The sequence below is a fragment of the Empedobacter sp. UBA5987 genome (genome assembly GCF_002429865.1).
GTDB classification, from domain to species: Bacteria; Bacteroidota; Bacteroidia; order Flavobacteriales; family Weeksellaceae; genus Empedobacter; species Empedobacter falsenii_B.
This window is the reverse complement of record NZ_DJBB01000012.1, coordinates 1-111,719: the sequence shown is the minus strand read 5'-3', so window position 1 is coordinate 111,719 and position 111,719 is coordinate 1. Positions and strand designations below refer to the sequence as shown.

Sequence of the window (111,719 nt, the reverse complement as noted above, 5' to 3'; positions counted from 1 at the left end):
CAAATCCTCTCGGTATTTGCGGTTGCAAAGGTAATACTTATTTTTTTAACTAACAAAATTTTATTTTAAAAAATTTAAAGTTTTTATTTCAATAAGTCAATTTACTTCGCAGCAAAATCACTCTCGTTATTTGCGGTCGCAAAGGTAAAACTTATTTCTAATTCAACAAAATTTATTTTTAAAAATTTTGTCGCTTGTTTTACTTTATGTCAACTACAATACTACTCGTCTTTCGTATTGGGATTGCAAATATACAACCCATTTTTCCGAACTTCCAAACACATTTTACATTTATTTTACTTTATATCCCTAACTAACTGTTATGACGGGAAATATTTTTTGAGAATTTTAGATTTGAGAAACTAGATAGTAGATTTTAGACCCGAAAACATCGTTTTTACTACACAAAATGATTAGATGTTTTGTTTTTATTACTTATAAATAAAAGTAAAATGTCTACTTTGTGGTTAACGACTCGGGAAAAGTTCCGATATTCATTAATAAAGTCGAGCTAAACTTTAGCTATATAATATATGATAGTTCTAATTACAGGTTCCTCAACAGGTTTTTACCTTCTCCCCTTCTGGCAAGAAGGAAGATTAGTTGTTAGTGGTAGTTTTTATTCATCGTTCCAATGTAGCTCAATTCTTTATTTTTTTTGTCTAACTGAAATAAAAATTGGAGTTGTACAACAGTTACCCTTGTTACATGCTGGCGCTTTTATAGAAATCTAATTTGTAAGTTCAGTTTGAAATAAAGTTTATCATTTTCTTTATAAATACTTCCGAAATCGTGTCTTGAACTACTTGCAGTTTCAAATTTTGTATTTGAATAAAGATAATCCTCAAATTCGTTTCGGTTGTAAATGTGATAACACAAAACTTCTCCATCTTCTTTTACGACTAAATATCCACCAGTTGCATCAAGTTGTCCAGTCCAGACTTTTGACGGCATCATTCCAAGTGCAATATCTGTTATAAATCGCTTGAATTTATACGTGTAAAAAGGATGATTATTCTCCAAATTAAAGTTTAAAGGATTTGTTTCAGAAACTGAATTTATTAATTCGATAGTTTTTGATAAACTTGAAGTAAAGAATTTTTTAAGTGTTTCCGAAACGATTTTGGGTAATGCAGAATCAACCAGAATTAAATTATTTCCAAAAATAGAACTTTCCGTTTTAATAAAATTTAAAGAACCACCTAACGAATAAATTTCTTCAATTCTATCTTTTATTTTACTTCTTGTATCAATTGAATTTATCAAATTGATTTGTTCTTCAGATAAGTTTATGTTTTCAATTTCGTAAATGAAATTAGTAGTTTTTCCAGCATTTAGTAAAGTAGAAGCTCCACCTAATTGTGATTTTATACTAAATCCTAATTCGGGATTCGTTCCAGTTCTTTGGTCGTGAATAACAATTTTAATATCGCTTTTAACTGAAGATTTAGCTTTAATTGATTGACTTTGATATGAATTAATAAATGTTTCAATTTGAGGAATTGAAAAAGTAGCATTTGTTTTTTCTTTTAACTTTTGTAAAAGTAAACTTGCATTTTCTTGAAAATTAGAGATTGAGATTCTAAATTCCTCTTCTCCATTTTTAATTAAAACAATATCGTTTTCATATGAAAACACGAAAGTTCCATTTGACTCATCTCTTAAAACTTTAATAATTGGAAATATTAATGATTCAATTTTATTTAAATCACTATCTCCAGCAAATAATTGTTTATCAGCAATAATTTTAAGAAGCGCATAAACTTCGCTCCATTCACCCTTATTTCCTGTTATCATTTAGTTTTCAGCATTAGTTTAATAATTTCGTTTGCAGTTGCTTGAATAGCTGGTACGGCAACGGAGTTACCGAACTGCTTGTAAGCAGATGCGTCAGCAACTGGAATAATGTAATTATCTGGAAAACCTTGTAATCTTGCCCATTCTCTTGGAGTCATTTTTCGGATTCCTTCTCGATTTACCTCACCTTTAATTTTGGTTGTTGGAGTGAAATCAGTAATTCTATGGTCTAAAACTAAATTTCTTTCACGTCCCATTCCGCCACAAACAACAGCGTTAGCTGTTTGATTATCTTTTATAATTTCGTAACCAAACCCGTTTCCTTTATTTTCGTGTCTTGCTTTGTGATTTACAAGAGTTTGAAGATATTGAGTTGAAAGATAATATTTTGTTTCAACTACATTTTCTTCCTTCACGTCTGCAAAAGTTGAGTTTTGATTTGTTGGTTTTGGATAGCTGAAATTATCAATGCACAAATCTGGATGAAAACCAACAATATAAATACGTTCTCTATTTTGTGGAACTCCAAAATCTTTAGCGTTTACTATTTGAGGTTCTGGAACAAAATATCCTAAGTCGTTACGTAAAACATTTAAAATCGTTTCTAAAGTTTTTCCTTTGTCATGACTTCTTAAACCTTTCACGTTTTCTAAAAAGAATGCTTTTGGTTGTTTACGTTTGATGATTTCAGCAACATCAAAAAATAATGTTCCTCTTGTATCTTCAAATCCTCCACGTTTTCCAGCGATTGAAAATGCTTGACAAGGAAAACCAGCACAAAGTACATCAAAACCGTCTGGAATATATTGTTTTGTTTCTTCTTTTGTAATATCACCAAACGGAGTTTCTCCAAAATTGGCACGATATGTTTTTTGCGCTTGTTTGTCCCATTCGCTAGTAAATACACATTTCCCGCCAAGATTTTGTAAAGCCAAACGGAAACCACCAATTCCAGCAAATAAATCAATAAATTTGAATTTTGGTTTCTCAACTGGTTGGAATGGTACGTTTTCGTTATTGAAAAGTTCTAATTGAAAATTCTTTTCGGAAAAGTAATTTGTATAATCTTCTGAAACGTAATTTTTTAGAATTTCATTTGTATATTCAATAGCATCACTTTTATAAAATTGTGACACTCCGTTTTTATTGTTATGGAGATAATGAGTTATCACAGCATCTTTCACGTCAAAATTAATGATAGGATTTTTCCTATCATTTCTAATTTTATCAAGTGATATTTTTTCCAAAACTTTCATTAATTCAATTTCTCTATAATTGATTGCAATTTACAAAAAATAACCGATGATTTTAAGATTAGGGATTTATGCGTAAAGTTTGGATGCGCTTGCATGTAACGGGCCGCATATTGCCGAAGGCGGGGAAATCGAAGCCTAAAGTTTCGATTTTGCACCGAGGCGAGCCATAACGAATTTTTGTGAGTTAAATTTAAAAAACAAAAACGAATTTTATTCGTTTTTGGCGGAGATAGAAGTACGAACTTTGAATTTAGCACTTTAACCCCGCATTTTGCCAAACCCTTGTGCTTGTTGCACAACTCAAAAATAAAAAAAAATTCGGATCTTGTTGTATGCAAGGACGAAAAGAATTTACCCCACAATTATTTTACGAACTAAGCTTAGAGCGGTTAGTTCAACCGATAACTTTTATCGCCGTGTAAATCAAGCATTAGATTTACATTTTTTGTACAAATCCACTCAAAAATATTACGGCACTCAAGGTCAAGAAAGTATTCACAAACCATTGTACGATAAAATGCACGAAAAACTCACCAAAAACAAAGCGTATCACCGCAGATTAGTAAAGCGTCGAAGTGCTACAGTAGAACCCGTTTTAGGAACGTTGATTAACTTTTTTAACCTAAAACGAATCAACAGCAGAGGAATGTCACAAGCCAATAAACACGTTTTGATGTCAAGTTTATCTTACAACTTGAAGAAATACCTGCGCTTTATTTTCAAAACCCCGAGTGTTTTAGCCCAAGTTGTTTCCCTAAAACAAGGGAAATACAGCTTTTTACAAAAGTACTCCTTCACGACTTAAAAAATGCGTTTTTAAGCAAACCTAATATTACAATTTAGCATATTTCTTTAAAAACAAACCTCACTTAAAATGGCTTAAACGAGGTCAAATATTTTAAATTTTTATAAAAATTGGAGTTGTGCAACAGTTACCCTTGTTAGCCGTAGTTTTTTATTTTTCTAGTTTTGTTTTTAGCGATTCTAACAGTCGTTTTTCAAAATCTCCAATGATACTTTTCGCCCAAAAGTTGGCATAAAAATTCATTTTCGATTCAATTTTATAGTCGCAATTAAGAATTATCTTCGTTTTTGTTTCAGAAATATATTCAAGTGAGTAATTGATGTTTTCAAAATTGAAATAATTACTTTTAAGTAAATGCTGATCGGTTGGTGTTTCTCTTAATTGAGATTTGGACAGATCTATTTTGAAATTGACAAATTCATTTTCTTTAATTTCTGATACATATTCATAAAGTTTCAAGTCATCTGTAAAATGTCCAATTCTGTACATTTGATTTTCGTTTGTCAAAATTTCTGAATTGACAGGTCGTGGAATACCAATTTTTTGATAAAATCCATTCTTGTATTCATCATCAGATATTGTTGGAACTGACAATAAATTAGGGAATATTTCGGCTTTATTTTTATTAATTATTATTTCAGATGAAACGCTGTAAACTTCTTCTTTATTCGGAATTAAGTTTTCAATTGGATTTAACAATAGTGGAATTAAAATAATTGAATAAAGTTTTTTATCTTTTATTCTGTCTTTGACGAAAGCACCAAGCAAAAGACCAATTACTCCAGCAACCAGTAAAAAAGGAAGTCCAATAATTAACAAACACACTAAATCTTCAATTCTTGTAATTAATGCTGCAATTAAAAATAGAATAATGGTAATAATTGGATAGAAGAATAATTTAGCTTTTGATTTGTAAATTTCATTTGAGGAGAAAAGTATCGGAAATAAACCAATAACTATTGGAGTTACCCAAAGAAAACTAATACTGTAAATATTGTAATAATCTTCAAAAATTTCGTTGTCTCCTAAAATTCGAATTATCAGTCCGTAAATTACACCTAAGAATATGCCTAAATATTGAGATTTCTGTTTCATACGGGATTTTGGTAAAATTACGGCTAACTCTCAAATATACGCAACTTTCTATAAAAACCAAATAAAAAGTAAAATAGACGCTATTTACTGAAAGTGAGTAAATTAAATAAGCTAATTAATTGCGTATTTAGAATTGTTTATGGATTTTTTTTATGTGATTTTAAATTCAAATAAAGTTTTACATTAACAAATAAGAGTATTCTGAAATTATAATTGGCCATAAAAACATATAAAAATCGAGTGAATTTTCTTTTATATTTTTTAGACTATCAAACATATTTTTCCAACCTTGAGTTCCAGTCAATATTGAAATGAAAGTAAAATACCCTACGATACTTAAAAATAGAACTAATATTTTTAGTCATAATTTTGATTTAAGTTTCGTGAAAAATCAGCTACATCCTCAAGCTTACTCGCTACTTAAAGGCAGGATGAAGGCAGGATAAAGGCAACATAGTGGCAGTAGAGAGGCAGTAGAGTGTATACAATACTTTTTTTGGATGGTTGGAGTTGAACAAAAAAATGGTGGCTCATTGCGCGCGAGGTTTATATTTTCACTGCATGGAATGATTAGGCGGTGACGATTTGCTGAATCAAGCAAATGGGCAGCGGCTACTTTTGGGTTATGGACTCGGGAAAGGTTTCGCGAAGCGAAATAAATTAGTAAAAAAAAGAAAGGCTACCCAAAATGGATAACCTTATTACTTGTTATATTCTTATTCTGAAAAATTATTTATATAACCGAGTACGTATCATAGGATTGGAAATTGTACTACAATTTTTTAATTTTTATTTTAAAATATTGTGTATCTCCATAAGTACATCCTTGACATTTAGTAACTACTTTTAAATATAAACTATCTACAGCACTATATTCTGATTATAATTTTTTTTTTATTGAATTGAACAAATATAAACTATATAAATCAATCATTTATGCTCTCTCTCTTTAAAAGATGCATTTTTTAGATACTCAACTTGCTGACAAACAACAGCTTACCTATTTTTTTCAAAAAAAACTGAATCATTAAATCGATTTGAATAAACAAGTTATAACAGGATCAGTTTATCCTAATTATTACATCTGTATTTTACCTTTCTAAATAAAAAAATATCAAATCAATTAAAATAATAAAATCAAATCACTTCAGCGACAACGAATGTACTACCACCTATATAAATCATATCATTCACAGAAGCATTATTTTTGGCTGCAAGTAATGCTTTTTCTACAGAATCGAAAAAATGTTTGTCCTGTATATCTTCTGGAATTATTTGATACAGCTCATCAATATCATATTTACGTGGAACATTTGGTTGACAAAAATAATAAGTTGCCTTTTTTGGAAAAAACTGAAGAATTGACAAAACATCTTTATCATTCACAAATCCTAAAACTAAATGTAATTGATTGTACGCTTGTTCATTTATTTGTTTCGAAACTTCTGCTAAACCATGCGGATTGTGCGCTGTATCTGCAACAATTAATGGATGTTGTCCTAAAATATCCCAACGTCCGCGTAAATTTGTATTCTTTACAACATTCAATAAGCCATTTGTAATATTTTCAGAAGAAATTGTCCAACCTTGTTTTTGCAATTGTTCAATAGCGGTTAAAACGGTACGTTTATTTTTGATTTGATAAGAACCTTTCAAATCTGAAGGTAAATCTTGAAAATGTTTTTCTTCTGCAAAAATGATTTCAGCATTTCTATCTTTTGCAACTTGCTCAAAAACTGGTTTTGTCTCGGCTGTTGTTTCACCAATTACAACCGCAGTATTTGGTTTGATTATTCCAGCTTTTTCAAATGCAATTTTGTCCAATGTATCACCCAAAAATTGTGTATGGTCTAAACCAATGTTCGTAATCACAGAAAGTTCTGGTAAAATAATATTAGTTGAATCTAATCGTCCGCCCAAACCAGTTTCTATAATTGCGATATCTACATTTTGTTGTGCAAAATATTCGAAAGCCATCGCAATTGCTATTTCGAAAAAAGACGCTTTTTGATCGATGATTTTTTTTTCATGTTTACTTACAAAGTCAATCACAAATTCTTCATCAGCCATTGCTCCATTTACACGAATTCGTTCGCGAAAATCTTTGAGATGTGGAGAAGTTGTTAAACCTGTTTTGTACCCCGCTTCCTGAAAAATAGAAGCCAACATATGAGACGTACTTCCTTTACCATTTGTTCCTGCAATATGAACAGTTTTAAATTTAGTTTGAGGATTTCCCATATATTCGCATAAAGCTGTAATATTTGTTAAATCTGCTTTCATTGCTGATGCTCCAACACGTTGAAACATTGGTAAATTAGAAAATAACCAATCAATGGTTTCTTGATACGTTCTCATTTGTACAAAAATTTTACACGAAGTTACGGAATCATCTTCAAAAAAAAATCGAATTTCTCCGAAGAAAAATTCGATTCTATTATTTATGAATTGACTATTCTTAATCTGAATAATCTTGTTTTGTTGTTAATAATATTTTTAAAACAATAAATCCAACAATAGCAGCTGTTAACGAAGCTACTAAAATCATCAATTTCGCTTCATTTATATAGCTTGGGTCTTTGAAAGCTAACATCGAAACGAAAATGGACATTGTAAATCCAATTCCTCCCAAAATTCCAACTCCAAAAACTCGTTTGAAATTGACTGCTGTAGGTAATTCACACAATCCTAATTTAACCGCAATCCATGTAAATAATGTAATTCCGACTGGTTTTCCTACAACTAATCCTAAGAAAATCCCCGAAGCTAAAGGAATACTAAAATGCGCTAATCCTCCACCATCTATTGTAATTGCGGTATTTGCCAAAGCAAATAATGGTAGAATAATAAATGCTACTGGAATATGTAAAGCATGTTCCATTTTAGCTGAAAGTGATTTAGAATCGTCCTTATCAAATGGGATTGTAAATGCAACCAAAACTCCCGCAATTGTAGCGTGAATACCCGAATGCAACATAAACCACCAAACAGCAATCCCTCCAATGATATAAGGAATCATTGATTTTATTTTTAATTTATTTAAAGCGAAAAGACCTAACAAAATAGCAATTGCAATTCCGAATTGTGTAAAATCTAAAGGCAATTCAGGATTTGGATAAAATAATGCAATCACGACAATTGCTCCTAAATCGTCAATCACAGCTAATGCCGTTAAAAAAACTTTAAGAGACAATGGAACTCTATTCCCTAACATTGTAATAATTGCTACAGCAAACGCAATATCAGTCGCCATTGGAATACCAAAGCCATGTATGGTATCTGTTCCTTTGTTTGTTAAAAAGAATATAAAAGCTGGAATTAACATTCCTCCCAAAGCTGCAAAAACAGGTAAAATTGCTTTTTTTGTATTAGACAATTCACCTACAAAAACTTCGCGTTTTAATTCTAATCCAATTAAGAAAAAGAAAATAGCCATTAATCCATCGTTGATCCAATGTGCAAAAGAATGCCCGAATAGATCCAAATGCCAAAGGCTTTGGTAAGAATCAGCAAACATTGAATTGGCAACAATTAACGAAAATAGTGTACAGAAAATTAAAGTAATTCCGCCAGAAGTTTGGCTATGAATAAATTTTTGAAATAGTTTAGAAACAATCATTTTATTTTTTTTAATTTGGTAAAAATAATGAACTCGTTTTTAACCGCCTAATCTAAACGAAACAATAAGACCTAAATTATCATTTATATAATCTTTAAAATACTTTTTTGATACCAATTGCTAAAATTAAACATCTTTTCGATGATAAAAACGAATATGAAAGGTAAAATCAGCAAGAAATAATTATGAGATTGAATGATAAAAAAACTGCAAAACACTAAAAATCTAATATGTTCTAAATAAGGTACCCATCTTTTTTGTTCTAATTGTGCACCAATATTTATTAATGTTATCAAGACAAATGCAACGAAGAAACCTTTGGTTAAATTATCAAATTGATCAAAATAATATGTTAGAATACTCATCGCAAAAAACGATAAAATCAATTGTAAATTAATATAACCTTTGTATTTGAAATGATAACTATTCACTTTATTCTTAGACATCCATTTCTTTTCAATAATTGGTCTTATTTCCTGATCCATAACCGCTGGACTACCAAAATATATTGTCAATTTTTCTTTAATAGATGATTTTCTTCGAGCAGCTTCATACAACTCTAAATAATAATGAAAATGTTGCCACAAAAAACTGTAACTATTGATAGGATGAGTTAATCCATATCTTGGTTTTTCTTCTTCTTTCTGAAAAGTACCAAATAATTTGTCCCAAAAAACAAATACATCTCCATAATTTTTGTCCAAATATTTTTCGTCAGAAGCATGATGAACACCATGAAGAGAAGGCGTTATAAAAATATATTCAAGCCATTTTTGTTTCTCCAAAATCTGCGTATGCGTAAAAAAAGAATACACGCCATGAATCACTAAAATGGTCATTACTAAGTTTGGATGAAAACCAATAAAAGGCAAAATACACCAAAAAACATTGCGAACAATTGCTTGCAAAGTCGTGATACGAGCCGCAACCGTGAAATTGAATTCTTCGGATTGATGATGCACAATATGGGCTCCCCAAAAAATATTGACTTCATGTCCCAAACGATGATACCAATACCAAACAAAATCTGTCGCTAAAAGCATCACAACCCAAATCCACCAAGCATTTGAAATATCTAAAAGACGATAATTTTCGTAAATCCAAACATACAAATTGTAAAAACTTACCGTAATAAAAAGATTCAATAATCGTTCTGCAATTCCTATTGAAATATTAGAAACCGAACTTTCATATTTGTAGATATTCTTTAATTTCTTCTTTTTAACAACTACATATTCAAGCCATAAAAAAAGAAAAAAAGCTGGTAAAGCAAAAGCTAAATACTCGGGATGATTCATTTTTAAGCACTTAAAAATTGATTAATATGTTGATTAAAAAGTATCGGCTGCTCCATCATCGGCACATGACCACAATGATCGATATAAGCTAATTTTGCATTAGGTAAATGTGCAAAAAACTCTTCAGCAACATCTGGCGGTGTCACAATATCTTGTTTTCCCCAAACTAACAAAACTGGCTGATCTATTTTATGTAAAAGATGTTTCAAATTTTGTCGCTTTGCATCTCGCGCAATCGAAATTATAGACAAAGCTTTTGTAGGCGTATTAGCGGTCGAAAAAACATCATCTACCAATTCTTTTGTAACAACATTTTTTGTTTCAAAAACTTCTTCTACCTTATTTTTGATATACTCATAATCTCGCACACGTACAAAAGAAGCTTGTAAATTGTTTTCATATAAACCAGAACTTCCTGCTAAAATCAATTTATCAACCAAATTTGGATGCGCCAACGCATATAACAACGCAATATGTCCACCCAAAGAATTTCCAATTAATATTGGATTTTCAATTTTATTGGATTTAATATAATTTTCTAGAAATTGAACTAAATTTTGAAGTGAATTTCTTTTGAAATGAGTAGAAAATAAAGGAAAAGTTGGTGTATAAACATTGTAATTTTCTTCAAGATTCTTGATAACATTTCCCCAATTACTAAGGCTTCCAAATAAGCCATGAAGTAAAATAACATCTTTATTTTTCGAATATTTCATATCGCATTTATTCTTTGTTACCGAACAAATGTAAATAAAATATTTTTAAACTCTATTAATTATATAGATTTTATAGATTATATATAATTCCAGACGAATGGTCTTTGCTCGCTCCTGTTACAGATGCCAAACAATTTATTTCGTTATGAACACGTCGATATCCAAGGAATGCAAAAATTAAAGCTTCTTTAAAATCAATTAAATTATCAGTTGGAATGATGATTTCAACAGTTGATAATTCTCGTAAACGATTGATAAAAAATGAATTTCGAACTCCTCCTCCAGTTATCAACACATTGTTGATATCGTATAAAGCAAAGGTATTTTTAATTTGAATTACGAAATGCTCCACACAACTTCTCAGTTTATCTTCGGTAGGAATATCGTACTTATCAACAATTGTTAAAAACTCATTCGTTACCCATTCAAAACCTAATGATTTTGGGAAAGGTTGATGATAAAAATTCAGAAGGTTCAATTCTCCAACTAATGTAGTATTAATATATCCTTGTTCTGCTAATTCTCCATTTTTATCATATTCAAACCCGAGTTGTTTGGCATAATGATTCAAAACAATATTAATCGGACAAATATCAAACGCAATTCGTTTTCCATTTCTATTCATCGAAATATTCGAAAAACCTCCAAGGTTTAAACATGCATCATAGTTAGAAAATAATAATTCGTCTCCAATCGGAACCAAAGGGGCTCCTTGTCCTCCTAAAATAACGTCTTGTGTTCTGAAATCACACACCACTTTTTGTTGACAACGCGACGCTATTGCTGCACCGTTTCCTATTTGCAAAGTGAATGATTTCTGCGGTTGATGAAAAATAGTTTGCCCGTGAGATGCAACAAAATCTACTTTTCCAATCTTATTTTTATGAATAAATTCTTTTACTTTCTCCCCAAGAAAATAACCAAACTCTACATCTAATTGACATAAATCTATTGCCGAATATTGAAAAGCTTCTGTTAGTTTTTTTCGCCAATCAGATGAATAATCTATAGTTTCGGCAAGTAAAATTTCGAAATGTTGGTTATCATCAAATCGGACATAGCAAATATCCAAACCATCTAACGAAGTTCCAGACATTAAACCAATGCAAAAAGTAGGGTTTTTCATGCTGTAAATTTAATGAGAGAAATTGATAGTTTATTGGTTTAGAAATTAGAAATTTTGAAGAACTTAGAAAACTATTTTCATTTTTTCCTTGATGAAAAAACGAAACAAAAAAATCAAGACCTCAATAAATCGGCTAAAAATGATTCATTCTACGCGAAAAGATTTAAAAACCTATCGGTTAAATCTTTTTATCGCTTCGAATTTCTTCATTTTTTTACGCCTTTTTATTGAAAGGTCATTTGAAATTCCTTTGAATAAGTAAATTGGTTTTCAATTATTAATAAGGTATGATTCTGAAAAAAGTATAAATATTATTACTCAAAACTCAGAACTTATTACTCACAACTCGAGATGCGTTAGGGATAGGAGTGGAAATCCTTTGCGTGGAACGAAGCGATAGCGGAGTTACAAAGCAAAGATTGCAACGAATAGCCCGCCCGAAGGGAACGCCCAAATAATTAGAAAAATTGTTTTGATAATTCTTAGGTTATTGCGAATATATCAGTTAGAAATTCTAATGATAAAAGCTTATATTTGAAACACAATTAATACAAACAAAACATGGCACAAGATGTAATCTTCGATTTGATTGAAGAAGAAAAAGAAAGACAACTGAATGGAATTGAATTAATCGCGTCAGAAAACTTTGTTTCGGACAATGTAATGCGCGCGATGGGTTCTGTTTTAACAAATAAATATGCAGAAGGTTATCCTGGAAAGCGCTACTACGGTGGTTGCGAAGTTGTAGACGAAGTGGAAACTATTGCAATTGATCGTTTGAAAGCGTTGTTTAATGCGGAGTATGCAAACGTGCAACCTCACTCAGGATCTCAGGCAAATGCAGCTGTTTACTTAGCATGTTTGAAGCCAGGAGACAAGATCTTAGGATTCGATTTATCGCACGGAGGGCACTTAACTCACGGTTCTCCTGTTAATTTTTCTGGGTTAACTTACCAAACTTCTTTCTATGGAGTGGACAAAGAGACGGGAAGAATTGACTACGAAGCTATGGCAGAAACTGCTCGTAAAGAGAAGCCTCAAATGATAATTTGTGGTGCTTCGGCATATTCAAGAGACATAGATTATGCTAAATTTCGAGAGGTAGCTGATGAAGTTGGTGCTTTGTTATTAGCTGATATCTCGCATCCTGCTGGGTTAATCGCCCGCGGAATCTTAAACGATCCTATGCCTCATTGTCATATCGTAACGACGACAACTCACAAAACTTTACGTGGTCCTCGTGGTGGAGTCATTATGATGGGGAAAGATTTTGAGAACCCTTGGGGAGCAAAAACTCCTAAAGGTGAAGTGAAAATGATGTCTCAAATCTTGAACGGAGCAGTGTTCCCTGGTACACAAGGTGGGCCTTTGGAGCATGTAATCGCGTCTAAAGCTGTTGCTTTTGAAGAGGCTTTATCTGATGGTTATATGGACTATATTGTACAAGTTGTGAAGAATGCTAAGGCTTTAGCTGCGGCATTGGTTGCAAAAGGTTATGACATTGTTTCCGGAGGTACAGATAATCACTGTATGTTGATCGACTTACGTAACAAAGGTATTTCTGGGAAACAAGCAGAAAACGCTTTAGTTTCGGCAGAAATCACTTGTAACAAAAACATGGTTCCTTTCGATGATAAATCTCCTTTCGTTACATCGGGGATTCGTTTAGGTACGGCTGCTGTAACAACTCGTGGGTTGGTTGAAGCAGATATGCAAACTGTTACTGACTTGATTGACGAAGTATTAATGAATATTGATAACGAAGAAATCATTGATGGAGTTGCAGATCGTGTAAACGAGTTCATGTCTTCTCGCCCATTATTTCAAATGAAATAAGTAGAAACTAAGTTTCGATTATAACAATAGAAAAGTCCTGAGCATTGCTTAGGACTTTTTGTTTGATATAAAACGTCGAGACATTTTACCTAAAACCTCCTTAGGTTTTAGGTAAAATCACTTGACGTTTTTATTGAAATGTCTTGAGGAAATAATTTATTTCATTCTAACTTATAATAAGATTGAACTAATAAGAATTCTAATTAGATATATGATTACACAAATTATCATCCTGAATAAAGTAATAACTAAGTAGAAGTATTTCTTCAATACATATGTTAAAGAATAATTATTCAAAAGTGTTTTATAGATTTTTATTCCGAATGATAAATATAATTGTTAGAATCTATTAAAAGTTTTATTACTTCTTTATAATCTAAAGTAAACATTATAAAAAAAGCAACTTCGAGATGAAGTTGCTTTTCTATTTAAAATAATATAAGTCTTTGTTCTTACGCATTCAATGCTTCTGCACCACCAACGATCTCTAAGATCTCGTTTGTAATAGCAGCTTGACGAGCTTTGTTGTATTGAATTTTCAATCCTTTTTGTAATTCGCTTGCGTTGTCTGTTGCTTTATGCATTGCAGTCATACGTGCACCATGTTCAGAAGCGTTAGCATCTAATACGGCTTTGAATAATTGCGTTTTCAACGTTTGAGGGATTAAGTCTCTTAAAATTTCTTCTTTCGAAGGGTTGAAGATATAATCTAACTCTGCTGAATTGTTTGCTTCTTCTTCAGTTTTCTCTAAAACGACTGGTAAAAATTGTTCGTCTTGTACAATTTGAACAGCTGCATTTTGAAATTGATTGTAGATAATTCTGATTTGATCAAAGTTACCTGCAGTAAATTTCTCTACTAAATCGTCTGCAATTTCAGCTACATCTGCAAAATTTAAATTATCCCAAATGCTTGATGCATTTTTATAGATAGTTTGTGTTTTACTAAAAGTATCATTAGCTTTTTTACCAATTGCTAAAATCTCTACGTGTTTACTTGCTAATTCGCCAGCTAATAACGCATTTACTTTTTTGATGATGCTTGAGTTGTATCCTCCACATAAACCTCTATTTGAGTTAATAACGACTAAAAGTACTTTATTAACTTCGCGCTCTTCTGTTAATGCACCTCCTACTTCAGCTTCTAAAGTAGAACTTACATTTTCTAAAAGTTCACGTAATTTGTCTGCATAAGGACGTAACTGAACAATATTATCCGTAGCTTTCTTTAATTTTGCAGCAGAAACTAATTTCATAGCACTAGTAATCTGCATAGTAGAACCTACAGAAGTAATACGGTTACGTATATCTTTTAAATTTGGCATAAAATTCTGTTTGAAATGAAGGATAAATAAAAGCTTAAAAACTAATTTCTAAGCTTTTATTTTATTTTTATTAATATTTTGATGTTGTTTCTGTAACAACTTTCTTCAATACCTCTATAATTTCATCTGTCCATTTTCCTAAACGGATAGATGTTAAAGTATCAGCATATTTGTTTTTCATTAAATCAACAAAATCTGCTTGCCATTCTCTAACTTTATTTACAGGAACGTTTCTTAATAAACCGTTAGTACCTGCAAATATAATTGCTACTTGTTCTTCTACTGGAATTGGAGAGTTAACAGCTTGTTTTAATAACTCTACGTTACGCTCACCTTTACCAATAACACTCATTGTAGCTGCATCTAAATCAGATCCAAATTTAGCGAAAGCTTCTAACTCACGGTATTGAGCTTGATCTAATTTTAATGTACCTGATACTTTTTTCATTGGTTTTGTTTGTGCAGAACCACCAACACGAGATACAGAGATACCTACGTTGATCGCTGGACGAACACCTGAGTTGAATAAATCAGACTCTAAGAAGATTTGTCCATCTGTAATCGAAATTACGTTTGTTGGGATATATGCAGAAACGTCACCAGCTTGAGTTTCGATAATTGGTAAAGCAGTTAAAGAACCACCACCTTTTACGATACCTTTCATAGATTCTGGTAAATCATTCATTTGAGATGCAATTGCATCATCTTTGATTACTTTTGCAGCACGCTCTAATAAACGAGAGTGTAAGTAGAAAACGTCTCCAGGATATGCTTCACGTCCTGGTGGGCGACGTAATAATAAAGATACCTCACGGTAAGCAACAGCTTGTTTAGATAAATCATCATAAACAATTAATGCTGGACGACCAGAGTCACGGAAAAATTCACCAATAGCAGCACCAGACATTGGAGCATAAACTTGCATTGGAGCAGGATCAGATGCATTTGCAGCAACTACTACTGTATATTTATCTGCACCGTGGTCTTGTAATGTTTTCATGATTCCTGCAACTGTAGAACCTTTTTGTCCTACTGCAACATAGATACAGAAAACTGTTTCACCTCTATCGTAAAACTCTTTTTGATTTAAGATTGCATCTAAAGCAACAGAAGTTTTACCTGTTTGACGGTCACCGATGATTAACTCACGTTGTCCACGTCCAATTGGAATCATAGAGTCAATAGAAACGATACCTGTTTGTAATGGTTCGTTTACTGGTTGACGGTATAAAACTCCAGGAGCTTTACGCTCGATAGGCATTTCATATAATTGTCCTTCGATTGGTCCTTTACCATCGATAGGATTTCCTAACATATCTACAACACGTCCTAACATTCCTTCTCCTACGTTAATAGAAGCAATTCTGTTTGTACGTTTTACTGAGTCCCCTTCTTTAATTCCTTTTGAAGGTCCGAAAAGTACAATACCTACGTTATCTTCTTCAAGGTTTTGTACCATTCCTTCTAATCCGTTTGAGAATTCTACTAATTCTCCGTATTGAGCATTGTCTAACCCGTAAACGCGAGCAATACCATCCCCAACAGTTAGAACGGTTCCAACTTCTGCTAATTCAACTGCTGAATCAAAGCTAGATAGTTGTTGTTTTAATATAGCTGAAACTTCAGCTGGATTTATTTCTGGCATTTCTGAAATATTTAAAATTTAGGAATGTATTTTTATTTTGAAAAATCTTTTTTTAATGTAGCTAATTTTGTTTTGATTGATGAATCAATTTGAGTATTACCTATTTTCAAGATAAAACCACCGATTAAAGATACATCAATTTTATTTACTACATTTACTTGACTACCTGCTGCTAAAGTTTGTTTTGCTTTTGCAACAATGTTATCTATTGTTTTTTGATCTAACTGAACAGCTGAAGTAATTTCTGCTGTTACAATATTATTTGCAAGATTATAATTTGCAATGAACTGATCTGCTATTTTAGACAAGATATTTTCTCGTCCTTGTTTTACAACTAATGAAATAAATGTGTTCGTTGTTTTAGAAAAAGATTTAAAAATTTCTTTTAAAACAACTTCTTTTTTACTCGCTTCAATAATTGGAGAATTTAAAAATGATTTTAGATCATCACTCTCTTTAATTATTTTGCACACATCATTCATTTCAGCATATACAACATCTGCTTGATTAGTTTCATTAGCAAATTGCATCAAACTCTTAGCGTATCTTTGTGCTGCTCTGAATCCTGCCATGTTTAGTTAAATTTAACTTGATCAATAACATTATTAACTAAGTCTTCTTGAGCAGTTTTATCTGCTAATTCTTTCGTTAATATTTTTTCAGCAATTTCAATAGATAACTGTCCAACTTGATTTTTGATATCTGCCATAGCTGATACTTTTTCATTTTGGATAGCTGCTTTTGCGTTCTCAATTAATTTGTTAGCTTCTACAGATGCAGAATTTTTCGCCTCGTTGATGATATTTTCTTTCATTTCACGCGCTTCTTTTAAGATTGCATCACGTTCAGCACGAGCTTCTTTCATGATTTTCTCGTTTTGAGCGTTTAATAAAGCCATCTCTTCTTTCGCTTTTTTAGCTGCGTTTAATGCATCCTCGATAGATTGTTCTCTTTCTTTAACTGCAGATAGAATTGGTTTCCAAGCTAATGATCTTAACAATACTAATAAGATGATAAATACGACCGCAGTCCAAAAAATAAGACCAACTGAAGGTGTAATTAAATCCATTGTGTGTATGTATTAAATTTTATTTTCTAATTAATTTTTTAATGAATTAGCTTCAACAACCAACCGTTATTGAAGCTAATTTTAATTCAAATATTATCCGTTACCTAATAACGCAACTACGATACCAAATAAACCTGCACCCTCGATTAAGGCTGCTGCGATAATCATAGCTGTTTGAATTTTTGAAGCCGCTTCTGGTTGTCTAGCGATTCCTTCCATAGCTGATCCACCGATTTTACCGATACCTAAACCAACTCCTAAAACTGCTAAACCAGCTCCGATTGCTGCAATACTTCCTGTCATGATAATTGTATTTAATTATTAAAAAATTATTTTTATATTTCTTTGTTCTTAATGATGATCGTGTTCTGCTACTGCTGTTCCTATGAACAATGAAACTAACATAGTAAACACAAATGCTTGTAATGCCGCTACTAATAATTCTAAACAGTAGATAAATAATGCTAAAGGAATAGATCCACCTGCCATAGCTTCTGTTTGGAAAATAAAGATTAATGAAATTAACGACATAATAATGATGTGACCTGCTGTAATATTCGCAAATAAACGAATCATTAAAGCGAAAGGTTTCGTAATAATACCAACTAATTCGATTGGTGCTAAGATAATTTTTACTGGAACTGGTACTCCTGGCATCCATAACATATGTCCCCAGTAATCTTTATTTCCTGAAAAATTAATTACGATTAAAGCAATTAAAGCTAATACAAATGTTACTGCAATATTTCCTGTTACGTTTGCTGCACCTGGTAATAATCCTAATAAATTATTAATCCAAATAAAGAAGAATAACGTTAATAAATATGGCATGTATTTCGCATATTTCTTTTTACCAATATTAGGAATTGCTACTTCATCACGAACAAATAAAATAATTGGTTCTATAAATGATGCAATACCTTTAGGGACTAAATTTCCTTTTTTGTAGCTCGATGCAACAGCAGAGAAAATTAGAATTAATAAAACAAAAGATAAAAGCATTGAAGCTACATTTTTTGTAATAGAAAAATCTAAGGGTTTTTCATTCTGTAAATGAATAGCACCTTTCTCATCAACATGAGGCTCTATAGAACCTTCAGCATCAGTTTTGTATATCTTTTCATGAAAATTAATATAATAATTCCCATTACTTTCTACAACCTTTTCGTTGTGATGGAATTTAGAAGACATAAATACATTCAATCCATTGTTATCCCATAAGATAACTGGTAATGGAATTGAAACACTTTTCTCTCCTTCTCCCCAAAAATGCCAATCGTGTGCATCTGCTATATGGTGCATAATTACTGGCACCGGGTTAAATGTAGATTCACCAGACTTAACTTTAGCAGCTTCCTCGTGGTTTTTTGTCTCCTCACTTTTAACTAACTCTTCGAACGTTTTTGGTAACCCTTCATGATGAACTTCTGCTGAAGCAAATCCAATATTAAAAAGTAATAAAAACGCTAATAACGCTGAAAATTTCATGTATAATTCCTTTGTTTCTAAATTGCGTGCAAAATTATAGTAAATTAACCACTTACCAAAGTCAAATGCTAAAAATCATTAAACTTTTTTTAACTTTAAATTAATTAAGCGAATAAACACTAAAACTTCGGCTAGCAAAATTACAAAATAACTTATAATTAATTGCACAACATTTGATTTAATTTGTTCATTCACAACAATCAATGCTAATACAATTGCCATCTTCGCTATCATCCCTCCCATAAAGGCAAAACCAACATATTCTGGAAATTTTATCTTCACAAAACAACCAACTTGCAAAATCATTAATGTAATTAATCCAATTATTAAATACATTTTTGGAACAATTAGCGGATTTTCGCTAAAATTATAATGCTCAACAATTGCGTAATGAATACCACAAAAAATTGCAACCATTGCAATAAAAGAAAGTGCTAAAAGAATAAATTTCTTAATCATTAAAATTATTTTTTTGGTAATTGCTTCAACATCAAATATAATCCTGCAAAAACTCCCAGCAAAGATAAGCCAGCCGTCCATAATGGCTTGTCTGTTTCCATTTTTTTATCCAAAAAAGTTCCTAACCAAGCAAATAACGCAATCGTTACCGCCATCTGTATTCCCGTCGCAGAAAACTTTAAATATTGATTTACACCTTCGGACTTTCGTTCTTCTTTCATAAGTTTTATGTAATTTTGCAAAAAATTATTTCGTGGTAAAGATAGGAAACATAGAATTACCAGACTTCCCTTTATTGCTTGCACCGATGGAAGATGTGAGTGATCCGCCATTTCGTCGCCTATGCAAAATGCATGGAGCAGACTTGATGTATACAGAATTTATTTCTTCTGAAGGATTGATTCGTGATGCAATAAAAAGTCGTCAAAAATTAGATATTTTTGATTACGAACGTCCTATTGGTATTCAAATTTTTGGTGGAGACGAAGAAGCCATGGCAATGTCAGCTAAAATTGTAGAGACAGTTCAACCTGATATTGTTGACATCAACTTTGGATGTCCTGTAAAAAAGGTTGTTTGTAAAGGCGCTGGAGCTGGTGTATTAAAAGATATAGATTTAATGGTACGTTTAACAAAATCTGTTGTTGAAAGTACACATTTACCAGTTACTGTAAAAACGCGTTTGGGTTGGGATTCTGACTCGATCAACATTTATGAAGTTGCAGAACGTTTGCAAGAAACAGGTATCAAAGCTTTGTCAATTCACGGTCGAACACGTACACAAATGTATAAAGGAAATGCAGACTGGGAACCGATTGCAAAAGTAAAAGCTAATCCAAATATCGAAATTCCAATTTTTGGAAACGGAGATATAGATTCGCCTCAAAAAGCAATAGAATACAAAGAAAAATACGGTGTAGACGGTGTAATGATTGGTCGTGCGGCGATTGGTTACCCTTGGATTTTCGAGCAAATTAAACATTATCGAGAAACAGGTGAATTGTTACCAGAACCAACAATTGTAGAACGAATGGAAGCGGCTAAAAACCACTTAAATTGGGCGATTGATTGGAAAGGTGAACGTACAGGAATTTTAGAAACACGTATGCATTATACCAATTATTTCAAAGGAATTCCAAATTTCAAACCTTATCGCACAAAATTAGTTACACAAGATAATTTGGTTGATTTGGAAGCTACTTTCAAAGAAATTGAAGAAGAATTTATTCCGAAATTAGAAGAAATTTAATCGTTAGAAATAATTCATCTCTATAAAAAAATCCACCAATTACTTGGTGGATTTTTCATTTAAACTTGAGACTATAATTAATTACAATTATCTACAAGCAACACTTCTTCTGGATTCAGCATATCATATTTCATCAATACAACTTCGTCCACGTCTGCTCTAGATCGTAAAGTAACTTCGTAAACTTCATCATTCACAGGATATTGTATAGTTGCTTTCGGACGTTTAAATGTTCCGCTAGTTTCCACAACAACACCTTCTACACATTTCCCTGTTTTAGCTAATTGATCTTCTAATTGACTTTTCGAATATTGACTAAATCCGAATGCTGCAAGACCTAAAACTGCAATGACGATATAAAAATATTTTTTCATAGAATTAAAATTTAATGTTTCGTATTAGTTTTGTTTGAAACAAATTTAGATTCAATTCTATCGTTATAAAATCCCTATTATTAGCTAATTTTTAGTTTCGTGTTTGGTTTTCAGTGCATAAAGTGCAAAAGTTCCCAACCAATGACTCCCCATATAATCATCGTTCGAAATATTATTGAACGAGTAATTGAAATGATGATTTGCCCAATCATTCATATAATTTAACTCTGGTAATTTTGCAGAAATTTGATACAAAGCCGTTGCACGACTAAAATTCAAACCATCCAAATGAACCAATTGCCCATCCGTACGATCCGAAACAATTCCAGGTTTTAGCTCATGTTTTTTATCAAACAATTGTGGTAAAAATGATCTCAACCATTTTTTATATTCATCATGAGGATGAATTTTAGACATCAACAAAGCCTCTTCCAAACAAGCCGAAAGAAAATCTGATCCACTTGGTTCGAAAGCAATATTGCAACTTTTATCTTTTAAATAAAGACGATTTCCATTATCAGTAATCACTTTTTCGAATGTTTTATCATTCACAGAACGTGCATAATCTATCGCTAAACTCAAACCAAACGCCGTATTATCATGCGTTCCTGTACGAATTGGATAAACTAATTTCGGCAAATATTCTTTGTATCGAACAATAATCAAATCACTCAAAGGTTTCAGATTTTTTGCCCAAACTTGCGCATCTTTATCTTGCCAATTATTCAATTCCATTTGCAATTGTAACAACCAAGCCCAACCATAAGTACGCTCGAAATTCTTGTTATTTTTATCATTGAAAAAGGTCATTTCGACCGCAACATTTTCTGCTGTAATCAATTGATTTAACTCATTTCTAACCTGATTATTTTGATCCAATTCAGGAAAATCTTTCATCAATTTCACAATCGACCAAAATCCATGAACAGAAGAATGCCAATCAAAACAACCATAAAAAATTGGACGCAATTGCTTTGGCGTTTTCAAATCCTGATCACTTCCCAAAACATTTCCTAGTTTATTCGGATACTCAGTCTTGATACAATGCGTTGGTAATTCAAATATTTTTTTGGCTTGATCTAATTGTAATTCTTGCGCAAATGCAGTTGTCGTTAGTAAAGTTGTTAAATAGAGTAATTTTTTCATCAAAATGTTTTTACCAAATTACTAATTTTTATTCGAGTCCAGGAATTTTTTCAATTCTTCTTTTGTTTGTAAACTTTCAGGAAAATTTTTCAGATTTTGTTCAAAAAACTGTTTTGCTAAATCCGTTTTCTTTTGTTTTACCAGATAATTTGCAACATTGTTGATATACGTTTCTGTTGGTTGAAAAGAATAATTCAACTTTCTAGAAATCGATTCAAACGAATCTTTTACCAAATTTGGTTGATTCGGAATCTCTTTAATATTCACACGATAACCATCAAACTGCCAAAGCAAATAATCAATCGAGCCAATCATTGGAACCGAACCATGTTATTCGCCAACATATTGTTTGTAATGATAATTCAACGATTTATTCTTTGATAATTTCAAACGTTCATCCACCTTTTTTATGCTTTGATAATGATCGCGTAAATGATTTGTATTTTGACTTTCTCCGACTTGCGTAATCATCAAAAATCGATTCTCGAAAGAATGATTTTCTAAGTTTTGATAAAGATTCAATAATTCTTTGTCATTAAACCAAATACTTGGATCGTGCGCAACATATCCATTGAAAGTTTTGGGGTGATTGTACAAGGTTTTCAACGCAAAATAGCCACCCAAAGAATGTCCAATTAACAAACGAAAATCATTCACACGATAATTTTTCTGCATAAAAGGAAACAATTCAGTTTGAATAAAATTGAGGAAATTAACATCATTCACATGTGTAAAATCTTTTGTTCGATCACCATTTTTATTTGTAATTCCAACAATAATCGATTCGGGCATTTCCGGATAAAAACCAGATTGAAATTTAGAAACTACGCCTGTTAAAATGTAAAATTAGATTCGGCATCTAACACATAAATCACTGGATAATTTACTTTTTGAAGTTTATTATTGGTATACGACTCGGGAAGATTCACCCAAATTTCTCGTTCAGTATTTAAGATTTTAGAATTTATTTTTTGAATTTCACCAATTGATAATTTTTCTTGCGAAAAACCGATTTGAAAGAAAATCAAACAAAATAAAAGTAGGAATTTTTTCATGTATAAAATTTTCCTAAAAATAGCTATTTAGAATTATTCTACACAAATGATTTTGGACAGAAAAAACGACCTCATCATGAAGTCGTTTTTCTGTATAATTTGTATTTTTTTAACTAAAAATATTCCATTTCAAGCCAAGTTGAAATTTGAAATCTCGGTACGGAACATTTGGTGCTGCAAAATAATCAGGTTGTTTTGTAAACGACGCATTGATATGCTCACCACGAATGTAAAAACGCATATTACGAACCTTGAAATTGATAAAAACATCCAAAATAGGATAACCACCAATCTCTTGTATACTTGCTGGATCTTGCAATGCAAATTCGTTCAGAATTGGGATGTAACGCAAACCATTGTATTTCGTAAAATATGTTGCATTAATACCAGCTTGTAATTGAGCATTCTTATTGAATAATTCTCCTTGCCAATACAATGTTTCACGAATTAAGAAATCTGGCAAAGGCATATATTCTTCGTTTTTCGTTACTTTTTGATATTGCGCTGTCGAAACCAAATTAATCTTTCCGAAACGTAAATGATTTTCACCTTTTATCTTGAAATAATTAATATTATCCGTCAATTGTTTATAAACCAACAATTCGTTTAAATATACTTTATTGTCAATATTATAAATTGAGGCTTCTAAGGTTGTATTAACTTTATCTAACTTTAACTTTGCAAAAATATTTTGAACATTTTCTGTTTCAAATTTATTAACGTAGTTAAAATTATTAAAGAAACTTTGATTGTAAACTGCATTCAACGAAGGAAGTTTTGACTGAATAACCGCTCCAGCACTCAATGTATAACCTTCTATAGGCGTCACATCTAAAACCGCATCTACATTGTAAACACTTTTGTAATTATCAGATTGCAGATATTCAACATTTCCGTAAAGTTTCAATTTTTCATTCCAATCAAAATCCACTTTTCCAAGAACTCCAAAAAGATTTTCCTCTATTTGCTTTGGAACTGCAATAATCGTCATGGCTTGATCAGCAAAAACGCGCAAATTCTGGAATTTAACACCAGCCTCTATCTTCACACGATCTGTCCACTGAAAACCAGCAGTTGTCGTATTGGATAAATCTGTAAAACTCTTTTTACTTCTATAATCCATTCCTGTAATAATCGATGTAGAATATAAAGTTCCGTTTGGTGACGTATCCTCGTAGCGATATTTTTGTTTTTCGTACGAAAATTTATTCTTCAATTCGATTGGATTATAAAAAGTTGAATCTTTTATATTCATCTTTTTTAAGATTCCGTACGAAGCATTCAATTCAATTCGACGTGCATCAAACTCAGATTTTGCTGTTTGTGAATTCACGGGAATATTACGAACATTCGTCATTCTGCGCTCATCTTGTAAAATAAAATCGTTGATATCCTCTATTCCACCGTTCTCATTATTTTTCAGATTTTGTGCTGCATAGTTCCACCACAATTTGAAACGTTCCGATTTTGTTTTATAATTTGATGAAAAAACGAAGGTATTATTCTGCGCTTTTTCGTTCTTGTAACGACCTTCGGAAATTAATCCACGATAATGAAACGTATAATTGAATTGCTTGTTGATATTATGCGAAAATGTCGAAGACAAAAAGTTACCTTCTTTTACACCATTCTCGTAAATAAACTCAGTATATGGCGTTTTGACATCATAATATTTGATATCATTTGCGTAATAATAGTTGTATTTTTTACCAGTTGGTAACATCGACGGATTGAATGGTGTATTTTGATACTCCAAATCCACCACTACACCTCCAACATTCGGGAAAAATAATTTTCCAAACGCATCTTTGCGAATAAAATTTTGATTATAATAGTTTTTGATACTTAATGTCGTATCCAATACTTCTGGTTTTCTACCATTTGTCCAAAACTTATAATCGTCAATTTTGGTTTTATAATATGTAACCGAATCATTTGTTGATGATCCTTTTAATGGTTTTAAAACTTTTATCGAATCCTCTTGAGCCTGTGCTACAATAGCTCCTAATAAAAATAAACCAATGATTGTTTTTTTCATCCTGTTGAATAAATCCTTACAAAAGTAATCTAAAATTGAGAGATACAAAAAAACCCACTTATTTCTAAGTGGGCAAATGTTATAAAAATGTTTAATTCGTTAGTTTATTACCAGCCTGGATATTGCTTCACCTCAGGAGCTCTATCTAATTCTCCAATTGGAATAGGAAAAACAAACAACTTATCATTTGCAGAAACTTCGCAAATATTTCCATTACAATTTGAAGTTTTAACAATAGGCAAATTATTTCTTTTTAAATCATAAAACCTCAGTCCTTCTCCAATAAATTCTTTTTGTTTCTCAGTTAAAATATCAGTAATAATATCATCTCCTTTATAAACTGAACTTTTTCTTGTTAATGCAAACTCGTTTAATAAAGTTAATGCTTCAGACTTTCTTCCTAACTTCGCTAGCGCTTCCATTTTAATGAATAATAGTTCAGTCATACGAAATACTTTTACATTTGCTGTATTAGCCCCTTCAGATGTTGACTGAGGAACCTTTTTTAACCAAACACCTTTTGGATCATCTACAGTAGGAGCTTGAGCTGTTTGAAACAAAGAAAGTCGTACATCTTTAGTACTATTCATAGTATTGTATAAAGATGTTCTCATCATCAACCTTCTTTTAGATGCATTGAAGGTATAATACTGACCAGGATGAGTATTAATTCCTAAATTAGATATAGATGTTTGAGAAATTTCAAAAATTGTTTCTGGTTGATTTTCTAACAAACTTATTTCTTTTGAAGTAAAATAATTAACTAAACCACTAGCTTCTATCATTGAAAAATTTGATGATGACTTTAAAATATCATCAACTAAATCAATTGATTTTTGATAGTCTCCAGACTTACCTCTAGTTAAATATACTTTAGACAACAAATACTTTCCTGCAGTTGCACTTAAATAAATTTTATCCTGACGACTTGAATTAGCCATCCCTTCAATTCCTTCGGTTAAATCTCTAATAATAAAATCATATACTTCATCGATAGTTGACCTACCAACTGTTTTTTGAGGATCGTAAATATCATTTTTAATAGGAATACCATACTCTTGATTAACACCAGATGTAGGATTTGGAGAAAAACCTTGTACAAGGTAGAACATTGCTAATGCTCTTGCTATTTTAGCCTCTCCTTTCAAACTTAAGACATTAACATTTATCGGAACATTTGTATCATTCAATACTAAATTGGCTTGCTGAACGACCTCATATAAACCTCTATATTGTCCAAATGGAGAATTACCTGAATGCCACGCAAAAGCAGCAGTATTAACATAGGCTATATCTCCTGCAGCATTCGATACAAAAATATTATCTGATAATAGTTCTCCTTGTATTAAAATATCTGCTCCAAAATTAGATCCACTCCCTAATTTTGGATAAATACCTTGCACAACCTGAGCCATTTGATCTTCGTTCTTTAAATTACCATCATAGACATCCCCTATCTCAGGTATAAGATCAAGTCTATCCTCACTACAAGAACTCAATAGAATAGGTACAATAAATAATAATCTATAAATATGTTTTTTCATTTTTTTATTTTTTAAAAGTCAATAGAAATACCTAATGATACACTTTTCATAATAGGAGATGTGTAATCATACATTCCCTTTCCATAAGCACCTCCTGCTGCATTTGAATTAGACTCAGGATCAAAAGTTAAGTCTTTATCAAAAACATAAATCCATAAGTTTGTACCTTTTGCATAAATTGTGAAATTATCTATACCCGTACTTTTCTTAAAGAGATCATTAAAACTATATGCAAATTTTATATCTTTTAATCGAATATGATCTCCTTTTCTCAACCAACGAGTAGAAGGCTCATAAGATCCTGTTGTGTTGAATAACATTTGTTTTGGATTATCTGCTTTTGTATTTGTTTCTGTCCAAGAGTTATATAAAACATCTTTAGTTTGATTATAATAAATGCTATTACCATCACTTGTAACATAATTCTGCCAACGATTCATGACAGAAAACTTGAACTGTCCTGTAAAGAATACAGAAAGAGTAAAGCCTTTATATGTGAAATCATTTTTTAAACTTGCTAAATATTTTGGAAATGGAGAATCTTTTTGCCAAATTCTACTTGCTTGACTATATTTACTAGCATTATCTAAAATAACTTTTTCAGTTCTTGATTCATCCTTCCAGATAGTTCCATACCCTGTTGCTTCATCTACTCCAGCCCATTCATAAGTATAATATTGTAAGTATTCTTTACCTACACTAAGAGCTCTTAAACTTGATCTATCTATTTGATCAGGATTTGCAAGTTTTGTAACTTTATTTTTATTATAAGAAGCATTTCCATAAATATTCCATCTAAAATGTTCTCCATTTACAGGTAAATAATTAAAACTCAACTCAATTCCTCTATTCGTTATTTCTCCAATATTAGTCAAAAAACTTCCTGGACTTCCATTTTGAGGTGCTATTGGAGTAGTATATATAGCAGATGCTGTTTTTCTTTGATAAGCATCTACTGAAAGTGTTAATTTATCTTTAATAAAACCAAAATCTAGACCTACATTAAACTGTTTACTTACTTCCCAAGCTAAATTATCATTCTTAGCATTACTTAAATAAATTGTAGCATCATCTCCTGTATAACTACTTATTCCTAACAAATTCAATGAATTATACACACTTCCCCATGAGTCCGCATATGGAATATTCCCTATTTCACCATAATTCGCTCTTAAAATCAACTTACTAAAGGGTGATGAATCCCAGTCTTTTGTTACATTCCAAGACCCTCCTACAGACCAAAATACTCCAGATTTTTTAAACTTTCCTAATGTCGAATTTGAATCTCTTCTTAACTGAGCAGAAAATGTATACTTCCCATCCAAAATATAATTTAATCTTGAAAAGTACGAGATTTGAGTCCATTTTAATACATCTTCATCTGCACTTCTTCTTTCTGTTCCATATGTTAAAAAAGGTCTAGGTTCTGATAATTTACCTACAGATGCTGACGAAATTGTATAATTATGCTCTTGATACTCCATTCCTACATAGGCTTGAATATCATGTCTATCATTCACTTTTTTTCTAAAACTAACAGAATTTTGCCAGTTCCAATCAAAAATATTTGTAAAGGATTGCTGAACTACTCCTCCATATGTTAATCCATCTGCAATACGAGGATCCCAGTACATTTTCTCTTCTAATTTCTGACTTTGTGCTCCAAATAAAGAATACAAATAGAAATCTTTAGCAAACTGCCACTCTCCATTAACGGATCCTAAAAAAGTTTCAATACGACCTTTAGTAAAATCCATCTCCTGAATAGCTAGAGGATTAAAATTACTATTACTAGGTCCTAAATTATCTTGATTATAAGTACCATCTGCATTATATGCTGGATAAATTGGAGATATATACCAATTCGTTAACCAAGGATTTCTATAAGCTCCACCATCATCTATAGAATTTCGTTTAACATTTGTATAATTAACATTTAATCCAAAAGTAAATTTATCTTCTATTTTATGATCAATTGCAGTACTTAAACTCATTCTATCAAAATATGAATTTAAAATCAAAGGATTATTCTCGTAATAAGAAGCTCCAAATCTATAAGAAGTATTCTCTCCTCCTCCTGTCATTGCAAAATTATAAGTCTTAACAGAAGCTGTATTACGTTGAACACGTTTCTGCCAATTTTCATCTGTCACTCCATCATAACTAACAAGAGTTGAAAAAGCCTTTACAGCATCATCCATCGAAGTAAATGATCCTGAATTATATTCCATCAATCCTCCCCACTTAATATATTCAGAAGCACTCATCCATTCTTGCTTATCATAAGCAATAGACTGAAATGCCATATCAGTACCTATATTAAATCTTGTCTTTTGATTATATTTTCCCCTTTTTGTAGTTACAACAATAACTCCATTTGCTCCCCGTGCTCCATACAGAGCTGTAGCTGAAGCATCCTTCAAAACTGCAACAGATTCTATCATATTAGGATCAATAGCTGCTAATGGATTCCATGATTCCATTAAACCTGCATTATCTGAACCTTTACCTACAACAATCCCATCAATTACATATAAGGGATTAGGCGTTCCAATCAAAGAACCTACCCCTCTAATTGTAATAATATTTGTAGATCCAGGATCTCCAGAGTTAGTAGAAAAAACAAGCCCAGATACTCGTCCATTCAACACTTCATCTATTGAAGCAGTTGGAGCTAATTCAAAATCTTCTTTTTTTACAATATCATAAGCTCCAATTTTTTGAGCTGCATCCATCTTGATTCCTCCTACTAAAGTAACAGTATTTAATTCAATACTACTAGATGCTTTTGTAATAAACTTCACATCTCCCAATGTTGTAGAAGTAACTTTTATCGTTTTTTCTTCTCCATTAGAGTCAATAATTTTTAATGTATCACCAACTTTTGCATCTACATTGAAGTTTCCGTTTCCATCAGTAAAAACCGAAGTTCCTGTTCTTGTAACAATAACCTCAGCTTCTTCCATTGGAAAACCATTTGAGTCTTTTAAAACTCCTTTTACTTGGGCATAAGCTAAACCTCCCATCAAAAACATTGATAGAATACCCAAAGAAGTAAACCTTCTCCTCATATTATGTTAATTTTTAGTGCTAATTATAACAAATATGATAAATAAATACTTATAATGCAAATATTTTGTTAAATTTTATTTAAACAAAACAAAAAAACCACTTATTTCTAAGTGGCTTAATTATAATACTATATTAATTTTAACTTATTTTAAAAACTAAAAGTAGTACCATCAGCGCCGTCTTTTAGTTGGATACCTAATGCACTTAATTGATCACGAATCTGATCTGATAAAGCCCAATTTTTATCCACACGTGCTTGATTACGCATTTCGATTAGCATTTTTACAACACCATCTAATTTGTCAGAACTTTCGTTTACAGCTTCTGTATCTAAACCTAAAACATCATGAACAAAACCATTCATAATCGCTTTTAAACGTTCTAAATCTTCTGCTGTAATATTCTCGAAACTATCTTTGATTGAATTAATCATTTTTACTGCCTCAAATAAATGTGCGATCAATATTGGCGTATTGAAATCATCATCCATTGCGGTGTATAATTTCGCTTCTAATTCATCAATATTAACGGTAGAAGTTTTCTTTGGTGTAATTGTTTCTAATGTTTTTAATGCTTCAACCAAACGATTATATCCTTTTTCTGAAGCTAACATTGCATCATTCGAAATATCTAAAACACTGCGATAATGCGCTTGTAAGAAACAAAAACGTACAACAGCAGGATGAAATGGTTTTTCGAAGAAATCATTTTCACCATTCACTAATTGCATTGGCAAAATGTAATTTCCAGTCGATTTGCTCATACGCTGACCATTCATCGTCAACATATTTGCATGCATCCAATATTTTACTGGTTCGTGACCGTTAGAACCTTTTGCTTGCGCAATTTCACATTCGTGGTGAGGAAATTTAAGATCCATTCCACCTCCGTGAATATCGAAATAATCGCCAAGATATTTTGTACTCATCACTGTACATTCTAAGTGCCAACCAGGAAAACCATCTCCCCAAGGTGAAGCCCAACGCATAATGTGAGCAGGCGAAGCATTTTTCCAAAGTGCAAAATCCACAGGATTTTTCTTTTCTCCTTGTCCGTCTAAATCTCTTGTATTATTGATTAACTCTTCGATGTTACGGTTACTCAATTCACCATAATCAAGTCCTTTTTTGTTATATGCTTCTACATCAAAATAAACTGATCCGTTTACTTCATAAGCAAATCCTAAATCAATTAATTTCTCCGCTAAAGCAATTTGTTCTAAAATATGACCCGTTGCTGTAGGCTCGATTGTTGGAGGTAATAAATTAAATTTCTCTAGAACTTTATGAAAATCAACCGTATATTTCTGTACGATTTCCATTGGTTCTAATTTCTCTAATTTAGATTGTTTTACAAAACGATCATTTTCTACATTTCCATCATCTGTTAAATGCCCAGCATCAGTAATATTACGAACGTAACGAACTTTGTAACCCAAAAATTTTAGGTAACGATAAATCATATCAAATGACATAAACGTACGTACATTCCCAAGATGCACATTACTGTAAACGGTAGGTCCACAAACATACATTCCAACATTATCTTGATTAATTGGTTCGAACGTTTCTTTCTGTCCCGTTAAGGAATTATGTAATTTTAATTGATTTTCTTTTACCATTTTATAGGATTTATATTTTAAACATTAAAAGTAGTTTTCATTCCGATGTACGAAATAAACTCTTTTCTTAATTGCTCATTATCTTTAAATGCTCCACCGTATTCGGCAGTAACTGTACTTGATTCGATATCTTTGATTCCGCGCGAATTTACACACAAATGTTTCGCATCAATAATACATGCTACATCGTCTGTACCTAACGCTTCTTGCATTGCTTTCACAATTTGCATTGTCAAACGCTCTTGTACTTGCGGACGTTTTGCATAATATTCTACAATACGATTCATTTTAGACAATCCGATTACTTTCCCTTTCGAGATGTAACCTACATGTGCACGTCCAACAATTGGTAAAAAGTGATGCTCGCAAGTCGAATAAACCACGATATCCTTTTCAACCAACATTTGATTGTAGTTATATTTATTTTCGAAAGTTGACATTCCAGGCTTACGCTCTGGCAATAAACCACCAAAAATCTCTTTTACGAACATTTTCGCAACACGTTTTGGCGTTCCTTTCAAACTATCATCTGTTAAATCTAAGCCTAAAGTTTCCATGATGTTACGGAAATCCGCTTCTATCTTTTCCACTTTTTCTTCAGCAGACAACTCAAAGGCATCAGCTCTCAAAGGCGTTTCTAAGTTTGCTGAAATATGGTCGTCCCCCATTTCGTCATGAAGATGTTTATCACACATTACATAAAAATTTTAGCAAATTTATAAAAGATAGTGTTATAAAACCTTATCAAATCTCAATTTATTACATCTGAAATGATTTCTATCTTTTATCAAATCAATGAAAAGATTATCTTTGAAGTATCACAAATTCGAAAAAATGATCAAGAAAACTTACGGTATCGATTTTCTTTCGTTCGAGGATTACAAAGGAATCAAAGAAGGAAACATCGAAATTGAACTTAATGAAGCGAGTAAACAACAAATCTTAAAATCGCAACAAAACGTTGCTAAAATAGTTGCTTCTGGTCAAACAGTTTATGGAATTAACACTGGTTTTGGACCACTTTGCGACACTAAAATTTCGGAAGAAGAAACGCGTCAACTTCAACATAATTTATTAATCAGTCATGCGGTTGGTGTTGGAAATCCAATCAAGAAAGAAATTTCTAAAACCATGTTAATTGCAAAAGCACATGCTTTATCAAAAGGATATTCTGGTGTGACTTTAGATGTTGTGGAACGAATTTTATTAATGGTCGAAAAAGATATTATTCCGGTCGTTCCTGAAAAAGGATCTGTTGGAGCATCTGGAGATTTAGCGCCATTATCACATTTATTTTTACCATTAATTGGTGAAGGAAAAGTTTGGGATGGCGATACAATTGTTTCGACAAAAGAAGCTTTGGCTAAACATAATTTACAACCTTTACATCTTTCTGCAAAAGAAGGTTTAGGGTTAATCAACGGAACACAATTCATTTTATCTCATGCGTTAAATGGCTTAGAAAAATTCGAATATTTATTGAATTTAGCTGACGTTGCGGGTGCTTTATCATTAGAAGCTTACGAAGGTTCTCCCCGTCCATTCGAAGAAGAATTACATCAAGTTCGTCCATTCAAAGGAACTTTATTGGTTGCAGAACGTATGCGAAATTTATTGAAAGGTTCTGAAATTGCTTTCTCTCATGCAGAATGTGGTCGTGTACAAGATCCATATTCATTGCGTTGTATGCCTCAAGTTCATGGTGCATCACGAAATGCATTTTTTCATTTACAAGAATTAGCTGAAATCGAATTAAATTCTGTTACCGATAATCCAATCGTTGTTTCGGACGAAGAAGCCATTTCTGGCGGAAACTTCCACGGACAACCATTAGCTATGGTATTAGATTACGCTACAATTGCTGCATCTGAATTAGGAAATATTTCGGATCGTCGTCAATATTTATTAATCGAAGGAAAATATGGTTTACCAAAATTATTAACAGAAAGTTCTGGTTTAAATTCTGGTTTCATGATTCCTCAATATACTTCAGCCGCACTTTGTACAGAAAACAAAACCTTGTGTTTCCCTGCATCGGCAGATAGTATTCCGACTTCTTTGGGACAAGAAGATCATGTTTCGATGGGAAGTATTTCTGGACGAAAATTCAACCAAGTTTTAGATAATGTAGAACGTATTTTAGCAATCGAATTAATGTACGCTTGTCAAGGTTTAGAATTTAGAAGACCACGTAAAACAAGTGCTTTCTTAGAAGACGTTTTCTCAAAAGTTCGTTCAGTTTGTCCAAAATTAGAAGATGATCGTTTGATTGGAGATGACATCAATAATATTATCGATTTGCTACAAACAGATGATTTCAAAAAATTAATATTAAGTTTCTAAGTTATCCTTGTCATCCAGAGCCTGTCGAAGGATAAGCTATTATAATGTAGATAATTTACTATAATTAGAAAGACTCTTCGACAAGCTCAGAGTGACAATTACAACAACGACAATCAAATAAATGTCATTCCGACAAATGGAGTTTTTTTTAAAAATTAGAATGAAAAGATAAAAGAGAATGGATTTTATACAAGCTATATTAGATTTTTTTAGTGTTACAAGTTATAAAAGTGATAATTCTAAAAAAGACAAAGCAGTACTTTTTTTTAATGATTTCTACTTTTTTATCTATTGCTCTTTTATTTTCCGTAAACTCAATTTATGAAAAAAATAATATTTTACTAATCATAGTTTTATTGATTATTTTCAGTTTAATATTAAGTATTTTAATTATTCTTGGTTTAATCAAATTAAAAATAATTCAACCAACAAGTTTTAGTAATTTCATATTATATCTGATTGGTTTAATATTACTTATTGGAAATTCAATTTTATGTTTTATTGATTATTTTAAAATTATTAATTAAAAACCTAATGTTCAAATTCGATAAAAAATCATTCAGCATAGCAATTATTATCTTTTTGATTGAAGTAATTATTGCGTTGCACATCAAAGACAAGATCATTCGTCCTTTTGTTGGTGATATTTTAGTCGTGATTTTCATTTACTATTTTATCAAAGCATTTATCAACACAAAAGCGATTAACATTGCAATTTTTACATTGTTTTTTTCTTTTGTAGTAGAAATTTTACAATATTTCAATTTTGTAGAAATGATTGGCTTAGGACATAACAAAGCAGCTCGAATAATTATCGGAACATCTTTTTCGTGGATTGATTTACTATGTTATTTCGTCGGATTTATTCTATTATTTTTTATTGATAAAGATTTGAAGAAAAAAATGTAATTTGAACGAGATTCCTCAATAAGTTCAGAATAACAACAAAAAATCGTAAAACTTATAACGTTTAACGCAAAATATAAAAACACAAAAAAATGACTTTTCAAGAACAAATAAAACAAGGCATTCCTTCTGTTTTACCTCAAAAAAAAGACAGAAATCCTAACGTAAGTCACGCACCTAAGCGTAAAGAAATATTATCGGAAGACGAAAAAAAATTAGCGCTTAAAAATGCGTTACGTTATTTTGAACCAAAAGATCATGCAGAATTAATTCCAGAATTTAAGCAAGAATTGGAAGATTTCGGACGTATTTATATGTATCGTTTGATGCCTGATTACAAAATTTTTGCTCGTCCAATTACAGATTATCCAGGAAATTCAGAACAAGCAAAAGCAATCCAATTAATGATTCAAAATAACTTGGATCACGCAGTTGCACAACATCCTGAAGAATTGATTACTTATGGAGGAAATGGCGCGGTTTTCCAGAACTGGGCGCAATATCTTTTAACGATGAAATATTTGTCTGAAATGACAGAAGAGCAAACCTTGGTGATGTATTCTGGACATCCGATGGGATTATTTCCTTCACACAAAAATGCACCGCGAGTTGTCGTTACAAATGGAATGGTGATTCCTAATTATTCGAAACCGGATGATTGGGAAAAAATGAATGCGTTAGGTGTTTCTCAATACGGGCAAATGACCGCAGGAAGTTATATGTACATTGGTCCGCAAGGAATTGTTCATGGAACAACTATTACCGTTTTGAATGGTTGTCGCAAAATCGATAATGAAGGTACGGCTGGTAAATTATTTGTAACGGCAGGACTTGGTGGAATGTCTGGTGCTCAACCAAAAGCAGGAAATATTGCAGGAGTTGTGTCTGTAACTGCCGAAGTAAACCCTGCTGCGACATACAAACGTCATGAACAAGGTTGGGTGGACGAAGTGATTACTAATTTGGATGAATTGGTTGCTCGTGTTCGCGAAGCCAAAGAAAATAAAGAAGTTGTTTCGATTGCTTATGATGGAAATGTAGTGGATGTTTGGGAAAAATTTGACCAAGAAAATCTATACATCGACTTAGGTTCGGATCAAACATCTTTGCATAATCCTTGGGCTGGCGGTTATTATCCTGTTGGATTATCGTTTGATGAAGCCAATGAAATGATGGCAAGCAATCCTGAATTATTCAAAGAAAAAGTACAAGAATCGTTGCGTCGTCATGCGGATTCTGTTAACAAACATACCGCAAAAGGAACGTATTTCTTCGATTATGGAAATGCCTTTTTATTAGAAGCTTCTCGAGCTGGTGCAGATGTAATGGCAGAAAATAATATCGATTTTAAATATCCAAGTTATGTACAAGATATTATGGGACCAATGTGTTTCGATTTTGGATTCGGACCTTTCCGTTGGGTTTGTACATCTGGAAAAGCAGAAGATTTACAAAAAACAGATGAAATTGCTTGCCAAGTTTTAGAGGAAATCATGCAACATTCTCCGATAGAAATTCAGCAACAAATGCAAGATAATATCACGTGGATAAAAGGTGCACAAGAAAACAAATTGGTTGTAGGTTCGCAAGCCCGTATTTTATATGCAGATGCAGAAGGACGAATTAAAATTGCGAAAGCCTTTAACGGTGCGATTGCAAAAGGTGAAATCGGAGCAGTTGTTTTAGGTCGTGATCACCATGATGTTTCTGGAACAGATTCTCCTTTCCGTGAAACATCTAATATTTACGATGGCTCAAAATTCACAGCTGATATGGCGATTCACAATGTCATTGGCGACAGTTTCCGAGGTGCAACTTGGGTTTCTATTCACAACGGCGGCGGCGTTGGTTGGGGAGAAGTAATCAATGGTGGTTTCGGAATGTTATTGGACGGATCTTCAGATGCTGAACAACGTTTAAAATCAATGTTGCATTGGGATGTGAACAATGGAATTGCTCGACGTTCTTGGGCAAGAAACGAAGAAGCTATTTTTGCGATCAAACGCGCAATGGAAGAAGAACCATTATTAAAAGTTACTTTACCAAATATCGTTGATGAAGATTTATTATAAAAGCTTATGAATACTATTGAAAATTTACTCAAATTAATTTCTTCTCAAAACAAAAGAGATATTAAAAAACTCGAAATTAGAGAATTAGAAGAAGAAAAAAAAGGGAACTTTATTGCTTTTGTAGATGACCAGTCGAATAGTTACGATGTAAATATAGTAATCAAAAATAAAGAAGTTACTTCCCATTCTTGTGATTGTGGAAGTAACGAATCTTGGTGTATTCATCAAAAAAAAATGCTAGAAGAAATCGTAAAACTTACCTCTTTAAAACCTGTTAAAAAAACTCGCATAAAAAAAGAAAAAGAGAGCGAAACTTTACTTAAACTAATTGAAGAAGAAGATTTAAGAAAATGGTTACTTGATTTTTTTAATACAAATAGAGAAGCTGAACAATATTTCATGTTATCATTTTCTCAAAAACAAAAAGAGTATTCTCTTGATGAAGTAGAACAATTAATAAAAGATACAATAACCTCAATAATAGGTAAAAAAAGGAAAGTAGAAATATCCGAAGTAAAAAAGATAATCGATTTACTACAAATTGCTCTTGAACCTGTATTTGCTTATATAGATTGCATTATTAAGACGACAGAAATCGTAAAACCACTAATTATAAGAATATGTGATTTATTACTTTCTTTTCATTTTAACTCGGGTACAACAAGTAAAAGATTAGAAAAATATGTTTACGCTATTATAGAAAAATATGCTTTTAGGATCAATAAAATAGCAGTAGAAGAACAATGGAAAAACGTTGTACTTGATCATTGGAGCAACTTCCTTAATATGGATAATATAACTGTAAATGATTTTGAAATAAATAAAGAAATATATTATCAAGCGACTACAGAGAGAAAAAAAATTATCGGACAACACCTTCTAAATTACCTAAAAAAATGGCATAAAGAAAATATAAATTATAACATAGAGATTCAGACATTCTTTCTACAAATCATGATAGAGACAGAGTTGTTTACAGAAATAAAAGAATATTTCAAACCATCAATTTATCAAAATGACTATAATTTAATGATTTTAGAAGAACTAATGAAAACTGACCATATTGCTGTAGAAGCTTATTGTAAAGATATTATTTCAAACAATTCTAAAGAAAAATACAACTACCCTTATTACAATATTCTAGAAAAACTTTATAAACAGACAAATGATTTGCCTAAATATACAGAAATAAAACTTTTAAAATTCCCTTACAATCCATCATTAGAAGATTTTCTTTTTATAAAAAATCATTTAAATGAAGAAGAAAAGTTTAAAAAATTCAGAACGAAAACACTTACTAATCTTAAAATAAATTTTTACGAATCAGATGATTGTATTGATTTATATTTTAAGATATTAGATGCTGAAAAGGAGTATAAAAAAATGATCGATGTAATAAGTAATTATGTTCCAGCTGAAATAATTTTATGTTATTTTGATCAACTCTTTTTATTTAACAAAAATACCTTCTTAATAAATTTACTTAAACGTTTAGCTTATCTCTACAGTTATTCTTCTCAAAAAGATATGGAACTTGATTTAATCAATAAAATTAAAAAATCATACGGCGATATACTTATTAAAAAATATTTAGATTTTTTAATTAATAGCGATAATTTTATAAAAATTAGAATTCAGAATAATGAATTTATAGAAAAACTACTTGACTAATTTATTTGTTTAATTGTGATCTCATAGACCTGAAATAAACAGTTGAATAAAATTCTGATGCTGAAAACAGTTTAAAATCAATATACATTGGGATGTGAATGAAACGAAGAAGCTATTTTTGCAATTAAACGTGCCATGGAAGAAGAACCTTTATTAAAGGTGACTTTACCGAATATAGTAAATGAAGAGTTATTATAGTGAAATCAATTCTAAATTATTTAGTTGACAACAAAGAAAATATTATTCAATGGTTGGTGTTAATAGGTTTTTTTATAATGATGCTTTTAATCAGTTTATATAATACAAACCATGCTAAAACCTCTATGAAAAATAAAAGAAAATATAACGTTGGTATTCTATCAAGATCAAGTAAATCAAAGTCTGGTAGCTATATTCATTATATTTACACATATAAAGGTAAAACATATGAAGGTCAAGTATCTGGTCGTTTAGATCCTGACAAAATAGGTGAAAGAAGATTAATTATTTTTAGTCCAGAAACAAATGAAAAATTTTTACTTCCGTATGTTATTAATGATTGTATTAATGACCCCTATAATGGATGGGATAAAATTCCCTACAATATTAGTGAGAAAGATATTTTAAAATATTTAAACTAAAAACCCACCTCTATTGAGGTGGGTTTTTAGTTTTGAAAACAATCCTGAAACAAGTTCAGGATGACATTATATCATAATAACATATTTGTCAAGCTGAATTTATTTCAGCTTCTCATACTTTAGGTCGAGGGTAATTAGTCCTATAGCTGGACTATGGATAAAGAAACACCGAAGAAAGACCGAACAAGCCTCCTTGTTAAGGCGAGATTAATGCCTCGAAGCACGGCATAGAGGTAGCATAGAGGCGACATAAAGGCGGCATAGAATCGGTATAGAAGACTAATAAATTAATGTTTTTAAAACGAAGATATTGAGTCAATTAAAGCAGTCTCACAAAGATAAAAACAATCGATTAGAGTTGTATTTATTCATGTAAAAAAATGTCTGAATCATTTCCATTACCCTACATCAATTAATTCATGTACAACTTCTTATCCTACATCAAGACATTACAAATCAGGCGGTACTAACTTTGTAAAAGAAAATAAAACAAGTTAACAATCACTAAATAATAAGAAGATGAATACAAAAAATATAGAAGCCGTTATCGCACCAAGAGAACCACATTTTGTAGGGGATGGATTTAGAGTACACAATTTTATTCCAAGTGGTTATCATTTGGATATGCGTAGAATGGATCCATTTATTATGTTAGATTACAATTCAAAATTTCATTTTCCAGCAACAGACAAACCAAAAGGTGTTGGCGTGCATCCACATCGTGGTTTCGAAACTGTAACTATTTCTTATGAAGGAAGCGTTTCTCATCACGATAGTTCTGGTGGAGGAGGAACAATTCATCAAGGCGATGTACAATGGATGACAGCAGCTTCGGGTGTTCTACACAAAGAATATCATGCCGAAGAATTTTATAAACAAGGTGGAATTTTTCAAATGGTTCAATTGTGGGTAAATCTTCCTGCAAAGGATAAAATGAGCACTCCAAAATATCAAGCGATTGAACATAAAGATATTCCAACTGTAGAAGTTGAAAATGGTTTTATCGAAGTTATTTCTGGTGAATATAACCAAACAAAAGGTGCTGCATCAACATTTTCTCCTGTTAATATGCTGAATGCAAAACTGAATGAAGATGGAAAAGCTAATTTTAATTTTCCTGCAAATTACAATACCGTTTTATTAGTTATTGATGGAGAAGTAAAAGTGAACAACCAAGAAATTGTTCCAACGGATCACTTATTATTGTTTACAAACGAAGGCGAAGATTTCTCAATTGAAGCAACAAAAAATAGTGTGGTATTAATTTTGAGTGGAGAACCTTTGAATGAGCCAATCGCTTCCTATGGTCCTTTTGTGATGAATACACAAGAGCAAATTCGCGAAGCTTTTGAGGATTTTAATAACGGAAAGTTTGGTACTTTAGAAGATTAATAAACAACTTAAAAAATAAAACTCATGGAAATTAAACAAATTGATGATAAGAAAAATGGTGCTTTTGTCGTTTTAGATGGTGATAAAAAAGCTGGAGAAATGGATTACGTTTGGGCTGGTAATGATAAAATTATTATCGATCATACAGAGGTTGACGAAGCATATGGTGGACAAGGTGTTGGTAAAAAAGCTTTATTAGCCTTAGTAGATTGGGTGAGAAAAGATAATATCAAAGTAATTCCTTTGTGTCCTTTTGCTAAAGCGCAGTTTGAAAAAAATCCAGAAATTAGAGATATCTTATCTTAAGAAATAATTACTATGAATTTCGATTATACAATAATAAATCGTAATCTTAAATATTAATTAGAAAATTTATCCTGCAAGATGGTTATTTTGTAGAATAAATTTCATTTTTAATAAAAAATCATTCAAAAAAAACTAATTATTTTTGCATAACTTTTTATAAGTCCATAATTTTAATAGACTTTATAAAAGCAAAAAAAAACACAACCTCTCTGCATTTATTTATAATAATTGAGAGGTTTTTTTATTAAGATTTTTAGAATGATTGAACTAAAAAATATATCCAAAACTTTCAGAACTTCTAAAAGAGAAATTCATGCTTTGCGCGATGTTTCTTTGCAGATAGAAGAAGGAAAAATTTTTGGAATCATTGGTAAATCTGGTGCCGGAAAAAGCACCTTGATTCGCTGTGTTAATTTATTAGAACGACCTGATACAGGAGAAGTTTTGATAAATGGAACAAATTTATTGAACTTAAATAATTCAAAATTAACTTTAGAAAGAAGAAAAATCGGTATGATTTTTCAACATTTCAATTTACTTTCTTCGCGAACTGTAGAAGAAAATATTGCTTTTCCGATGGAATTGGAAGGTATCTCAAAAAGCCAAATAAAAACAAAGGTTGACGAACTTTTACACCTTGTTGATATTCACGAAAAAGCAAAAGAATATCCTACAAATTTATCAGGCGGACAAAAACAACGTGTTGCAATAGCGCGTGCTTTGGCTAATAATCCAACAGTTTTGTTATGTGACGAAGCGACAAGTGCGTTAGATCCTGCGACTACAAAATCTATTTTGAAATTGTTGAAAGAAATCAATCAACGATTAAATCTAACGATTCTCTTAATCACCCATGAAATGGAAGTAATCAATTCTATTTGTGATGAAGTTGGAGTGATTGAAAGTGGAAAATTAGTAGAACATGGTACAGTAGAAGAAATTTTCACAAATCCGAAAGAGAATATCACGCAAGAATTTATCAAAAATTCATTGGACATAGCTTTACCTCTAAGTTTTCAGAAAAATTTGGTTGATACTTATTCAGAAAATAACTCAATAATTTATAAAATCAATTTCACGAATCAACCAAAATTCAATCAACTTATTGCAGAAATAAATTCGTTGCATAATATTGAAGCAGAAATCGTAAATTCAAGAATCGAATATGCTGGAGAAATCAATTACGGAACATTTTTCTTGAAAATTAATTCAAAAGAAAACTCAGCAATCGAAACATATTTACAGCAAAATAAATTTAATTTAGAAAAAATCGGTTATGTCAGAAGCAGTTATTAATCTATTACTTAAGGGAACTTGGGAAACAGTTTTAATGACATTTGTTTCCGGATTTTTTGGTTTTGTACTTGGTCTTCCAATCGGAATATTCTTGTTTTTAACGAGAAAAGGACAATTATTAGAAAACAAATTGGTTAATCAAATTTTAGCCTTTTTTGTCAATATTTTCAGATCAATTCCATTCATTATTCTAATCGTTTGGATGATTCCTTTTACACGAAGTTTAGTTGGAACATCAATCGGCGTTTCTGCTGCCTTGGTACCTCTTAGTATTGGAGCCGCACCATTTATAGCGCGTTTAGTAGAAAATAGTTTATTAGAGATTCCTGAAGGTTTGATAGAAGCAGCACGTTCTATGGGTGCAAAACCTTCGCAAATCATTTTCAAAGTTTTGTTACCAGAAGCATTACCATCGTTAATAAATGCCGCAACAATTACGTTAATTACTTTAGTCGGCTATTCGGCAATGGGTGGCGCTGTAGGAGCTGGCGGATTAGGACAAATCGGTTATCAATATGGGTATGTTGGATATGATACTTTTATAATGAATACCGTTTTAATTCTATTAATAATTATCGTTTTTATCATCCAATTTACTGGTGATTTCTTATCAAAAAAATTCAATCATAAATAATTTAAACAATGAAAAAGTTAATTAAAAATATACTTCTTACAACACTATCAGCACTTGCTTTAACATCATGTGGAGAATCTAAAACTGATGCAAATACAATAAATGTTGGTGTAATGACTGGACCTGAATTTGAGGTTGCTCAAATTGCAAAACAAGTTGCAAAAGAAAAATACAATTTGGAAGTAGAATTGATTACTTTCAATGATTATATTATTCCGAATGAAGCGTTGAATCAAGGTGATTTAGATGTTAATGCTTACCAAACAGTTCCATTTTTAGAAGAACAAGAAAAACAACGTGGTTACAAATTAGAACCTATTGGAAATACATTTTTATACCCAATCGTTGGATATTCTAAAAAAATAAAATCTATAAATGAATTAAAAGAAGGTAATACAATTGCTATTCCGAATGATCCAGCTAATGGAGGTCGATCTTTATTGTTGTTACAAAAAATAGGTTTAATTAAATTGAAAGATGGTGTGGGTTTATTTCCTAAATTAACTGATATTGTTTCTAATCCTAAAAAATTAGAGATTTTAGAATTAGAAGCTCCCCAATTACCTCGTGTTTTAGATGATGAAAAAGTAGCGATTTCTGTTATTAATAATAATTTTGCAGGACAAGCTGGTTTAGATGCTAAAAAACAAGGAATTTTTACAGAGGATAAAGAATCGCCTTATGTCAATATCATTGTGAGTCGTGAAGACAACAAAAACGATGAAAAAGTGAAGAAATTTGTACAAGCATACCAATCTGAACAAGTTGTTAAAAAAGCAGACGAAGTATTCAAAGGTGGAGCTATAAAAGGTTGGTAAAATAATTATTTATAATATTAAAAAGGCTATTCAATTGAATAGCCTTTTTGTTTTATTAATATCCCACCGCTTTGTCATCACCTCTTGGATCTGCACCAGCTTGATATGTTCCGTCAATGTTGACCAAAATTCCTTCTACACGTCCGTAAGGTTTACGTTCTTTCAATGTATAGCCTTTTTGTTTTAACGATTCACGAACGTTTTCTGAAATTGCATTTGGCTCATAATCGATTTGGTCTGGCAACCATTGATGATGAAATCTTGGTGCTGCAACAGCTTCTTGCATCGTCATTCCGAAATCAACAACATTCAAAATTGCTTGAAAAACAGACGTTATAATTGTAGAGCCACCTGGGGTTCCCACAACCATAAACAATTTACCATCTTTCTCTAAAATAGAAGGCGTCATCGAACTTAACATTCTTTTCGAAGGTTCAATCGCATTAGCTTTTCCTCCAACTAAACCATATAAATTTGGTGTTCCTGGTTTTACAGAAAAATCATCCATTTCATCATTCAACAAAAATCCTGCACCTTCTACTACAACCAAAGATCCATAGGAATTATTCAAAGTAGTCGTTACAGAAGCCGCATTTCCATCTTTGTCAACAATTACATAATGCGTTGTTTCCATTGATTCTTTACCAATTATTTTTCCCGCTTTAATTGCTGAACTTGGTGTTGCTTTATCAAATGAAAAATCTTTCATTCGACTTACATTATAACTTTTATCCAACAATTGTTTTTGCGGAACTTTTATAAAATCTGGATCACCTAAATGCTCTGCGCGATCAGCATAAACGCGACGCTCTGCTTCTACCATCACTTGAATTGTAGAATCTGCTTGAAATCCCCATTTGTTGATTGGATAATCTTCGATTGATTGAAATAACGAAACCAATGCAATTCCCCCACTTGAAGGCGGCGGCATCGAAATTACTTTAAGACCTTTATAATTTCCCGAAACTGGCGTTCTCCAAACCGATTGATATTGTTTTAAATCTTCGTGCGAAATAATTCCGTTTCCGCGTTTCATTTCTTTCACTATTAAATCAGCCGTTTTTCCTTCATAAAAACCAGCACGACCTTTTTGTTGAATTAATTTTAATGTATTTGCTAAATCTTTTTGAACCAACAAATCTCCTTCTTTCCAAGATGATTTAGACGTTAAAGCATTCGTTTTTGAATTATATTTTACAAAATCATTATGCTTATTTGTCAGTTCGCTCGCTTGTTGTTTTGTTATTTTAAATCCTTTTTGAGCTAAATTAATAGCTGGCTGAACTAATTCTTTCCAATTTAATTTCCCATATTTTTCATGCGCTTTCACCATTCCATCGACTGTTCCGGGTACTCCTGCAGCAAATTGTCCATACAAACTAAGATCAGTAATTGCATTTCCATTTTTGTCCCAATACATATCTTCACTCGCTTTCAAAGGTGCTTTTTCACGATAATCTAACGCATCGGTCTTTCCTTTTGAATCACGATAAACCAAAAATCCACCGCCACCAATATTTCCTGCATTTGGATAAACAACCGCCAACGCAAACTGAACTGCAATAGAAGCGTCAATCGCATTTCCACCTTTTTTTAGAATTTCAACTCCAACTTTTGAAGCTTCGGGATGAGCTGTTACAACAGCTCCATTTTTGTAAGATTCTTGCGCATTCAACTGAATAATCGCGAAGAATGAAACTATAATAAATGATATTTTTTTCATAAAATCGATTTAAACAAAAATACCAAACCTTCATCAATTACGACAAAGATTTGGTAAAACATATAAACTATTTAAATTATAAACTTAATGATAAACGAGCGAAAGCAAAGCGTCCTCCTGTTCCGAATTGTTGTCCAGTACGTGAATACACAAAATATCCTGCTCCTCTATTTCCTCCAATTTTCGTTTCATCAGGATAGATATCAAACAAATTATTTGCTCCTATTGTTAACGAAATATTTTTGTTGAAAGCATAACCAAAACTCAAATCTGTTACAACTTTTCCGCTAAATGTTTGCGAATCGGCCACCGTATTTGTCGCTGCATCAACTTCTCCAAAATACACGTTTCTTAAGTAAACATTCCATTTATCCAATGAATAATTCATGGATAAATTAATTTTTGTACGAGGTATAGCCGATTCTAAATAAATACGACTTGAACGATCAAAATAAGTAGACTCTTTTCCTTTCAATAAATCGGAAGCATGTACATCACCCACAACATTTGTCTTGCTAAAAGTCGCCGATAAATCTCCACGTAATTTTCCTGCTCCCAAACGATCTTGATACGTCAAAACAACATCTATTCCTTTCGTTTCGGTATCAATTGCATTTGCGAAGAAACGAGCTGAAGTTGCATTTGCTTGTTGCAATAATTCGTAAATCTCTTTATCTTGTGCTGATGCATTTGCTGCATTACTTCCTGTGAAAGATCCTGTGTAAATGATTCGGTCATCAATTCTAATGAAATATCCGTCAACACTCAATTTGAATTTTCCCCAATTTGCCGTAGCTCCAGCCGAAACTGATTTCGATTTTTCTTCGTTCAATTGTGGAATTCCTAATAATTTTGCAGCACGACTATCATTTGTAAAAGTTCCTGAATTAGAAATTGCTCCATCTAAGAATAAACTTGATGTTGCACTAAAATATAATTGATGTAAAGATGGCGCTCTAAATCCTGTACTTGCTGCGGCTCTCAACACATAGTTTCCTAATTTGTATCGAGTCGAAATTTTTCCATTTAATGTTGAACCAAAATCTGAATAATCTTCATAACGTAACGCAGCAGCCACTAAGAAATCTTTCGTAAAATTAAATTCAGTATCTAAATACGCCGCAACAGAATGACGATTTGCATTGACTTCATTCGCTGGTAAAAATCCTGGAAAAGCTTGCGCTCCACCTGCTAAAGCAGTACCATTTACAGCGAATAATGTATTGATATTTCCATTAAAATCTTGTACATAAATTGGCTTTCCATTTCCGTCTACACCAATTTGACGAACTTTACCATAATTCGCATAAGATGACTCTTCACCTCCTACAATTTGATAATTTTCATAACGAAATTCTGCACCAAAAGCGACATTAATTCCAGCTAAAACATCATCAAAAAAACGCGTAAAATCCAGGTTGGTTGTATTCTGCGTAAAACGATATCCACCAGCTTCAAAAGATGTTGGTGAAGATTCTTTCATCGATGCGTTAACTGTATTTTTTACTCCAAAATCGATGGTATTATTTCCGTATGTGTTCGAAAAATCAACTTTCCAACCGTTAATTTCACTACGAATTCCCGCTGCTAAAGAGCGATCGTAATTATTGGTTTGAATCAATGGTAAAAATCCATTTGGATAAATTGACGCAACAGTTTGATGCAACTGAGCAGGCTGACGACGAAAGGCTGCTGATTCTCCTAAACGATAATTTAATCCTCCAAATGCATAAATTTCGGTTTTATCTGAAACTGGGAAAAGTGAATTAATAAAAATCGCACCTCCTTCATTTTTTGATTGTCCAATACGCGAAACATAATCAGCACGCGTTTCTCCACGGCGGGCTAATTCCTCCTCTGTAATATCTTTTCCAGTTGGATTTGGATATAAATCTGGTCGATTATAATCTGAAAAAATTGTTCCTGTAAATTCTTTTTGACGATTGAATGGTTGACGCTTGTCGTAAGAACCTGCAACATTTACAAATCCTCCTTTTTCTCCAACTTTTACACCATAATTCACATTCGCTTGAAAAGTTTCGCCATCAAAATTATCTTCTGCATTTTTCGAAAGATTTCCTCCATACGAAATTGACGCGCGTAGTTTATCTGTCGAATCTTCCAAGACAATATTAATCACACCTGCAATCGCATCAGAACCATATTGAGCCGCGGCTCCATCTCGAAGAATTTCAATTCGTTTAATTGCAGAAGTTGGTATTGCATTCAAATCTGTACCGACAGAACCTTTACCAAACGAACCATTAATATTAACCAATGATGTTGTATGACGACGTTTTCCGTTAATCAAAACTAATACTTGATCTGGTCCTAAACCGCGCAAAGAAGCAGGATCTATATGATCTGTTCCATCAGAAATAACTTGCGTATTCGAACTAAAAGATGGTGCAACATAATTTAAGATTTGATTCAACGAAACTTGTCCTACATCTTTTGTCACCTCTTTAATATCTATCACATCAACTGGTGTTGAAGAATCTAATTGTGTACGTCCCACTGCACGTGAACCAATCAAAACGACTTCGCTAAGATCAGTATCCGAATTGATTGATTGTAAAAAGAAATCTAAAGAAACTTCATTTTCATCAAGCACATTAATCGTTTGCGTCGTTGTTGGCTCACCTATTTTTGAAACAATAATTTCATACTTCCCAGGCTCTAACGTTAGTTGATATAAACCATCTGCATCTGTTGTAGTCGTAATATTTGTTCCTTTTACATTAACCGTTGCTTGATCGATTGGTCCATTTACATCTTCAACCGTACCTGTGACTTTAGTTTGAGCGAATAAAAATGTTCCGCCGAAAAGAGCGGTTAGAAAAAATATTTTTTTGAGTGAGTATAATTTCTTGTTCATATTTACAATTTTAAAAGTCTAGCAAATTTATAGACTTTATAGAATATAAAACAAGTCGTTTTTAAATAAAATAAAAGAAAACTTTAAATTAATGTTAAACAGAGATTCTATTCTGAAAATAAGATTAATAATAGAATATAATTCTATATAACAAGTAGAGTATTGATTTTTATTAAATAAAATTTCATAAAAAAAGGAGCTCAAATTGAGCTCCTTTCAAAATATTTGTTGAGAATTGATTATTTCAATTTCTTTTTAACCTCTACAGTTTCGTAAGCTTCGATAATGTCACCTACTTGAATATCGTTGAAGTTTTTGATGTTAAGACCACATTCGTAACCTTTACTAACTTCTTTCACGTCATCCTTGAAACGTTTCAATGAAGCTAATTCACCATCGTGGATCACAACTCCGTCACGAATGATACGAATACTAGAGTTTCTGTAAACTTTACCGTCTAAGACCATACATCCAGCAATAGTACCAACTTTCGTTACTTTGAATGTTTCACGAACCTCAATATTACCTGTTACTTGCTCTTTCAACTCTGGAGATAACATACCTTCCATCGCTTCTTTAATCTCTTCGATCGCAGCATAGATAATTGAGTAAGTTCTAATTTCAACTTCTTCTTTTTCTGCAATATCACGAGCAGATCCACCAGGACGAACATTAAATCCGATAATAATCGCATCTGAAGCAGAAGCTAATAATACGTCAGATTCTGTAATTTGTCCAACTCCTTTGTGTAAGATGTTAACAATAATTTCTTCTGTCGAAAGTTTTTGTAAAGAGTCTGTTAATGCTTCTACAGAACCATCCACGTCCCCTTTCAAGATAATATTCAACTCTTTGAAATCTCCTAAAGCGATACGACGTCCAATCTCATCAAGTGTGATGTGTTTTTGTGTACGAATAGTTTGCTCACGTTGTAATTGATCTCTACGAGTTGCAATTTGTTTCGCTTCGCGTTCGTCTTCGTAAACTTTGAACTTATCACCTGCAGTTGGCGCGCCTGCTAATCCTAATATTGTAACTGGTGTTGATGGTCCAGCAACTTTGATATTGTTACCACGCTCATCTAACATTGCACGAACTTTACCATGATGAGATCCTGCTAATACATAATCTCCGATGTGTAATGTACCTGTTTGTACAATAATTGTCGAAACATATCCGCGTCCTTTGTCTAATGCAGCTTCTACAACTGTACCAGATGCTTTACGTTTTGGATTTGCTTTAAGGTCTAATACCTCAGCTTCTAATAATACTTTTTCTAATAAATCTTCTACTCCTAAACCAGATTTAGCCGAGATTTCTTGAGATTGGTAAGTCCCACCCCAGTCTTCAACTAATAAGTTCATTTGAGCTAATTGCTCTTTTACTTTTTCTGGATTAGCTGCTGGTTTATCAACTTTGTTGATTGCGAATACCATTGGTACTCCAGCTGCTTGAGCGTGAGAAATTGCTTCACGCGTTTGTGGCATGATTTGGTCATCGGCTGCAATCACAATAATTGCAATATCCGTTACCTGAGCACCACGAGCACGCATCGCTGTAAAAGCCTCGTGACCTGGTGTATCTAAGAATGCTACACGTTTACCACTAGGCAATGTTACGTTGTACGCACCAATATGTTGTGTAATACCTCCAGACTCACCAGCAATTACATTTGCTTTACGAATATAATCTAATAAAGATGTTTTACCGTGGTCAACGTGTCCCATTACAGTTACAATTGGCGCACGAGTTACTAAATCTTCTTCGTTATCGATTTCTTCTTCTTCAGTTGAGATTTCTTCTTCAGCATTAGCAAATACTGCTTCGAATCCAAAATCATCTGCAACTAATTGAATTGTATCCGCTTCAAGACGTTGGTTCATGGTAACCATGATTCCCAATGACATACATGCAGAGATAACTTCTGTAACAGAAACATCCATTAACGAAGCTAATTCGTTAACCGTTACAAATTCTGTTACGTGTAAAGTTTTGTCCATGTCCATTGCTTCTTGCTCTTGCTCAGCAAACTCACGACGTTCTTTACGTTTGTCTCTTCTGTGTTTAGCCCCTTTAGATCCTTTTCCTTTATTAGTAAGTTTATCTAAAGTGTCTTTAATTTGTTTTTTAACATCTTCGTCAGAAAGTTCTACTTGAGGAACTCTTGGTCCACGATTGTTTCCACCTCTAAAGTTTCCACCACCTTGACGATTACCACCTTGTCCGCCTTGACGATTTCCGCCTTGACCTCCTGGGCGATTTCCACCTTGTCCTTGACCACCTTGACGGTTGTTATTATTTCCTCCTCCGTGGTTGTTATTACCACCTTGACGATTGTTATTGTTTCCTCCGTTTTCTCCAGCTTTTGCTACATCTTCTGGTTTAACGTTTTTCTGGATACGTTTGCGCTTTTTCTTGTCAGCAGCGTTATTAGCACCTTTTTGATTCCCTTTTTTATCGTCAGTTTTTTTCTTATCAAATTTAGATAAGTCAATCTTTGCACCTGTAAAATTAGGTCCATCTAATTTTGTGTAGACAGTTTCAATTTTTTGAGGTTCAACTGCTGCTACTTCTTCAATCTCTTCTTTCTTCACTTCAGGCTTCGCTTCCGTTTTTATTTCAGGCTTTTTAACCTCTTCCACCTTTTTAGGTTCTTCTTTCTTCACCTCTTTTTTAACTTCCGCCTTCGGTGCTTCCGCCTTTTTAGGTTCTGCTTGCTCTTTTTTAGGAGCTGGAGAATCTTGCTTTTTAGGTTTACCTGTATTATTTATTTTATCAAGATCAATAACTTTAATCACTTTTGGTCCTTTCGTTTCCTCTTTTGATTCAGTTTTTGGTTCAGCTTTTGGAGCTTCCTCTTTCTTGATTTCTTCTTTCTTCACCTCTTCTTTTACCGCAGTTTTTTCTACTTTGGCTTTAGGTTTCAAAGCATCTAAGTCTATTTTTCCAACAGTCTTTGGTCCTTCCAATTCAACTTTCGTCGTTTCAATGATTTCAGGTTTCTTTTCTACTGGTTTTTCAGTTGCAGCTTTTGCTTCTGCTTCTTTTTTCTCAGCGGCTTTGATATCTGAAATTTTGTTAATGACTACTTCACCGGAAGCTTGCTTTTGTTTAGCATCAGATCGGAACTCATTAACTAAAATATCGTAAGTTGGCACATCGATTTTAGAGTTCGGATTTTTTTCTACTGTTGTACCCTTCCCTTCTAAAAAATCAACAGCTCTATCTATTGATATATTTAATTCTTTTAATACTTTACTTAATCTTATTGTTTCCGACATATGAAGCTAATCTCTTATTTTAATGTTTGCAAATGTATGAATTGTTTATGACTTGAGTATGAATTAATCTTCAAACTCTTCTTTTAACACACGGATTACGTCTAAGATCGTCTCTTCTTCTAAATCCGTACGTTTGATTAAATCATCAACATCTTGTTCTAAAATACTTTTGGCAGTATCTAACCCGATAGCACTAAATGCTTCGATTACCCATGCATCGATTTCGTCTGAGAATTCTGATAATTCTACGTCTTCGTCTTGGGCTCCTTCTCTGAAAATATCAATTTCCATTCCAACTAATTTAGAAGCTAAACGAACATTGTAACCTCCTTTACCAATTGCTTTCGAAACTTCGTCTGCATTTACGTAAACTAAGGCTTTGTTTTCTTCTTCATTAATTTCGATATTCGAAATTTTAGCTGGGCTTAAAGCGCGTTGAATAAACAAACTCATGTTGTTTGTGTAGTTGATTACGTCGATATTCTCGTTACGTAATTCGCGTACAATTGAATGGATACGAGATCCTTTCATTCCGACACAAGCTCCTACTGGATCGATACGATCGTCGTAAGATTCTACTGCAACTTTTGCTTTATCTCCAGGGATACGAACTACATTTTTGATTGTAATTAATCCGTCTAAAATTTCTGGAATTTCTTGTTCAAATAATTTCTCTAAGAATTTTGGTGATGTTCTAGATAAAATAATTTGAGGTTTTGCTCCTCTTAATTTTACGTCATCTACAACTGCACGTAATGTATCTCCTTTTCTGAAAAAATCTGATGGTATTTGATTTTCTTTTGGTAAAATCATTTCGTTTTGTTCGTCATCCATAATAATCACTTGTTTGTGACGTACATAGTGGATTTCTCCCGAAACTACTTCTCCAATTAAACCTTTAAATTTCTCGTATAAATTAGAGTTATCATGCTCCATTACTTTAGAAACCAATGTTTGGCGTAATGTTAAAATCGCACGACGACCTAATGCTTCGATCGGAATTTTTTCCGATACTTCTTCACCTACTTCAAAATCTGGCTCAATTTTACGTGCTTCAGATAATTCGATATCTGTTGCGTCGTCTTCTGAAAAACCGTCTTCTACAACGATACGGTTGTGCCAAATCTCTAAGTCTCCTTTATCAGGATTTACAATAATATCAAAGTTATCATCTGTACCATATTTCTTTTTCAAAACACTTTTCAGGGTTTCTTCTAAGATTGCCATCAGCGTAATACGGTCGATGTTCTTATCGTCTTTAAAATCTCCAAAAGATTCAATTAATGCAAGATTGTCCATTAAACTTTAATTTTTTTAAAAGGTGACTTTTATAATCGCTTTCTTGATGTCAGCGTAATTTATTTTTTCTTCGTGTTCTACTGTAATTTTTCCTTTTCCTACAGGTTTAGGTTCGCGCGCTTCCCAAAAAATTGTAACACCTTCTTCATCGGCTTCTACAATTTCGCCTTCCATCACTTTGTCGCTTAATGTAGCTTCTAAAGTTCTTCCTACATTTTTGGCAAATTGGCGTGGCATGGTTAGGTTACTTCCTACACCAGGAGAGGAAACCTCTAATGCAAAATCACATTCTTCTCTATCAAGATTGTGTTCTACATGTCGGCTTATTCTTACAATTTCTTCGACTGAAAGACCTTCGTCTCCATCTGCTAAAATTACAATTTTATCATCTGGAGTGATTTTCCAATCGATAAGAAACAATGACGGATTTTCCGCAATTGCTTCGTCTATCAGCTGTTTTACTTTACTTGAATCCATATACAACGAAAAAGAGAGCTATAACCAGCCCTCCTCCATTTATTCCTTTAAATTCTTTGCAAATATAGGTCATTTTTTTTTATTGACCTAATTTCAACCATTTAATCTGATTAATTCATCAGTTGATATACAAATATTCCGATAAATATTAACGTTAATATAATGTCGTAACCTGTTGTTAAAATAAATCCTACAAAAGATCCGAAAGCAGATTTTAATGCAACTTTTGGCGAAGCTGCGCTAAAAATTAATTCACCTAACAACGCTCCCAAAAAAGGTCCTACGATAAAACCAATTGGTGGAAAAAATAATCCGATGATTAATCCGACAATAGATCCCCAAATTCCGTACTTGGTTCCGCCTAATTTTTTGGTCATATACGCTGGCAGCAAATAATCTAAAAGTGCGCCTAATAAAACAAAAAGTCCTGCAATAATTATCGTTCCCCAATTGTAACTACAATCGCCACTGAATTTGAAAACTAATAATCCGACCAATGCTAAAGGTGCTCCTGGTAAAACTGGCAAAACAGTTCCGACCAAGCCAACAACCAATAAAATTCCACTAATAAGATTTAGTATACTATCGTTATCCATTATTTTAGTATTTTTAAAACTGTAACTTTGCACAAACAAATCTATTTAAACTCAATTAACAGCTTATGCAAGATAAATCTTTTTATGAAGAATTTTCTGATGGTGTAAAATTTTTTTTCAATCAATATTTCAAAATTGATTTGTCTGAAAATCTTTTTACTTTCTTAGAAATTGTCGCTTGGATAGCTATTCTTTTTGTGTTAGATTTTGTGTTAAGAGCCGTTATTCTTCCGCTTCTAAAAAAATTAAAGAATTTCACCGAAAACGATTGGTTGAAGTTTTTGTACAAAAACAAAGTCTTTGTTTCCGCTATTCATCTCATTCCAATCAGTTTTGCATTAAGCATGAATGTTATTTTATTCAAGAATGAAGGAAATATTTTTCATGTTGTTCAACGCATTACGCAACTTATTTCATTAATCGTTTTTACGCAACTTATTTTCCGAGTTATCAATACAATTATTGATGTGTACAACGAAGAAAATAGTTATACAACAGTTGGAGTGCGAACTTTTGGGCAAATGTTGAAGTTTATTATCACGTTTTTTGCGATTATTTCTGGAATAATGATTTTGTTTACGGTTGATAAAAACACAATTATTACCGTTCTCGGAGCTTTAACCGCAGCTGTTTTATTGATTTTTCGTGATGCAATTTTCGGATTTGTTTCTGGTTTGCAAATCTCCTATTCTAAAATTGTAAAAGTTGGCGATTGGATTACCGTTTCCAAAGGCGATATTGAAGGAACAGTAAAAGAAATTAACATCAATTTAGTAAAAATTGAGAAGTTTGATAAATCTATTGCAACGGTTCCAACTGTAGATTTGGTATCGTCTCAGGTAACCAATCATATGGCGATGTTGGCAACTGGAACACGTCAAATAAAACGTTCTGTTTCGTTTAATGTAAATTCGTTTCAGTTTTGTAACGAAGAAATGTTAAATCGTTTCGAAAATATTACTTTAATTCATCATTATATTCAACAAAAACGTCACGAAATCTCTATCTATAATCAAAACATTGAAAACTCTGATTTAGATATTAATGGTAAAAACTTAACCAATATTGGTGTTTTTAGAATTTATGTTGAACATTATTTAAAAAGTTTGAAAACAGTTTCGCAAAATGATCCAATTATCGTAAAACAATTACCTGTTTCTCCGCTTGGAATGCCCTTAGAAATTGGATGTTTTACAACTTCGGCAAGCAATTTGGAGTTTGAAAGAATTCAGTCTGATATTTTCGATCATTTGTTAACAGCTTGTCGTAAATTTGACTTAGAAATTATGCAAAGCATTTCGCTTTCTGATATAAAAAAATTATAATATAAAATCATGACTAAATTAAGTGTTAATATAAATAAAATTGCCACAATTCGTAATGCGCGTGGTGGAAATACGCCAAATCTTGTAGAAGCGGCAATCAAAATTCAGGAATTCGGAGGACAAGGAATTACGATTCATCCACGTCCAGACGAACGTCATATTCGTTACCAAGATGTCTACGATTTGAAACCTGTTGTAACAACTGAATTTAATATTGAAGGAAAACCGATTGATAGTTTTATGGAATTGGTTTTAAACTCAAAACCAGAACAAGTTACCTTAGTTCCTGATGCAGAAGATGCGATTACATCAAATGCTGGTTGGGATACAATCAAACATTTTGATTATTTAACAGATGTGATTAAAACGTTTAAAGATGCTGGAATCAGAACTTCTATTTTCTTAGATCCAAATCCTGCTTTAATTGAAAGTGCTGCGAAAACTGGTGCTGATCGAATCGAGTTGTACACAGAAGAATTTGCGACGCAATACGGTTTAGGAAATCTTGACGCAATTCTTCCTTACAAAGAAACAGCAAAATTAGCAATCGAAAATGGATTGGCTGTAAATGCTGGACACGATTTGAGTTTAGATAATATTGAATATTTTATTCGCGAAATTCCAACAATTGCCGAAGTTTCTATTGGTCACGCGTTAATTTCTGAAGCTCTATATTTAGGTTTAGAAAATACAATACAAGCGTATTTACGTAAAATTGAATTAGCAAATTTGTAGAAAATGGCAGAAATATTACATAGCAAAATTGTCGGCTCTGGTGAAAAACATTTATTGGTTTTTCATGGATTGTTTGGACAATTGGATAATTGGAGCACATTAGGAAAACATTTTGGCGAATATTTTACAACACATTTGATTGATTTACGCAATCATGGACGTAGTTTTCATAGCGAAGATTCTTCTTTGGCAGCGATGACGCAAGATATCGTGAATTATATGGATGCAAATTCTATCGAAAAAGCACATTTGTTGGGACATTCACTTGGCGGAAGAATTGTGATTGATTTTGCGATGATTCATCAAAATAGATTAGATCATTTGATTGTAGCTGATATGGCACCAAAAGCTTATCAACCTCATCATAATGCGATTTTCAAAGCGTTGAAATCTGTTAATTTTGATCAAGTTGAAACTCGAAAAGATGTAGAAACGACTTTGGAACAATATATTCCTGAAATTGGTGTGCGACAATTTTTATTGAAAAACGTTTACCACGCCGAGAATGGTAAATATGCTTTTCGATTCAATTTAGATATTTTGGATAAATTTTATCAAGAGATGATTGGTTCTGAATTGTTGAAAGGCGAATTTGATGGTCCAACTTTATTTTTGGGTGGCGCAAATTCAAATTACATTATGCCAGAAGATGAAATGATTATCAAGGAGCGTTTTCCAAATGCGGAAATCAAGAAAATTGCAAATGCAGGACATTGGTTACATGCCGAAAATCCGAAAGATTTTACAGCAGAAGTTTTAGATTTCTTGTTGAATAAATAAAAACAAAAAAGCGAAATTCATAATTTGAATTTCGCTTTTTTTATATCTGATTATCATTCCAAGTTTATCGAAAAATCTATTCTTTTCTTTAACTCAATTTATTTTCTCTCAACAACGACCAATAAATCATAGTTGAATCTCTATTCAATTCAGTGAAATTTAGTTTAGTTAAAAGTTTCGTTGAACCAATATTTTCTATCAAACAACAAGCGGTTACTTCTTCTAAAGTTTCTTTTGTAAATGCCCAATTTATCAATTCCGCAGCTGCTTCCACTGCAAAACCTTGCTTTCTTTCTGCTTCGATAATTCCATAACCAATATCACAACTTCTTCCAACAAAATTATAACCTTTAAAACCAATGTCACCAATTATTTCTCGTGTTGATTTCTTGATAATCATCCACGATTCGAAACCTGTTGGTGCATCAACTTTAGACAAGTTCACAATAATTCGAGGCAATGTTTCGATTACATCTGCATCTGGCCAACCTTTTCCTCTAATCAAATTTAATTGCTCTAAATCGGTATAATTATTTTGTAATATATTTTCGCAAATGGAAATCGTGAATGGCATCAAAATTAATCGTTCGCTACACAATTCCGTTACTTGTAAACTTTCTAAATGCATAATTGATGAAATTTTATAACTTCAAAATGTATCAACTCATCTTTCATTAATTTTTGAGAAGAATAAGTCAACAATTCAATGTTTTTGAATGTAAATCTTACCAAATAATCTCTTCCCTGAAATTTTGATAAAATTACTTTTCCTTCGAATTTTCCATTTTCTGAAATTGCAATTTCTTCTGGATAAATGACAATTTTAGAAGAATAAATTCCTAAATCTTGTGAATCATCCAACACATTTACATAACCAAAAAGTTTGGCCACATAAGTTGTCGCAGGAGAATTTCGCACATTCTCGACCTCATCATACTGAATCATTTTTCCGTTTTGCAAAACTAAAATTTTATCCGAAGTATAAAAAGCGTCATTCAAATCATGTGTTGTAAAAATCACTGTAATTTGATGCGCTTTACACCAATCCATAATTTTTTCTCGAATGGTTAATTTTAATATTTGATCTAAATTAGAAAAAGGTTCATCCAACAACAAAATTTCGGGTTGTTGTGCCAAAGCTCGTGCAATAGACACACGCTGTCGCTGACCACCACTCAACTTATTCGGAAAAATATGTTTATACTCTAACATTTCAACAACCGTTAACGCTTCGTCAATTTGTTGTTGTTTAAGCTCTAAATCAAAATTACTTAAAAATTTCCCGACATTTTCACCAACAGTCACAAAATCTAACAAATCATAATCTTGCGCTACGTATTTCATCATTTTATGACCTGGAATCAAATTATAAGCAGGACCACGTAATTTCTTAGTATGATAGTAAATTTCTCCTTCTTTAAAATCTAGCAAACCATAAATCAATTTCAGTAAAGTTGATTTTCCACTTCCACTTTCTCCGATAATACTTATCACTTCGCCTTTGTTAACTGCAAAATTGATGTTATCGAGTACTTTTTCTTCGAAATCTGGATAATTATAACTGAGTTGTTTTACGTTTAGCACGATTGAATAATTTTTCTTATGTTTGGCTAAGGTATTAGATTTATTCAATATGAAATAATTGTTTAATTATTTCATTTATTGATATAAATCAATATCAACTATTAATTTATATTATAGTTTTGTAAAAGAAAAAATTAAAAAAAGCAATATGAAAAAATTATTCTTAGGATTGGCTGTTGTTTCTGCTGTTGCATTAACTTCTTGTGGAGGAAAAACTGAAACTAAAGCTGCAACTGAAGCTCAAGAAGGAGCAACATCAACTGAAGGAGCTGCAGAATATGCTGTTGATACAACTGCATCTGTTGTAAATTGGAAAGGTGGAAAAACTTTTGACGATATTAACAAACCAGAAGAAGGTCACTACGGAGTTGTAAAATTAAAAGAAGGTTCTGTAAAAGTACACGACGGAGTTTTAGAATCAGGAAAATTTGTTGCTGATTTTGCTTCTTTCGAATCTAAAGATTTAGATGCTGATGCAGAAAGCAAAGGAAAATTAGATGGACACTTAAAATCTGCTGATTTCTTAGACGTTGAAAAATTCCCAACTGCAACTTTCGAAATTACAGGAGTTAAAGCTTTAGAAGGTGGAGATTACAATTCAGAAATTTCTGGAAACTTAGATTTCCGTGGAGTTCCTAAAAATGTAACTTTCAAAGCTAATGTAACTGTTGATGCGAATGGTGTAACAATCAAATCTGAAGAATTCGGAATTAACCGTAAAGATTTCGGAATTGCATTCGTAGGTGCTGGAGGTTCTATCATAAAAGACGAAGTTTTATTACAAGTAGATTTATCAGCTAAACCAGCTGCTGCAACTGAAGAAGCTGCAAAATAATCGAATTGAATATTCATAAAATAATAGAAGCCATTTATCTTAGATAGATGGCTTTTTTGTTTTAGAGGCGAAAAAATATAATTTCTCTCATTTTTTTTGTGATAATTAATTGAACTTAATTATATTCGTACTCATAATTAATAACATACATTAACAAAACAATGAAAACAATTAAGTTCTTCCATCCGGATGAAACATTTAATTATAATATTGAAAAATCGTTATGCAAAGTCGTTTTTCAAGGAAATAAAAAATGTTTGTTGGTCGAAATACATTCGACTGATGACTTAGAACACGTAGAAGGCGATTCGTTACAAAACGATTTTCCTCAACTTTCTTTATTTATTGATGATTTTCCTTTGGATGTAGAATCTGTAGAAGAATTAAACGGTAAAAAAGTTTCTATTCCTTACGGTTTTGCCGAGGAAGAAGACGAAGAAGGTGAAACTGTGGAAGTATATTATACAACGTTGAATGTTTCGGAAGAAGATTACGAAACGGTAAACAACGAATTAACTTTTAGTGTAAACGACAAAGGAATTTTGACCTTGAATTGGAAAGGTGAAGTGCAAGATTTTGTAGAAGAATCTGAAAAAGATATTCCTTTCGAAATAGAATGTACATTTGAAGAATTCGAATTCACAGAAGACGATTTTGAATAAAAAAAATACAACAAAAACCTCTCAATTTAGAGAGGTTTTTTTAATCACTATAAATTATGAAAAAGTTTACTTTAACTCATCGATTATTACATTGGACAATCGGAATATCGATGATAATGCTTTTCTTAACTGGTTTTTTGAGAATGGAATGGATGAGCAAGAAAAATCTTTCTGCTTTAATTACCAATGAAGTTTCAAAAGAAGGTTTAAACATTTCTGACGCTACTTTAAAAACAATTGGAAGAAGTTCTTTAGAACCAATGTGGCAATGGCACGAAATATTTGCTTATATCGCTTTAGGTCTTTTTGCTGTCCGAATTGTTTATATGCTGGTAAAGGGAATCCGATTTCCTAATCCTTTGAAAGTCATTCAACATCCGAAAAATTTCAGGGAATAATTTATATGATTTTCTATTTGTTAATGCTAATTAATATTGTGACAGGATTTTATTTAATGTGGGGAAATGGAACTTACAAAGACCCTATGGAAGAACTGCATAAAACTGCAATATATTGGTTTCCTATCTTCTTTCTCATTCATCTCATAGGAGTTATTATCGATGAAGTCAATAAAAATTCTGGAATTGTTTCTAAAATGATAAATGGTAAAGATTAAAAATAAAAAAGACACTTTATAAAGTGTCCTTTTTATTTAAACAATTGATATATTTTATCTTTTTCGTAACCTTCGATAGTTACTTTTTGATCAGTACTATAAAATGTATATTCTCTACGATTATCCGTATCTATAATATAATTCGGAAAAGATTTGTTAGCTCTATTCATTCTTGCTTCTTTGAGATTTTTTCGATCCTTGTTCGATATCAAAAAAGTCTTTTTATCAAGAATCAAAAAATAATAGTCCTTTTGCAACGAATAATAGTTACTTGACGATTTTACAGTTAAGATTAATTTATTATCCTTTACTTGATAAGTTCCTTCTGCAAAACCATAATTAGCATTATTGATTTCTTTACCATTTTTATCTAACTCTACAATACAGCTATAAAAAACAGACTTGTATTTGAATTGTTGATTATTAAACAATTTCAATTCAAAGTTGCTATTAAAACCTTCTAATTTAAAGATTAAAGGAGTCGTCAATACTAATTTATCTTGCGCTTTTGTATTAATTGCAAGTAAAAATAATAATCCAACCAATAATTTATTCCACAAATTCATATAACTGATTAACAATTATATAAATTTAAAGAAAATTATCTTCCTTTCATAAAAATCCAAGCTAATAAACCCCAACCGATAATCATGAATAATCCTCCAAGTGGCGTAATTGGTCCTAAAAATTTAAGGTTTGCATTCCAATGTTCTGCGAATGACAACAAATAGATACTTACAGAAAAAACAAATGTTCCGGCAATTAAACACCAAGCAGCAGAACGTTCTAATAAATTATTAAATTGAAAATACATTCCAACAGCTAACAAAACAATTGCGTGATACATTTGGTAACGTACCCCAACTTCAAAACTTGCTAATTTTTCTGCAGGCAAAATTTTCTTGAACGCATGAGCTCCGAAAGCACCTAATATAACCGCCGTCATTCCGTATAATGAAGCGATTGTCAACACAAGATTTTTCATAAATTATCTCTTTTTATTTTATTCAGATTTCTTTTTTCCTGCCACAAAATCTTTCAAATAATATGGCTCGAAATACGCAACATCTTCAAATGATTTTTGATTAAACTTTTCTTCCGCAACACGAATCATATCTTTTGCCGATGGAAAAGTTTGTATAAACGTAGCATCTAAATGCGCTAAAACTTCTTGACATTTTTCTGCTCCATCACCCACAAAAATAATTTTATTTCCTTTCAATTCTTCAAAAGAAGTTTCATCGATTACTTTAGCTTCTGTTTCTGTTAACTGATTTCCTTGCTTATCAAACAAAGCTGTATAGACTTCCATTCGTCTTGCATCAATCATCGGAATGATATAATCGACCTCTTGATTCAATTGTGATTCCGCCAAAATTTGCAACGAATTAATCGCCATCAATGGAATATCAGAACCATATGCAAAACCTTTAGCAGACGAAACGCCAATACGCAAACCTGTGTAAGAACCTGGACCTTTTGAAACACAAACCGCCTCGATATCTTTCCAATTTATTTGCGCACCTTCCACACACCAATCCACAAACTGATTCAGTTTTTCGCCATGTGCATAATTTTCATCACTTTCTTCAACCAAACATAGTTGAACGCCATCTTTAGCAATCGAAACCGAACAATTTTTTGTTGAAGTTTCTAAATTTAAGATTGTTGCCATGCTGCAAAGATACATCACGAAAGTTAGATGATTTATGTTTGATAAGATGATTTTCTTTCGGAAATAGAGAAAATAGTTAGCTTTAATCGATTTCTTTGACCAATTCTAATCTGTCCACAATAGAATTTTGTTCTAAAATAGTTCCTGGAGAAAGAACTGCATTTGCTCCAATTTTTGAATCGTCTCCTACCAAAGCTCCAAATTTCGTTACACCAGTTGAAATAATTTGATCGTTGACTTTTACAGAAATGTTTTAACAATACGTTCATTGTAATGATTCGCACAAATAGAACCAGCCTCAAAATTTACATTTTCACCAATTAAACTATTTCCAACAAAATTGAAGTGAGCTATTGCTGATTTTTCAAAAAGAATTGCTTGTTTTACTTCTGATCCCGGACCAACAATAACCGAATTCGTAAGAAAAATTGGTCCACGTAAATAGGCATGCGCTCCGATAAAACAATTTTCTGAAATAATAATTGTTCCTTTTAGTGTAACTCCTTTCTCTACAGTTGCAGATTTATGAATCGCAACATTACCTTCGATCCTATAATCATCAGATAGTTGCTGAATTTTATTCGTAAGAATTTCTTCTTAATTATCTACGATTTCCCAAGGTTGCTGATTTGCATTTTCTGGAAAGTGAGACAAAAAACTTTTTACGTAATCTTGAATATTTATCATTTCTAAATTTAAAAAATCTAGAAATAAATTATATCAAAAAAAGGTTATTAAAATAGTTAAACCTCTATTTCTCCTCCAACGTTATTGGAACGCCAGCATAGAAATCTAATACTTTTTGTTTAAAAATGTAATTGTATTTCGCTTGCAACATTTGCGATTCTGCAACCATCATATCATTACGCGAACGGTTAAAATCGTATTGATTAATGACTCCAGCATTGTAAGATTTTTGTGCAAAATCGTATGAAATTTTCGCATATTTTACCGCTTCTTTCGACGAGTCGTATGACGCATAAGAACTATTTACTTCGAAATACGCAGATTGAACATTTTTCAGCACATCTTGTTTCGATTGTAGAAGGTCAACTTTTGCTAAATCCTCGTTGATTAATGCTTTCTGAATATTAATTTTATAGGAATATTGATTCCAAATTGGAATACTCACACCAACTCCAAAAACGCCTGTTACATTATGTCCTAATTGCTCTAATAATGCATCTTGACGTAATCTTTTATTGAAATATTGTAGATAATTCGTTCCGAAATTGAAACTTCCTGTCACTTTTGGAAATAATGAAGTTCGCGCGATTTGAGTTTCTTTCGCAGCAACATCAATTTGCAATTCGGCATGTTTTACAGAAGGCTGATTTTGATAAGCCGTTTCTACCACATCATCCAAATTATACAATTGAGACGTTACATTATCTGGAATTTTGACATCAGTTACAGCAAAATTTCGGTAATCATTTAATTGCAACAACATCGCTAAATTGAACAATGCACGCTCTATTTCGATTTGTGCATTTACCACTTCACGTGTATTTGTCGCGACTTCAGATTCAGATTGTGCTACAACAGATTGAGCTACAGTTCCAGCTTTGAACTTTTTTTGATTTTGATCTAATAATTGTTTCGAAATAGTTAGATTTCCAACTGCAACTTGTTTCAATTCTTTGTTCAATAAAACCGCTAAATAATAATTCGCTACTTGCAACGAAATATCATTTATCGTCATTGCAGTTTGCACTTTCGACGCTTCCAATTCCAAAGCAGCTTTGTCTTTATTCAATTGAACAACTCCACCACTATAAATATTAATGCTCGATTGTACGCCAAATGAATACGCAAATTGATAATATCCCTTTTCTATTGTTGGATTATACGTTCCGATTGTAAAGTTAGTATCTACATAACCCGAAACCGTTGGCAACCATGCATTGTAGGTTAACTCTAAATTTTTATTGAAAATTTCTTGGTTGATGGTATTCTGCTGAACAGTCAAATTATTTTTCGAAGCATACTCAATACACTTTTCAATTGTCCATTCTTCTTGGGCAAACGAAGAAAGAGAAGTAATAAATAGTAAAGTAAAAAATAATTGTTTCATAGACTATTCTTGTCAGAAAATTAAAGATATAAAATAAGTCGAATTTCTAACCAAAATGTTACGAAATTCGACTTAAAGTTTTATTTGGTCAGTAAATTAACCTTTAATTTTTGAAGCAATTGCAAATTCTTCTGCAAAAGCAGCGATTCTTTCTGCAACTTCTTTTTCCTCTGTTGCTCTTTCGTAAGAACTAGACATCGAAATTAAAATTTGATGAAAGAAACGTTTCATATCATCTTGTGTCATTTCTTTTGTCCACAAATCGATGCGCAAAGCCTCTTTTGCTTTATCATCCCAAACAGAAAGTAACATTGCTTTTGTTTCTTCGTGACTAATTCCACCGTCTGGTGCATTCCAAGTCATTTTTTCTGGCACGTGATTTTCGTCCAATTCAATCTCTACTGTAATATTTGTTGTTCTCATAACTTCTAATTATTAGTTTATTTCACAAAATGGTAAACTTTACCATCAATTGTTTTTGTTGTATAATTTGTTGAATTATTACTTTCTAAAGCTGGCTTATATTTAGAATCTTTGAATATTTTTTGACCATCCATATCATCTAATAAAGCTTTCAATTCTACCTTCGGATTCTCTTTCATGTATTGACGAATAATTTGCAAACCAATCCAAGCCGCAATTCTTCCTGGAGAATCTTGCTCAATTTCATTATTAAATTTAGAAAATGGACTAATTGCTAAAAAGCGTTTATCCAAAGAAGCATCTGAACTGAATACATAATTTTGTTCTACAAAAAAGTTCCAAATTTGACCTTCGTTCTCAATACACCACTGAATTTGTTCTGGCGTGTAACCAACTTTATATTCGTCCGGCGTATCTGTTAACAATGCATCTTGCAAAATCAATTTCTTCCCTTCATAAATCATTTTATCAATAAATAATTGATTTCTTGGGCTAAATGTAACCACATCATTCGCAATCGCATCAACTGCTTGAGAAGGCAAACGATTAAGATCTAAATTGGTGCGCAAATAACGTTCTACGCCAATGCTATCATATAATTTATTCTTTGACCCCAAATACGCATCCATCGCAATAAACATCAAGCCAGATTGCTGACTAAACATCACAGGATAATCTATATTTTGTAAACCTGATGAATAGGTATAAACCGTCGGAATTTTATATTCTGGAAAATAAAATTGGTAACGTTGAAACATCGGAGTTAACGATTCATTTAAGTTTTTAAAATCTCCAAAAACCTTTCGAGATTGTCCATAAATACTCAATTCTTCTTTATTACGACGTTGACTTTCCCATACATCATCCGCAGTTTTTGCATCAAAAAAGAAAGGATAATCTTTTCGTAAAGTCGCTAAAGGAATCGAATCGTTAAAAAAATCTTGGCTGATATCATGAATATTCAACTGAACATTTTGTTCTTTGACATCCACTTCCCACGATTTTTCTTTTTTGCACGCAGTAAATAAAATTAAACTCGCAAAAGCTAAGCCATATACAAATTTCATTGCTTGGTTATTTAGCTAACAAAAATAGTAAAATAATCTGTAGTATTTTCAACCCTAATTTTTTTCATAATCTGCTATCTTTGAAATAAATTATTAAACTATGCAAACTGAAAAAGTTGTAGAATATATTGTTTCTTGGTTGAAAGATTATTTGGAAACAGCGCACCAAAAAGGCTTTGTGATTGGAATTTCGGGCGGAATTGATTCGGCTGTAACCTCAACACTTTGTGCGATGACAGGCTCCCCTTTACTTAATTTGGAAATGCCAATTCATCAAGAAAAAAATCAAGCGGATAGAGCAAAACGTCATATTGAATGGTTAAAAAATAAATTTTCTTCGCCAATTGATTCAATAGAAGTTGATTTAACCTCAACTTTTGATGAAATGGTTTCGGCTTTACCAGAAACGGAAACGACAGATAAAGTGAATTTAGCGTTGGCCAATACGCGCTCTCGTTTGCGTATGACAACATTGTATTATTTTGCTGGTTTACACAATTATTTGGTTGCAGGAACAGGAAATAAAGTCGAAGATTTTGGTGTTGGTTTTTATACCAAATATGGTGATGGCGGTGTAGATCTTAGTCCAATTGCAGATTTGATGAAATCGGAAGTGTATAAAATTGCTGAGTTTTTAGGCATTAATACAGATATTCAAAAAGCAAAACCAACCGATGGTTTGTTTGGCGATGATCGTTCGGATGAAGATCAATTGGGAGCAAATTACGATGAATTGGAGTGGGCGATGAAAGCGAAAGAAGCTGGAAAAACTACAGATGAATTTGAAGGAAGAGAAAAAGAAGTTTTCGAGATTTATTCGAGATTAAATCGTATTAACCAACACAAGATGGTTCCAATTCCGATTTGTGATATTCCTGAAGAATTGATGAAGTAAGTTGCGGTAAGCACAATTAATTTTTTCAATATAAAAGCAAGCGAAAGGTTGCTTTTTTTTATTTTGATGTGATGTTGAAACGAGTTCAATATGACTTACGTATAAATGTCATTCTGAATAAAACGTTAGTAGAATGAAGAATCGAAGATTCCTCCTAACGTCGGAATGACATTTTCTTAGTTTACACTTGAATAAGTCAAAAAGATAAGAAAAACAAAAAACTCAGTAATACTACTGAGTTTTTTTATGTTGTAAATAATATGCTATTGCGATATATGCGAGGGAGATTCCGGATAAGTTTGCCATTAAATCGACAAAATCAAAACTACGATGAAGTGATGTTAAAATACCTTGCAAAATTTCGATAAGAAAACTTACCAAAAACGGAATTATCATCAAGCGCAGAGTTGTTATTTTGTATGCGACAAATAACAAAATCGTCATCATCCCAAACATTCCACAATGTACAATTTTATCTAAATTATCAATCTCCAAAAAGATTTCTAATTCTTTGATTGTGCTTAATTTCGAGAAATTTTCTTGTGGAAGTAGCGTCAGATAAAACACCAACGCTACATATGCAAAGAATATTATTTTTTTTGTCTTATGCACCAATTAATTCTCCGTAAGCAGCTGCGTCTAATAAAGCATCTAATTGAGAAGCATCTTCAATTTTTACTTTGATAATCCACCCTTTTCCGTAAGGATCAGTGTTGATTAATTCTGGCTCACCTTCTAATTCAGTGTTAAATTCTACAACTTCACCGCTAATTGGCATAAATAAGTCAGAAACTGTTTTTACTGCTTCTACTGTTCCAAATACTTCTTCTTGACCTAAAGTTTCTCCTTCTGTTTCTACGTCAACATAAACAATATCTCCTAACTCTCCTTGTGCGAAAGCTGTAATACCGATTGTTGCTACATCTCCTTCTACAGAAATCCACTCGTGATCTTTACTGTACTTTAAATTGTTTGGAATGCTCATAATGTTTGTTTTATTGTTTTTTTAATTTCCGAATGTAAAGGTAGCACTAAATCCGGCACGAATTTGAGAAATTGGAAAAGCTGTTGAAATTTTATATTTACTCATCATCTGATCCCAATAGAATCTCAAGTTCAAATTCTTACTTACGTTATAATCTGCCGTTATCTTAAACGTCATAATTCGCTGTCCACCTGTAATTTGCGAATCTCCATAAATACTTGTTGGTACGTTTGGATTTTGTACGTCATCAAAGTTATAAATTACTTTTCGAATTGTTGTTTGATTATCTCTTAATGAGAAATCTCCACGAATATTTAAGTCACCTTTGATTGTTTTCTGATTTCCTTGGTAACGAATCTTCATTTTGAAATCTTTGAAAATATACCCAAATCCAATAATATATTCAGATCCATAATCTTCTGTATACGTATAATTTGTTGTACTTAATGATAATAAACGATCTCTGTTATATTGCGCACGTAATTGCATACTGTTACGGAATGTTAAATCCACTCCCAATAATGGTGAAAATGATTCGATCATCGTAACCGCTCCATATAAATTCTGCGTATAGAAGTTTCCGTTTTCATCTTTACCAGTCACTTGTCCGCCACCCATAATTCCTGTATCTAACATAAAGTTTGGATTGGACTGAATACCAGTTGTTGTATATGTCGAATTATATGAACTCGAAACCTCAACATTATCAAAATATTTATTGATAATTGGAACAGATTTCAATCCTGTGTACGTTACGCGCCAGTTCGGAACCGGAATAGAACGATTGTATCCTAATTTAGACGAACCTGCATCTTTTCCTTGCACCGCCGCTAAAAATGCTGGTAAAAGTACATCAGAACTTCTTGCATTAAATCCTTCGTAATAACCAAGTCCATCTACATTTCCGCTACCTCTTTTTTGTGCTAAACGTCCAGAAATAGTTTTAGTATTTGTTAGGAATTGCTCAAAAATTGCATCTCCATCTTTGAAAGCTGTTTTGATATTTACGGTCGAAATATTAAGATTTGCTAATTCATCAATGTAAGGATTTTCGACTGCTAAATTGAATCCTGAATGATAAATACGACGATCTTTTGTACGTTTTGCACTCAAATCAATTCGTAAATCTGGAATTGGCTCAATCAAAGCAGTTCCATTAAAATCAGAACCTTTTGTAATTTGATACGCATCTGTCATCAATTCATCTCCTACAATCAATCCTCTTTCAACTAATTGTCGTTTAATATCGAATTGTGTTCCATAAACGAAGCCTAAACTTGGACCATTTTTACCATCAACACCAAAGAAACCTGGCTCGTATAATAATCCTGGAATTACAGCTCCATTTGTTTGATTAAATGTAAAATTAGCACGTTTTAGTGATGATAAAATCATCCAACCATAATCTTTTGCTGTAAATTTATGTTTGAATTTGTATGCTGATTTCTTATTTGTACGACGTTTCTTAGAGAATAAAGTTGTGTAAACTGTATTCAACGAATCTATTTCTGCACGACGGCCTTTCAAAATCGAATCATAGCGTTTGTAACCTTTAAACTCTGGATAGAATTTAGCAAAATCCAAATCTCCCATCAAATTGATCGAATTCGAGTTTTGAGCTGTACCATTTCCTAAATTAACAGGTCTTCCGTCTACTTCAAAATTTCTGTAAGCAGTAGAAGTTGCAACCCAGTTATAATTCGATGTAAATCCTGCTTCAACATTCATCCAATTGAGATATGGGAAGAATTTTAAAGGTAATTTATAATTCACCTGAAATTGTTGATCGTATTGAACTGGACGTCCAATTGTGAACATATTTTGCCAAATCATATCTTGATCTGCACGCTGGAAAGTTGTTCCATCATTCAACGTCATTGTCGAAGATGTTAAATCTAAACGCAACGATTTTGTCAAATCAAAACCTAAATTATATTGCCAATTGAACAAGAAATTGTTACTATATGTCGGACGAATTAAGCTCGAAGAACTTCCTCCTCCTAAATATTGACTGATATCGCGATATTGTCTTTCACTATACGTTCGCGCAATCTCTGTACGGAAAGAGAAACGTGTTGGCAAAGGATTCACATTAAATTCACGAATAAATTGTAAATATTTTCCTGATTCCTCTTTTGGTTGAACCGCACGCCATTTTTTGAAAGGTTCGTAAGATTTTCCTCTAAATCCGAAATTATAATTAATCGACGCTCTTAATTGTTGGTTGATGTTATATTGCGTGTAAATATCACGGTAATAATTATCCGAATACATCATCGAAACTGAGAAGTTAGAAGGATCATAAAAACGAACAGGGTTGTTGTTATTTGTAGATCTAACTTTTCGAATATTGTTAAAGGCAAAACTTTTGAACTGCGTATAAGTACGAACAACTTTTTCTAATTCGGCTTTATTAGGCGCTTCATCAAAAATAATATCGTTGTCTAATGGATTATATTTTGGATCGACAAAACTTTCCTGAATTGTAAAATCGAATGGAATTTCCATTCCCCATTTCTTTGGTAAGAATTTGTCTAATTTTACTTGTGCATTCAACGCATATTGTAATGATTCGTCCTGATTACGATTTGCAGGACCTTGATCTATCGCACCAAAACCTACAGAACTTGTGCTTCCCGAGACTTGTACATTTGCGAAGTCACCTAAATTGAACTGCACATTTGCGGAAGCTGCATAACCTCCTTGGTTATCAATTTCGCTCAGACGAAGTTCATTTATCCAAAGTAAAACTTCTTTATCAGACGGTCCAGAAGTGTTACGAACCCCAATCATGATCGAAGATACATTCCCCAATGTTGGACGACCTTTTACATAAACCGTTTTGTTTGGGTTCTCTTGATCAAAAGCAAAATTGAAACGTTGCAATGTACTGAAGCCATCCGCATCTCTTTGTTTTTTAGCATCTGTAAACAAATCTGTATTCAGATCGATAAAGTTTTCATCAGGCCAAACTGCGCTTTCTGTTGCAGAACTTTGCGGCGTATATTTCAACGGCATTTCGTATTCGTAGTAGTTATCTGTATAATCACTACCTACACGAATAAATAATTTTGTACCATTATCAATGGCATTTGACGCTCTATCTAATAAATTTTGAGCAGACACAAACATTTGTAATTTTTTGTATCGACGCAAATCTAAATTTGTATTCTTGAAAATAGCTTTTGAAGTACTTCCTGGTTTAAACTTCGCTTTCAATGTCATCGAAGCTTCATTCTGAGATTGATATCCCGTTGTTCCTTGTGTTTGTTCACGATAAACTCCAGGAGGAATCATATAACGAGGACGATCTGTACCATTTCGCTCGATACTAACCTCACCAACTTCTAAATCATCAATATTTTTATCCTCCTCATAACCTTCTTGATTACTAATGATATAAGGATAAATGTTTTTGGTATAACGACGCCATTCAGAACGAACTAAATCAAACGTACCAAAACGAAGAGTTGTTTCTTCCTCGAAACCTCGCATCACCATACGCATAAAACGAGCAGCTGTTAATACGCTTTCTGCTTGCGCAATAGACGCATCATTGTTTAACTCTTCTACTCCATCTCCGTCAAGATCTAAATCAAAGTTATCAACAGGAATACGAACTTGATACCATTTAACATCATGTTTCGTTTTGTCAGGAAATTCCCCTTGAACTGTTTTTCGAGTAACAATAAATTTATTGTTTGGATCTTCTAACGTTTGACGGTTAATTTTTAACGTATACTGATTATAGTTTTCTGTTTGATCTAAATTGAAATCACCATTAATATCTTCTGTATCTGGAGTTAAAGATGATGCATGTAAAGGATTATCGGTTGAATTGTTTCCTTGCGGATTTCTGAAATAACGGTAACGATCTTGAACTGTATTCCCAATTGATGCTCCTCTGAAACGATCATCTAAAAAGAATAAATAATTATCATTCGCAGGATCTAATTCTCCTGTAACTAAATTATTACTCGTTATTCCATAACGTTGGGCTTCTTCCTCATCTGTTAATCCATTATAACCCAAATCTTGTTGTTTTCGGGCAGCTCCATCTGTATCAAAAGCATATAAAATTGGATTTAACTGAGGTGTTACACCCCATTTAGAAGCAACAGTCGCCGCTCCATTTCCAGAATGAGGCAATCCATTTTCGTACATCATTTCGCCGTCTTTCAAGACGTCTTCCGAAACATTTCCTAAATGTACCAATAACTCTCCTTCTCCACCTTTTCCATCTGCATAAGGATCCATCATCCAAAACTCGATGTATTCCACATTCGAATCTTTGAAGTTAGAAACTGAAATAGGACGCATAATTGCTCCCCAATTTTTCGTGTCTACTGCATTTGGATTAACATTATAAGGTCCACGTTCTTGTGGATAGAATGTCATATCTAATGTGCTGATATACGAATTCGTACCAGCCATTACATCACGTTGATCAAAAAGTTCTTTTAGCTTAATACGACGCGCCATATGCGTTGACATTTGTTGATCCGTTAAAGGCGAGCTTCCACCCATCCCATAAAAACGAGGATCAATCGTGTACCACGATAACATACGACGACCATTATTAAATGATAAATCGTCATTTTTCATTCCATTCGGGAAGAACGGGTGATAGCCGGAAGCTGAATATCCAGCAGGTTTTCCTGGTGTTGATCCAAATTTCCATGAACCAACATCTAATAAACTAATGCGAGATTGTGCATCTTCGAAATCGTCTATATAAGAATAACCTCCTGTCACTTTGTTCATTCCTGGCATCAAATAAGCCGCCTCTGCCTGAACACTAATGTTCGACATTTGGTCCGTTTTGATTCCCGGAATTTTATTTGTTAAACGAGTTAACCACTCAGCTTCTGAGTTATATTGTGTATTAAGTCCAACAATTGTGTTATTCACAGGTTCTGAACCAAATTGTGTTTTTTGCGTAACTGGACGTTCTTGGTAATTAATTAAAGTTCCGCCTAACATAAACTTATCACTAAATTTATGCTCGACATTAATTCCCATGAAACGTTTTTTCTGTAAATTAAATGTAGATTGATTTTCTAAAGAAACATTAATTGGTGCTCCAGAATTTTTCAATTGTTCATTGATGATTTTTACACGCCCCAACTGATAATCTACCGTATAATCTACGCCTTCCGTCAACGTTGCTCCACCAGAAGTTACTTTAACAGAACCTTGCGGCACATTGAAAGCGCCCAACGGAATACCATCTGTCACCGTTCCTTTGTAACGACCTTCTAAGGTATAACGATTGGCTAATTTTTCGCCAGAAAGTGTATTTGGTAATTGATGATAAATTTGATTGAAAACGTATTCTTCATTTTGACCTTGTAATTTATTGCTCAAATATTTACCAAAAGGTTCAACAGAAGTGAAAATAATATTTCCTCTTTCTGTATCAATTGTTAACCCTGGTTGAAAATCAAATAAACCATCACCTTTACTTCCATCAGGATTTTGTTGTAATTGTCCGTTCGAATTTAATCTATCCATGTTCAGAACTTGAATTAACGATTGTTCTGAAACAGCAGAATTTGGTAAGTAATTTAATTTTCCAGAAGATTGTTCACCATTATCTTTGAAATTAATATTCATCAAGAAATCTTCACTCGAAACACCATAAGCATTTAGCGAATAAATATTTTTCATCATCAAATCCCACATTGGCGAAGCCACATTAACTGCAGAATTTGGTTTGATTAATTTCGCGATAATTGGTTTATCTGTCTCACTCGACATTTGTCCAACTTTGTATAATTTTGTCGGATCAGAACTTAACGAATACTGAAACGAAACCGCTAACAAATCTTCACCATCAACCAAAGGCGTATTCAAGGAAATGTATCCTAATTTTGGATAGAAAGTGAATTCGGAAGCATCAAGTTTTCGAACATTTTCGTTGACGATAAAGTTTTCTCCATCCTGAAATTGTTCACCATTGAAAGAATATCCGTTCAAATAACTTCTTGCATCACTAATCTTGGTAAAACCTTGAGAATTAATCTCATTAAATAAGGCATTACTACTATTTTGAGGCGCTGTACCACCTTCTGCAATATCTCGCAAAGCGATAATAGAACGTCTATTCTGTTGATTCCCTCCAGATTTATCAACTTTCCAAACCTCAATATTACTGATATTGATATTACTGTTAACTGCAGGATAATTTGCTAACGCTCTATCGTAACTATTTCTAAAAAATTGACCTAAGAAAAAGTGTCTATTGTATTCATATTTTTCGGCAGCGACTTTAAAATCAGTCATCACACCACCACCTTGAACCACAATATTTTTAGATTCCGAACGTTGTTCTGAAAAGACAGCCGATACATTTGTACGACCGAATTTAAGATCTGTTCTAACTCCAAAAAGTGACTGTGCACCTGTAATCAACGAAGTACTAAGCGGCATCGAAATATTACCAACCTCTATATTTTGTAGGATATCATCTTCTCCTCCAAATGGATCCAATTTATTCCCCAAAGCCTTTCTCCACTGAAGTTTCATTTGATTTTCGAAGCCAAAACCAGCTTGCGTGTCATAATTCACTTTCATCTGAAGATTTTCTCCGACTTTACCCAAAATACTCAATTGCATACGTTGATTAAGATCCATTGTAAGCGTTTGACGGTTTTGTGGCAACAACATTGGATTATCTATCTTTTGCAAGAAAACACCCAATTCTAAATTTGCATAACCTTGCGGAATCAATGAAATTTCTGATCCACCAAAAATAGTTTCGAAAGCTTTAGATTTCACCTTAAAACTTGGTAAAATACTTCCTTCTTTTTTTCCTTCCTTATCTCCAAAACGTTCTTCACGATAAAATTGATCGTTGGTTTGAGATTTTGTACGGAAATAATTTTTCATGTCTTGATTCTGAACCAAAGTCAGGTATTCTTGACGTGTCAAATAGATAGGTTCGGAAACTAAACTTGTTCCAATTTGAGGATATAAAATATACTGACGCTTTATCGCATCATATTGTACATCGTATTTTATTTGATTATCTAAAAACAATCCACCTTTTTGATCTCGGATAGGAAACTTAAGCGTATCACTTTCCTGAGCCATAACATCGCTCATAGTTCCCATTGCAAAAAGGAAACACAAAGCTGCTATAGTAGAGCCTTTACGAATAGTTTTTGGTTCGTTATGAATCTTCATTAAATTTTCTTCAAGGTTTCTTTTACTAAGAATTCCACGTCTGCATCTGGCTGATCTTGTAGGATTTTGTCCATGATTTTCTCTGCAGATTTTTTAGGAATTCCTAAAACTTCTAAAGCAGATAACGCTTCATTCTTAGATTTATTTTTAACCGAAGTAGAATTAACATCTAATATTAAATTTTGATCCAATTTATCTTTCAAATCAATGATGATTCTTTGCGCTGTTTTAGCACCAATTCCTTTTACACTTTGCAATAATCTAGCATCTTCTTGAGCGATTGCAGTTGCAATTTCTTTGGAAGAAAGTGTCGAAATAATCATCATTCCAGAAGCTGGACCAACACCGTTAACACTAATTAATTTCTGAAAAATTTCTCGTTCTAGTTTTGTTGCAAATCCATAAAGTATATGTGCATCTTCGCGAACAATCAAATGTGTAAAAATTGTAACCAATTCTTCGTGTTCTAAAGTAGAATATGTATTCAATGAAATATTGACCCAATATCCGACCCCATTACAATCTATTACAACATTTGTTGGATAAATCTCGATTAATTTACCTCTTAATTGTGTTATCATTTTGATGTTTATTTAGTTACACTACATATAGTGATAACGTCAAAAATACGATTTATTTTGTAAGGATGAAAGTATTGATTTTAATGAAAGCCTTGTCAAGATTTAAATCTTGACAAGGCTTCAATTGATTTGAATTAAATATTTTGAGAAATCAATTTTTAGTTTTTCATATTGTTGTTGGTTTGAAATATAACCGTCGTACTAAACGGAGGAAATGTAAATACAGTTTTAAAATAATCAGTTGAATACTCTTTATCACTAATAGGATTATTAAACGTTACTCTCGTTTTAAGACTAGAACATCTTAATTTGTCATCATAATTTTTATCAAATGAATAAGGTAATGGTTCAAAATAACCCTCATAATTTTTTTCACAAGGATATAATCCGTCAGATTCTAATGGACTTTGTTCAAATACTTTTCCAAAATGTTGAACTATAAATAATATTATTATTGAAATTAATAAGGATAAAATAATAATTTTTAAATTTTTCAAATTCAAAAATTCAAAAATTCAATTAATTACAAATAAATTTACATACAATGCTCATCCATTCCATTTAGCTGAAGTGCTTCTTTGGCTGGTGAGATAAAAGGTATGTTTAATTCTAATCCGCGAAGTATAAATAATACACCCAAAATAAGAGTGATAATTGGTAAGATTTTTAAGATCGTTTGACGCTGTTTCACTGATAAAAAATTACCAAATAAAACGGTTGCAAACATCAAAGGCAGAGTTCCAAGTCCGAAGAAGAACATGAATAGTGCACTTTTGTAAACTGATCCTAAACCAATGGCTGCTGTAAGTGAAGCATAAACCATTCCGCAAGGTAAAAGTCCGTTTAATAGACCAACTATATAAAGAGAGGAAGAATCTTTCTTGATTAAGAATTTACCAAGAGAGAGTTTTACTTTTATCATCAAGGCGTTTACAGGGCGAAGTTGCGTAGCACCATTTTCATAGAATTTTGGAATCATGACCATAATAATCATCAAAACTCCAATCAAAATACTTAGATAATTTTGTAATCCAACAAATGAAAATGATTCACCAATCAATCCTAAAATTGCACCTAAAATTGTATAAGTGGTTACACGTCCTAATTGATAAGTCAAATTACGAAGTGTAAATTTTAGTTTGTTTTGAGATTCTAATCCCAAAGAAAAAGCAATAGGTCCGCACATCCCCACGCAATGCAGGGACGATGTAAGACCTATGGATAATGCTATGATAACTATTGTGAAATCCATCGAATGGACTTTTTAATCAAATAAGTTTGATTATTTTCTTTCCAGCTTAAAGTTAATTCGTATTCTCCATCAATTAACTTAACAGATGGTACTAAAAAATTCTTTTTATCAGATAATTTAATCGGCATTTTGACATCTTTTGTTTCGTCATCATTACGCATCAAAAAAATATCTCCTTTAAAATCGGCAGCAGTAGTTGCTGGAAATTGAAATAAAAATCCATTTGCTTGTACAATAACTTCTGGTTTTTCGGCCAAAGCATTTGCACGTTTTTCAGCATTTATTTCATCCTGAAAATGAATTTCTTTTTCGTAATAATCCTCAGTTACCATTCCGCCTGTATCTCCTGCAAAATATAACAACGATAGAATGAATATCATAAAACATCCCAAAGCAATTGCTACATAATGTCCCCAATTTAACTTCATATGATTAATATTTGAATGGAGCTGAGAAGCTCGTTTCGTATTTATCGATTACTTTTCCTTTTTGATTGACTAATCCAATCACTACTTTTTCTTTGTACGATTTTACTTCATCCATTGGAATTTTCAAGAAGAATTTCCCTTGGATGATTTGACCTTTTTCCATGTTCAATTTATTTTCGCCTTCGTACATTTCTACTTTTGAGTTTTTGTGTGATAGCAATTGAACTGTTACAATTTGGTCTGCATTTGTTTTATTGTACAATGTATACTCGAATTGATTAACGTAATATTTACCTTCTACTTTGTAATCTGTTCCAGGAACTTTAAGGTATTTAGATTCTACATCAGAACGAGAGAACAAGAAAGCTGTCATTGCTCCAATTAATAATAATAAAGCAAATGTATAAGCAGCTAATCGTTTTGTGAATTTGAATTTTTCGCCACGTTTGATATCATCTTCCGAAGCATAACGAATCAATCCTGTTGGTAAACCGACTTTTTCCATTACTTCGTCACATGCATCAATACAAGCTGTACAGTTAACACATTCTAATTGGATTCCGTTACGAATATCAATTCCAGTAGGACAAACAACAACACATTGACCACAGTCAATACAATCTCCTTTTCCTTCTGCTTTACGATCTTCGTTCTTTTTGAATTTTGCTCGACCAGCTGTTCCTTCACCACGTTTAAAATCGTATGTTACATTTATTGTATGCGAATCAATTAATACACCTTGGAAACGTCCGTAAGGGCAAACCAATGTACAAGCTTGTTCGCGGAACCATGCGAATACGAAATAAAACATTGCTGAGAAGAAAACTAATCCAACCAATGTACCAATATTTTCTGCTGGTCCTTCTTTTATCACATCATACAACGCATCAGCTCCAATAATGTAAGCTAAGAATACATTGGCGATGATAAATGAAATGATTGCGAAGATGGTCCATTTCAATAATTTTTTACGAATTTTTTCTTCGTCCCAATCTTGCTTATCTAATCTAATTTGTTTTGCTCTATCTCCTTCTATGGCGTATTCTATTTTTCGGAAAACCATTTCCAAAAAAATTGTTTGCGGACATACCCATCCACAAAATAAACGACCATAAGCCATGGTAAATAAAACGATGAAAATAATTGTCGTAATCATTCCTAAAGCTAGAAGGAAGAAATCGGATGTAAAGAACGGAAATCCGAATAAGATGAATTGGCTGTGCAAAACATCAAATTTGAACAATGGATTTCCATTAGGTAATTTAAAGAAAGGCGTTAAGATTAATATTGCTAACAATACATAACTTACATACGTCCTATAGTTTGTAAACTTACCTTTTGGTTTTTTAGGATAAACCCATTTACGTTCTCCGGTTCGCTCCATGGTTCCAATGGAACTACGAACATCTTCGTTCATTTGGCTGTTATCATCCAAATAATCGTCTAAATTAAATTCATCTTTTGGGTCAGAATTTTGAACACTCATTTTAGTGAATTTTAAATATATACAAATTTACGACTAAAAAAGAAAAGAGAGCTTATAAATAAGCTCTCTTTCAATATGATATTTGTTGTAATTATTAATGAATTACTTTTGTTTCCATGCTTCCATTAAGTCACCTTGAGGAGCAGCTGCACCTTCTGCAACTGTTTTCGTAGGTTCTTTTTGGTTGATGTAATAAACATAAGAAGCTACTTTCTCAATTGCTAATCCAGATAACTCTTTACGTTGACCAAATGCACGCATTTGAGGATTGTGAGGAGATCCATTATAAACAATGTGATAGATATTTTTGAACAAACTATCTTCTACATGATTCACCCAGTAATCATCCGTTAAGTTTGGTCCAATACCTCCTTTACCACCTTCCATGTGACATTGTGTACAGTTTTGCTCAAAGATTTTTTTACCTTGTTCTACGATTGCAGGATCGTTAGATTTGTTTACAGCTCCTGTGATATCAATATCATTTGCAACTGCCCAAATACTATCTTGCGCATCTTTGTAAACCATTTCTTCTTCGTATTCTTTGTCCATGTGAGCAAAGTCTGTGAAGCTATATGCCATTACGTAAACTACCATAAATACTATACCAAAGTAGAATAATGATAACCACCATTGTGGTAAAGCGTTGTCTAACTCTTTGATTCCGTCAAAACCGTGATCTAAGATAATAGATTCTTCTTCTTCGTCTGATTGTTTTTTACCAGCACTACTGAACAATCTTTTGAAGTAACCTATTTTAGCTTCTTCTAAATATTTAGCTTGTTCATCTTCAGATAATCTTTTGAATTTCTCTGCTTCAACAACTTTGTTTAAAGCATTGATGATTAAAAGCATCACGATTGCAACTGCTAATACTGCCCAGAAAATTCCTTGTGCAAACACATGTTTCAAGTGCTCCAATAAATTGTGCATCATTCCTTGAAAACCTGGTTCTGGCACCACATCTACTGGCGTCACCATTGTAAACGCTAAGATTACTGCTAATAGCGTTAATGGAATAAATATATAAGCCGGGGTACGTTGTCTCATTTTGTATTATTTTTTTCGTTCTCTTCTGGTTCTAAATCTAAAGCTGCTGACTCGCTGTCTTTGTAATACTCTTTTGGTTTTTTCATAACCTTAACAAAAATTGTCACAAAGACTGCTATAAATCCTATTAGGATTAATGTCTGCAATAAAGATGCATACTCATACTGAGAAAGGAATTCTTTATAATATTTTAACATTAGTTACTTGCTGTCTCTACTTGTTCAGCTTTGATATCTGTTCCTAAACGTTGTAAATATGCGATTAACGCTGTAATCTCACGATCTCTTAACGGAACAAACTCTTTACCTTGTTGTTTAGCTTCTGCTTCTTTTTTCGCATATAACTCTTTCAAATCAGACGCATCTTTAAAGATAGTTTGCTCGATTGCTAAAGCTTGTTTGTTCATAGAAACTTGCATACTGTCAAAATCTTCTTGTTGATAAGGGACACCTAATGCAACCATTGATTTCATTTTATCACGCGTTAACTCACGGTCTAATTTGTTTTCAATTAACCATGGGTAACGTGGCATGATAGAACCATCTGATGTAGAACGTGGATTCCACATATGTTTGTAATGCCAAGCGTCTGGGTTTTTACCTCCTTCGCGGTGTAAGTCTGGACCAGTTCTTTTAGAACCCCATAAAAATGGGTGATCGTAAACAAATTCTCCTGCTTTAGAGTATTCACCATAACGTTTTACTTCGTCACGGAATGGACGAACCATTTGCGTGTGACAAGCATTACATCCTTCACGAATATATAAATCACGTCCTTCTAATTCTAATGGAGTATAAGGTTTGATACTTGCAATTGTAGGTACGTTAGATTTAACTACAATTGTAGGAACAATCTCTACTAAACCACCAACTGCTAAAGTTAATACAGCTCCGATTGTTAACACGATTGGTGTTCTTTCAATCCAAGAGTGTACGCCTTCTCCTTGTGTACGTGCTGCTGTTTTTGGAGCTAATGCAGGAGCTTCTGCTTCTTCGTTTGCTACAAAGTGTCCAGCTTTTACTGTTTTCCAAACATTGATAATCATTAAGATTGATCCTAATAAATATAATGTTCCACCGAATGCACGTAATGGATATAACCATTTTTTAAGAATAGTAACTGTTTGTAAGAAGTTACCATATTCTAATGTTCCGTCTGCTGCGAATTGTTTCCACATTAAACCTTGTGTCCATCCTGCAACATACATAGGAATTACCCAGAATAAGATACCGAAAGTACCAATCCAGAAGTGAGCGTTAGCCATCTTAACAGATGCTAATTTTGTGTTGAATAATTTTGGTACTAAGTAATAGATCATACCAAAAGCGATAAATCCATTCCATCCTAAAGTACCTACGTGTACGTGAGCAGGAACCCAATCTGTAAAGTGACCAATTTTATTTAATGTTTTTGTTGCTAACATTGGACCTTCAAAAGTAGCCATACCATAACAAGTTAAGGCAACTACGAAGAATTTCAAAATAGGATTTTCTCTTACTTTATCCCATGCACCACGTAATGTTAATAAACCATTCAACATACCTCCCCAAGATGGAGCGATTAACATGATAGAGAAACCTGTTCCTAAAGCTTGTGCCCAACCTGGTAATGCTGTATAAAGCAAGTGGTGAGGACCAGCCCAAATATAAATGAAGATTAATGACCAGAAGTGGATAATAGATAATTTGTATGAAAACACAGGTCTATTAGCTGCTTTTGGTACAAAGTAATACATTAATCCTAAGATAGGTGTCGTTAAGAAGAATGCTACGGCGTTGTGCCCGTACCACCATTGTACTAACGCATCTTGAACTCCAGAATATAAAGAGTACGATTTTGGAGCTGTTAAACTAAATGTTACTGGGATTTCTAAATTGTTAAACACGTGTAACATTGTAATTGCTGCCCAAGTTCCAATATAGAACCAAATTGCAACGTACAAGTGACGTACACGACGCTTAGCAATCGTTAAGAACATTTGTGCTCCAAACAATACCCAAACTAACGCGATTAAAATATCAATTGGCCATTCATGCTCAGCATACTCTTTAGAAGTGTTGTATCCTAAGATAAATGTTACAAATGATAATACAATAAATAATTGCCATCCCCAGAAAACGATCCAGCTTAAAACATCGCTGTACATTCTGGTTTTCAACAACCTTTGCATTGAATAATAAGCTCCAGTAAAGAAAGAGTTCCCAACAAAGGCGAATACCGCAAATGTTGTGTGAATCATTCTTAATCTACCAAAACCAAGTGTCCCTTGTGAATTGATTAATCCTTGAATGTTTCCTCCAATTGTTCCATCATCCGATCCGAAGATGTATTCTGGTAACGTAGGAAAAAACAACAAAGTTGCAACCAATACTCCAAAGAAAAATGCCATAACTGCCCAAAACAATGTGGCATAAAGGAAATACTTTACGATCTTATTGTCGTAACTAAAAGTCTGCATTTGCATTATGAGTCGATTTTATCTTGTGTTTTTTTATCATCTTTTAACATTCTCACCGCTGGAGATTCGTCTTCGTCAAACTGCCCTTTCTTATACCCTAAAAAGAATAAAAGAAGGAAAATTGCCCCCAAAGAGACACTAACTAATATCATTAATAATAATATCCCCATAGCTCCACAAAATTACAAAGCCCTAAGTTCTTATCACAATGATTTTGGTCAGAGCAGTATTTATAACTCTAATTTAAAATCAATCTAAATTCCATTTTGTTAATTTATCCGCAATTCGGGTACTTGCCGTTGCAAAAATTAACACTGAAATAGAACTTATTGGCATTAATATAGCCGCTACAACTGGCTGTAAATAACCAGAAACAGCAAAACTAAGTCCAACAATATTATACAAGAAACTGATGAAAAAAGCAATTTTTACAAATTTCATCGTGGTCTTCGATAACTTTAAGAAATTTGGAATTGCAGAAAAACTTTTTGCATCCAAAATTCCATCACACGAAGGCGAAAAACTGTTAATATCCTCAGAAATAGAAATCCCTACTGTACTTTGTTTCAAAGCTCCAGCGTCATTCAATCCATCTCCAAGCATCATCACCTTCTTCCCTTCTTGTTCCAATTGTTTTATATATTCTAACTTATCAGTTGGCGATTGATTAAAAATCAATTTTGCATTGGCAGGAAAAATAGTTTCTAAATATTCTTTTTCAGAATCATTATCCCCAGACAAAACGTGTAACTGATATGTATCCAATTCTTTCAATAAACGATCTAAACCTTTCCGATATCGATTGGTATACACAAATTTACCAAAAACTTCTCCATCAATCGCTATAAAAACTTGAGATTGATTCAATATATTTTCATTAAAAATTACATTTGTAAAACTTCTCGAACCAACTTTTACTTGATGTCCATCTACATCAGCTTGCTGGCCTTTTCCTACAATTTCTTCGTAATTAGAAATCGGCAAATGATCATCAACCGTCAATTTCTTATATAATGTACGGCTTAAAGGGTGATTAGAGTTTCTAATCAATGCTTTCACCAATTGCTTTTGATACTCAGAAAGTTCTTTCCCCTCGTATTGCACTTTCGCTTCATCACTTTCCGTAATTGTACCCGTTTTATCAAAAACTACATCTGTAATTTTTTCCATTCTTTCGACTGTTGATGTATTTTTTACATAGAATTTCTTATTCCCGAAAATACGCATCATGTGTCCCAAAATAAACGGAGACGATAAACCTAACGCACAAGGGCAAGCAATAATTAAGATTGATGTAACAACTTCTAATATTTTTGAAGAATCGTGGAAATACCAATAAACAGCAGAAATTGCTGTAATAATAAGGATGATTAATGTGAAATAATGACTGATTTTATTCGTCAAAGCATTCAACTCAGATTCTTCTTTCTGGAAAGCATCATTGTTCCATAATTGGGTTAAATAACTTTGATTAACATCCGAAATAATTTCCAACTCAATTGCATGACCAGATTGTTTTCCTCCAGCAAATATTTTATCTCCAGCTTTTTTCTGAATCAAACGAGATTCTCCCGTCACAAACGAGTTATCAATCATCGCTTCACCTTTCATCAAAATAGCATCGGCTGGAATAATTTCTTCATTTCTAATTAAAATTCGATCACCTTTTTTCAAATCAGCCAACAAAATTGGTTGTTCATAACCATTTTCTAATTTCGCAACTGCAATTGGATAAAACGATTTGTAATCTCGATCAAATGCCAATGCTTGCATTGTTTGTTGCTGAAACCATTTCCCTGTCAACATCAAAAATAGAAGCATTGCTAATGTATCAAAGTAACCTGGCGAAATATCAAAAATGATATCATAAGTCGATTTGAACATAATCACGATGATTCCTAACGCAATTGGCACATCGATATTGATATATTTATTTTTCAGACCTTGCCAAGCCGAAACAAAATAATCGGTAGATGAATAAAAGAAAACAGGCAATGATAACGCGAACATTGTCCAACGGAAATATCCTTTGTTTTGATCTAACCATTGTTCTTTTACATTACCAAAAACTTCGACATATTCTGGAAAAGATAAAAGCATAATATTCCCAAAACAGAATCCTGCAATTACCAATTTGCTCACCAAAGAACGATCAACTTTGCTTTTTTTCTTTTTGTCTAATGTTTTTAGATTAATCGAAGGTTTGTAGCCTAAATTTGTAATAAATCTTGCTAAATCACCCAATTTCAAATCCGCATCACGATACGTAATCTGAACAGTTTTTTGCGTAAAATTGACATTAGAAGATATAATATTTGGATTAATCGTATCCAAACTTTCTAACAACCAAACACACGAAGTACAGTGCATTACAGGCACGTAAAAGGAGACAACTGTAACGCCGTCATCTGAAAAATCGACAACTTTATCAAAGATTTCTTTTGTGTTTAAGAAATCAAATTGATGATTACTTTTCCCATCAGGACGCAAACCTGCATTACGATTAAGGTCGTAATAATCTTTTAGATTATTTACGTTTAAAATCTCGTAAACCGTTTTACAACCCTGACAACAAAAATCCTTTTCATCGAACTGAATAACCTCTTCTTCAATCCGTTGACCACAGTGAAAACAATTCTCTTCCATACTATTTTACAAAATTACTTTCCTTTTATCAGAATTAACGTTAACTTTGTATGAATTAAGTCATAACAACAAGATATGTCAGAGTTTAATGAGAATGTAGTATCGATTAAAGCGATGTTTGATAGCCCAGAGTCTTTCGGGGTTTTTAGTAAGGAAGAATTATTGGAGTTTGAGCAAGAAAAGAAAATCATCAACCTAAAAAAAGGAGACGAAATTATCCAAGAAGGTCACACACCAAAAGGTATATATTGCGTCATGAAAGGAACTGCTAAGTTGTTCAAAATTGGTTTTAATGGAAAAGAGCAAATTCTACGTTTTATCAACGAAGGTGACATTATCGGTTATCGCTCAATTTTAAGTCAAGAAGTTTTTGGTGCATCTGCAACTGCAATGACCCCTGTTGAAATATATTATATTCCAGAAAAATTCTTCTTAAAATTATTAGAAGTTAATCCAAAATTAGCTTTCAATATTTTACAAAGAATTGCAAAAGATTTGGGAGAATATGCAAGAACAATTACTTATTTAGCACAAAAAACAGTTCGCGAACGTTTGGCTGAAGTTTTAATTTTATTAGAAGGAAAATTAGGAACAGACAAAGACGGATTTATCAACATTTCGTTGACACGCGAAGAAATGGCAAATTTGATTGGAACAGCAACAGAATCTGCAATTCGTTTGATTTCTGAATTCAAAACTGATGAATTAATCGAAGTTGAAGGACGAAAAATCAAAGTTTTAGATCATCAAAAATTGACAAAATTAGGTCATGTTATTTTGTAAGAATTTATTCTTTATATAAAATAAAAAGTCGCTCTGTGAGCGACTTTTTTTATGCAAACTATTTCAATTTCATATAATAATCTTTGAGAATTGGATCAATTTTTTCGAGCGCATATCTCAACGTCGTTCTTGGCATTTGTAATGTATATTCATCTAAAAACTCAATCAACTTTTCTTCGTCCATTTTTCCCATTTCACGCAACATCCAACCATTTGCTTTGTGCATTAAATCGTGTGAATGATTAAGATTTTTCAACACAATTTCTGGAACAATTGAAAATGATTTTTGTTTGATAAAATACATCGTTGATACAATTGCAATTCGTTTTTCCCACAAATCCTCAGAATTCGCTAATTCAAAAAGCAATTCTTCTCGTTTTTGATGAAAACAATAATGTCCCAAAATTTTATAACAACTTGTGTCAACCAAATCCCAATTGTTGATTTGAGAAGTTTGAGCAAGATAAAAATCGATGATATCTTTTCTTACAAGTTCATCTTTTGATTTTTCGTACTTCAAGACCAATATCAATAAAGCTGTTAATCTATATTCATGAATATTGGAATTCAATAAATTTTTGATGTCATTTAATGAAACTTGTTGATAAAATTCTTTCGCAATCAAACGTTGATTCGGAACAGAAATCCCAAGAAAAATATCTCCTTCGCCATATTCTCCTTTTCCAGTTTTGAAAAAACGCATCATAATTTTCGCTTTTTCTTCGTCCGATAAATCTTGTAAAGTTGATTTTAATTGCTCTATCATATTTTATCAATTAAGATGTTGAAGTTAACAAAAAAAGAGTCCAAAAACTGAACTCTTTCTATCTTTATTCTTCCGTATCATTTTCTTCTTCTTCATCATAATACTGAAAAAGAAAGTTATTATAAGGAAAACGTTTCATATGAATTTCTTTCACTTCTTCATAAACTGTTTTGCGCAAATCTTCTAAATTATCTTTTTCCGTTGCCGAAATAAACAATGTCGGATAATCCGTTTTCGCCATCCACGTACGTTTCCAATCTTCTAACGAATAATTTTCAAATTTCTTTTCAGACAAATCATCTTCATCTTGTTTGACATAAGAAAAATTATCAATTTTATTAAAAACCATAATCGTTGGTTTCTCTTTCGATTCAATTTCAGCTAAAATTTGATTCACCGAATTCACATGATCCTCAAAACTCGCATGCGAAATATCCACAACATGCACCAATAAATCCGCTTCGCGAACCTCATCTAATGTAGATTTGAACGATTCCACTAATTGTGTAGGCAACTTACGAATAAACCCAACCGTATCCGTTAATAAGAAAGGTAAATTACCTATCACCACTTTTCGAACCGTTGTATCTAATGTTGCAAATAATTTATTTTCGGCAAAAACTTCAGATTTCGATAAAACATTCATCAACGTTGATTTCCCAACATTTGTGTACCCAACCAACGCAACGCGCACCAATGCACCACGATTTTTACGCTGAGTAGCCATTTGCTTATCGATTCCTTTCAGTTTCTCTTTCAATAATGTAATTCGATCACGAATAATACGTCTATCCGTTTCAATTTCAGTTTCACCAGGACCACGCATACCAATTCCTCCACGCTGACGCTCTAAGTGCGTCCACATTCGTGTTAATCGCGGTAATAAATATTGATATTGTGCCAATTCTACTTGCGTACGTGCATATGAAGTTTGCGCTCGTTGAGCAAAAATATCTAAAATCAATTGTGTACGGTCGATGATTTTTTTGTTGACAACTTTCTCAATATTTTTCAACTGAGAAGGCGTTAATTCATCATCAAAAATAACTGTATCAATATCATATTCCTCGACAAAAGCTGTGATTTCATCTAATTTCCCGCTTCCTACAAAGAATTTAGAATCAGGTTTGTCCATTCTTTGCGTAAAACGTTCTCCAACTGTCGCTCCAGCTGTATAAGCTAAGAACTCCAATTCGTCCATATATTCCGTCAGTTTCTCTTCGGATTGTTCACGTGTAATCAATCCAACTAAAACTACTTTTTCGTATTGTGCTTCTTGTTTTTCTAACATATATTACTGCAAAAATAAAAGAAAGTTTTGGATGTAACCGAACTTTCTATAAAATATTGAGAATTAATCAAATCAATAAAACTCAATAAATATTTGAGTTCTTTTGGATAAAAATAGAAAAAAATAAGGTTTTCATAATTAATAACAAGTTTATTTACTAATTTTCAAAAAATCTATTGTCAATTAAAATTTCCTTTCTACATTTGTTCCAACAAAAAAGTAAAAATGTACACAAATCAATTACATCATCATCACCATCATACTTGCACTCAAGCGAGCAGATAGTGGTATGTAATGATTTTATCAAAATATCTAAGTCCCGTTTGAGTAAATCGAACGGGATTTTTTGTTACTTCAAGATTTAATCATCGATTTACTCAAACTTAAAAATATAAAATATTAAAAAATGAGTAAATTAAAAATAGCCATTCAGAAAAGTGGTCGATTAAGTGAAAAATCACTCGAATTATTGAAAGATTGCGGAATTAAAATCTCTACAAGTAATCGAAAATTAAGAACCGAATCTCCTAATTTCCCTATCGAAGTTTTATTCTTACGTGACGACGATATTCCGCAATATGTAGAACAAGGGGTTGCTGATATCGGTATTTTAGGTGAAAATGAAGTTTGGGAAAAAGATAAAAATGTCACTCAAATCCGTCAATTAGGATTCGCTGGCTGCAAACTTTGTTTAGCGATCCCGAAAGATGAAATTTATACAGATTTAAGTTATTTTCAAGATAAAAAAATTGCAACTTCTTATCCACGTATTTTAGGAAAATTCTTCCAAGAAAAAGGAATTAATGTTAAGATTGAAGAAATCGGAGGAAGCGTAGAAATTGCTCCAAGTATCGGTTTGGCAAATGCTATTTTTGATATCGTTTCTACAGGTTCTACTCTATTAACAAACGGTTTAAAACAAGTGGAAACGGTGGTTGAATCGCAAGCTGTTTTAATTTCTAATCAAAATCTTGATGCTGAAAAACAAGCTATTGTAGATCGTCTTTTATTTAGAATCGAAGCAGTAAAACAATCTTCTGAAAACAAATATATTTTATTAAACGCACCAAACGAAAAGTTAGAAGAAATCATTGCTTTGTTACCTGGAATGAAATCTCCAACAGTCTTGCCATTGGCCGAAAAAGGTTGGTCATCAATCCACACTGTCATTAAAGAGGATACTTTTTGGGACATCATCGAGCAATTGAAAGCTTTGGGTGCAGAAGGAATTTTAGTATTAGAAATTGAAAAAATGATTTTATAAGACATAAGTCTTAAGGTATAAGTCATAAGGATGATAGAAACCTTAGAACTTAAGTCTTAGAACTTAAAATTAAGAATAGATGCAAACATACATCAACCCAAATATTTCTGATTGGTCAACATTAACAGCTCGACCTACGAAAGAAGTGCAAGATTTACAGAAAATCGTTTTAGATGTTTTTGGAAAGATTCAAACCGAGAAAAATCAAGCGTTAATCGATTTTACCGAACAATTTGATAAAGTAAAATTATCTTCTCTGGAAGTTACTGCTGTTGAAATAGAAGAAGCGAAAACTTTAATTTCTGAGGAATTAAAACAAGCAATTCAATTAGCTGCTTCGAATATTGAAAAATTCCACTCCGTTCAACGTGAAGAAGTCCAAATCATCGAAACTACAAATGGTGTCAATTGTTGGAGAGAATCTCGCGCAATCGAAAATGTTGGGATTTATATACCAGGCGGAACGGCTCCGTTATTTTCTACGACATTAATGTTAGGGATTCCTGCTAAATTAGCGGGTTGTCAAAATATTATTTTATGCACACCTCCTAACAAAGAAGGAAAAATTCATCCTGCGATTTTATACACAGCCAACTTAATCGGAATTGAAAAAATACACAAAGTGGGCGGAATCCAGGCGATTGGAGCGTTGACTTTTGGAACACAAACAATACAGAAAGTTGATAAAATTTTTGGACCTGGAAATCAATATGTAACCGCTGCCAAACAAGTGGCTCAAAACTTTGGTGTAGCGATCGATATGCCTGCAGGTCCAAGCGAAGTTTTAGTAATTGCTGATGAAACTTCAGTTCCTAAATATGTCGCAGCCGATTTATTGTCACAAGCAGAACACGGAATAGATTCACAAGTGATTTTATTAACAACAAACGAGCAAAAGTTAAACGAAACAATTATTGAAATTAATGCTCAATTAGAAGTTCTACCAAGAAAAGAATTAGCAGCTAAAGCTCTAGAAAATTCACGAGGAATTGTTTTAAACTCTATCGAAGAATGTGTCAATTTTTCGAATATTTATGCGCCAGAACATCTAATTTTTGCTTGCGAAACAGCTGAAAATTATATCGGAAAAATTATTAATGCAGGCTCAGTTTTCTTAGGAAATTATTCGTGCGAATCCGCTGGAGATTATGCGTCTGGAACCAATCACACATTACCAACAAACAGATATGCAAAGAATTATTCAGGAGTGTCTTTTGATAGTTTTATCAAGAAAATTACTTTTCAAAAATTAACAGCACAAGGAATTCAAAATATTGGTCCAGCAATCGAATTAATGGCCGAAGCCGAAGAATTATTTGCCCACAAAAACGCGGTTACCTTAAGACTAAATGATCTAAAATTGTAAATCTAAAATCGTACATGAATTCTTTTAACATAAACAATATCATTCGTCCCAACGTAAAAGCGATGAAAGCTTATTCATCGGCTCGTGACGAATTTCAAGAAATAAATGACGATTTCGTTTTCTTAGATGCGAACGAAAATCCATTCAACAATGGGCTAAATCGTTATCCCGATCCTTTGCAACGCAATGTAAAATCGATTTTAAGTAAAATCAAAAACTTTCCTGCCAATCAGATTTTATTAGGAAACGGAAGCGATGAAGTGTTGGATTTAATTTTTCGAGCATTTTGCGAACCAAATCAAGATAATGTAATTGCGATTTCTCCTTCTTATGGAATGTACGGAGTTTTAGCTAATCTGAATGCAATTGAATACCGAAAATCTTTATTAAACGAAGAAAATTTTCAACCAAATATCGAAGATATATTTTCAAAAGTTGATGACAATACGAAAATGATTTTCTTATGTTCGCCTAATAATCCAACGGGAGAAATCATCAAAAGAGATTCGATTTTAGGAATTGTTAATCGTTTCAATGGTTTAGTGATTATTGACGAAGCATATATTGATTTCGCGATGGAACCTTCTTGGATTAATGAAATCAAAAATTATCCGAACGTAATCGTTACCCAAACTTTATCGAAGGCGGTTGGTTTAGCCGGAATACGTTTAGGAATTTTATATGCTTCTCAGGAAATTATTGATGTTTTAAACAAGATCAAACCACCTTATAATATTAATCAATTAACACAATTAAAAGCGATTGAAATTTTAGGTAATTACGATAAAGTAGTTGATGAAACAAATACGATAATCGAACAAAAAGATTTTTTAGAACAAGCTCTTGCTGAAATTTCATTTGTAGAAAAAATATATCCAAGCGATGCGAATTTCATTTTGATTAAAGTTGATAATGCAAACGAACGTTACAATCAATTGATCGAAAAAGGAATTGTTATTCGTAATCGAAACAACGATGATTTATGTGAGAATTGCTTACGTATAACTGTTGGAACGGAAGATGAGAATGGGAAGTTGGTGGAAGCGCTTAATAGTCTTAAGTATTAAGATATAAGACTTAAGGCTTAAGATGTAAGGTTTGAGGTTGCCTAAGAATTTTGTAATTTAATAAAGGTATAATTCTAACCTTAAAACTAAACATTATGGCAACATTTAAAGACTTGATTGTTTGGCAAAAATCTCATCTTTTAGTTTTGAAGATTTATGAAATCACACAACTATTTCCTCGTGAAGAAATTTATGGATTAACAAGTCAGCTTAGAAGAGCCGCTTATTCTATTCCAGCGAATATTGTTGAAGGAAAGAAAAAGAAAAAGAAAACAATTCCTCATCAATTAAGTTTTATAAATATTGCAGAAGGTTCTTTAGAAGAAGTCAAATACTTTTTGATACTAAGTAAAGACTTAAAATATATTGAAGAAGATACATATAATGAATTATTAAAAGACGCCGAAGAAATAGGGAAATTATTAAATGGATATGAGAAATTCATTAAGAACTCAAATTCTTAAGCCTTAAATCTTACGTCTTATAACTTACAAACAAAAAATGAAAAAAATACTATTCATAGACCGCGACGGAACCTTGATTTTGGAACCCGAAGACTACCAAGTTGACAGCTTTTCGAAACTAGAATTCTATCCTGGAGCATTTACTTATTTAGGTAAAATTGCGAAAGAATTGGATTACGAATTAGCGATGGTAACCAATCAAGATGGTTTGGGAACGCCTGCTAATCCAGAAGAATTATTCTGGCCGATTCAAAATTTTGTGGTGAAAGCATTCGAAAATGAAGGGGTGAAATTCGAAGATATTTACATTGATAAAACTTTTGCACACGAAAATGCGCCAACACGCAAACCTGGAACGGCATTATTAACAAAATACATCAATAATCCAGAGTACGATTTAGTAAATTCGTTTGTGATTGGTGATCGAATAACGGATGTGAAATTAGCTCAAAATCTTGGTGGAAAAGGAATTTTTATCGCGAATGATGAAGCTTTAGGCGCGAACGAAATTAAAGATATCGAAGGATTGAATGAAACGATTGCTTTGAAAACAACGTCGTGGAAAGAAATTTACGAGTTCTTAAAACTTCAAAATCGCACGGCTTCAATTGTTCGAAACACGAATGAAACAAAGATCAAAATCGATTTGAATCTTGACGGAACTGGAAAATCGGATATCTCGACAGGAATCCACTTTTTCGATCACATGTTAGATCAAATTGCGCGTCATGGACAAATGGATTTAGTGATTAAAGTCGATGGCGATTTAGAAGTTGACGAACATCACACAATTGAAGATACAGCAATTGCTTTGGGCGAAGTTTTCGCTCAAGCTTTAGGAAATAAATTAGGCATCGAACGTTACGGATTTACTTTACCAATGGACGATTGTTTAGCACAAGCAGCGATTGATTTTGGCGGAAGAAATTGGTTAGTTTGGGAAGCGGATTTTAAACGTGAAATGATTGGTCAAATGCCAACAGAAATGTTTTATCATTTCTTCAAATCATTTACAGACGGAGCAAAAGCAAACTTAAATATCAAAGCGGAAGGCACAAACGAGCACCACAAAATTGAAGCGATTTTCAAAGCCTTCGCAAAAGCCATTAAAGTGGCTGTAAAACGCGATCCAGAAAAAATGATTTTACCATCAACAAAAGGACTTTTGTAGACTTAAGTCTTAAGGTATAAGTTCTAAGGATTTTCTTATCCTTATGCCTTACGACTTAGAACTTAGAACTAAAAAAATGATAGCAATAGTAAAATACAATGCAGGAAATGTTAAATCGGTGTACAATGCGGTAACTCGTTTGAGTTATGAAGCAATAATTACAGACGATTTTGAAACCTTGAAAAATGCAGATAAGGTAATTTTCCCTGGAGTTGGCGAAGCAAGTTCCGCAATGACTTATTTAAAAGAAAAAGGATTAGACAAAGTCATCAAAAACTTAAAACAACCAACATTAGGAATTTGTTTGGGTCAGCAATTAATGTGTGCTTATTCGGAAGAAGGAAATACCGATTGTTTAGGAATTTTCCCTATTCAAGTTAAATTATTTCCTTCAACAGAAATCGTTCCTCATATGGGCTGGAATACGATTTATGATTTAAAAACGCCTTTGTTTAATGGAGTTCACGAAAACTCCGACATTTATTATGTACACAGTTTTTATTGCGAAAATTCAGAATATACGATCGCGAAAACAGATTATATTTTAGAATATTCAGCAGCTTTACATAAAGATAATTTTTATGCAACTCAATTTCACCCAGAGAAATCTGCAGGAATAGGAGAACAAATCCTAAAAAACTTTCTAAGTTTATAGTATTATAAATTCTCACACATGAAAAAAATAGTTTTTACTTTACTTAGTGCTTTCGCCATTTCGCAGGTTTCTGCTCAGGAAAAAGTGTATTTCACCTCTACTCCTTCTTTAAGTCCAGATGCTAAAACAGTTTATTTTAGTTACGATGGCGATATTTGGTCAACTGATATTAACGGTGGAAATGCGGCAAGAATAACAGCTTTGGAAGGCGAAGAAATTAATCCTCGTGTTTCACCAGACGGAAAATGGTTGGCGTTTAGTTCTAATCAATATGGGAATTACGATATTTATGTGATGCCTATAAATGGTGGACAAATCAAGCAATTAACGTTTCATCAAGCCAAAGACGAAGTCGAAAGTTGGAGCTGGGATAGTAAATCGATCTATTATACATCAAACCAAAATAATGGATTTGGAAGTTTTAAAATTGATTTAGATGGCAAAACACCAGAAGCGCTTTTTACAAATTATTTCAACACAACAAATGGTTTAGTAGAAACTCCTCAAGGCGAATATATTTTCACCAACTCGTCTGAAAGCGCAAGTCAAGTTACACGAAAAAGATACAAAGGAGAAAATAATCCAGATTTATTAGGATATAATCCAACCACAAAAAGTTATAAACAATATACCGATTACAACGGAAAAGATTTCAATCCTACAGTTGATAAAAACGGAATTATTTATTTTATTTCGGACGAAAATAATGGTGAATACAACTTATATCAATTAGCAAATGGTAAAAAAGAAGCATTAACAAAATTTGAAACTTCGATTAAAAAACCTTTTGTTTCGGCTGATGGTTCAAAAGTTGTTTTCGAAAAAGATTATCAATTATTTGTTTATGATGTCAAAACTAAAACATCGAAACCACTTACAATTAATGTCAATTCGAATAAATCTTTAGAAAAAGAGCAAAATTTTGAAGTTGAAAATAATATTGACTATTTTGATATTTCTCCTGACGGAAAGAAAATAGCTTTTGTAAGCAGAGGAATTATTTTTGTTTCGGATAATGAAGGAAAATTTGTCAATCAAATTTCTGATGGAAAAGAGCGTGTTTTAGAAGTAAAATGGTTAAAAGACAACAAAAATTTAATCTTCAACCAAACATATAAAGGTTACCAAAATTGGTTTAAAATTTCGGCTGACGGAAAAGGAAAAGTTGAACAATTAACTTCTGATTTAAGAAATAATCGAGACATTACATTCAACAATGATTTATCTCAAGCTGTTTATTTAAGCGGACGCGATGAAGTAAGATTATTAGATTTGAAATCACTTAAATCATCAACAATTGTTAAAGATGAAATTTGGGCTTTCCAAAATTCGAAACCATCTTTTTCTCCAAATGATGAATATGTGTTATTCTCTGCAAAACGTAATTTCGAGTTAGATATTTTTATTCACAACATCAAGAAAAATACAACGGTTAATTTAACAAATACTGGTGTTTCAGAAGCTGACCCTACTTGGTCACCAGACGGAAAATACATTTATTTTTCAAGCGACAGAAAAAACCCTTCCTATCCTTTGGGAATGCAAGAATCGAGTATTTATCGTGCTTCTTTAGATTGGTTTGATCAAGCTTATAAATCAGAAAAATTTGATAATTTATTTGTCGAAGAAAAAAAGGTTGAGAAGAAAGAGAAAAAAGAAGAAAAGAACGATTTTAAAGCATTAACTATTAATCCAGAAGGATTCTTAGAAAGAATTGAATTGGTAACAGACCGTTTTGGATATCAGACAAATCCTTTTGTTTTTGCGGATGATAAAAAGCAATTTTTATTCTATAATACTAACCAAGAAAATGGTAAATTTCAGTTATACAGAAAAACGACCGCTGATTTTGAAGAAGATAAAACAGACAAAATATTCAACAAAGGCGCTGATTTTATCTTGAAAAATGAAAAAAATCTTTACGCTTTAATCGATAATTCTGTTTACAAATTTGGTATTAATTCTACAAATCCTGAAAAAGTTAGTATTAAATATAATTTCAATAAAAACTTGGCTTCAGAATTCAGTCAAATGTACGAAGAAGCTTGGGCTGGAGTAGAAGAAAATTTCTATGATGAGAATTTTCATGGAATTGATTGGAAAGCGAAAAAAGAACAATACGCAACGTTTTTACCTTATGTAAACAATCGAAATGATTTAAGAATTTTGCTAAATGATATGCTAGGTGAATTAAATTCTTCGCATTTAGGTTTTTCATCTTTCGGAAAAGAAGAAAGTCGAAGATTGAATTATTTCACAAACGAAACGGGAATTATTTTCAAAAAAGATCAACCTTTTACAGTTGAAAAAATCTTACGAAAATCTCCTGCTTTCCTTAAAAATGTTGATGTTCAAGAAGGTGATATTTTAGTGAGTGTAAATGGACAAAAAATCGATCAAAACCAAAATCGTGAAACTTATTTTACAACGCCTAAAAAATTAGAAGAATTAACTCTTGAATTTGACCGAAAAGGAAAAACAATTTCGACGAAGATTCATCCAATTTCAAATAACGAATTGAAATCGCTTTTATATGATGAATGGATTTATGAAAATCGTCAGCGTGTCAAAAAATTAAGCAACGATAGAATCGCTTATTCGTACATGAAAAATATGTCTACTTCTGAATTGGATGTGTTTTTATTGGACATGGTCGAGCAAGAAAATAGAAAAGATGGTGTCATTTTAGATTTACGTTTCAATACAGGTGGAAATGTGCATGATAAAGTCTTGAACTTTTTATCGCAAAGACCTTATTTGAAATGGAAATATCGTGAAGGACAATTAACTGTTCAACCGAACTTTGCACCGTCAGGAAAACCGATTGTTTTATTAATTAACGAATACTCATTGAGCGATGCAGAAATGACAGCCGCAGGATTCAAAGCCTTAAAATTAGGGAAAATCATCGGTCAAGAAACGTATCGTTGGATTATTTTTACTTCTGGAAAAGGATTAGTTGATGGTTCGTTTTATCGTTTACCAAGTTGGGGAACTTATACTTTGGATGGACAAAATTTAGAAAAAACTGGTGTTAAACCTGACATTTATATTAAAAATACATTCTTAGATCGATTAGAAAATAAAGATCCTCAATTGGAGCGTGCAATCCAAGAGGTCATGAAAGAATTAAAATAAATTTAAGACTTAAGTTGTAAGGCGTAATAAGTTACACCTTAGATCTTATGTCTTACACCTTAAAACTAAAGAATAATGAGAATCATACCAGCTATAGATATTATCGACGGAAAATGCGTTCGATTGTCACAAGGCAATTACGATACAAAAAAAATATACAACGAAAACCCTTTGGAAGTAGCAAAAGAGTTCGAGGATTATGGTATCGAATATTTGCACTTAGTAGATTTAGATGGAGCTAAATCAAAACAAATCATTAATTATAAAACGTTAGAATTTATTGCTTCTAAAACCAATTTAAAAGTTGATTTTGGAGGTGGAATTAAGGCTAATGATGATATTAGAATTGCTTTTGAATGTGGCGCAAACCAAATTACTGGAGGAAGTATTGCGGTTCAAAATCCAACATTATTTCAAGAATGGATTTCACAGTATGGAAGCGATAAAATCATTTTAGGTGCAGATGCTAAAGATCGAAAAATAGCAACACATGGTTGGTTAGAAACGTCAGAATTAGATGTGATAGATTTTATTCAAGAATATAAAACCAAAGGTATTGATTATGTGATTTGTACAGACATCGCGAAAGACGGAATGTTAGAAGGAGCTTCAAACGAATTATATGCAGAAATTTTAGCTACTTCGGAGGTCAAATTAATTGCTTCTGGTGGCGTTTCTTCAATCGATGATCTAATCAAAATAAAAGAATTAGGCTGCGAAGGAGCAATTCTTGGAAAAGCGATTTACGAAGGGAGAATTCAATTGAAAGACTTAAAACAATTGTACTAATATGCTGAAGAAAAGAATCATACCATGTCTCGACATCAAAGATGGACGAACGGTAAAAGGTGTTAATTTCGTGGGCTTACGCGATGCGGGAGATCCAGTGGAATTAGCAAAAAAATATGTAGAAGAAGGTGCTGATGAATTAGTCTTTTTGGATATCACAGCGACTTTAGAAAAACGTAAAACCTTAGCTGAAATGGTTGAAAAAATTGCTTCAGCTATTAATATTCCGTTTACAGTTGGTGGCGGAATTAATTCTGTGGAAGATGCTTCGGCGGTCATCAAAGCTGGTGCAGATAAAGTTTCCGTTAATTCTTCGGCTGTCAAAAATCCTCAATTAATTGCAGATTTAGCAGCTCGATTTGGATCGCAATGTGTAGTCGTTGCAGTAGATACTCGCGATGTAAATGGAACACAAAAAGTTTTCGTAAGCGGTGGAAAAATTGAAACCGAATGGGAAACGTTAGATTGGGTCAAAAAAGTAGAAGAATTAGGCGCTGGCGAGATTCTGTTAACGTCTATGGATGGCGATGGAACAAAAGCTGGTTTCAAAATTGATATTACAAAAGCGGTTGCTGATGCTGTAAATCTTCCAGTAATTGCTTCTGGTGGAGCAGGAAAAATGGAGCATTTTACAGAAATTTTTACCCAAACCAAAGCAAGTGGTGGATTGGCTGCAAGTATTTTTCACTTTGGTGAAATTCCAATTCCGACGCTTAAAAGTTATTTAAAAGAACAAAATATTCCGATACGATGAAGATCGATTTCAATAAAAGTAATGACGGATTAGTTCCCGTTATTATTCAAAATTATCTTAACAATAGAGTTTTGATGTTAGGTTATATGAACGAAGAAGCTTTTAACAAAACCCAAGAAATTGGAAAAGTGACCTTTTATTCTCGTTCAAAAAATAGATTATGGACAAAAGGTGAAGAATCAGGAAACTTCTTAGAGGTTAAATCAATTGCGGTTGATTGCGACAACGATACAGTTTTAATCAAAGCAAAACCTTTTGGACCAACTTGTCATACGGGTTCTACGACTTGTTTTAAAGAAGAAACCAACCACGGATTTGTATATGAATTAGAACAAACCATTAACGATAGAATTGATTTGGACAATGATCCAGATTCGTATACCAACAAATTATTCAAAAGAGGAATCAATAAGGTTGCGCAAAAAGTAGGTGAAGAAGCAGTTGAATTGGTGATTGAAGCCAAAGACAACAACGATGATTTATTTATTAATGAAGCCGCGGATTTAATGTATCATTATTTAATTTTATTGAAAGCCAAAGGTTTCAAATTAGAAGATGTAGAAAATGTTTTGAAATCAAGAGAAAATGGTCCAAGACGAGCTGAGTAAAGTAGTTTAGAAATATAAAAGATTGCAGATTAGCAATCTTTTTTGTTTTCAAAAAACTGATGTTTAGCAGAATTAGCCAAATTTATTTAATTTAATTAGAATTAATATAAATAAAAATAATACTTTTGAAATCAAATTAAAATTAGTCTAAATAATCATTACAATATATTCTATTCATATGAAAAAATTATTCATTTCTGCTGCTATCCTTGTTGCTTCATTTATTCAAGCTCAAACGAATACGTTGATGGACGCTGGTTTTTGGAAAAATAATCCAACAATAGAAACTGTAAAAACTGAAATTTCGAAAGGAAATAGTCCTTCTTTTCAAAATGGTGGTTTCTTTGATCCTGTTGTGATAGCGATTAACAATAAAGCAGATTTTAATGTGACTAAATTTTTAATTGAACAAGAAGGAAATTCTATTGATAAAAAAACGCATCACTCAAGAATTTATCTTCAATGGGCTGCGGCTGCGGGGAATTTAGAATTGGTAAATTATTTATTAGCCAAAGGTTCTGATGTTCACTACAAAGACAGCCATGGTTACGATGTGATTACGTATGCTGCAAGTGCTGGAAATCAAAATATAGCGGTTTACGATGCGTTAATTAAAGCTGGTGCCAATCCAAAAGTTAAAGGAGAAAATGGGACTAACTTAATTATGGAAGCAATTGCAAATGATGATGATTTAAAAGTAACAGAATACTTTATTTCGAAAGGTTTATCATTAAGCGAAAAAGACGCTAACGGACGTACTATAGCGGATTATGCTGCAAAATTAGGAAACTTATCAATCATAGATAAATTAATCGCGAAAGGTGTAAAACCTACAGATCAAGCTTTATTTTTTGCCACTCAAGGTTCGAGAACAAAAGAAAATGGTGTAGAAGTTTTCCAAGAATTAATTACAAAATATAAATTAAATCCAAAAGCGTTAAATCCAGACGGACAAACATTATTATATGCTTTATCTCGCAGAGGAAACTCAGAAACAATCAACTTTATCTTATCAAAAGGTGTTGATGCTAAAATTGCTGATAAAGAAGGAAACACTGCATTAATGGTTGCTGCTGGAGGAAAAAACACAGATTTAATCAATACATTTTTATCAAAAGCAAATAATGTAAATGCGATTAATAAAAATGGTGAGTCAGCTTTAACGAAAGCTGTTGCTTCTGGAACATCTCAAATCGTTGCTTTATTGTTAGAAAAAGGCGCTAAAGCTGATATTGTAGATAAAGATGGAAATAATTTGGCTTATTATTGGTTCAATTCTTTCAAACCAAATGATGAATCATTCGCAGAAAAACAAGCTTTATTAACAAATGCAAAAGTTGATTTTAAAGCTACTCAAAGTAAAAGTGCAACTTTGCTACACATTGCTGTTGATAAAGGAAATGTAAATTTGGTGAAAAAAGCGATTGAATTAGGTGTGTATCTTAATACACAAGATGAAGACGGAAATACAGCTTTACACAAAGCAGCTTTGATTGCGAAAGATGATGCAATCTTAAAAACTTTGGTTGCTGCTGGAGCGAAAAAAGATATTAAAACAGAATTTGACGAAACAGCTTATGATTTGGCTAGAGAAAATGAATTCTTAAAGAAAAATAATGTGTCTATTGACTTTTTAAAATAATGAAGGAGATGAAATTTAACTTAATCAAAAAATTAGTTGGATTAGTTGTAATCTTAATGGCAACTGCCACTTTTGCACAAACAACAAAATACAAAACAATGATTCAGATGAATAATTACACGGGAAAAGAAGCCTATGTAGTGATTTCATTAATCAATCCAAAAGGACAATACGAAAAAACTTTAGGTGTTTTGGGAACAGATAACGAGTGGTATAACACGTTAAAAGAATGGCACAAATTCAATAGTAAAAAGAAAGAAAAATTAAACGGAATCACAGGTGCTTCAGTTGCTGGAGGAGCGAGAGCTACACGTGTCATCGAGTTTGATACTGCAAAATTGAATAAAGGATACAAATTACGTTTTGAATCTGCTGTAGAAACTCAAAAATACGTCGCAAAAGATGCTGAAGTTGCATTAAATTCTTCGGATTTAGACAACAAAGCAGGTATCAAAGGTTCAGTTTATATTAAAGCCGTACGTTTTATAAAAGTTCAATAAAATGACATTATCTATTTGGAGATATGCGCATTTGAGTCTTGCAATTTTATCTTCAGCATTTTTAGTTATTCTATCTATCACAGGAGTAATTTTGGCTGTTGATGCAATAAACGAAAAATCGCCCGCATACAAAGTAGAAAATTTCGATAACATAACACTCGCGCAAGTTTTACCAACTTTGCGCGAGCATTATTTTGAAATAATAGAAGTAAAAGTTGATCACAATGATTTTGTGACAATTGATGCGATGGACGAAGATGGAAATTCGATCAAATCTTACATTGATCCTACAACAGGAAAAAAGATTGGTGAGATTGTTCCAAAAAGTGATTTCATCAATTGGGTCACAGCCTTGCACCGTTCATTATTTCTAAAAGAAACAGGACGAGCAATTGTTGGTGTCGTATCTTTTTTATTGATGTTAATTTCAATAAGTGGATTAATCTTAATCGTAAAACGTCAACAAGGAATTCTAAATTTCTTTATAAAAGTTAACAAAGACTCCTTTTCACAATATTTTCATGTTGTAACTGGACGTTGGTTATTAATTCCAGTTTTAATCATTGCATTAACAGGAACATTGATTTTCTTAGCGCGATTAGAACCTTTAGTTGGTCAACCAAAAGAAATTGAGCATCAAGCTAAAGAAAATTTACAACCAAAAGATTTAAAAGACATTGAATTCTTCAAAAACACGAAATTAAGTAGTGTTGAAAAGATTGAATTTCCTTTTATTCCAGATGATGAAGCAGAACCATTTATCGTTCATTTAAGAAAAAAATCGGTTTCGGTGAATCAAGTAAATGGAGCGATTATTTCAGAATCGTTGAATCCTTATTCAGCAATTGTAGAAAAATTCAATATCGATTTACATACAGGTCGCACCAATGTTATTTGGGCTGCGATTTTAGGAATTGCTTCGCTTAACATTTTATTCTTTATTTGGTCAGGATTTGTAATTACGTTCAAACGTACAAAAACGAAAATTGGCAAAAATAAATATAAAGCTAACGAAGCTGAAATTATCCTTTTAGTTGGTTCTGAAAATGGTGCAACTGTTGGTTTTGCTTCAAAAATTCAAGAACAATTTTTAGCAAACGGAAAAAAATCATTCATCGCTCAGATGAATCAATATGAAATTTATCCAAAAGCAAAACAACTCATCATTTTTACCTCAACTTATGGAATTGGTGATGCGCCTGCGAATGCTAAGAAATTTGAACAATTAATCACACAATTTCCACAAAACCAATCCATCGAATTTTCGGTTGTAGGATTTGGCTCAAGAGCATATTCAGATTATTGTGGATATGCAATTAAAGTTGACAAATGGTTGAATGATCAAAAATGGGCAACGCGATTATTGAATTTGAAAACGGTAAATGATAAATCGCCAGAAGAATTCACAAATTGGGTCATTGCATACAAAGAAACGACAGATATTCCGTTAGCAACAACGCCTGCGATGTATGTTGGAAAAGCACCAGAACTGAAAAATGTTAAGGTTATTTCTACCACTAAAATCACACAAGAAGATGCTACATTTAAAGTTATTTTAGATGTAAAAGAGAAATTCAAATCTGGAGATTTATTAGCAATTTATCCCGAAAGTGATCACAAAGAACGCTTATATTCGGTTGGAAAAGTAGATAATAAATTACAGTTAATTGTAAAATTGCATGAGTTTGGATTAGGTTCTCAATATTTATATAATTTGGTTCAAAATTCTACGATTAAAGCTCGAATTGTAAAAAATAAAGCCTTTAGATTTCCAAAAGCTTCAAAAGTTGTGATGATTGCAAACGGAACAGGAATTGCACCTTTTCTTGGGATGATTGATGAGAATTCAAAAAATATTGAAACGCATTTATACTGTGGTTTCAGACATGATAATGAAACAACAAAATCTTATCAAGAATTTGCTACGAAACAAATTTTTACGAATCATTTGAGTCAATTTCACATTGCATTTTCTCGTGAAGAAAATAAACAGTATGTGATGGATTTAGTCAATCGTGATGCTAAATTCTTTGCTGAAACATTACAAAATGGTGGAATTCTTATGATTTGTGGTGCTCTCACAATGCAACATGATGTAGAGAAAGTTTTGGAACAAATCTGTCAAGAACATTTGAATAAATCATTCGAAGAATTCAAAACAAATGGGCAATTTTTGACGGATTGTTACTAGAAAAATAATTTTGATGCAATCCTAAAACAAGTTCAGAATAACCTAATACCTGTCATACCGAGCTTGTCGAGGTATCTTTAAGCTTTATACTTTTCGATAAACTCAGAATAACAAATGAATAAACCAAAATGAAATTCATTCTAAAAAATATATTCACTTTTATACTATTGTATGTTCTAACTCCGATGAATGCTCAAACGGTTGGAGTTAGAGATACAATTTTAATGGGAAGTAAATTCAAAATTACATTGGTTGATTCCGATTCTATTTCCGTTGAAAAAAACATCAATAAAGCAATTGATGAAATGATTAGAATTGAGAATTTGATTTCTGATTGGAAACCAACTTCGCAAGTTTCTCTTGTCAATCAAAATGCGGGAATAAAAGCGATAAAAGTAGATCGAGAAGTTTTTGACTTAACAAAGCGTGCGATTTATTTTTCGCAACTAACCGATGGTGCTTTTGACATTAGCTTTGCGGCAATGGACAAAATATGGAAATTTGATGGTTCAATGGAAAAGATTCCAACTCAGGAAGAAATTTCAAAAGCCATCGAAAAAATCGGTTATCAAAACATTATTTTAGATGAAGAAAATTCAACAATATTCTTAAAAAAAATTGGAATGAAAATCGGTTTTGGTTCAACAGGAAAAGGTTATGCAGCACAAAAAGCACGAACTTTCATGCAAGACCTAGGAATACAAGCGGGTATAATTGATGCTTCTGGTGATATGACAACTTGGGGAAATCAACCAAATGGAGAAGCTTGGAAAATTGGAATTACAAATCCATTTAATCGTCATAAAATGTTGGATATTCTCTCAATGAAAAATGCTGCAGTTACAACTTCTGGTGATTACGAAAAATTTATTTTGATTGATGAAGTTCGCTATTCACACATTATTGATCCCAAAACTGGAATTCCTTCAACAGGATTAACAGGGGTTACAGTTATTGGTCCGGATGCTGAAATGTGTAATGGTTTTAGCACTTCTATCATGGTTTTAGGAAAAGAAAAAGGATTGAATTTAATCAATCAACAAAAAGATTACGCTGCTCTTTTTATTACAGATAAAGGGAAGATTATTCGTTCAAAAAACTACAAAAAAATTAAACGAAAACTTGAGAAATAACACTTAAAAATGGTGATTTAGATATGCAGTTTCAACGTAAAAATGCTCCTTACAAAGAAGTTTCTGAATCAATTTTATTTATCCAAAACAGCACTTTCGCAATATCAATAATTTAGCTTAAATTATTTAAGTGTATAATAACCATTATATTTAGTAAAAGGTGTTTTTTATAGAAAAAATAGACTCAGTTCTGTAATTTTTGTTATGCTTCATTTTAAATAAAAAGTCGAAATTGCACCTAAACAAAATACAAAAGCTATGAACGACAATAAAAAATCTCATTGGGAACATATATATGAAGTAAAAACTCCAGAAGAAGTGAGTTGAACACAAGAAAAACCAGAAACTTCTTTAAATTTTATTCATTCTTTTGGAGCTGATAAAACAGCTAAAATTATTGATATTGGTGGTGGAGATAGTAAGTTGGTCGATTTTTTATTGGAAGAAGGATATGAAAATATTTCTGTTTTGGATATTTCTGCAAATGCGTTGGAAAGAGCAAAAAAGCGTTTAGGAAATAATGCAGAAAAAGTAACTTGGATTGTTGCTGATATCACCGAATTTGAACCTACAGAACAATACGATATTTGGCACGATAGAGCAGTTTTTCATTTTTTAATAGAAGAAAATGACATCAAAAAGTACCAAAATTTGGTCTCGAAAGCTGTAAAAGGAAAAATGGTTATTGGAACTTTTTCGACAAATGGACCATTAAAATGTAGTGGTTTGGAAATAAAACAAAATGATGAAACGTCGTTAACCTCAACTTTTGAAGCTAATTTTGAGAAAATAGAATGTTTTACAATTGATCATAAAACGCCATTTGATACGATTCAGAACTTTATTTTCTGTAGTTTTAACAGAAAATAAAATGCGTTAGGGATTGCAGTGGAAATCCTTTGCTGTTGAGCAAATATTGAAACGAAAAGCCCGCTCGAACGCCCAGAATATAAAAATCATCTCCTTAATTCAGGAGATGATTTTCTTTTTTTAAAACTTTATTGTATTTGATATTTCCTTTTTTGATATCATTTAAAATCCATTTCAGTTCAGCATCTGTACGTTTAATTTTATCTTGCAAATTAGGCTGAATAAGTTGGTTTGGATAAACACCATGTGCCTGTTCTTCTCGTTTTTCCGTTGGAGAAAGATAAACTGTACCTACTGAAATTTTGAGTTTGGAATTGGGCAACGTAAATTTTGGCATCAACCCAGCAACCGTTCCATTAAAATCTCCTCCCGTTTCTTCACCTACAAAAAATGCTCGATTTTTTAGTTGAAGATTAGCCGAAATCAACGCCGAAGCAGAGTAAGAACCACCATTTATAATGACATACAAATTGTGGTGATACACGAGCTCTTTATCTATTTTGACATGCGAAAAAGGCATGTGCAATTCGTATTCATTTTTAGCATTTTTTGACGTCGAAAAATAAGTATAACCCGATCCCAACCAAAGCAACGGATAGGAATAAACGGGAAAAAGATTGTACAACGACTTGCCAAAAGAGGTTTTGTTCGCGACGATTTTTTCACCTAAAAATGCCTTGGAATCATCGACCAAATAAGCGTATAAATAGTGCGAATCTTTTAGGTAACCACCACCATTGTTGCGAAGATCAAGAACTAAATTTTGAACTTTATGATTCTTGATATCCGTAAAAACCTCTTTATATAGTTCGCGTATTTTTCCTTTCCTGAAATCAGTTACTTTTAACACCGCAATCGTACTGTCGTTCGTAGGAAAAGTCAAATCTTTGGAATAGGTTTTGGAACTTTTAGAATAGCCGTATTTCTTTTGTTTTATCCTAACTTTTCGCTCAACTTCTTTCTGCTCTTTTGTAATTTTTGGTAGTTCTGAAATCTTATCATTTTTAGGTTTTGGATAGGTACGAAATGTTTTTTTTCGGATGATTGAATTCCCCATTTTAAAAGTTAATTCAACCGAATCTTTAATTCCATTTTCTAAAGTAAAATAATTGAGAAAAGTTCGGTTAAAGACATTATCCGAAAAAGTTTGATTTTCACCATCTCCATAAATACTTTTTTTATATTTATCGTATAAATACTTTGTAGAAACACTATCTATATAAAGCAAAACTGAACCTTGATTAATCGGATTGATTTTACTGTAATCTGTCACTAAAAAAACTGAATCATTTTGCCAAAAAAAACTATAATCACTAAAAGCAGATTTAGATTCTTTGTATTTTTTTTCCTTGCTCTTTTCTAATCGTTTATATATCGGATAAATATCTGTATGACCATGTTCTAAACTTTCGAAAATCGGAAAAAACTTGACATAAAAATCATTTGGTTTCAATGGTTTATCAATTGACTTTTTAAGACTATCAAATTTATAATCAATTTGTTCTTGAGAAGTATATAAATCTAATTTTGGATGATATCTTTTTAGTTTTTTATAAACAAAATCTACATCTTTTTTCAATTTATTCGCAGGAATCTCTTTATCAATATCTGCATTATATTTCTCGACAGAAGCACAACTGCATATCAATAAAAGTGACAAATAAATTAGAGTAAATTTTAGTTGCATTAAGGATAATTAAATGAATAATAAGTTACAATATTATTTTACTTCTTGATAAAATTTTTCGATAAAATTTTCCATATATTGATGACGTTTTAAAGCAATTTCTTTTGCTGTTTTGGTATTCATCAATTCTTTTAATCTAAATAATTTATCATAAAAATGTTGTACACTAGAAGCGTCTTTCGAATTATCGTATGGATTATACAAAATATTACCAACACTTCCGCCATATGCAAAACAACGCGCAATACCAACCGCTCCAATCGCATCTAAACGATCAGCATCTTGCACAATTTCAGCCTCGATAGTTGTTGGTTTATTTCCTTTGCTAAATGAAACTTGCGAAACAATTTCCAATACTTTCTGAATAGATGTTTCTTCTACATAAATTGATTCTAAAAATTCTCTAATTAATTCCTCCGATTTATCAACTCCATTATGTAATTTATAATCACCAATATCGTGTGTCCAAGCAGCTAATTCGACCAAAAAAGAATCTGCATTTTCCGTTTCCAAAATCTTCTTCGCATTTGTTACCACACGTTCTATATGGAAATAATCGTGTCCTGTTCCTTCATCTAAAAAAGTTTTTTTGATATAAGCTTGTGTTTGAGTAAGTATTTCTTGTTTGTTCATTTTTTAAATTTATTTCCGAGTTTAAAAATACGTCAGAATCATTATTCAAAAAACTTGATTTTTCAGAATTAATTTAATAATCACTTTTAAAATAATTATTTATCAAAAATATTGTATATTTGCACCTCAAATTTGTAAAACGGGACGAGTTCCCCAAATAATTAGTTATACTATGGCTACAAGAATTAGATTACAAAGACATGGTCGTAAAGGAAAACCATTCTTTCACATCGTAGTTGCTGACTCAAGAGCAAAACGTGATGGTCGTTTCATCGAAAAATTAGGTACTTACAACCCAATTACTAACCCTGCAACTGTAGAATTAAATGTTGATTCTGCTGTAAAATGGTTACAAACTGGTGCTGAGCCAACTAATACTGCTAAAGCTTTATTATCTTACAAAGGTGCTTTTATGAAAAAACACTTATTAGGTGGTGTTGCTAAAGGTGCGTTTTCTCAAGAAGAAGCTGACAAACGTTTCGACGCTTGGTTAGAAGCTAAAGGTGAAAAAGTTCAAGCTAAAAAAGACGGTTTAACTTCAGGTGCTGCTGCTGCTAAAGCTGCTGCATTAGAAGCTGAAAAAGCTGTTAATGAAGCTCGTGTAAAAGCTGCTCAGGAAGCTGAAGCTGCTGCACAAGTTGAAGAAACTCCTGCTGAAGAAGCAGAAGGTACAACTGAAGAAGTTGCTACAGAAGAATAATTTTTAAGTTCAGAGACGTTCCAAATGACAAAAAATGATTGCTACTATTTAGGTAAAGTTACAAAGAGACATGGTTTCAAAGGTAATTTAATCATTCACTTGGATACAGACGAACCAGAATTATACGATACTTTGGAAGCAGTGTTCATCGAGCAAGATGGTACACTGGTTCCATTTTTTTTCGAAACTTCTCAGCCTTATCAAGGCACAAAATTATTAGTAAAATTTGAAGATGTTGAAGACGAAGATGTCGACAAATTAATCAATCGCGAACTTTATTTACCTCTAAAATCATTACCAGAACTTTCTGGAACAGATTTTTATTACCACGAAATTGTTGGTTTCACTATTTATGATCAAACAAATACAGAAGTTGGTACTATAAAATCTGTGAATGATTCTGCAGCGCAAGCTTATTTCGAAGTAGATGCGAATGGAAAAGAAATCTTAATTCCGATGATTGACGAATGGATTCTTGAAGTTAATCGCGAAGAAAAAGCAATGCTTATTCAAATTCCAGACGGATTATTAGAAATTTATTTGGGGTAATATTATTTTTTGGGCGTTCCCTATCGGGCGTGCTTTCCGTTGCAATCTTTTATAAAAAAAGAAAACAATAGCAGTTATTGGATGTCATATTATTTTTTATAAAAGGATTTCCACTACAATCACTAACGCAAGCATTACGATTAAAACTTGTTAATATAACCCAAGTTTATCAACTCATTTTTATTTTCATAAGTAAGATGAATTTAATTAAAATTATTATTGTGATAATAATTTTATAAATCGATATGTTTTATTTAATTTTGCAAAAAAAAGTTAAGAAATAATGAAAATAAATTTGAATATTTTTAAATTATTTATAATACGAATTTTTTTAGTTCTTGTTTTATATCAAATAAATAGATTAGGCTTTTATTATTATAATTTATCTTTTTTTCCAGAAATTAATTACATGACTTTTAAAGGAGGATTAATTTTTGACTTATCAATAATAGCTTACATTAATATAATATTTATTTTCTTACATTTTTTACCTGGAAAACTAGAAAGTAATAGGAAGTATCAGAAGTTTTTATTTTATAGTTTTTTTATTATTAATGGTTTTTTTCTATCACTTAATTTTATCGATTATGAATATTTTAGATTTGTAGGAAGGAGGAGCTCATTTAGTATGATAACTGCAGAGGGAATGTCTAATGAAATAGGAGGTTTATTAAAATCATATTTATTGGATTATTGGCAGATTCCATTGTTTATATTTCTTAATTTATTTTTATTTTGGTTTTTATTAAAAAAAATAAAGTATAAGCATATACAATCATTAAGTTTAAATAAATCAATTTTTTCCATTGTTTTAGGATTAATCATTTTTTTTCTTTTAGGGAGAGGTATAGATAAAAAACCGCTACAAGTTGTAACAGCAGCAGAATATGGAAGTATAGGAAATTCAGCTTTAGTTCTAAATACGCCGTTTACGGTTTTGCATTCATTAAGCAAAAAAAATGAATTAAAACCTGTACATTATTTTTCTAATGAAGTTGCACTTCATATTTTTAATCCAATACAAGAATTCAATTACGAAAAACCAAACAAAAAGAATGTTGTATTATTGATTTTAGAAAGTTTTGGTAGAGAAAATATACTAAGAGGACAAACTCCATTTTTAGATTCATTAATAAATAAAAGTTATTTCTTTGAAAATGCTTTTGCTAACGGAAAGCTTTCAATCGATGCAGTCCCTTCTACTATAACAAGTATTCCAAGTTTGATGAATAAAAGCTTTATTACATCAAGTTTTTCTTTGGATAAAACATATGGTTTACCTAAAATACTAAAGGCTAACGGATATAATACTTCATTTTTTCATGGATCATTTAATGGAAGTCAAAATTTTGATAAGTTTGCAAATTTAGCAGGATACGATACGTATTATGGTAAAAATGAATATGTAGGTCCTTCTTCTTTTGATGGGAAATGGGGAGTTTTTGATGAAGATTTTTTACAATTTTTTAATAAAAAATTATCAACTTTCAAAGAACCTTTTTTCTCTACACTTTTCACAATTTCATCTCATGCCCCATTTACTATACCAGAAAAATATAAAGGAAAGTTTCCTAAAGGAACTACAGAGATTCATGAATCTATTGCTTATGCAGATTATTCACTTAAAAAGTTTTTTGAGTCGGCTAAAAAAACGAACTGGTATAATAACACCATTTTTGTAATTACATCAGACCATACTTCTTCCACAGGTAAAGAAGCTATCTATAAAAATAATATAGGAAAATTTAGAATTCCAATTTTATTTTATGTTCCAAACGATGCTAAAATGGTTGCAAAGGTTGAGAAAAATTTTCAACAAGTTGATATTCTTCCAAGTTTGATGGATTATTTACAATTAAATGAAAAAGTTATAACCTTTGGTAAATCATATCTTTCTAATAAAAATTTTAATGTTAATTATTTAGATAATGTTTATAATCTTGAAATGGGAGATTATTATTTAGCTTTTGATGGTCAGAAATCACTAGGACTTTACAATTGGAAAAAAGATCCATTACTGAAAAACAACTTGATGAAAAAAGAGGCAAAAAAGAAAAATGATATGGAAAATTTTATAAAAGCCTATATTCAGTCCTACAATACTAGAATAATAAATAATAAATTAACTTTAGAAAATAATTAATTTAAAAATGATTAACGCAAGCATTACGATTAAAACTTGTTAATATAACCCAAGTTTATCAACTCATTTTTATTTTCAAAAGAAAAAAGATGACCATCTTTCAAATAGTAATTTTTGGTTGAAATTTTTAGTACATAGTCATATTGATGGTCGGATATTATAATCCCTTTACTTTTTGATTGTTCAACAATAAAGTTAGAAATCTTATCAATTAATAATGGAGATAATCCAGCGAAAGGTTCATCTAGAATACAAAATTTATTATTAGAAAATAAATATATTTTTATTTGTAAATAACGTTGTATACCATAAGATAAATCTTTAATTCTAAAATTTAAAATTTTTTCAATTTCAGGATCATTAATAAAAATATCATTTTCAGATTTATTCTTGAAGAATAAACGGATTAAGTTTTTTACTTTAAGAAATTTAGGGAAATGATTGAATTGAGTTGCAAATCCCAATCCTTCTTTTATTTCAAAAGCATTATTTTTTACAATTCCATCTAGTCTAATGAATTTTTGTTCACTTTCTTTGGAACCAAAAATCACATCAAATAAAGTTGTTTTACCACTTCCACTTCTTCCTACAATAGCAATAATATCATTTGTATTTATTTGTAAATATATTGAATTTAAAAGCTTATGTTGTTTGTGAAATTTCTGAATACTATCAATTTCTAATAAAGACATAATTATAAGTGATTAAAATTAAAAAGCTTAATAGTAAAGTTATTATGAAAGAAAATGTAAACAGTTTTATTTTTGATAACCTGAAATTATAATAACCCGTAGTGCATTTAGAAAATATTAATTTTTGAGTTGTTAATATTTCTATTTTGGTTTCTGTTTATTGTGTGAATAAT

General features: G+C 32.2%; 96 protein-coding genes and 1 pseudogene. 40 read left to right on the top strand and 57 right to left on the bottom strand.

Features of this window, described 5'->3' with window-relative positions:
* Nucleotides 1-720 precede the first annotated feature (720 nt).
* Nucleotides 721-1,797, bottom strand: a complete 1,077-nt coding sequence (locus B3J26_RS01855) for an HpaII family restriction endonuclease (RefSeq protein ID WP_180905261.1) — start codon at nucleotides 1,795-1,797, stop codon at nucleotides 721-723.
* Entirely contained in the window at nucleotides 1,794-3,053 is a 1,260-nt protein-coding gene (locus B3J26_RS01850) for a DNA cytosine methyltransferase (protein WP_180905262.1), read from the bottom strand. The genes B3J26_RS01855 and B3J26_RS01850 overlap by 4 nt, the downstream gene beginning before the upstream one ends.
* 484 nt (nucleotides 3,054-3,537) lie before the next feature.
* On the opposite strand from B3J26_RS01850, the pseudogene B3J26_RS01845 reads away from it, so the two are divergent.
* Nucleotides 3,538-3,858 (top strand): annotated as a pseudogene (locus B3J26_RS01845) (transposase); the annotation flags it as partial.
* A gap of 150 nt (nucleotides 3,859-4,008) precedes the next feature.
* Here the strand turns inward: B3J26_RS01845 and B3J26_RS01840 are convergent.
* The 6 genes from B3J26_RS01840 to B3J26_RS01815 form a co-directional block, all read right to left on the bottom strand.
* Nucleotides 4,009-4,953: a hypothetical protein gene (locus B3J26_RS01840; RefSeq protein WP_171623951.1), complete on the bottom strand. Its 945-nt coding sequence runs from the start codon at nucleotides 4,951-4,953 to the stop codon at nucleotides 4,009-4,011.
* 1,137 nt (nucleotides 4,954-6,090) lie between these two features.
* Nucleotides 6,091-7,311 carry a bifunctional folylpolyglutamate synthase/dihydrofolate synthase gene (locus B3J26_RS01835; protein ID WP_291072944.1) on the bottom strand — a complete coding sequence of 407 codons (1,221 nt, stop codon included), beginning with the start codon at nucleotides 7,309-7,311 and terminating at the stop codon, nucleotides 6,091-6,093.
* 100 nt (nucleotides 7,312-7,411) lie between these two features.
* Nucleotides 7,412-8,572, bottom strand: coding sequence for a Na+/H+ antiporter NhaA (gene nhaA, locus B3J26_RS01830; protein ID WP_291072943.1), 1,161 nt, complete (start codon nucleotides 8,570-8,572; stop codon nucleotides 7,412-7,414).
* Between the two features lie 83 nt (nucleotides 8,573-8,655).
* Nucleotides 8,656-9,870 (bottom strand): sterol desaturase family protein, encoded by a 1,215-nt coding sequence (locus B3J26_RS01825; RefSeq protein ID WP_291072941.1) that lies wholly within the window; start codon nucleotides 9,868-9,870, stop codon nucleotides 8,656-8,658.
* A gap of 2 nt (nucleotides 9,871-9,872) precedes the next feature.
* A complete protein-coding gene (locus B3J26_RS01820; RefSeq protein WP_038335162.1) occupies nucleotides 9,873-10,586 on the bottom strand; it encodes an alpha/beta fold hydrolase in 714 nt (237 codons plus the stop codon).
* 70 nt (nucleotides 10,587-10,656) lie between these two features.
* Nucleotides 10,657-11,712 carry an anhydro-N-acetylmuramic acid kinase gene (locus B3J26_RS01815; protein ID WP_114997862.1) on the bottom strand — a complete coding sequence of 352 codons (1,056 nt, stop codon included), beginning with the start codon at nucleotides 11,710-11,712 and terminating at the stop codon, nucleotides 10,657-10,659.
* Nucleotides 11,713-12,273: 561 nt separating this feature from the next.
* Here B3J26_RS01815 and glyA point away from each other — a divergent pair.
* Entirely contained in the window at nucleotides 12,274-13,548 is a 1,275-nt protein-coding gene (gene glyA / locus B3J26_RS01810) for a serine hydroxymethyltransferase (protein WP_291072940.1), read from the top strand.
* A gap of 452 nt (nucleotides 13,549-14,000) precedes the next feature.
* Here glyA and atpG read toward each other — a convergent pair whose 3' ends face one another.
* From atpG to B3J26_RS01770, 8 genes are all read right to left on the bottom strand, one after another.
* Nucleotides 14,001-14,873 (bottom strand): ATP synthase F1 subunit gamma, encoded by an 873-nt coding sequence (gene atpG / locus B3J26_RS01805; protein ID WP_291072938.1) that lies wholly within the window; start codon nucleotides 14,871-14,873, stop codon nucleotides 14,001-14,003.
* A gap of 70 nt (nucleotides 14,874-14,943) precedes the next feature.
* A complete protein-coding gene (gene atpA, locus B3J26_RS01800) occupies nucleotides 14,944-16,518 on the bottom strand; it encodes a F0F1 ATP synthase subunit alpha (RefSeq protein ID WP_291072936.1) in 1,575 nt (524 codons plus the stop codon).
* A 32-nt stretch (nucleotides 16,519-16,550) separates the two neighbouring features.
* Complete coding sequence (gene atpH, locus B3J26_RS01795) at nucleotides 16,551-17,090, bottom strand: ATP synthase F1 subunit delta (RefSeq protein WP_125350590.1); 540 nt, start codon at nucleotides 17,088-17,090, stop codon at nucleotides 16,551-16,553.
* A gap of 2 nt (nucleotides 17,091-17,092) precedes the next feature.
* Nucleotides 17,093-17,587 (bottom strand): F0F1 ATP synthase subunit B, encoded by a 495-nt coding sequence (locus tag B3J26_RS01790; protein ID WP_291072933.1) that lies wholly within the window; start codon nucleotides 17,585-17,587, stop codon nucleotides 17,093-17,095.
* Between the two features lie 93 nt (nucleotides 17,588-17,680).
* Nucleotides 17,681-17,890 (bottom strand): ATP synthase F0 subunit C, encoded by a 210-nt coding sequence (gene atpE / locus B3J26_RS01785; RefSeq protein WP_013598300.1) that lies wholly within the window; start codon nucleotides 17,888-17,890, stop codon nucleotides 17,681-17,683.
* Nucleotides 17,891-17,938: 48 nt separating this feature from the next.
* Complete coding sequence (gene atpB / locus B3J26_RS01780; RefSeq protein WP_291072931.1) at nucleotides 17,939-19,075, bottom strand: F0F1 ATP synthase subunit A; 1,137 nt, start codon at nucleotides 19,073-19,075, stop codon at nucleotides 17,939-17,941.
* 78 nt (nucleotides 19,076-19,153) lie between these two features.
* Complete coding sequence (locus tag B3J26_RS01775; RefSeq protein WP_114997874.1) at nucleotides 19,154-19,534, bottom strand: hypothetical protein; 381 nt, start codon at nucleotides 19,532-19,534, stop codon at nucleotides 19,154-19,156.
* 5 nt (nucleotides 19,535-19,539) lie between these two features.
* Nucleotides 19,540-19,755 (bottom strand): AtpZ/AtpI family protein, encoded by a 216-nt coding sequence (locus B3J26_RS01770; protein ID WP_114997876.1) that lies wholly within the window; start codon nucleotides 19,753-19,755, stop codon nucleotides 19,540-19,542.
* A gap of 32 nt (nucleotides 19,756-19,787) precedes the next feature.
* Between B3J26_RS01770 and dusB the strand changes: the two genes are divergently transcribed.
* Nucleotides 19,788-20,783 carry a tRNA dihydrouridine synthase DusB gene (dusB, locus tag B3J26_RS01765; RefSeq protein WP_114997879.1) on the top strand — a complete coding sequence of 332 codons (996 nt, stop codon included), beginning with the start codon at nucleotides 19,788-19,790 and terminating at the stop codon, nucleotides 20,781-20,783.
* Between the two features lie 77 nt (nucleotides 20,784-20,860).
* Here the strand turns inward: dusB and B3J26_RS01760 are convergent, their stop codons facing one another.
* The 10 genes from B3J26_RS01760 to folE form a co-directional block, all read right to left on the bottom strand.
* Entirely contained in the window at nucleotides 20,861-21,157 is a 297-nt protein-coding gene (locus B3J26_RS01760; protein WP_114997882.1) for a hypothetical protein, read from the bottom strand.
* A gap of 84 nt (nucleotides 21,158-21,241) precedes the next feature.
* On the bottom strand, nucleotides 21,242-22,303 hold the full coding sequence (locus B3J26_RS01755) for a DUF2891 domain-containing protein (protein ID WP_291072928.1): 1,062 nt from the start codon (nucleotides 22,301-22,303) through the stop codon (nucleotides 21,242-21,244).
* A 21-nt stretch (nucleotides 22,304-22,324) separates the two neighbouring features.
* Nucleotides 22,325-22,618: a hypothetical protein gene (locus B3J26_RS01750; RefSeq protein ID WP_291072927.1), complete on the bottom strand. Its 294-nt coding sequence runs from the start codon at nucleotides 22,616-22,618 to the stop codon at nucleotides 22,325-22,327.
* 15 nt (nucleotides 22,619-22,633) lie between these two features.
* Nucleotides 22,634-23,095 (bottom strand): alpha/beta hydrolase, encoded by a 462-nt coding sequence (locus B3J26_RS01745; RefSeq protein WP_291072926.1) that lies wholly within the window; start codon nucleotides 23,093-23,095, stop codon nucleotides 22,634-22,636.
* 41 nt (nucleotides 23,096-23,136) lie between these two features.
* Entirely contained in the window at nucleotides 23,137-23,358 is a 222-nt protein-coding gene (locus B3J26_RS01740) for a hypothetical protein (protein ID WP_291072924.1), read from the bottom strand.
* A gap of 109 nt (nucleotides 23,359-23,467) precedes the next feature.
* Nucleotides 23,468-25,396, bottom strand: coding sequence for a putative porin (locus B3J26_RS01735; RefSeq protein ID WP_291072922.1), 1,929 nt, complete (start codon nucleotides 25,394-25,396; stop codon nucleotides 23,468-23,470).
* Nucleotides 25,397-25,503: 107 nt separating this feature from the next.
* On the bottom strand, nucleotides 25,504-26,940 hold the full coding sequence (locus tag B3J26_RS01730; RefSeq protein ID WP_291061149.1) for a RagB/SusD family nutrient uptake outer membrane protein: 1,437 nt from the start codon (nucleotides 26,938-26,940) through the stop codon (nucleotides 25,504-25,506).
* Nucleotides 26,941-26,951: 11 nt separating this feature from the next.
* Nucleotides 26,952-30,011 carry a SusC/RagA family TonB-linked outer membrane protein gene (locus B3J26_RS01725; RefSeq protein WP_291072920.1) on the bottom strand — a complete coding sequence of 1,020 codons (3,060 nt, stop codon included), beginning with the start codon at nucleotides 30,009-30,011 and terminating at the stop codon, nucleotides 26,952-26,954.
* A 149-nt stretch (nucleotides 30,012-30,160) separates the two neighbouring features.
* Complete coding sequence (cysS, locus tag B3J26_RS01720; protein ID WP_291072918.1) at nucleotides 30,161-31,633, bottom strand: cysteine--tRNA ligase; 1,473 nt, start codon at nucleotides 31,631-31,633, stop codon at nucleotides 30,161-30,163.
* Between the two features lie 17 nt (nucleotides 31,634-31,650).
* Nucleotides 31,651-32,328 (bottom strand): GTP cyclohydrolase I FolE, encoded by a 678-nt coding sequence (gene folE / locus B3J26_RS01715; RefSeq protein WP_114997904.1) that lies wholly within the window; start codon nucleotides 32,326-32,328, stop codon nucleotides 31,651-31,653.
* 139 nt (nucleotides 32,329-32,467) lie between these two features.
* On the opposite strand from folE, the gene hutH reads away from it, so the two are divergent.
* From hutH to metQ, 10 genes are all read left to right on the top strand, one after another.
* A complete protein-coding gene (gene hutH / locus B3J26_RS01710) occupies nucleotides 32,468-33,976 on the top strand; it encodes a histidine ammonia-lyase (RefSeq protein ID WP_291072917.1) in 1,509 nt (502 codons plus the stop codon).
* 534 nt (nucleotides 33,977-34,510) lie between these two features.
* Complete coding sequence (locus B3J26_RS01705; protein ID WP_291072915.1) at nucleotides 34,511-34,885, top strand: DUF2809 domain-containing protein; 375 nt, start codon at nucleotides 34,511-34,513, stop codon at nucleotides 34,883-34,885.
* Nucleotides 34,886-34,974: 89 nt separating this feature from the next.
* Nucleotides 34,975-36,954 carry a urocanate hydratase gene (locus B3J26_RS01700; protein ID WP_291072913.1) on the top strand — a complete coding sequence of 660 codons (1,980 nt, stop codon included), beginning with the start codon at nucleotides 34,975-34,977 and terminating at the stop codon, nucleotides 36,952-36,954.
* A gap of 6 nt (nucleotides 36,955-36,960) precedes the next feature.
* Nucleotides 36,961-38,625, top strand: a complete 1,665-nt coding sequence (locus B3J26_RS01695) for a hypothetical protein (protein WP_291072911.1) — start codon at nucleotides 36,961-36,963, stop codon at nucleotides 38,623-38,625.
* A gap of 197 nt (nucleotides 38,626-38,822) precedes the next feature.
* Complete coding sequence (locus B3J26_RS01690; RefSeq protein WP_291072910.1) at nucleotides 38,823-39,245, top strand: hypothetical protein; 423 nt, start codon at nucleotides 38,823-38,825, stop codon at nucleotides 39,243-39,245.
* A gap of 519 nt (nucleotides 39,246-39,764) precedes the next feature.
* Entirely contained in the window at nucleotides 39,765-40,637 is an 873-nt protein-coding gene (locus tag B3J26_RS01685; RefSeq protein ID WP_291072908.1) for a pirin family protein, read from the top strand.
* A 24-nt stretch (nucleotides 40,638-40,661) separates the two neighbouring features.
* Nucleotides 40,662-40,943, top strand: coding sequence for a GNAT family N-acetyltransferase (locus B3J26_RS01680; RefSeq protein WP_280037269.1), 282 nt, complete (start codon nucleotides 40,662-40,664; stop codon nucleotides 40,941-40,943).
* 258 nt (nucleotides 40,944-41,201) lie between these two features.
* Nucleotides 41,202-42,239, top strand: coding sequence for a methionine ABC transporter ATP-binding protein (locus tag B3J26_RS01675; RefSeq protein WP_280037271.1), 1,038 nt, complete (start codon nucleotides 41,202-41,204; stop codon nucleotides 42,237-42,239).
* Nucleotides 42,220-42,873 (top strand): methionine ABC transporter permease MetI, encoded by a 654-nt coding sequence (gene metI, locus B3J26_RS01670; protein WP_280037273.1) that lies wholly within the window; start codon nucleotides 42,220-42,222, stop codon nucleotides 42,871-42,873. Before B3J26_RS01675 ends, metI begins: the two co-directional genes overlap by 20 nt.
* 8 nt (nucleotides 42,874-42,881) lie before the next feature.
* The gene (metQ, locus tag B3J26_RS01665) at nucleotides 42,882-43,691 is read left to right on the top strand and encodes a methionine ABC transporter substrate-binding lipoprotein MetQ (protein ID WP_280037274.1); all 810 of its coding nucleotides are present in this window, start codon (nucleotides 42,882-42,884) and stop codon (nucleotides 43,689-43,691) included.
* A 55-nt stretch (nucleotides 43,692-43,746) separates the two neighbouring features.
* On the opposite strand, the gene ggt is transcribed toward metQ, so the two are convergent.
* The 6 genes from ggt to B3J26_RS01635 form a co-directional block, all read right to left on the bottom strand.
* Complete coding sequence (ggt, locus tag B3J26_RS01660) at nucleotides 43,747-45,414, bottom strand: gamma-glutamyltransferase (RefSeq protein WP_291072905.1); 1,668 nt, start codon at nucleotides 45,412-45,414, stop codon at nucleotides 43,747-43,749.
* Between the two features lie 76 nt (nucleotides 45,415-45,490).
* Nucleotides 45,491-48,292 carry a TonB-dependent receptor gene (locus B3J26_RS01655; RefSeq protein ID WP_291072903.1) on the bottom strand — a complete coding sequence of 934 codons (2,802 nt, stop codon included), beginning with the start codon at nucleotides 48,290-48,292 and terminating at the stop codon, nucleotides 45,491-45,493.
* Between the two features lie 239 nt (nucleotides 48,293-48,531).
* On the bottom strand, nucleotides 48,532-51,573 hold the full coding sequence (gene infB, locus B3J26_RS01650; protein WP_280062411.1) for a translation initiation factor IF-2: 3,042 nt from the start codon (nucleotides 51,571-51,573) through the stop codon (nucleotides 48,532-48,534).
* A 63-nt stretch (nucleotides 51,574-51,636) separates the two neighbouring features.
* Complete coding sequence (gene nusA, locus B3J26_RS01645; RefSeq protein WP_038335048.1) at nucleotides 51,637-52,872, bottom strand: transcription termination factor NusA; 1,236 nt, start codon at nucleotides 52,870-52,872, stop codon at nucleotides 51,637-51,639.
* A gap of 15 nt (nucleotides 52,873-52,887) precedes the next feature.
* On the bottom strand, nucleotides 52,888-53,349 hold the full coding sequence (gene rimP / locus B3J26_RS01640; RefSeq protein ID WP_219033837.1) for a ribosome assembly cofactor RimP: 462 nt from the start codon (nucleotides 53,347-53,349) through the stop codon (nucleotides 52,888-52,890).
* A gap of 110 nt (nucleotides 53,350-53,459) precedes the next feature.
* Nucleotides 53,460-53,945: a DUF456 domain-containing protein gene (locus tag B3J26_RS01635; protein WP_291072901.1), complete on the bottom strand. Its 486-nt coding sequence runs from the start codon at nucleotides 53,943-53,945 to the stop codon at nucleotides 53,460-53,462.
* A 65-nt stretch (nucleotides 53,946-54,010) separates the two neighbouring features.
* On the opposite strand from B3J26_RS01635, the gene B3J26_RS01630 reads away from it, so the two are divergent.
* From B3J26_RS01630 to B3J26_RS01620, 3 genes are read left to right on the top strand one after another with little or no spacing between them, the layout of a single operon-like run.
* Entirely contained in the window at nucleotides 54,011-55,270 is a 1,260-nt protein-coding gene (locus B3J26_RS01630) for a mechanosensitive ion channel family protein (RefSeq protein WP_291072899.1), read from the top strand.
* A 9-nt stretch (nucleotides 55,271-55,279) separates the two neighbouring features.
* Nucleotides 55,280-56,005: a pyridoxine 5'-phosphate synthase gene (locus B3J26_RS01625; RefSeq protein WP_125350500.1), complete on the top strand. Its 726-nt coding sequence runs from the start codon at nucleotides 55,280-55,282 to the stop codon at nucleotides 56,003-56,005.
* Nucleotides 56,006-56,008: 3 nt separating this feature from the next.
* Nucleotides 56,009-56,785 carry an alpha/beta fold hydrolase gene (locus tag B3J26_RS01620; RefSeq protein ID WP_125350501.1) on the top strand — a complete coding sequence of 259 codons (777 nt, stop codon included), beginning with the start codon at nucleotides 56,009-56,011 and terminating at the stop codon, nucleotides 56,783-56,785.
* Between the two features lie 88 nt (nucleotides 56,786-56,873).
* Here B3J26_RS01620 and B3J26_RS01615 read toward each other — a convergent pair whose 3' ends face one another.
* Nucleotides 56,874-57,413, bottom strand: coding sequence for a GNAT family N-acetyltransferase (locus B3J26_RS01615; protein ID WP_125350502.1), 540 nt, complete (start codon nucleotides 57,411-57,413; stop codon nucleotides 56,874-56,876).
* A complete protein-coding gene (locus B3J26_RS01610) occupies nucleotides 57,404-58,417 on the bottom strand; it encodes an ABC transporter ATP-binding protein (protein ID WP_291072897.1) in 1,014 nt (337 codons plus the stop codon). The genes B3J26_RS01615 and B3J26_RS01610 overlap by 10 nt, the downstream gene beginning before the upstream one ends.
* 100 nt (nucleotides 58,418-58,517) lie before the next feature.
* Here B3J26_RS01610 and B3J26_RS01605 point away from each other — a divergent pair, with 100 nt between their 5' ends.
* The 4 genes from B3J26_RS01605 to B3J26_RS01590 all read left to right on the top strand — a co-directional run bounded on the left by B3J26_RS01605 (nucleotide 58,518) and on the right by B3J26_RS01590 (nucleotide 60,482).
* A complete protein-coding gene (locus tag B3J26_RS01605) occupies nucleotides 58,518-59,204 on the top strand; it encodes a YceI family protein (RefSeq protein WP_221854254.1) in 687 nt (228 codons plus the stop codon).
* 161 nt (nucleotides 59,205-59,365) lie between these two features.
* Complete coding sequence (locus B3J26_RS01600; protein WP_038335039.1) at nucleotides 59,366-59,866, top strand: hypothetical protein; 501 nt, start codon at nucleotides 59,366-59,368, stop codon at nucleotides 59,864-59,866.
* A 56-nt stretch (nucleotides 59,867-59,922) separates the two neighbouring features.
* Nucleotides 59,923-60,264 carry a cytochrome b/b6 domain-containing protein gene (locus B3J26_RS01595; protein WP_291072423.1) on the top strand — a complete coding sequence of 114 codons (342 nt, stop codon included), beginning with the start codon at nucleotides 59,923-59,925 and terminating at the stop codon, nucleotides 60,262-60,264.
* A gap of 5 nt (nucleotides 60,265-60,269) precedes the next feature.
* Nucleotides 60,270-60,482, top strand: coding sequence for a cytochrome b/b6 domain-containing protein (locus B3J26_RS01590; protein ID WP_291069157.1), 213 nt, complete (start codon nucleotides 60,270-60,272; stop codon nucleotides 60,480-60,482).
* Between the two features lie 32 nt (nucleotides 60,483-60,514).
* Here the strand turns inward: B3J26_RS01590 and B3J26_RS01585 are convergent, their stop codons facing one another.
* The 6 genes from B3J26_RS01585 to B3J26_RS01555 all read right to left on the bottom strand — a co-directional run bounded on the left by B3J26_RS01585 (nucleotide 60,515) and on the right by B3J26_RS01555 (nucleotide 65,721).
* On the bottom strand, nucleotides 60,515-61,048 hold the full coding sequence (locus tag B3J26_RS01585) for a hypothetical protein (RefSeq protein ID WP_291072422.1): 534 nt from the start codon (nucleotides 61,046-61,048) through the stop codon (nucleotides 60,515-60,517).
* Between the two features lie 35 nt (nucleotides 61,049-61,083).
* Nucleotides 61,084-61,467: a DUF423 domain-containing protein gene (locus B3J26_RS01580; RefSeq protein ID WP_286495307.1), complete on the bottom strand. Its 384-nt coding sequence runs from the start codon at nucleotides 61,465-61,467 to the stop codon at nucleotides 61,084-61,086.
* Between the two features lie 18 nt (nucleotides 61,468-61,485).
* A complete protein-coding gene (tsaB, locus tag B3J26_RS01575; protein ID WP_221854258.1) occupies nucleotides 61,486-62,157 on the bottom strand; it encodes a tRNA (adenosine(37)-N6)-threonylcarbamoyltransferase complex dimerization subunit type 1 TsaB in 672 nt (223 codons plus the stop codon).
* Nucleotides 62,158-62,908: 751 nt separating this feature from the next.
* Complete coding sequence (locus tag B3J26_RS01565) at nucleotides 62,909-64,231, bottom strand: TolC family protein (RefSeq protein ID WP_291072895.1); 1,323 nt, start codon at nucleotides 64,229-64,231, stop codon at nucleotides 62,909-62,911.
* A gap of 96 nt (nucleotides 64,232-64,327) precedes the next feature.
* The gene (gene gldC / locus B3J26_RS01560) at nucleotides 64,328-64,654 is read right to left on the bottom strand and encodes a gliding motility protein GldC (protein WP_038335027.1); all 327 of its coding nucleotides are present in this window, start codon (nucleotides 64,652-64,654) and stop codon (nucleotides 64,328-64,330) included.
* 17 nt (nucleotides 64,655-64,671) lie between these two features.
* Complete coding sequence (locus tag B3J26_RS01555; RefSeq protein WP_291072893.1) at nucleotides 64,672-65,721, bottom strand: gliding motility protein, GldB; 1,050 nt, start codon at nucleotides 65,719-65,721, stop codon at nucleotides 64,672-64,674.
* 100 nt (nucleotides 65,722-65,821) lie between these two features.
* On the opposite strand from B3J26_RS01555, the gene nadE reads away from it, so the two are divergent.
* The gene (nadE, locus tag B3J26_RS01550) at nucleotides 65,822-66,616 is read left to right on the top strand and encodes an NAD(+) synthase (RefSeq protein ID WP_291072891.1); all 795 of its coding nucleotides are present in this window, start codon (nucleotides 65,822-65,824) and stop codon (nucleotides 66,614-66,616) included.
* A 231-nt stretch (nucleotides 66,617-66,847) separates the two neighbouring features.
* Here the strand turns inward: nadE and B3J26_RS01545 are convergent, their stop codons facing one another.
* The 12 genes from B3J26_RS01545 to B3J26_RS01490 all read right to left on the bottom strand — a co-directional run bounded on the left by B3J26_RS01545 (nucleotide 66,848) and on the right by B3J26_RS01490 (nucleotide 84,690).
* Nucleotides 66,848-67,228, bottom strand: coding sequence for a VanZ family protein (locus B3J26_RS01545; protein ID WP_221854263.1), 381 nt, complete (start codon nucleotides 67,226-67,228; stop codon nucleotides 66,848-66,850).
* Nucleotides 67,221-67,601, bottom strand: a complete 381-nt coding sequence (gene gcvH, locus B3J26_RS01540; RefSeq protein ID WP_038335019.1) for a glycine cleavage system protein GcvH — start codon at nucleotides 67,599-67,601, stop codon at nucleotides 67,221-67,223. The genes B3J26_RS01545 and gcvH overlap by 8 nt, the downstream gene beginning before the upstream one ends.
* Before the next feature lie 21 nt (nucleotides 67,602-67,622).
* On the bottom strand, nucleotides 67,623-74,789 hold the full coding sequence (sprA, locus tag B3J26_RS01535) for a cell surface protein SprA (RefSeq protein ID WP_291072889.1): 7,167 nt from the start codon (nucleotides 74,787-74,789) through the stop codon (nucleotides 67,623-67,625).
* Nucleotides 74,789-75,370: a Holliday junction branch migration protein RuvA gene (gene ruvA / locus B3J26_RS01530; RefSeq protein WP_125349892.1), complete on the bottom strand. Its 582-nt coding sequence runs from the start codon at nucleotides 75,368-75,370 to the stop codon at nucleotides 74,789-74,791. The genes sprA and ruvA overlap by 1 nt, the downstream gene beginning before the upstream one ends.
* 158 nt (nucleotides 75,371-75,528) lie before the next feature.
* Nucleotides 75,529-75,867: a hypothetical protein gene (locus B3J26_RS01525; RefSeq protein ID WP_280036616.1), complete on the bottom strand. Its 339-nt coding sequence runs from the start codon at nucleotides 75,865-75,867 to the stop codon at nucleotides 75,529-75,531.
* A gap of 38 nt (nucleotides 75,868-75,905) precedes the next feature.
* Nucleotides 75,906-76,622 carry a sulfite exporter TauE/SafE family protein gene (locus B3J26_RS01520; protein ID WP_291072886.1) on the bottom strand — a complete coding sequence of 239 codons (717 nt, stop codon included), beginning with the start codon at nucleotides 76,620-76,622 and terminating at the stop codon, nucleotides 75,906-75,908.
* Nucleotides 76,607-77,050, bottom strand: a complete 444-nt coding sequence (locus B3J26_RS01515; RefSeq protein WP_038335014.1) for a FixH family protein — start codon at nucleotides 77,048-77,050, stop codon at nucleotides 76,607-76,609. Before B3J26_RS01515 ends, B3J26_RS01520 begins: the two co-directional genes overlap by 16 nt.
* A gap of 4 nt (nucleotides 77,051-77,054) precedes the next feature.
* Nucleotides 77,055-78,536, bottom strand: coding sequence for a cytochrome c oxidase accessory protein CcoG (ccoG, locus tag B3J26_RS01510; RefSeq protein WP_280062398.1), 1,482 nt, complete (start codon nucleotides 78,534-78,536; stop codon nucleotides 77,055-77,057).
* A 102-nt stretch (nucleotides 78,537-78,638) separates the two neighbouring features.
* Complete coding sequence (locus B3J26_RS01505) at nucleotides 78,639-79,586, bottom strand: cbb3-type cytochrome c oxidase N-terminal domain-containing protein (RefSeq protein WP_280051210.1); 948 nt, start codon at nucleotides 79,584-79,586, stop codon at nucleotides 78,639-78,641.
* Nucleotides 79,587-79,782: 196 nt separating this feature from the next.
* Nucleotides 79,783-82,050 (bottom strand): cytochrome-c oxidase, cbb3-type subunit II, encoded by a 2,268-nt coding sequence (gene ccoO / locus B3J26_RS01500; RefSeq protein WP_291066607.1) that lies wholly within the window; start codon nucleotides 82,048-82,050, stop codon nucleotides 79,783-79,785.
* On the bottom strand, nucleotides 82,050-82,214 hold the full coding sequence (gene ccoS, locus B3J26_RS01495) for a cbb3-type cytochrome oxidase assembly protein CcoS (RefSeq protein WP_019974626.1): 165 nt from the start codon (nucleotides 82,212-82,214) through the stop codon (nucleotides 82,050-82,052). The genes ccoO and ccoS overlap by 1 nt, the downstream gene beginning before the upstream one ends.
* 79 nt (nucleotides 82,215-82,293) lie before the next feature.
* Nucleotides 82,294-84,690: a heavy metal translocating P-type ATPase gene (locus tag B3J26_RS01490; protein ID WP_291072884.1), complete on the bottom strand. Its 2,397-nt coding sequence runs from the start codon at nucleotides 84,688-84,690 to the stop codon at nucleotides 82,294-82,296.
* Between the two features lie 75 nt (nucleotides 84,691-84,765).
* Between B3J26_RS01490 and B3J26_RS01485 the strand changes: the two genes are divergently transcribed.
* Nucleotides 84,766-85,473: a Crp/Fnr family transcriptional regulator gene (locus tag B3J26_RS01485; protein ID WP_291072882.1), complete on the top strand. Its 708-nt coding sequence runs from the start codon at nucleotides 84,766-84,768 to the stop codon at nucleotides 85,471-85,473.
* 58 nt (nucleotides 85,474-85,531) lie between these two features.
* On the opposite strand, the gene B3J26_RS01480 is transcribed toward B3J26_RS01485, so the two are convergent.
* Together B3J26_RS01480 and hflX are read right to left on the bottom strand one after the other, a co-directional pair.
* Nucleotides 85,532-86,239 carry a DNA alkylation repair protein gene (locus tag B3J26_RS01480; protein ID WP_291072880.1) on the bottom strand — a complete coding sequence of 236 codons (708 nt, stop codon included), beginning with the start codon at nucleotides 86,237-86,239 and terminating at the stop codon, nucleotides 85,532-85,534.
* 64 nt (nucleotides 86,240-86,303) lie between these two features.
* Complete coding sequence (gene hflX / locus B3J26_RS01475; RefSeq protein ID WP_038337345.1) at nucleotides 86,304-87,530, bottom strand: GTPase HflX; 1,227 nt, start codon at nucleotides 87,528-87,530, stop codon at nucleotides 86,304-86,306.
* Between the two features lie 406 nt (nucleotides 87,531-87,936).
* On the opposite strand from hflX, the gene hisG reads away from it, so the two are divergent.
* The 15 genes from hisG to B3J26_RS01400 all read left to right on the top strand — a co-directional run bounded on the left by hisG (nucleotide 87,937) and on the right by B3J26_RS01400 (nucleotide 105,142).
* Nucleotides 87,937-88,794 (top strand): ATP phosphoribosyltransferase, encoded by an 858-nt coding sequence (gene hisG, locus B3J26_RS01470; RefSeq protein ID WP_291072858.1) that lies wholly within the window; start codon nucleotides 87,937-87,939, stop codon nucleotides 88,792-88,794.
* 79 nt (nucleotides 88,795-88,873) lie between these two features.
* Nucleotides 88,874-90,160 (top strand): histidinol dehydrogenase, encoded by a 1,287-nt coding sequence (gene hisD, locus B3J26_RS01465; protein WP_291066617.1) that lies wholly within the window; start codon nucleotides 88,874-88,876, stop codon nucleotides 90,158-90,160.
* 14 nt (nucleotides 90,161-90,174) lie between these two features.
* Nucleotides 90,175-91,227: a histidinol-phosphate transaminase gene (hisC, locus tag B3J26_RS01460; protein WP_291066619.1), complete on the top strand. Its 1,053-nt coding sequence runs from the start codon at nucleotides 90,175-90,177 to the stop codon at nucleotides 91,225-91,227.
* Nucleotides 91,228-91,322: 95 nt separating this feature from the next.
* Entirely contained in the window at nucleotides 91,323-91,691 is a 369-nt protein-coding gene (locus tag B3J26_RS01455; protein WP_291066621.1) for a four helix bundle protein, read from the top strand.
* Nucleotides 91,692-91,728: 37 nt separating this feature from the next.
* A complete protein-coding gene (gene hisB, locus B3J26_RS01450; protein ID WP_291066623.1) occupies nucleotides 91,729-92,862 on the top strand; it encodes a bifunctional histidinol-phosphatase/imidazoleglycerol-phosphate dehydratase HisB in 1,134 nt (377 codons plus the stop codon).
* Between the two features lie 76 nt (nucleotides 92,863-92,938).
* Entirely contained in the window at nucleotides 92,939-93,517 is a 579-nt protein-coding gene (gene hisH / locus B3J26_RS01445) for an imidazole glycerol phosphate synthase subunit HisH (protein ID WP_291066625.1), read from the top strand.
* 18 nt (nucleotides 93,518-93,535) lie between these two features.
* The gene (locus B3J26_RS01440; protein ID WP_291072856.1) at nucleotides 93,536-96,655 is read left to right on the top strand and encodes a S41 family peptidase; all 3,120 of its coding nucleotides are present in this window, start codon (nucleotides 93,536-93,538) and stop codon (nucleotides 96,653-96,655) included.
* 75 nt (nucleotides 96,656-96,730) lie between these two features.
* Entirely contained in the window at nucleotides 96,731-97,444 is a 714-nt protein-coding gene (gene hisA / locus B3J26_RS01435; protein WP_291072854.1) for a 1-(5-phosphoribosyl)-5-[(5-phosphoribosylamino)methylideneamino]imidazole-4-carboxamide isomerase, read from the top strand.
* A 1-nt stretch (nucleotide 97,445) separates the two neighbouring features.
* Nucleotides 97,446-98,198, top strand: coding sequence for an imidazole glycerol phosphate synthase subunit HisF (gene hisF, locus B3J26_RS01430; protein WP_125349874.1), 753 nt, complete (start codon nucleotides 97,446-97,448; stop codon nucleotides 98,196-98,198).
* Nucleotides 98,195-98,806: a bifunctional phosphoribosyl-AMP cyclohydrolase/phosphoribosyl-ATP diphosphatase HisIE gene (gene hisIE, locus B3J26_RS01425; protein WP_280049037.1), complete on the top strand. Its 612-nt coding sequence runs from the start codon at nucleotides 98,195-98,197 to the stop codon at nucleotides 98,804-98,806. Before hisF ends, hisIE begins: the two co-directional genes overlap by 4 nt.
* Nucleotides 98,807-98,984: 178 nt before the next feature.
* Nucleotides 98,985-100,448, top strand: a complete 1,464-nt coding sequence (locus B3J26_RS01420; RefSeq protein WP_291072851.1) for an ankyrin repeat domain-containing protein — start codon at nucleotides 98,985-98,987, stop codon at nucleotides 100,446-100,448.
* Between the two features lie 8 nt (nucleotides 100,449-100,456).
* A complete protein-coding gene (locus B3J26_RS01415) occupies nucleotides 100,457-100,948 on the top strand; it encodes a DUF2271 domain-containing protein (RefSeq protein WP_125349871.1) in 492 nt (163 codons plus the stop codon).
* Between the two features lies 1 nt (nucleotide 100,949).
* Nucleotides 100,950-103,139, top strand: a complete 2,190-nt coding sequence (locus B3J26_RS01410) for a PepSY domain-containing protein (protein ID WP_291072850.1) — start codon at nucleotides 100,950-100,952, stop codon at nucleotides 103,137-103,139.
* A 128-nt stretch (nucleotides 103,140-103,267) separates the two neighbouring features.
* Nucleotides 103,268-104,272 (top strand): FAD:protein FMN transferase, encoded by a 1,005-nt coding sequence (locus B3J26_RS01405; protein WP_291072848.1) that lies wholly within the window; start codon nucleotides 103,268-103,270, stop codon nucleotides 104,270-104,272.
* Between the two features lie 360 nt (nucleotides 104,273-104,632).
* Nucleotides 104,633-105,142 (top strand): class I SAM-dependent methyltransferase, encoded by a 510-nt coding sequence (locus B3J26_RS01400; RefSeq protein ID WP_349679500.1) that lies wholly within the window; start codon nucleotides 104,633-104,635, stop codon nucleotides 105,140-105,142.
* Nucleotides 105,143-105,236: 94 nt separating this feature from the next.
* Here the strand turns inward: B3J26_RS01400 and B3J26_RS01395 are convergent, their stop codons facing one another.
* A complete protein-coding gene (locus B3J26_RS01395) occupies nucleotides 105,237-106,829 on the bottom strand; it encodes a S41 family peptidase (RefSeq protein WP_291072846.1) in 1,593 nt (530 codons plus the stop codon).
* Nucleotides 106,830-106,862: 33 nt separating this feature from the next.
* Nucleotides 106,863-107,462: an HD domain-containing protein gene (locus tag B3J26_RS01390; RefSeq protein ID WP_291072844.1), complete on the bottom strand. Its 600-nt coding sequence runs from the start codon at nucleotides 107,460-107,462 to the stop codon at nucleotides 106,863-106,865.
* Between the two features lie 172 nt (nucleotides 107,463-107,634).
* On the opposite strand from B3J26_RS01390, the gene B3J26_RS01385 reads away from it, so the two are divergent.
* The 3 genes from B3J26_RS01385 (at nucleotide 107,635) to B3J26_RS01375 (ending at nucleotide 110,854) form a co-directional block, all read left to right on the top strand.
* Complete coding sequence (locus B3J26_RS01385) at nucleotides 107,635-108,162, top strand: 30S ribosomal protein S16 (protein ID WP_180905332.1); 528 nt, start codon at nucleotides 107,635-107,637, stop codon at nucleotides 108,160-108,162.
* A 24-nt stretch (nucleotides 108,163-108,186) separates the two neighbouring features.
* Nucleotides 108,187-108,711, top strand: a complete 525-nt coding sequence (gene rimM, locus B3J26_RS01380) for a ribosome maturation factor RimM (RefSeq protein ID WP_125349534.1) — start codon at nucleotides 108,187-108,189, stop codon at nucleotides 108,709-108,711.
* A gap of 283 nt (nucleotides 108,712-108,994) precedes the next feature.
* Nucleotides 108,995-110,854 carry an LTA synthase family protein gene (locus B3J26_RS01375; protein WP_291072841.1) on the top strand — a complete coding sequence of 620 codons (1,860 nt, stop codon included), beginning with the start codon at nucleotides 108,995-108,997 and terminating at the stop codon, nucleotides 110,852-110,854.
* A 29-nt stretch (nucleotides 110,855-110,883) separates the two neighbouring features.
* On the opposite strand, the gene B3J26_RS01370 is transcribed toward B3J26_RS01375, so the two are convergent.
* A complete protein-coding gene (locus B3J26_RS01370) occupies nucleotides 110,884-111,546 on the bottom strand; it encodes an ATP-binding cassette domain-containing protein (RefSeq protein ID WP_291072839.1) in 663 nt (220 codons plus the stop codon).
* Between the last annotated feature and the right edge of the window lie 173 nt (nucleotides 111,547-111,719).

Bases quoted from the DNA above. Each gene is read 5' to 3' on its own strand.
- B3J26_RS01855 (WP_180905261.1), bottom strand. From the start codon at position 1,797: ATGATAACAGGAAATAAGGGTGAATGGAGCGAAGTTTATGCGCTTCTT.
- B3J26_RS01850 (WP_180905262.1), bottom strand. From the start codon at position 3,053: ATGAAAGTTTTGGAAAAAATATCACTTGATAAAATTAGAAATGATAGG.
- B3J26_RS01840 (WP_171623951.1), bottom strand. From the start codon at position 4,953: ATGAAACAGAAATCTCAATATTTAGGCATATTCTTAGGTGTAATTTAC.
- B3J26_RS01835 (WP_291072944.1), bottom strand. From the start codon at position 7,311: ATGAGAACGTATCAAGAAACCATTGATTGGTTATTTTCTAATTTACCA.
- nhaA (WP_291072943.1), bottom strand. From the start codon at position 8,572: ATGATTGTTTCTAAACTATTTCAAAAATTTATTCATAGCCAAACTTCT.
- B3J26_RS01825 (WP_291072941.1), bottom strand. From the start codon at position 9,870: ATGAATCATCCCGAGTATTTAGCTTTTGCTTTACCAGCTTTTTTTCTT.
- B3J26_RS01820 (WP_038335162.1), bottom strand. From the start codon at position 10,586: ATGAAATATTCGAAAAATAAAGATGTTATTTTACTTCATGGCTTATTT.
- B3J26_RS01815 (WP_114997862.1), bottom strand. From the start codon at position 11,712: ATGAAAAACCCTACTTTTTGCATTGGTTTAATGTCTGGAACTTCGTTA.
- glyA (WP_291072940.1), top strand. From the start codon at position 12,274: ATGGCACAAGATGTAATCTTCGATTTGATTGAAGAAGAAAAAGAAAGA.
- atpG (WP_291072938.1), bottom strand. From the start codon at position 14,873: ATGCCAAATTTAAAAGATATACGTAACCGTATTACTTCTGTAGGTTCT.
- atpA (WP_291072936.1), bottom strand. From the start codon at position 16,518: ATGCCAGAAATAAATCCAGCTGAAGTTTCAGCTATATTAAAACAACAA.
- atpH (WP_125350590.1), bottom strand. From the start codon at position 17,090: ATGGCAGGATTCAGAGCAGCACAAAGATACGCTAAGAGTTTGATGCAA.
- B3J26_RS01790 (WP_291072933.1), bottom strand. From the start codon at position 17,587: ATGGATTTAATTACACCTTCAGTTGGTCTTATTTTTTGGACTGCGGTC.
- atpE (WP_013598300.1), bottom strand. From the start codon at position 17,890: ATGACAGGAAGTATTGCAGCAATCGGAGCTGGTTTAGCAGTTTTAGGA.
- atpB (WP_291072931.1), bottom strand. From the start codon at position 19,075: ATGAAATTTTCAGCGTTATTAGCGTTTTTATTACTTTTTAATATTGGA.
- B3J26_RS01775 (WP_114997874.1), bottom strand. From the start codon at position 19,534: ATGATTAAGAAATTTATTCTTTTAGCACTTTCTTTTATTGCAATGGTT.
- B3J26_RS01770 (WP_114997876.1), bottom strand. From the start codon at position 19,755: ATGAAAGAAGAACGAAAGTCCGAAGGTGTAAATCAATATTTAAAGTTT.
- B3J26_RS01760 (WP_114997882.1), bottom strand. From the start codon at position 21,157: ATGAAAAAATATTTTTATATCGTCATTGCAGTTTTAGGTCTTGCAGCA.
- B3J26_RS01755 (WP_291072928.1), bottom strand. From the start codon at position 22,303: ATGAAAAAATTACTCTATTTAACAACTTTACTAACGACAACTGCATTT.
- B3J26_RS01750 (WP_291072927.1), bottom strand. From the start codon at position 22,618: ATGATTGGCTCGATTGATTATTTGCTTTGGCAGTTTGATGGTTATCGT.
- B3J26_RS01745 (WP_291072926.1), bottom strand. From the start codon at position 23,095: ATGCCCGAATCGATTATTGTTGGAATTACAAATAAAAATGGTGATCGA.
- B3J26_RS01740 (WP_291072924.1), bottom strand. From the start codon at position 23,358: ATGAAAAAATTCCTACTTTTATTTTGTTTGATTTTCTTTCAAATCGGT.
- B3J26_RS01735 (WP_291072922.1), bottom strand. From the start codon at position 25,396: ATGAAAAAAACAATCATTGGTTTATTTTTATTAGGAGCTATTGTAGCA.
- B3J26_RS01730 (WP_291061149.1), bottom strand. From the start codon at position 26,940: ATGAAAAAACATATTTATAGATTATTATTTATTGTACCTATTCTATTG.
- B3J26_RS01725 (WP_291072920.1), bottom strand. From the start codon at position 30,011: ATGAGGAGAAGGTTTACTTCTTTGGGTATTCTATCAATGTTTTTGATG.
- cysS (WP_291072918.1), bottom strand. From the start codon at position 31,633: ATGGTAAAAGAAAATCAATTAAAATTACATAATTCCTTAACGGGACAG.
- folE (WP_114997904.1), bottom strand. From the start codon at position 32,328: ATGTGTGATAAACATCTTCATGACGAAATGGGGGACGACCATATTTCA.
- hutH (WP_291072917.1), top strand. From the start codon at position 32,468: ATGATCAAGAAAACTTACGGTATCGATTTTCTTTCGTTCGAGGATTAC.
- B3J26_RS01705 (WP_291072915.1), top strand. From the start codon at position 34,511: ATGTTCAAATTCGATAAAAAATCATTCAGCATAGCAATTATTATCTTT.
- B3J26_RS01700 (WP_291072913.1), top strand. From the start codon at position 34,975: ATGACTTTTCAAGAACAAATAAAACAAGGCATTCCTTCTGTTTTACCT.
- B3J26_RS01695 (WP_291072911.1), top strand. From the start codon at position 36,961: ATGAATACTATTGAAAATTTACTCAAATTAATTTCTTCTCAAAACAAA.
- B3J26_RS01685 (WP_291072908.1), top strand. From the start codon at position 39,765: ATGAATACAAAAAATATAGAAGCCGTTATCGCACCAAGAGAACCACAT.
- B3J26_RS01680 (WP_280037269.1), top strand. From the start codon at position 40,662: ATGGAAATTAAACAAATTGATGATAAGAAAAATGGTGCTTTTGTCGTT.
- B3J26_RS01675 (WP_280037271.1), top strand. From the start codon at position 41,202: ATGATTGAACTAAAAAATATATCCAAAACTTTCAGAACTTCTAAAAGA.
- metI (WP_280037273.1), top strand. From the start codon at position 42,220: ATGTCAGAAGCAGTTATTAATCTATTACTTAAGGGAACTTGGGAAACA.
- metQ (WP_280037274.1), top strand. From the start codon at position 42,882: ATGAAAAAGTTAATTAAAAATATACTTCTTACAACACTATCAGCACTT.
- ggt (WP_291072905.1), bottom strand. From the start codon at position 45,414: ATGAAAAAAATATCATTTATTATAGTTTCATTCTTCGCGATTATTCAG.
- B3J26_RS01655 (WP_291072903.1), bottom strand. From the start codon at position 48,292: ATGAACAAGAAATTATACTCACTCAAAAAAATATTTTTTCTAACCGCT.
- infB (WP_280062411.1), bottom strand. From the start codon at position 51,573: ATGTCGGAAACAATAAGATTAAGTAAAGTATTAAAAGAATTAAATATA.
- nusA (WP_038335048.1), bottom strand. From the start codon at position 52,872: ATGGACAATCTTGCATTAATTGAATCTTTTGGAGATTTTAAAGACGAT.
- rimP (WP_219033837.1), bottom strand. From the start codon at position 53,349: ATGGATTCAAGTAAAGTAAAACAGCTGATAGACGAAGCAATTGCGGAA.
- B3J26_RS01635 (WP_291072901.1), bottom strand. From the start codon at position 53,945: ATGGATAACGATAGTATACTAAATCTTATTAGTGGAATTTTATTGGTT.
- B3J26_RS01630 (WP_291072899.1), top strand. From the start codon at position 54,011: ATGCAAGATAAATCTTTTTATGAAGAATTTTCTGATGGTGTAAAATTT.
- B3J26_RS01625 (WP_125350500.1), top strand. From the start codon at position 55,280: ATGACTAAATTAAGTGTTAATATAAATAAAATTGCCACAATTCGTAAT.
- B3J26_RS01620 (WP_125350501.1), top strand. From the start codon at position 56,009: ATGGCAGAAATATTACATAGCAAAATTGTCGGCTCTGGTGAAAAACAT.
- B3J26_RS01615 (WP_125350502.1), bottom strand. From the start codon at position 57,413: ATGCATTTAGAAAGTTTACAAGTAACGGAATTGTGTAGCGAACGATTA.
- B3J26_RS01605 (WP_221854254.1), top strand. From the start codon at position 58,518: ATGAAAAAATTATTCTTAGGATTGGCTGTTGTTTCTGCTGTTGCATTA.
- B3J26_RS01600 (WP_038335039.1), top strand. From the start codon at position 59,366: ATGAAAACAATTAAGTTCTTCCATCCGGATGAAACATTTAATTATAAT.
- B3J26_RS01595 (WP_291072423.1), top strand. From the start codon at position 59,923: ATGAAAAAGTTTACTTTAACTCATCGATTATTACATTGGACAATCGGA.
- B3J26_RS01590 (WP_291069157.1), top strand. From the start codon at position 60,270: ATGATTTTCTATTTGTTAATGCTAATTAATATTGTGACAGGATTTTAT.
- B3J26_RS01585 (WP_291072422.1), bottom strand. From the start codon at position 61,048: ATGAATTTGTGGAATAAATTATTGGTTGGATTATTATTTTTACTTGCA.
- B3J26_RS01580 (WP_286495307.1), bottom strand. From the start codon at position 61,467: ATGAAAAATCTTGTGTTGACAATCGCTTCATTATACGGAATGACGGCG.
- tsaB (WP_221854258.1), bottom strand. From the start codon at position 62,157: ATGGCAACAATCTTAAATTTAGAAACTTCAACAAAAAATTGTTCGGTT.
- B3J26_RS01565 (WP_291072895.1), bottom strand. From the start codon at position 64,231: ATGAAACAATTATTTTTTACTTTACTATTTATTACTTCTCTTTCTTCG.
- gldC (WP_038335027.1), bottom strand. From the start codon at position 64,654: ATGAGAACAACAAATATTACAGTAGAGATTGAATTGGACGAAAATCAC.
- B3J26_RS01555 (WP_291072893.1), bottom strand. From the start codon at position 65,721: ATGAAATTTGTATATGGCTTAGCTTTTGCGAGTTTAATTTTATTTACT.
- nadE (WP_291072891.1), top strand. From the start codon at position 65,822: ATGCAAACTGAAAAAGTTGTAGAATATATTGTTTCTTGGTTGAAAGAT.
- gcvH (WP_038335019.1), bottom strand. From the start codon at position 67,601: ATGAGCATTCCAAACAATTTAAAGTACAGTAAAGATCACGAGTGGATT.
- sprA (WP_291072889.1), bottom strand. From the start codon at position 74,789: ATGAAGATTCATAACGAACCAAAAACTATTCGTAAAGGCTCTACTATA.
- ruvA (WP_125349892.1), bottom strand. From the start codon at position 75,370: ATGATAACACAATTAAGAGGTAAATTAATCGAGATTTATCCAACAAAT.
- B3J26_RS01520 (WP_291072886.1), bottom strand. From the start codon at position 76,622: ATGGATTTCACAATAGTTATCATAGCATTATCCATAGGTCTTACATCG.
- B3J26_RS01515 (WP_038335014.1), bottom strand. From the start codon at position 77,050: ATGAAGTTAAATTGGGGACATTATGTAGCAATTGCTTTGGGATGTTTT.
- ccoG (WP_280062398.1), bottom strand. From the start codon at position 78,536: ATGAGTGTTCAAAATTCTGACCCAAAAGATGAATTTAATTTAGACGAT.
- B3J26_RS01505 (WP_280051210.1), bottom strand. From the start codon at position 79,586: ATGAGACAACGTACCCCGGCTTATATATTTATTCCATTAACGCTATTA.
- ccoO (WP_291066607.1), bottom strand. From the start codon at position 82,050: ATGCAAATGCAGACTTTTAGTTACGACAATAAGATCGTAAAGTATTTC.
- ccoS (WP_019974626.1), bottom strand. From the start codon at position 82,214: ATGGGGATATTATTATTAATGATATTAGTTAGTGTCTCTTTGGGGGCA.
- B3J26_RS01490 (WP_291072884.1), bottom strand. From the start codon at position 84,690: ATGGAAGAGAATTGTTTTCACTGTGGTCAACGGATTGAAGAAGAGGTT.
- B3J26_RS01485 (WP_291072882.1), top strand. From the start codon at position 84,766: ATGTCAGAGTTTAATGAGAATGTAGTATCGATTAAAGCGATGTTTGAT.
- B3J26_RS01480 (WP_291072880.1), bottom strand. From the start codon at position 86,239: ATGATAGAGCAATTAAAATCAACTTTACAAGATTTATCGGACGAAGAA.
- hflX (WP_038337345.1), bottom strand. From the start codon at position 87,530: ATGTTAGAAAAACAAGAAGCACAATACGAAAAAGTAGTTTTAGTTGGA.
- hisG (WP_291072858.1), top strand. From the start codon at position 87,937: ATGAGTAAATTAAAAATAGCCATTCAGAAAAGTGGTCGATTAAGTGAA.
- hisD (WP_291066617.1), top strand. From the start codon at position 88,874: ATGCAAACATACATCAACCCAAATATTTCTGATTGGTCAACATTAACA.
- hisC (WP_291066619.1), top strand. From the start codon at position 90,175: ATGAATTCTTTTAACATAAACAATATCATTCGTCCCAACGTAAAAGCG.
- B3J26_RS01455 (WP_291066621.1), top strand. From the start codon at position 91,323: ATGGCAACATTTAAAGACTTGATTGTTTGGCAAAAATCTCATCTTTTA.
- hisB (WP_291066623.1), top strand. From the start codon at position 91,729: ATGAAAAAAATACTATTCATAGACCGCGACGGAACCTTGATTTTGGAA.
- hisH (WP_291066625.1), top strand. From the start codon at position 92,939: ATGATAGCAATAGTAAAATACAATGCAGGAAATGTTAAATCGGTGTAC.
- B3J26_RS01440 (WP_291072856.1), top strand. From the start codon at position 93,536: ATGAAAAAAATAGTTTTTACTTTACTTAGTGCTTTCGCCATTTCGCAG.
- hisA (WP_291072854.1), top strand. From the start codon at position 96,731: ATGAGAATCATACCAGCTATAGATATTATCGACGGAAAATGCGTTCGA.
- hisF (WP_125349874.1), top strand. From the start codon at position 97,446: ATGCTGAAGAAAAGAATCATACCATGTCTCGACATCAAAGATGGACGA.
- hisIE (WP_280049037.1), top strand. From the start codon at position 98,195: ATGAAGATCGATTTCAATAAAAGTAATGACGGATTAGTTCCCGTTATT.
- B3J26_RS01420 (WP_291072851.1), top strand. From the start codon at position 98,985: ATGAAAAAATTATTCATTTCTGCTGCTATCCTTGTTGCTTCATTTATT.
- B3J26_RS01415 (WP_125349871.1), top strand. From the start codon at position 100,457: ATGAAATTTAACTTAATCAAAAAATTAGTTGGATTAGTTGTAATCTTA.
- B3J26_RS01410 (WP_291072850.1), top strand. From the start codon at position 100,950: ATGACATTATCTATTTGGAGATATGCGCATTTGAGTCTTGCAATTTTA.
- B3J26_RS01405 (WP_291072848.1), top strand. From the start codon at position 103,268: ATGAAATTCATTCTAAAAAATATATTCACTTTTATACTATTGTATGTT.
- B3J26_RS01395 (WP_291072846.1), bottom strand. From the start codon at position 106,829: ATGCAACTAAAATTTACTCTAATTTATTTGTCACTTTTATTGATATGC.
- B3J26_RS01390 (WP_291072844.1), bottom strand. From the start codon at position 107,462: ATGAACAAACAAGAAATACTTACTCAAACACAAGCTTATATCAAAAAA.
- B3J26_RS01385 (WP_180905332.1), top strand. From the start codon at position 107,635: ATGGCTACAAGAATTAGATTACAAAGACATGGTCGTAAAGGAAAACCA.
- rimM (WP_125349534.1), top strand. From the start codon at position 108,187: ATGACAAAAAATGATTGCTACTATTTAGGTAAAGTTACAAAGAGACAT.
- B3J26_RS01375 (WP_291072841.1), top strand. From the start codon at position 108,995: ATGAAAATAAATTTGAATATTTTTAAATTATTTATAATACGAATTTTT.
- B3J26_RS01370 (WP_291072839.1), bottom strand. From the start codon at position 111,546: ATGTCTTTATTAGAAATTGATAGTATTCAGAAATTTCACAAACAACAT.